Source organism: Streptomyces sp. NEAU-YJ-81 (assembly GCF_017592595.1).
Classification (GTDB): domain Bacteria; phylum Actinomycetota; class Actinomycetes; order Streptomycetales; family Streptomycetaceae; genus Streptomyces; species Streptomyces hygroscopicus_B.
In genome coordinates this window covers 113,938-200,375 of record NZ_JAGFNO010000021.1, presented here as the reverse complement: position 1 = coordinate 200,375, position 86,438 = coordinate 113,938, and the positions used below count along the sequence as shown (strand labels likewise).

Genomic DNA, 86,438 nt, shown 5'->3' with positions numbered 1-86,438 from the left:
CGGTCTTTGCCCGTGGTGGCGTCCTAGCCCGTGGCGTCCTGGCGCTGGACGGACAGCAGCTGCTCGAGCTGCTCCTCGCGCGCCTGTGCCGCGACGAACAGCAGCTCGTCACCGGCCTCCAGCACATCGTCCTTGTTCGGGGTCAGCACGCGGGTGCCGCGGATGATGGTGACCAGCGTGGTGTCCTCCGGCCACTCCACATCGCCGACCCGGGTGCCCACCAGCGCCGCCTCCGGCGGCAGCGTCAGCTCCACCAGATTGGCGTCGCCGTGGCTGAAGCGGAGCAGCCGCACCAGATCGCCGACGCTCACCGCCTCCTCGACCAGCGCCGACATCAGACGCGGGGTGGAGACGGCGACATCGACGCCCCACGCCTCGTTGAACAGCCACTCGTTCTTGGGGTTGTTGACCCGGGCGACCACCCGGGGCACCCCGTACTCGGTCTTGGCGAGCAGCGAGACGACCAGGTTGACCTTGTCGTCACCGGTGGCCGCGATGACCACGTTGCAGCGCTGCAGCGCCGCCTCGTCCAGAGAGGTGATCTCGCACGCGTCGGCCAGCAGCCACTCGGCCTGCGGCACCCGCTCCACCGAGATGGCGGTCGGCGCCTTGTCGATGAGGAGCACCTCGTGCCCGTTCTCCAGCAGCTCGCTCGCGATGGAACGCCCCACGGCGCCCGCACCCGCAATGGCAACCCTCATCGGTTCGCCTCCTCAGGCCCCTTTTCGAAGGCTGCCTCGACCTTCTCCACCTCGTCGGTGCGCATCATCACATGCACCAGGTCGCCCTCCTGCAGCACCGTCCCGGAGGTCGGCAGCATCGCCTCGCCGAGCCGGGTGAGGAACGCGACCCGCACTCCGGTCTCCTCCTGGAGCACGCTGACCTTGTGGCCCACCCATGAGGGGGAGATGTGCACCTCGGCGAGCTGCACCCCGCCGCTGGGGTCCCGCCAATGAGGCTCCGCGCCGGACGGCAGCAGCCGCCGCAGCATCTGGTCGGCGGTCCAGCGCACCGTGGCCACGGTCGGGATGCCGAGGCGCTGGTAGACCTCGGCCCGGCGGGGGTCGTAGATACGGGCCGCCACGTTCTCCACCCCGAACATCTCGCGGGCCACCCGGGCCGCGATGATGTTGGAGTTGTCGCCGCTGCTCACCGCGGCGAAGGCCCCGGCCTCCTCGATGCCCGCCTCGCGCAGGGTGTCCTGGTCGAAGCCGACGCCGGTCACCCGGCGCCCGCCGAAGCCCCCGCCCAGGCGGCGGAAGGCGGTGGGGTCCTGGTCGACGACCGCGACCGTGTGCCCCTGTTGCTCCAGGGTCTGGGCGAGGGCCGCGCCCACCCGGCCACAGCCCATGATCACGATATGCATGCGTCTTACCCCGCACTCCAGATGACCGTGCCGACCTGCGCAAACACCCTGCTCACATCTTCCTTCCAGGACCTACGGGGCGACAGCGGGGCGGGGCCCCGATGCCGGTGCCCGGGGACGACGGGAGTCGGCCGCCGCGGCACCTGTCCCCACCGTATCCGTACCGGCGGCCCGTTCCCCCGTCCGCGCGCGACGGCCGGGAGATGAACGTGGTGACGTACGACATAGCGGGAAAGTTCCCGCGATGATCGGCGATGCGGGGAGGCGGTCGGAGGTGATCGCAGACGTGCCGGGAGGGAGGGGACAGGGAAGGGCAACGATCATTTCCGGTTGCGGACGCGGAGTGAAAAGGCTGTTGGTGATCAGCCTCGACCACTACGGTGGGCCCGGGTTACGGCGCTTCACCGGTGGTCGCGACCCTTCATCTTTGCCTGAAATCCCGGATCTTCACCGAAACCACATGACAAATGCCGAGCGAATGCCGCTGGTTCGAACTTTGTCACGGGCGTCGGATACTAGGTCACGACATGGCTAAGATGATCGCCGTATTCCGTTTCCGGACGGGACATCAGGGCTCTGAATCGTTCCTTCCGCGCCCGCGTTCTTCTGCACGAGGTTCCTGATGACTGATCACATAACGGAGGCGGTGAGCTGGTGTCTGGCCGCCGCGCTTCTCGTCGTCCTGGTGCTTCTGATCCGCCAGCGGCAGATCACCGCCGGAGTCCGCAGGCGCAACGCCACTCTCGAGGACAGTCTGCGGTCCCGTGACGAGGAGGTGCAGCACCTCGTCGACGTACGCCTCCCCTCGATCGCCGATGTGCTGAGCCAGCCCGGCCCGCTGCCGGGCCTGCGGGACGAGAAACTGGCCGGTACGGCCTTCGCTCAGAGCCTGCACGCCGTCATGGAACAGTTCACCCGCGCGGTGGACAAGGCGCAGACGCGCGCCGACGCCTCCGCCAAGGCGGCGCTCAAGGCGTCCATGCGAGCCGTCCAGGGACTCGCCAACGAGCAGCAGGTGTCCATCTCCGAGATGCAGGAGCGGCACGACAACCCCGATGTGCTGCGGGACCTGCTGGAGATCGACCACGCCAACGCCCAGTTCGGCCGGCGCGCCCAGGCCATCGCCGTGCTCTGCGGCTCCTGGCCCGGCCGTCAGCGGCTGGCCTCCTCGCTGACCGATGTCGTCCGCGGCTCCAAGTCGCGTATCCGCGACTACCAGCGGGTGCAGGTGCACGCGCTGATCGACGTCGCCGTGGTGAGCCGGGCCGTGGAGCCCATCGTGCTCGCGGTCGCCGAGCTGCTGGACAACGCCGCCCGCCACTCGCAGCCCAACACCTCCGTGGAGGTCAGCCTCCAGCCGGTGCACAACGGGGCCTGCATCGTGATCGACGACGCCGGTGTGGGCATGGACGGCCTGGAGGTCCAGCGGGCCGCCGCCCTGCTCTCCGGCCAGCGCGCCGTGGACGTCTCCCGGCTCGGCGATCCGCCGCAGTTCGGCTTCGCCGTGGTGGGCCTGCTGGCCGCGCGGTACGGCTTCAGCGTCTCGGTGGACACCCGGTCCCCGTACGGCGGTGTGCGCGCCGTGCTGTTCCTCCCGAGCGAGCTGCTCACCCATATCGACCCCGACGGACGGCCGGCCACCGCGGCGCAGGACCCCGAGGGCGCCGAGCCGCTGCACACCCTGCCCTCCCGCCGCACCCGCGCCCCCAGAAGAGCGCGGCAGGCGCAGACCGCTCCGGCCGAGGCCCAGACCCCGCCCCGGGCTCAGGTCCCGCCCCAGGCCCCGCCTCCGGCGCCCGCTCCCACCCCCACCCCCGCGCCCGCCCCGGCCCCGGCACCCGCCCCGGCGCCCCAGCCGTCCCTGGGCGACGACGAGGCCACGCGCGTGTACGGCACCACGCAGGGCGGTTTGCCCAAGCGCCGCCGCAGGCAGGCCGCCGCCACCCCGCCGGCCGCCGACTGGCCCATGGGGGCCGGGCGGACCGGCGCCGCCGAATCCGACGACACCGGCGCGCACCGCGCGCGTTCGGCGGAGGAAACCGCCTCGCGGTTGGGCGCGTTCGCGCGCGGCACCCGCTCCGGCCGTGCCGACACCCAGGACTCCGCCCCTCACCATGACGAAGGGAATCGCCAGGCATGAACGACCATCTCAACAACGAGCTCGGCTGGATGCTCGACGAGGTCGTCAAGATGCCGGAGGCACGGCACGCGATCCTGCTCTCCGCGGACGGGATGCTGCGGGCGTACTCCGAGGGCATCGCCCGCGACGAGGCCGAGCGCCAGGCCGCCGCACTCTCCGGGCTGCAGTCGATCAGCCGCTCCACCTCCGAGTTCTGTGATCCGAACGAGACGCCCTGGCAGCAGACGCTGGTCGAGTTCGTCGGCGGGTACGTCTTCCTGATCGCCGCCGGGCCCGGCGCGTATCTGGCGGTCTCGGCCACCGAGGCCGTGGACATGGAGGCGGTCAGCTACCGGATGCAGAAGCTGGTCGACCGGCTCGGCAAGGAGCTCACCAGCCCGCCGCGGCAGGGCCTCCCGCGGCAGGGGATCGGCAGCCACGCATGAGTCCGGGGCGGCGCGAACGAGGGTTGGTACGGCCGTATGTGGTCACCGACGGCCGTGCCTACCCGACTCGCAACACCTTCGACCTGGTGACCCTGGTCATGGCCCACCCCGACCGGCCGCTCACCGGGCTCAGCCCCGAGAAGCGGCGGGTCATGGAGCTGTGCCTGGGCGGCGCGCTCTCGGTGGCCGAGGTCTCCGGGTACCTGGAGCTGCCCGTCAGCGTCACCAAGGTGCTGCTCGGTGACCTCGTGGACAGCGGCCACGTCTCCACGCGGTCCCCGATCCCCGCCGCCGACCTCCCCGACACCCAGCTCCTGCAGGAGGTGCTCGATGGACTCCGCGCTCGCCTCTGACGACAAGGCGGTCTATCTGCCCCATACGGTGCGGGTGGCGGCGAAGATCCTGGTCGTCGGACACTTCGCCGTCGGCAAGACGACCTACGTGGGCTCGCTGTCCGAGATCCGGCCGCTGCGCACCGAGGAGACGATGACGCAGGCCGGTGCGCTCATCGACGACCTGCGGGGCACCGAGGACAAGACGACCACCACCGTCGCCATGGACTTCGGTCGGCTCACCCTCAGCGAGTCCCTGGTGCTCTATCTGTTCGGCGCGCCGGGACAGCAGCGCTTCACCCGGCTGTGGCGGGACATGACGAACGGGGCGCTGGGCGCGCTCGTCCTGGCCGACACCCGGCGGCTGGAGCAGTCCTTCCCGGTGATGGCCGTCCTGGAGGAGCACGGACTGCCGTACGCCGTCGCCGTCAACCAGTTCGAGGGCTCTCCCCGCTTCGCGGAGCCGGAGGTCAGGGAGGCCCTCGATCTGCTTCCGGAAACCCCCCTGGTGACCTGCGACGCCCGGGACCGGATCTCCTCCACCCACGCGCTGATCGCCCTCGTCCAATATCTACAGGCCCGCCAGACCCGTAGTTCTCAGGAGATTGTGTGACCGACCGTCCAGCCGCCGGCCCCGTTCCTCCACCGGGCTGCCCCGCGCACGCGGGCCCCGCCGAGGCCGTGGGCGACACCGGGCAAAGCGCGGCCGTACCGATGTACGGTCCTGAGTTCGCCGCCGACCCGCGCGGCACCTACGCGCGGATGCGCGCCACCCATGGGCCGATCGCACCGGTCGAGCTCACGCCGGGGGTGTACGCCTCGCTGGTCACCAGCTACCCGCTCGGCCTGGAGATCCTGCGCGACACCGAACGGTTCGCCAAGGACCCGCGCGGCTGGCGGGCCATGCAGGACGGGAGCGTGGGGCCGGACAACCCGGTCGCCCCGATGATGATGTACCGGCCGAACGCGCTGTTCTGCGACGGGGAGGCACACGCCCGGCTGCGCGGGGCGATCACCGACAGCCTGGACCGGGTGGATCCGCACGCCCTCAGCGAGTACGTCGAGCGCAGCGCCGAGACGCTGATCGACGCCTTCGCCTCCCGGGGCGAGGCCGACCTGATCACCGAGTACGCGTCGGTGCTTCCGCTGCTGGTCTTCAACCAGCTCTTCGGCGCGCGCCCCGCGGACGGGCCGAAGCTGGTCGAGACGATGATGAAGCTCTTCGACAGCGGCGAGGAGGCGGCGGCGGCCAACGACGAGCTGCTCCACTGGATCTCCGGCCTGCTGGCGGACAAGCGCCGGCAGCTCTCCGCCGACGTCACCTCCTGGCTGATCGCGCATCCCTCGCAGCTCACCGACGACGAGCTGATGCAGCAGATGATCCTGCTGATGGCGGCCGGTACCGACCCCCAGCAGAACCTGATCGCCAACGCGCTGCGCCTGCTGCTGTCGGACGACCGCTTCGCCGGTGAGCTGTCCGGCGGCAGCATGCCCGTCCAGGACGCCCTGGACGAGGTCCTGTGGAACGACCCGCCGATGGCCAACTACGGCACCCGGTTCCCCCGGTACGACTGCGACGTGGCGGGCGTACGGCTGCGCAAGGGCGAACCGGTGCTCATCAGCTACGCCGCGGCCAACCGCGAGACGTCCATGGCCTCCGACCGCCGGTCCGGCAACCGGGCCCATCTGGCCTGGAGCGCGGGCGCCCACCGCTGCCCCGCCGAGCGGCCCGCCCGGGTGATCGCCTCCGTGGCCATCGAGCGGCTCCTGGACCGCCTCCCGGACATGGAGCTGGCGGTCCCCGTCGAGCGGCTGACGTGGCGGACCGGGCCGTTCGCCCGCGCCCTGGCCGCCCTGCCGGTGCGCTTCCCCGCCCAAGCGGTGGCCGTGAACGAGCCGTTCGCGGCGCCCGTGTCCGAGCCGGTCCGATTCGACGAGACCTCTGGAGTCAGCCAATGGAACCCCGTCCCATCGTCCTCGACCCCGCCGGCCGCGACATCGCCGGAGAGGCAGCCCGAGTCGCCGCAGGCGGCGAGGCGACGCTTGTTGAGCTTCCTGACGGCGTGGTGGCGTGGGCAATAACCCGCCAGCGGACCCTCAAGGAGCTGCTGACCGACCCCCGGGTCTCCAAGGACCCCCGGCAGCACTGGCCCGCGTGGATCAACGGTGAGATCTCGCCCGAGTGGCCGCTGATCACCTGGGTCGCCGTCGAGAACATGTTCACGGCCTACGGCGGCGACCACCGGCGGCTGCGCACCCTGGTCTCCAAGGCGTTCACCGCCCGGCGCACCGCCGCCCTGCGGCCGCGCGTCGAGGAGATCTGCACCACGCTCCTGGACGACCTGGCCGCCGCGCCGGGCGAGGTGGTCGACCTGCGCGAGGCGTACGCGTACCCGCTGCCGATTCAGGTGATCTCCGAGCTGTTCGGGCTCGACGACGAGAACCTGCGCGAGCGGATGCGCCGGGTCGTGGACAGCATCTTCCACACCTCCGCCTCCCCGGAGGAGGTCACCGCCACCTTCAACGAGATGTACGCCGTCCTCGGCGAGCTGGTGGCCACCAAGCGCGAGCGGCCCGGCGACGACCTCACCAGCGGGCTGATCGCGGTGCGGGACGAGGAGAGCGGCTCCAAGCTCAGCGAGAAGGAGCTGATCGACACCCTCGCCCTGTTCCTCTCGGCCGGCCATGAGACCACGGTCAACCTGCTGGACAACGCCATCCACGCGCTGCTCACCCGGCCCGAGCAGCTTGAGCACGTCCGGGCCGGCCGGGCCACCTGGGAGGACGTGATCGAGGAGACGCTGCGGCACTCCGCCCCGGTCGCCAACCTGCCGCTGCGCTACGCCGTGGAGGACATCGAGCTGGACAGCGGCGTGGTGCTGCGCAAGGGCGACGCGATCCTGGCCGCCTACGCGGCCGCAGGACGCGATGCGGAGGTGCACGGCGAGGACGCGGACCGCTTCGACGTCACCCGGCGGCTCAAGAGCCACCTGGCGTTCGGCCACGGCGTCCATCTGTGCGTCGGCGCCCCGCTGGGCCGGCTGGAGGCCGCGATCGCGCTCCCGGCGCTCTTCGACCGCTTCCCCGGGCTCACGCTCGCGTCCGGGCAGGAGCCGCTGGAGCCGGTGGAGTCCTTCATCTCCAACGGCCACCGCACGCTGCCCGCGCGCCTGTCCTGATCGCCTCCGGCGCCCTGCTCCCGCCCGCCCCTTTTCCCAGGGGTGGGCGGGTGGGCGGGGGCCCGGGCTACCCCTTACGATCCTCTCCGTGTCCAAACTGACCGACCTCCCGAAACGGATCCTGATCGGGCGGGCCCTGCGCAGCGACAAGCTGGGGGAGACTCTCCTCCCCAAGCGCATCGCGCTCCCCGTCTTCGCTTCCGACCCCCTGTCCTCCGTCGCGTATGCGCCGGGGCAGGTGATGATCGTTCTGTCCGTGGCGGGTGCGTCGGCCTACCACTACAGCCCGTGGATCACGATCGCCATCATCGTGCTGATGTTCACGGTGGTCGCCTCGTACCGCCAGAACGTGCACGCGTACCCCAGCGGGGGTGGTGACTACGAGGTCGCCACCACCAACCTCGGCCCCAAGGCGGGTCTGACGGTCGCCAGCGCCCTGCTGGTCGACTACGTCCTCACGGTGGCGGTGTCGATCTCCTCCGGTGTGGAGAACCTCGGTTCGGCCGTTCCCTTCTTCGTCGAGAACAAGACACTGTGCGCGGTCGGGATCATCCTGCTGCTGACGCTCATGAACCTGCGGGGCGTACGGGAGTCGGGCAAGCTCTTCGCGATCCCCACCTACGTCTTCGTCGGCGGCGTCTTCGTGATGATCCTGTGGGGCGCCTACCGCGGGCTGGTCCTGGGTGACGACATGAAGGCCCCCACCGCGGGCTTCGAGGTCCACGCCGAGCAGACCGGACTGGCCGGCTTCGCGCTGATCTTCCTGCTGCTGCGCGCGTTCTCCGACGGCTGCGCCGCCCTGACCGGCGTCGAGGCGATCAGCAACGGCGTGCCCGCCTTCCGCAAGCCCAAGAGCCGTAACGCGGCGACGACGCTGGCGCTGATGGGCGGCCTTGCCGTGACCATGTTCGTCGGCATCATCACGCTGGCCCTGGTGACCAACGTCAAGATGGCCGAGAACCCCGCGCACGACCTGCTGAAGAACGGCACCCCGCTCGGCGCCGACTACACCCAGAACCCGGTGATCTCGCAGGTCGCGGCCGCGGTCTTCGGCGACGGCTCGTTCTTCTTCGTGGTGCTCGCCGCGGCCACCGCGCTGGTGCTGTTCCTGGCCGCCAACACCGCGTACAACGGCTTCCCGCTGCTCGGCTCGATCCTGGCCCAGGACCGCTATCTGCCCCGCCAGCTGCACACCCGCGGCGACCGGCTCGCCTTCTCCAACGGCATCGTGCTGCTCGCCTCGGCCGCCGCGGTCCTGGTCTACCTCTACGGGGCCGACTCCACCCGGCTGATCCAGCTCTACATCGTCGGCGTCTTCGTCTCCTTCACCCTCAGCCAGACGGGCATGGTGCGGCACTGGAACCGCCACCTGGCCACCGAGCGGGACCCGAACGCCCGCCGCCGGATGGTCCGCGCCCGCGCGATCAACACCTTCGGGGCCTTCTTCACCGGCCTGGTGCTGGTCGTGGTGCTGCTGACGAAGTTCACCCACGGCGCCTGGGTCGCCCTGCTCGGCATGGTCATCTTCTACGTCACCATGACGGCCATCAGGCGCCACTACGACGGCGTCTCCGAGGAACTCGCGGCGGCCACCGAACAGCTCGACGAGGAGGAGGTACGCCCCTCCCGGGTGCACTCCCTCGTGCTGGTCTCCAAGGTCCACAAGCCGACACTGCGCGCCCTGGCCTACGCCAAGCTGATGCGCTCGCACCGGCTGGAGGCGCTGAGCATCAACGTGGACCCCGCCGAGACCAAGGCGCTGCAGCGGGTGTGGCAGGAGCGCGGCATCGATGTGCCGCTGAAGATCCTCGACTCGCCCTACCGCGAGATCACCCGGCCGGTCATCGACTACGTCAAGAGCCTGCGCCGGGAGAGCCCGCGCGATGTGGTCTCCGTCTTCATCCCCGAGTACGTGGTCGGCCACTGGTACGAGCATCTGCTGCACAACCAGAGCGCGCTGCGGCTCAAGGGGCGGCTGCTGTTCACCCCGGGCGTCATGGTCACCTCCGTGCCGTGGCAGCTGGACTCCTCCGAGCTGGCCCGGAAGCGGGCGCGCAAGCGGGCCGAGTGGAACGCCCCGGGGGCCGTGCGGCGCGGCCCGGTGATTCCGGCCAAGCGCGAGAAGGGCGAGAAGGGGCCCAAGGACGAGAAGCCGGGCGTCACCTCGCAGGTTCCCTGACGGTGGGCCCGCAGGCCCGGTACATCAGGGCGTGACGGGGTGAGGGCGGGCGCGACGTAGACTGGTGGGCTGTTGTCCCACCGCGCCCCCTCACCCCCTCTGGAGCCTGAACCCGCCATGCAAAGTGAACCCAAGGCATCGCTGGTCGGCGAGGAGTACGAGGTCGAGGTCGGCCCGGTGGCGCACGGCGGCCACTGCATCGCCCGGACCGGCGAGGGCCAGGTGCTCTTCGTCCGGCACGCGCTGCCCGGTGAGCGGGTCGTCGCCCGGGTGACCGAGGGCGAGGAGGGCGCGCGCTTCCTGCGCGCCGACGCGGTGCGGGTGCTGGACGCCTCCAAGGACCGGGTCGAGGCGCCGTGCCCGTTCGCCGGCCCCGGCAAATGCGGCGGCTGCGACTGGCAGCACGCGGCCCCCGGCGCCCAGCGCAGGCTGAAGTCCGAGGTGATCACCGAGCAGCTCGCCCGGCTGGCGGGGCTCACCCCCGAGGAGGCGGGCTGGGACGGCACGGTCGAGCCCGCGCCCGGCGACAAGGTGGCCCGCGGCGAGGTCCCGGCCTGGCGCACCCGGGTGCAGTACGCGGTGGACGAGCAGGGCCGGCCCGGACTGCGCCGCCACCGCTCGCACGAGGTCGAGCCGATCGACCACTGCCTGATCGCCGCCCCCGGCGTCACCGAACTCGGCGTCGAGAAGCGCGAATGGCCCCAGATCGCCAGCGTGGAGGCCATCGCCGCCACCGGCTCCTCCGACCGTCAGGTCGTCCTCACCCCGCGCCCCGGCGGCCGGTTGCCGATCGTCGAACTGGACCGGCCGGTCTCGGTGCTGCGGGTCAGCGAGTCCCGCGGCCGTGAGCGGACCCGTCTGGTGCACCGTGTCCACGGCCGCCCCTTCGTCCGCGAGCGCGCGGCGGGCCGCACCTGGCGGGTCGGCGAGGCCGGTTTCTGGCAGGTCCACCCCAAGGCGGCGGACGTCCTGGTCGAGGCCGTCATGCAGGGCCTGATGCCCCGCCAGGGCGAGACGGCCCTCGATCTGTACTGCGGGGTCGGCCTCTTCGCGGGCGCGATCGCCGAGCGGGTGGGGGAGCGCGGCGCGGTGCTGGGCATCGAGTCCAGCAAGCGCTCGGTGGAGGACGCCCGGCACAACCTCCAGGACCTGGAGCGCGTCCGCATCGAGCACGGCAAGGTCGAGCAGGTGCTGCCCCGCACCGGGATCACCGAGGCCGACCTCATCGTCCTGGACCCGCCCCGCGCGGGCGCGGGCAAGGAGACGGTGACCCGCCTCGCGGCCCTGGGCGCCCGTCGTATCGCCTACGTCGCCTGCGACCCGGCGGCACTCGCCCGCGACCTGAAGTACTTCCGCGGGGAGGGCTACTCCCCGCGCCGCACGCGTGCCTTCGACCTCTTCCCGGTCACGCACCATGTGGAGTGCGTGGCGGTGCTGGAGCCCACGCGCGAGGGGCGCTGAGGCGGGAGGCTTCGGCCTCGGCGCGCCCGCGCGGCATCAGCCGGGCGGGGCGGCGGCCACTTCCGGGCGGGTCCGGGACGGGCCCCGGGTGAGCGTCCACATCATGGCGCCGCCCGCCACGACGGCGCACAGGTGCAGGGCGATCGCGAGGCCCAACTGCTCGGGGAGCGCGACGTCCGGGGGCGCCGCGAGCGCGACGTACAGCGTGAGGGGCAGTTTCCAGCCGCTCCACGCGAAGAGTGAGCCCGAGCCGAGCCAGCCGAGGACCGACGGCAGCCAGCGGGGGAGCCGTCCGGGTCCTTCGCGGCCCGGTCGTGCCACGGCGAACGCGGCGACCAGCGCCCACGTGCCGCAGATCCCGCACAGCAGGCGCCAGGTGGCCCGGCCCTCGTCGGGGTGGGCGAGCCCGGCGGTGCCGCCCGCCGCCCAGTACAGCCACATCAGCCCGACGGCGGCACCGAGGACCGCGGCCGCCCGGCCGAGTGGTGAGGGCCCGCCGCCCCGCCCGGCGAACGCCTCCGGCCAGCGCCTGCGCAGATAGGCGGGGAGCGCGAGGGTGAGGCCCAGGCCCATGCCGATGAAGCCGAACTGGATCAGGGCCGCCTCCCAGCCGGGCATCTCGGGGTCGTTGTCGCCCCCGGAGGTGTCCGGCTCCGACAGCAGCGAGTCGGCCAGCGCGTACGGCAGCATCGACACCAGGAACCCCGCGCCGACCCAGGCGCAGAACACCACCGGAACCCCGGGCAGCCGCATCCCCCAGGGCCGGGCCAGCGCCAGCCCGAGAGTGATCCCGACGGCCGCCATGCCGACCGTCACGGTGTTGAGCACCACCCACTCGGCGAGCCCGAACCCGGCCCCGACCGGCGCCAGTCCGAGCAGTGAGCCGACCACCCACGACACCTTGATCACGGCATACGGGGCCATGGCGGCGGCGCTTCCGTACGCGGCCGGCCGCCCCATCCGGTCCCACCGGTCCATCGAGCTGCCCTTCCCTGCGCTGCGATCAGCTTCTTCGGTGCGTCGCGCTGGGCGTCGGGGACGGCCTCTCGCGCCGGTGGCCCTCCGCGACGATGTCGCGAAGGGCCACCGGGTCGTTCGGGCGTCCGGGGGAGCGTCAGGTCACACCCGTACGGTCTCGCCCGCCGCATCGGGCTCCTCGGCCCGCCCGGGGCCGGAGACGCCGGGCGTCTCGGGGGAGTCGTGGCGGTGGTTGGGCCACCACGCCTTGGAGCCGAGCATCGCGGTCACCGTCGGCACCAGCAGCAGCGCCATGATGAACGCGGTGAGCAGGATGCCGAAGGCGACGGCGAAGCCCATCTGCTGGAGCATGGTGTTGCTGGCCAGCATCAGCACACCGAAGGTGCCCGCCAGGATGATGGCGGCCGAACCGATCGTCGGCGCCGACTGGGACACCGCGAGCCGGACGGCCTCGGCCGGTGTCTTGCCCTTTCTGACCTCCTCCCGCAGCCGGGCCACCATGAGGATGTTGTAGTCCGTGCCGATCGCCACCACGAACAGATAGACGATGATCGGCAGCATGAAGAGCAGGCCGTTCTCGCCCCGGACGTTCTGGAACAGCCAGACCGTGGAACCCAGGGTCGCGGCGAAGCCGAGGCCGACGGCGAGCATCAGATACAGCGGCGCCACCACGCTGCGCAGCAGCAGGCCGAGGATCAGCATGATGGCCAGGCCCGCGACCGGGAACACCAGCCGGTAGTCGTGGTTGACCGCGTCCTCGATGTCGGCCAGCACCGCGGTCGACCCGCCCACCAGGACCTTGGCGCCCTCGGGCGCGGAGCCGTGCGCGGTGTCCCGCAGTTCCCCGGCGACCAGCTCGATGGCCTTCTCGGAGGCGGGCCGGTACTTCAGCACCACGTTGAACTGGGCCACGTCGCCCTTGGGGTTGAGCACGGCGGGGGAGACCTCGCCGACGCCCTCGACCGCCCCCAGCTTCTGCCGGAATCCGGTCAGCGCCGCGGGGTCCAGCTTGTCGCCGTTCGACTGGACGTACACCAGGCTCGGGTCGGACTCACCGGCCGAGAAGCTCTTCTGCAGATCCGCCATGGCCTGGACGGACTCCAGGTCCTTGGGGAGCGAACTCTCGGTGTCGAATTCGGCCTTGAAGCCGAGCGCGCCCACCGCCAGGGCCGCCAGCACACCGGCGGACACCGCGGCGATCAGCCCGGGACGGCGCGACACCAGGGAGCCGACGCCGTTGGCGAGTCGGTTGCGGGGGACCTTCTTCCACGCCTTGGACGGCCAGAACGCCTTCGTTCCCAGCAGCGAGAACACCGCCGGCACCAGGGTGAGGGCCGCCACCAGCGTCACCGCGACGGAGATCGCCAGCGAGGGTCCCATGGCGCGCATGCTGCCCATCGTCGACAGCACCAGGGCGAGGAAGGCCACGATGACCGCACCGGCCGCCGAGGCGATGGTTTCGCCGACCCGGGTGACCGCGTCGACCAGGGCCTCCTTGGGCTCCTGGCCCTTACGGAGGTGTTCGCGGTAACGGAACAGCAGGAACAGCATGTAGTCCGTGCCGACGCCGAACAGCACCACGATCAGGATCGCGGACACGCTGCTGTCGGCCTCGAGTCCGAACAGATCGCTGGCGGTGGCGATCAGACCCTGGGCCATGATGAACATCACCAGGATCATCAGCACGGGCATCAGCGCGATGAGCGGACTGCGGAAGATGGCGCCGAGCAGCACGATGATCAGGACCAGGGTGGCCATCATGATCATGGCGTCGGTGTCACCCGAGGACTCGATGGAATCGAGGGCAGAAGCCGACGGACCGGTCACGTCGACCTTCAGCGAGGTGCCCTTCAGCAGCTTGTCGCGGTCCGCGCGCAGGTCTTTGATCGACTGCTGGGTGTCCTCGTTGTAGATGTCCTTCTTGGTCAAGTACACGTTGGCCAGCGCCATCTTGCCGTCCTTGGAGACGGCCTCGGGCGTGGTCACCACGGACTTGAAGGTCTTGTACTTCTCGTCCTGGAACCCCGTGGTCGCCTTGGTGACGGCGGCCTTGTCGGCCTCGGAGAGTTTTCCGCCGTCCGACCGTTGGTAGACCAGGATGGCGGCCGCGGTCTCGTGCTGCGGGAACGCCTGCTCCTGGAGCTTGGTCACCCGCACCGATTCGTAGTGCGACGGCAGGAAGTCGGCCTGGTCGGTGCTGGACTTCAGCGGTGGGGCCAGGATGGCCAGGCCGACCGCCGCGATGACCCACATCGCGACGACCAGCCATGGACGGTGGACGGAAAACCGTCCTATTCGGCCGAACATGACGCTCCTTAGGGATTTAAGGTTCCAGTAAAGGGCACGCTAGGACAGCTGTTCCGGCCGCACCATGGGTCCCCGTGGAAATCGACCTGGGGGCTGAGAGCGGCTCCGCCAAAGGGTTTAGGGGAGCGGCCCGCGTATCAGCATCCGTGCTGATGGCACCTCTCGAGCCCCGGGCCGACGGCCACCGTACGAGTCTCCGGTGCCGGTGTGCGGTCGGGCCGTGAAGTGGTGCGGACTGACATGTTGCTGACAAAATTGGGGTGTGTGGCGTCCCGTAGCGGGCACCCCGCCTCCCGCGCCGTCCGCTTCCTGACAAGCCACCCGCCGCGCCTCGCCGAGGCCCCCGCTACGGCTCGACAAGGCGCCCCGCTACGGCTCGTGGAGGGCCGTCTTCGCGGCCTCGACGAAGTCCGTAAGGGCCTGCCAGAACGGGCGGAAGGCGTCGTGGAAGCGCTGCGGCCCCTCCGGTTCGCCGGAGCGGATCGCGCCCAGGGCGCGGTGGAACGGGCCGGTGGCCTTCTGCAGCGCGTTCGCGGCGGTGGCCGCGGCGGCCGGGCCCTCCAGCTCGACCACGCGCACACAGCGGCGCAGCTTGCCGTACTCGTCGCGTTCGCGCTCGGCGAGCTCGGCCAACTCGTCCAACTCATCCAGGAGGGCGGGGCGGCGCCCCGCCTCGGCGGCTCGCTGGACGGCGGCGATCTGCCAGTACAACTCGCCGATGCTGTGGGTCTGTTCGATCAGATCGAGATACGCGCCGCGCCTGCTGTCGCGCAGCCGCTCCGCGCGCTGGGCGAGTACGGCGGTGTCCGCTTGGATCCGGGCGGCCCGGGTGTTGCCGCGGCTGGTGACCCAGCTGGCCAGGACGGCGGTGCCGCCGGTGAGGGCTGCGATCCAGAAGGTGCTGTCAGCCATGGCCCCCCATCCCGTCCGCAACTCCCCGATCTCTGGTCATCCGCCGCCCCTTGGTCATCATGGGCCACCACGGCTATCCCCCGATGGTAGGAAGATACGGAAGGCGTAACGGTTCAGCGGTATGTGCCAGAGATATGTTCCGGAGCATGAGCGCATCCGGGCTCCTGCCCGCCAGGACCGAACTGCGGCCCATCGTCTCCGAGTTGAGGCTGTCGGCCTTCAAGACCCACCGCCGCGCCGCCTTCTCGCTGGGCCCGCTGACCCTGATCTCCGGTCCGAGCGGCAGCGGTAAGTCCGGGGTGCTGGAGGCGTACGCGGCGCTCGCGCGGCTCGCGGGCGGAGCCCGGCTCGCGGAGGTGTTCCGCGACCCGGCCGCCTACATCCCGCGCCGGGCGCGGCCGGACCGGCAGGGGCGGCGCGGCTTCCGCATCGGCTGCACCGTGGACGGCCCGGTCGGGCCCGTGCGGCTCGACGTCGCCGTACAGGCCGAGCCCGAACTGCGCATCGTGGGGGAGCGGATGACGGGGGCGGGGGAGACCCTGCTGGAGACGGCGCTGCGCGACCCGGGGCGGCGCTGTGTCCAGGCCGCCTGGCATACGGCGGGAGCGGTCGCGGTGACCCGCGCTCCGCTGCCCGACGACCGGCTGGCGACCTCGCTGCTGCCGCTGCGGGTCGCGGGCACGACGGAGGGCCAGCGGCTCGCGCTGGCCGCCGCCGAGCAGGTGGTCATCGCGCTGCGCTCGGTCTTCCCCTGCGATCCGCGGCCGGAGCGGATGCGGGCGCCGGCGGTGCCGAGGGACGGGCGGCTGCGTGGCTGCTGCGAGAACCTGGCGGCGGTGCTGCGGCGGACCAGCCGGGAGTGCGGCACGCGCCATGCGGCGCTGGTCGCGGCGGTCCGGGCGGGGTGCGTCGGGCCGGTGGAGGGCCTGGTCACCGAGGGGCACGCGGACGGGGTGGTGCGGGCCCTGGTCGAGCAGGGGGAGCTCGGCGCGATGCCCGTGGAGCGGCTGGGCGACGGGGAGTTGCGGTATCTCGCGCTCGCGCTCGTGCTGCTGACCGGGCCCGGTGTGCTGGCCGTGGACCCGGCGGCCGATGTGCTCCCCGCGCGGCAGGTGCTGACCGTGCTGGCCGACGGTTTCGACCGGTGTCTGGACCGGCGGCAGGCGCGGGAGCTCCTGGGGGTGGCGGCCCGGATGTGCGCACGGGGGCACATCCGGCTCGTGGGGACGGTGGGGGACGTGACGGGGGCGGTCGGGGACGCCCCCGTCACGGTGGTAGACCTGGGTCGTGAGCGAGTCCTATGAGAGCGAGCGACGAACCGACGACCGGACCGGCGGCCGAACCGACGGCCGGACCGACGGCCTGGACGTGGCGGCGCTGCAGCGCAGGCTGGCCGCCTTCGCGGCGGCGCGCGACTGGCAGCAGTACCACACCCCCAAGAACCTCGCGGCGGCGCTGAGCGTCGAGGCGTCGGAGCTGGTGGAGATCTTCCAGTGGCTGACGCCGGAGCAGTCGGCGCGGGTGATGGAGGACGAGGGCAAGGCGGCCCGGGTCGAGGATGAGGTCGCCGATGTGCTGGCGTATCTGCTCCAGTTCTGCGAGGTGCTGGGGATCGACGCGCTCGCGGCGCTCTCGGCGAAGATCGACCGGAACGAGGGGCGCTTTCCGGTGAACGGAGGGCGCTGACCGCGAACGGGGGCTGATCGCGGACGTGCGCTGACCGCGAACGGGGGCTGATCGCGGACGTGCGCTGACCGCGAACGGGGGCTTTGGCGGTGAATGGGGGGTCTGGCGGTGAACGGGGGACTATGACGGTGAACGGGCGCTCTGGCGGTGAACCGTGATCTCGGATGGCCCACAAGCCCCCTAACCCTCCACTTCGTCACTCTCCGTAGTGAAAAAGTTATCCACACCGCAACTGTTGTCAACAGATTCCTGAATTCCCCTAGCTTTTCGGCCTGTTAGTCATCACTCTGGGTAGTGGAGGAGTGACGGGCTCGGAAGTCCGTTGAGAGGGGTGCGGGGAATGGACGCGATGCGGCTGATCGGTGTCACCCGGCACGCCCTGGCGAAGGCCGGGGGCGTGCACGACATCGTGGCCGAAGCCTGGCAGGTTCAAGCGCTGGCCGAGGCGGTCGGCGGTTATTTCGTGGTGAGCGGCCCGGCGGCCGCGCGAGCGGAGGCGCGCGGTCTGTGCGAGGCGGGCGGGCGGGCGCGCGGCGCCCTGTTCCACCCGGCGCTGCACCACCCCACGCTGCGCGGCGGCGGTTTACGGGCCGCGCAGCTCTCAGAAGTGCGCGATCCGAGAGAGGTGCTGCTGGCGCTGGGAGATCTGCTCGCGGAGGCGGGGTTCGCGCTGGTCGGGGTCGCCGCCAATACGGAGGAGGAGGCGCTGTACTGGCAGTGTGTGGAGGCGATCGACGCGGCGGACGAGGCCCGGGACCGGGTGCACGGGATGCTCCGGCATCTCACGTTCCGCGAGTGGGGCGGGGAGTGGGGTGGTGCCGCGTGAAGAGGCAGGATGGGGGTCATGGATCTTCGCATCTTCACCGAGCCCCAGCAGGGGGCGACCTACGACACTCTGCTCACCGTCGCCAAGGCCACCGAGGACCTCGGATTCGACGCCTTTTTCCGGTCCGACCACTATCTGCGCATGGGAAGCGTGGACGGCCTCCCGGGCCCCTCCGACGCCTGGATCACCCTGGCCGGGCTGGCCCGCGAGACCCGGCGGATCCGGCTGGGCACGCTGATGACCGCCGCCACCTTCCGGCTGCCCGGTGTGCTGGCGATCCAGGTCGCGCAGGTCGACCAGATGTCGGGTGGACGAGTCGAGCTGGGCCTGGGCGCGGGCTGGTTCGAGGAGGAGCACCGGGCCTATGGGATCCCCTTCCCCAAGGAGAAGTTCGCCCGGCTGGAGGAGCAGCTGGCCATCGTCACCGGGCTGTGGCAGACCCCGGTCGGCGAGACCTTCGGCTATGACGGTGCCCACTACCAGCTGGTGGACTCCCCGGCGCTGCCCAAGCCTGCGCAGAGCAAGGTGCCGGTGCTGATCGGCGGCCAGGGGGCGACCCGCACGCCGCGGCTGGCCGCCCAGTACGCGGACGAGTTCAATATGCCGTTCGCCTCGGTCGAGGACAGTGAGCGCCAGTTCGGCCGGGTGCGGAAGGCGGCCGAGGCCGCCGGCCGCAAGGGCGACGACCTGGTGTACTCCAACGCGCTCGTGGCGTGCGTGGGCAAGGACGACGCCGAGGTCGCCCGGCGGGCCGCGGCGATCGGCCGGGAGGTCGAGGAGCTGAAGGAGAACGGCCTGGCGGGCTCCCCGGCCGAGGTCGTCGACAAGATCGGCCGCTATGCGGAGGCGGGCGCCTCCCGGATGTACCTCCAGATGCTGGACCTCCAGGACCTCGACCACCTGGAGCTGATTTCCTCGCAGGTCCAGGCCCGGCTGGGCTGAGCGAACCACCAGGAGCACCCGTGATGTCCGTATCCCGCACGCCCTTGGCCACCGCGTTGGAGCGCGGACCGCTCGTCCTCGACGGTGGGCTGTCCAACCAACTGGAGGCACAGGGCTGCGATCTCTCCGACGAGCTGTGGTCGGCCCGGCTGCTGGCCGATGACCCGGGGCAGATCGAGGCGGCCCACACCGCCTACGCACGGGCGGGCGCACAGGTGCTCATCACCAGCAGCTATCAGGCCACTTACGAAGGCTTCGCCCACCGGGGCGTGGCACACGAGCAGGCCACCGCGCTGCTGAGGCGCAGTGTCGAGCTGGCGCGCACGGGGGCCGAGCGGGCGGCCACCGAGAGCGCGACGGCCCGTGACCAGGCCGCGGGCGACCGAGCCGCGGGCGGTGACCGGGTCGTGGGTGGCGACCGGGGCGCGAAGCCGGTGTGGGTCGCCGCCTCCGTCGGGCCCTACGGGGCGATGCTGGCGGACGGCAGCGAGTACCGCGGGCGGTACGGACTGAGCGTGGCCGAGCTGGCACGGTTCCACCGGCCGAGGATCGAGGCGCTGGCCGCGGCCGGGCCCGACGCGCTGGCGCTGGAGACGGTGCCGGACGCCGATGAGGCGGCGGCGCTGCTGAGCGCCGTCGAGGGATGCGGGGTGCCGGTATGGCTCTCCTACAGCATCGTGGGGGAGACCACCCGGGCCGGGCAGCCCCTGAGGGACGCGTTCGCCCTGGCCGCGGGGGTCGACCAGGTGATCGCCGTGGGCGTCAACTGCTGTGAGCCGGGCGATGCGGACCGGGCCGTGGAGATCGCGGCCGACATCACCGGCAAGCCGGTGGTGGTCTATCCGAACAGCGGAGAGGAGTGGGATGCCACGGCACGGAGCTGGCGCGGCCGGACGACCTTCGACCCGGGACGGGTGAAGGCATGGCGGGACGCCGGGGCGCGGCTCATCGGCGGCTGCTGCCGGGTGGGTCCCGAGCGGATCGCGGAGCTGGCCGCCGTGGTGAGAAACCATTAGGTGAGGAAGGGACACCGGGCGATACTCGGACGGGTGTTCTTGACGCTAACCACCACCGGCACCGCCGAGCGCCCCGCGACCGACCTCGGGTTTCTGCTGCACAAGCACCCCGACAAGGCGCAGCGGTTCTCGACCTCCTACGGCACCGCGCATGTCCTCTATCCCGAGGCGACCGCCGAACGCTGCACCGCGGCGCTGCTGTTGGAAGTGGATCCCGTGGCGTTGGTGCGGCGGGGCCGCGGCAAGGGCCGGGGCGGCGCCCCCGACTCCGCGCTCGCGCAGTACGTGAACGACCGCCCGTACGCCGCCTCCTCGCTGCTGGCGGTCGCGCTGAGCGCGGTCTTCTCCAGTGCGCTCAGGGGCCAGTGCAAGGCCCGGCCCGAGCTGCCGGAGCGGGCGCTGCCGCTGCGGATCGAGGTGCCCGCGCTGCCCGCCCGCGGCGGCGCCGCCCTGGTCGAGCGGCTCTTCGCACCGCTGGGCTGGGCGGTGGCGGCCGAGCCGGTGGCGCTGGACGAGGAGTTCCCGCGCTGGGGCGACTCGCGGTACGTACGGCTGGTGCTGGAGGGCGAGCTGCGGCTGGCGGACGCCCTGCGCCATCTGTATGTGCTGCTGCCCGTGCTCGACGACGCCAAGCACTACTGGGTAGCCCCGGACGAGGTGGACAAGCTGCTGCGCTCCGGCGAGGGCTGGCTGGAGCGCCACCCCGAGCAGCGGCTGATCACCAACCGCTATCTGGCCCGGCGCTGGTCGCTGACGCGCAGCGCGCTGGAGCGGCTGGAGCTGGCGCGGCTCGCCGAGGCCGACGACACCGAGGCGGAGGAGATCGACAACGCCGTCGACAACGGCGTCGACAGCGCCATCGGCGAACCGGCGGCCGAGCCGCTGGAGGAGGACGACGGCGAAGAGGGTTCCGGGCAGCGGCCGGTGCCACTGGCGGTACGGCGGCGGGAGGCGATACTCGACGCCCTGCGCGGGACCGGTGCGGCCAGGGTGCTCGATCTGGGCTGTGGCCAGGGCCAGTTGCTGGGTGCGCTGCTGAAGGAGACGCGGTTCACCGAGATCGTGGGCGTCGATGTGTCGATGCGCGCGCTCAACGAGGCGGCACGGAGGCTGCGGCTGGACCGTCCGGGGCTGGACCGTCCGGGGCTGGACACCGGCTCGGTCGAGCGGCCGTCGTCGGCCCGGCTGAAGCTGACCCAGGGCGCGCTCACCTACACCGACTCCCGGCTCGCCGGATATGACGCGGCGGTGCTCAGCGAGGTGATCGAGCATGTGGATCCGCCCCGGCTGCCCGCCCTGGAGCACGCGGTGTTCGGCGCCGCACGGCCCAAGGCCGTCGTGGTGACCACGCCCAACGTGGAGTACAACGTGCGCTGGGAGACCCTGCCCGCCGGGCGGATGCGCCACGGCGACCACCGCTTCGAGTGGACGCGCGAGGAGTTCCGGGCCTGGGCGGAACAGGTCGCCCAACGGCACGGCTACGCGGTGGAGTTCCGCCCCGTCGGCCCCGAGGACCCCGAGGTCGGCCCGCCCACCCAGCTCGCGCTCTTCCGCATGGCCGCCGAGGGCGGCGGCGACGGCACGGACAGCCGGAGCGGCGACAGCACCGCGATCACGACGAAGGAGGCAGCAGCATGACCGAGGAGAAGCGCCCGATCGGCGTGCCCGATCTGTCCCTCGTGGTGCTCGTCGGCACCACGGGCTCCGGCAAGTCCACCTTCGCCCGGCAGCACTTCCTGCCCACCCAGATCGTCTCCTCCGACGTCTGCCGGGGGCTGGTCGCCGACGACGAGAACGACCAGAGCGCCACCCCCGACGCCTTCGACGTGCTGCACTACATCGTGGGCAAGCGGCTGGCCGCCGGGCGGCTGACCGTTGTCGACGCCACCAACGTCCGCAGCGAGTCCCGCCGCAGCCTGATCGGGCTCGCCCGCGAGCATGACGTCCTGCCCGTGGCGATCGTCCTCGACGTCCCCGAGGGCGAGTGCGCCCGGCGCAACGCCCAGCGCCCCGACCGCGCCGGGATGCCCGACCATGTCATCCCCCGCCAGCGCCGTGAGCTGCGCCGCTCCCTGAAGTCCCTGGAGCGCGAGGGGTTCCGCAAGGTGCACATCCTGCGCGGCGTCGACGAGGTCGAGGCCGCGGAGGTCGTCACCGAGCGCCGCTACAACGATCTGCGCCATCTCACCGGCCCGTTCGACATCATCGGCGACATCCACGGCTGCCGCTCCGAGCTGGAGACCCTGCTGGGCAAGCTGGGCTACGCCCTGCGCCGCGACGAGTCCGGCCGCCCGGTGGACGCCGCCCACCCCGAGGGCCGTACGGCGGTCTTCGTCGGCGACCTCGTCGACCGCGGCCCCGACAGCCCCGGGGTGCTGCGCCTGGTGATGGGCATGGTCGCCTCCGGCGCGGCCCTGTGCGTGCCCGGCAACCACGAGAACAAGCTCGCCCGCTATCTCAAGGGCCGCAAGGTGCGGGTCACTCATGGCCTCGCCGAGACCGTGGAGCAGCTTGACCGGGAGCACACCGCGGACCCGGACTTCGTCGAGCGGGTGCGGGCGTTCATCGAGTCGCTGGTCAGCCACTACGTCCTGGACGGCGGGGCGCTGGTGGTGTGTCACGCCGGGCTGCCCGAGAAGTACCACGGCCGCACCTCCGGCCGGGTCCGTTCGCACGCCCTGTACGGGGAGACGACCGGGGAGACCGATGAGTTCGGGCTTCCGGTGCGCTATCCGTGGGCCGAGGACTACCGCGGCCGGGCCGCCGTCGTCTACGGCCACACTCCCACCCCCCGCGCCTCCTGGCTCAACAACACCATCTGCCTCGACACCGGCTGTGTCTTCGGCGGCCGGATGACCGCGCTGCGCTGGCCGGAGCGCGAGCTGGTGGACGTCCCGGCCGAGCGGGTCTGGTACGAACCGGTCAAACCGCTGACCACCGAGGCCCCCGGAGGCGCCGACGGCCGCCCGCTCGACCTGGCCGATGTGCGGGGCCGCCGTATCGTCGAGACCCGTCATATGGGCCGGATCGCGGTCAAGGAGGAGAACGCGGCGGCGGCGCTGGAGGTCATGAGCCGTTTCGCGGTGGACCCCCGGCTGCTCGGCTATCTCCCGCCCACCATGGCGCCGACCGCCACCTCCAAGGAGGGGACCGGCGGCGGAGCCGCCGACGGAGGCTTCCTCGAACACCCGGCGGAGGCGTTCGCCGCCTACCGCGCGGACGGGGTCCGCCAGGTGATCTGCGAGGAGAAGCACATGGGCTCCCGCGCGGTGGCGCTGGTCTGCCGTGACGCGGACCTCGCGCGGGAGCGCTTCGGCGCACCGGACGGCGCATCGGGCACGATCCACACCCGTACCGGACGGCCGTTCTTCGACGACGTCCAGCTCACCGAGACCGTACTGCGCGTGCTGAGCCGCTCCCTCGAGGACTCCGGGCTGTGGCAGGAGCTGGACACCGACTGGCTGCTGCTGGACGCCGAGTTGATGCCGTGGTCGCTCAAGGCCGAGGGGCTGCTGCGCAGCCAGTACGCGGCGGTGGGCGCCGCCTCCCGCACCGTCTTCCCCGGCGTTCTCGCGGCGCTGGAGGGGGCGGAGGCGCGCGGTGTCGAGGTGTCCGCCCTCCTCGGCAAGCAGCGTGAACGGGCGTCGGACGCGGCCGCGTTCACCGACGCCTACCGGCGCTACTGCTGGCCGGTCGACGGGCCGGACGGCATCCGGATGGCGCCGTTCCAGATCCTGGCCGTCCAGGGCCGTAACCTCGTCACCGCGCTGCCCCATGATCAGCAGCTCGCCCTGATCGACCGGATGATCGAGGCCGAGAAGCCGGCCGCCGACGGTCACGGCACCCGGCTGCTGGCCCCCACCCGGCGGCTGATCGTCGACACCGAGGACGAGGCGTCGGTCGCCGAAGGCGTGCGGTGGTGGCTGGACCTGACGGCGGCCGGCGGCGAGGGCATGGTGGTCAAGCCCCTCCAGGGCTTTGTCCGCAAGGGCGACGGCCGGCTGGTCCAGCCGGGCGTCAAGTGCCGGGGCCGCGAGTATCTGCGGATCATCTACGGCCCGGAGTACACCCGCCCGGAGAACCTCGACCGGCTGCGGGTGCGCCATCTCGGCCACAAGCGCTCGCTCGCCCTGCGGGAGTACGCACTCGGGCTGGAGGCGCTGGACCGGCTGGCGGAGGGCGAGCCCCTGTGGCGCGTCCACGAGGCCGTATTCGCGGTGCTCGCGCTGGAGTCCGAGCCGGTGGACCCGCGGTTGTAGCGGCTGGGGGTGGGGCAGGGCCGCTGTCCCGGGCCGGGGGCGGCGTGCCCCGCCCCAGGTACGGGCGGCCGGGACCTGGGACGGGGTCCGGGACGGCCCGGCGTCAGACGGCCGGTGCCCGCGCCTCCCGGGCCCGGAACGCACGGCGGTAGTCGTGCGGCGGCACCCCCACCGCCCGGGTGAAGTGGCGGCGCAGGTTGGCCGCCGTCCCCAGCCCGCACAGCTCCGCGATCCGGTCCACCGGCAGATCGCCGCCCTCCAGCAGCTCCCGGGCGCGCGCGATCCGCTGACCCTGCAGCCAGCGCAGCGGCGTCGTGCCCGTCGCGGCGTGGAAGCGGCGGGCCAGGGTGCGCGGGCTGGTGTGGGCGCGGCGGGCGAGGTCGGCGACGGTCAGCGGCTCATGCAGCCGCTCGGCGGCCCAGTGCAGCAGCGGGGCGAGTGAGTCGTCGGTGCGCTCCGGCAGCGGCGCCTCGATGTACTGGGCCTGGCCGCCGGGCCGGTGGGCGGGCGCGACGAGCTGCCGGGCCAGGGTGTTGGCCGCCTCGGTGCCGTAGTCCTCGCGCACCAGATGCAGACAGACGTCGATGCAGGCCGTGGACCCCGCCCCGGTCAGCACATCGCCGTGGTCGACATAGAGCACGGACGGATCGAGCCGTACGGCCGGATAGCGCTCGGCGAACAGCGCCGCGTACATCCAGTGGGTGGCCGCCGTACGGCCGTCGAGAAGTCCGGTCGCGGCGAGGGTGAACGCCCCCGAGCACAGCGACACGATGCGGGCGCCGCGCCGATGGGCCTCGCGCAGCGCGGCGATCAGCTCCTCGGGCGGATCGCCCCGCACATCGGCCGAGGCCGGGACGATCACCGTGTCCGCGGTGATCAGCTCCTCGGTGCCGTACGGGGTGTGGGCGGCGAACCACGAACGGGTGGCGACCGGGGCACCGGCCTCCGTACCGCCCGGTCCGATCGCACAGACCCGCAGCTCATACCAGGGATCGGGGAGTCCGGGGCGATCGGTGCCGAAGACATGGCAGGGCACCGCCAGGTCGAAGATCGGCATGCCCGGGGTGACGGCGAGGGCTATGGACCGCATGGCAGAAATGTAGCGCATGCTGTCACTCCTGCCACTCGTTCCGCCGTGCCCCGGGGCCGATGCTGGACGGGCATGACGACCCCTTCCTCCAAGGCCCAGGGGAGCGGTGTGCCCGCGGCCACCCCCGATCCGGCGCCCGCCCCCACCCCCAGCCGTCGGCGCTGGCTGATCCTCGCCGTCGCGTCGGCGGCCCAGTTCCTCGCCGTGCTCGACATGATCGCGGTCAACATCGCCTTCCCCGCGATCGGCGCGGACTTCCGCTCCGCGTCCACCGCCGAGCTGTCCTGGGTGCTCAACGCCTACACCATCGTGCTCGCGGCGCTGCTGGTCCCGGCCGGTCGGCTGGCCGACGCGATCGGCGGGCGGCGTTCGTTCCTGACCGGCATCGCGCTGTTCGGGCTCGCCTCGGTCGCCTGTGGCGCCGCCCCCGGGCTCGGCACGCTGATCGCGGCGCGTGTGGTGCAGGGCGTGGCGGCGGCCGTCCTGGTGCCCACCTCCCTCTCGCTCGCCCTGCCCGCCTTCCCGCCGCGCGAACGGGCCACGGCCGTCGGCCTGATCACGGGCGCCCTGGCCGTGGCGCACGTACGCCGCCATCCGGACCCGGTGGTGGACCCCGCGCTGTTCCGGACCCGTGCCTTCACCGCCGCCACGCTCGGGCTGCTCAGTTACTTCCTCGCCTACGCCGCCTCGATCCTCGCCGCGACCCTGCTGTTCACCGGGGCATGGGGCTGGTCCTCGGCCCGGGCCGGCCTTGCCGTCACGCCCTGGCCGCTCACCGTCCTGGTGGTGTCGATGCTGTCGGGGCGGATCGTCCGGGCGCTGGGGGAGCGGACCACGGCCGTCGTGGGCGGGCTGTGCTTCGCCGCGGGGCCGGTGTGGTGGCTGCTCCTCGCGGGCGGCGACGGTGCCCACTACGCCGTGGAGTTCATGCCCGGGCTGGTGCTCACCGGGATCGGCGCGGGGCTCTACCAGCCGGTGATGTTCTCGGCCGCCGGACTGCTTCCGGCCCGTCAGCTGTCCCTCGGCTCCGGGGTGCTGATGATGTCCCGGCAGGGCGGCTCGGCCCTGGGCGTCGCGGCGCTGGTCGTGATCACCGGTGGCGCCGCGCGGCCGGGGCTGGACGCGCTGCGCGCCGGGTGGGTCTTCACGGCGGTGACCGCCGCGCTCGCGGCCGTCGCGGGCGCCGCTTTGCGTACGGGAGTTCGGGTCGACCCCGGGGAGAGTGGCGGATCCGGCACGGACCCGCTACGGCACCATTGACGTGCCCGTGCCAGCTGCCTAGCGTGCTGACCGGTCCCTGGGTTCTCCGCAGGCATGACGACGACGAGCTGAGCGGGGAGGGCGGATGAGCCTTTTCGAGGACGGACGGCCCTTCCTGCACGCGCTTCCGGCCGAGGACCGGCGCGCACTGCTCGCCCTCGGCACACCCCGGGCCTACGCCCCCGGCGAGGTCGTGCTGCGCGAGCACGACCGTACGACCTTCGTCGTGGCGATCACCTCCGGCTGGGCCACCGTCTCGGTGGAGACCGAGCGCGGGGTGCGGCTGATCCTGGCGCTGCGCGGGGCGGGCGAGGTCGTGGGCGACCAGGCCGCGGTGGACCACGGCTCACGCAGCGCCACCGTCACCGCGCTCGGCCGGATGGAGGCGGTGGTGGTCTCCGGCGACCGGTTCCGGGCCTATCTGGCCGCACGTCCCGTCGCGACCGTGCTGATCATGCGCCAGTTCAGCTCCCGGCTCCGCAGCTCCGACGGGGAGCGGCGCTCACTCGCCTCGGAGAAGGTGCTGCAGCGGCTGGCGGCCCGGCTCGTCGAACTCGCCGAGCGCACCGGCCACCCCGCCGCCGACGGGGCGATCACCGTCGATCTGCCGCTGCCCCAGCACGACATCGCGGCCGCGGTGGGCTCGACCCGGGAGGCGGTCGCCAAGGCGCTGCGGCTGCTGCGCGGCCAGGGCGTCGTCCGGACCGCCTCGCGCCGCTTCGTGGTGATGGACATCGCGCTGCTGCGGCTGCTGGCCGAGGGACGCGCGACCGGGGAGCACATCCCGGCGCGCCCCGCGACCGACCCCCGCGACTGCCCCCGCGACTGAGCGCGGGCGCGCACTTCCCACGCGTCCTCCGCGACTGTGTAAACGGCTACAGCCGCCCCGCCGTTCCCCGGCGACCCTGGAGTGGCACAAAGGGCGCGGGACCGTGAGCGACGGGGGTGCGCACGGCCCAGTGCCCCGCACCGGAGAAGGGCGGCGGGGCGGGCAGGGGGAGAAACCCCGCCGCCCGCTTCGGGCATTCACCGGCACCCCATCACCGCCACGGCGGGAAGCGGGGGCCACGGCATGAAGGACGGCGGGCGATGAGCGCATCGGAAGACGTCGACGCCCCGGCGGGGTCGCGGGGACGACGGCTGGACATCCCCAAGAGCGGCCCGCTGGACGGGGCGGGCCAGCCGGGCGGCGCCCGCACGGCGCGCGAGGCGCGCGCCCATCTGCATATCGCCGTCGGCCCCGCCCGGCTCTGCGCCGAACCGGCGCCGTACCCCCTCCCCGAAGGCCCGGTGCCCCGCGAGGAGTTGGACCGGCTGCGGAGGCTCTACCGGACCGTTCCCGGCTATGCCGCGATGCGCGACCATCTGCGGCGCACGGGCCTGCTGGCGCTGTGCGGCGAACCCGGCACCGGCCGTGCCTGGACCGGGCTCGCCCTCCTCGCCGAACTGTCCGAGCTGGCCGGCGGCGGGGTCTCCCGGCTGGGGTCCGGCATTCCGCATGGGCTCGGCATCCCACACTTGTCCGGCCTCCCGCTCGGTTCCGGCATCCCGTATGGGCACGGTATTCCGTATGGGCCCGGTATTCCGGACGGGTCCGGCACCCCGCTTGAGACCGGCATCCCACACGGTTCCGGCATCCCCCACGGGGCGTCCGGTGTGGAGAAGACCGAGCGGGGCCACGGCTATCTCCTCGAACTCCCCCCCGATCAGCCGGACTTCGCGATCGAGCCCCTGCTGGACCGGCTGCGCGCCCACTTCGCCGGGCATGAGGCGTTCTGCGTCGTCCTGGTCGCGGGCGGCCCGGCCGCCGACCGGCTGTTGGGCGGTCGCCGCCACGCCGTGCCGTACGAGCCCCCGGCCGCCGCCGACGTTCTCGACCGCCACCTCATCGAGCTGCTCGCCGACCGCCCCACCGGGCTGCTGGAGACGGCCCGCGCCACCGCTTGGCGCCCCGAACTGGCCGAGGCGCTCGGCCTGGACGAGCCGCGGCCCGGCGAGGCCGCCCGGCTCGCGGGCCTGCTGGCCGCGCACGCCGAGGGCAGGCTGTCCGAGGAGCGGCTGCTGGAGCACTGCCGGTCGTTCGCCCCGGACCAGGCCCGTGCGTGGTTCCTGGAGACCGGGCGTCCCGGCGCCCTGCCCGCCGCGCTGCCCGCGCTGCGCGCCGCCGCGCTGCGGATCGCGCTCGCCGTCTTCAACGGCTCGGCGCACAGCCTCATGGCGGAGGCCGCCGAACTGCTGGCCTGGGAACTGGCCGTCACGCTCGATCCGCAGTACGCGCCAGGGCGCCCGCTGTTCGCCGCCCGCCCCGGGGCCTCGCTGGCCACGGCGCGCGCGGTCCACGGCGACGGGGTGGAGGACCTCGGGGACGCGTCGGTGCCCGTGCGCGCGGTGTGGTTCGAGGGGCGGCGGCTGGCGCCCGCCGTGCTCCACGAGTCCTGGGACGCCCACCACAACCTACGCGGCCCGATGGCCCGTTGGCTGCGCGGGCTGTGCGACGACCCGCGGCCGCAGGTGTGGGTGCGCGCGGCGGTCGCCGCGGGCGTGCTGTGTGCCCGCGACTACCTCTACGGCCTGGTCGAGCTGGCGCTGCCGCTGGCCCGTACCGACAGCCCGGTGCAGCGGATGGCGGCGGCCACCGCACTCGCCGAGGCGTCCCGCGCCCCGGGGGTGCGCCCCGCCGTGAACGGGCTGCTGCGGGACTGGGCGCGCGGCGACGACGAGCGGGAGCGCGAGACCGCCGCGCTCGCCCACGGCTACGGACTGGCGGCGGGTTCCATCGTGGCGTCCCTGGAGGAACTCGGCCGGATCGCCTGCGCCGACGACGGCCGCATCACCTCCTACAGCGTGCTGCGGCTGCTGGCCGGGACCGAGCCGGAGACCGTGCTGGCCGCGCTCACCCGCTGGCTGCGCGACACCCGGCGGCCCCGCCGGGATCTGGCGCTGCTCACGGTGTTGCGCGCGGTCACCACCCGCACCTCGCATCTGTGGGGGCTGTGCGAGGTGCCGGAGCTGGAGCCGTACGCCGCCTGGCCGCTGGCCACGGCGGTACTGGCGGCCCATCCGGGGTGCGCGCCGCGGCTGGCCGAGCTGCTGCGGGCCGCGCTGACCTGGGCCAGATCGGCCGGGGCGGCCGAGGACGCGCTGGTCGGCTGGATCCGGCGGGCGGCCGGCGATGAGCGGCAACTGACGGTGTTGTGCGGCTTTCTGCCGCGGCTGGCGCAGGACGGTGACGAGCCGCTCGACGCCGCGGCGGCCACGCGGATACGGGAGGTGCTGGAGGCGCTGTGAGGAGAGAGACATCGATGGTGAAAGAGACAGAGGACCCGACGAACACGGAGATCACAGACGACACCACGGCGGAGCGGGCGAGGACGGCGGGCGCGGGGGTTCGCCGAGTCTCGGTCACCGGGGCGCGGATGCTGCGCGAGGCGCTGCGCCACGGCGGGGACGACCTGCCCGCGGCGCTGCGGGGGGCCGATGACGGCCTGCTGCTGAGCGCGCTGGACGAGGGGCTGCCCGCCGAGCGGGCCACCCGTGTCGTGGTCGAGCTGGTGCGCCGCGCGCCCGAGCGCGGACCGGAGCTGGCGGACGCGGTCTGCGAGAAGGTGCTGCTCGCCCAGCTCTATCTCGACCCGCCGCCCCGTGCCCAGGGCGGTGCGGAGGGACCGGCCGCGGACCCCGGCCGCCGGCTGCGGGTGCGCAACGCGCTGATGCTGTACGAGGGGCTCGTCCGCCCGTACGCGCGGCGCGGCGCGGTGCCGGAGCTGATGGCATGCGTTCTGCCCGGCCTGTGGACGGCCGCCGACGGCGCGGGCCGTGAGGTGGTGCGCCGGATCGCCGGCACCCGGCAGTTCACGGGGTTCGGTGAGAAGGGCTGGAAGGCGCTGTTCGGCGGCGTGGCCGAGGAGTGCCGGGAGCACGAGGAGGCGGCGGCCCGCGCCACCCGGCGCGAGGCACGGCGGCGGTGGCGGCGCGGGGGCGCCGACGGCGGCGGGCTCGATCTGAAGCCCGGCCAGCTATGGGTCTCCGCCCTGCTGGGGTTCATCGCGGTCGCCCTGGTGCTGATCGTGGTGATCGCGGCCGGATAGCCGTCCCGCGCGGAACACGGGCCCGCGGCGGAACCACGGCAGCCGTCGCGATCAGCGTGAGTGATCCGTGTCGCCGGGCGTTCAGAACGGGCCGCGAGCGGCGAAGATGGGGGCATGGGATTCCATGTCGACTCCGAGGCCGGGCGGCTGCGCCGCGTCATACTGCACCGCCCCGACCTGGAGCTCAAGCGGCTCACGCCCACCAACAAGGACGCTCTGCTCTTCGATGACCTCCTGTGGGTGCGCCGCGCCCGCCAGGAGCACGACGGGTTCGCCGACGTCCTGCGCGACCGCGGGGTCGAGGTCCATCTCTTCGGGGATCTGCTCACCGAGAGCCTGGGCCTGCCGGAGGCGCGCACCCTGGTGCTGGACCGGGTCTTCGACGAGAAGGAATACGGGCCCCTGGCCACCGACCATCTGCGCGCCGCCTTCGACGAGCTGAGCGCCCCCGAGCTGACCGAGGCGCTGATCGGCGGCATGACCAAGCGGGAGTATCTGGGGCGGTACCCGGAGCCGGTCTCCGTCCGGTTCCACGCCATGGAGCCCGATGACTTCCTGGTCAACCCGCTGCCGAACCATCTCTTCACCCGGGACGCCTCCGCGTGGGTGTACGACGGGGTGTCGATCAACGCGATGCGCTGGCCCGCCCGCTGGCACGAGACGGTGCACTACGAGGCCGTCTACCGCCATCACCCCCTCTTCGCGAAGGAGGACTTCCACGTCTGGTCGGAGGGGCAGGCCGCGTATCCCTCGACCATCGAGGGCGGTGATGTGCTGGTGCTCGGCAAGGGCGCGGTGCTGATCGGGATGAGCGAGCGGACCACTCCGCAGGCGGTGGAGATGATCGCGCACCGGCTCTTCGAGGCCGGTTCGGCCCGGACGATCGTGGCGCTCGACATGCCCAAGGGGCGGGCGTTCATGCACCTGGACACCGTGATGACCATGGTGGACGGGGACACCTTCACGCAGTACGCGGGGCTGGGGATGCTCCGCTCGTACACCATCGAGCCGGGCGCGGGCAGCAAGGACCTCAAGGTCACCGACCATCCGCCGGAGCATATGCACCGCGCGATAGCCGCGGCCCTCGGCCTGGACTCCATCCGCGTGCTCACGGCGACCCAGGATGTCCACGCGGCGGAGCGCGAGCAGTGGGACGACGGCTGCAATGTGCTCGCGGTCGAGCCGGGCGTGGTGGTCGCCTACGAGCGGAACGCGACGACCAACACCTTTCTGCGCAAGTGCGGGATCGAGGTCATCGACATCCCGGGCAGCGAGCTGGGCCGGGGCCGGGGCGGGCCGCGGTGCATGAGCTGTCCGGTCGAGCGGGACCCGGTCGAGCCGTAGGCGAGCCCGCGGACCCGTAACGCGAGCCTGCGGACCGTAATGCCAGGGTTCACCCCCTGGTCTCCGTATATATGCAGAGCATCGTATATGCTTCCATGGTTCCTGGCCGCGGCGCCATGCCGTAGCCCCTGATCCGCCGTGTTCGCCGTGACCTAGGAGCCACCCTTATGGCGATTGACCTCACCGGCCGCCACTTCCTCAAGGAGCTGGACTTCACCGCCGACGAGTTCCGTCGCCTGATCGAGCTCGCCGCCGAGCTGAAGGCGGCCAAGCTCGCGGGCACCGAGGAGCGGCGGCTGCGGGGCAAGAACATCGCCCTGGTCTTCGAGAAGACCTCCACCCGCACCCGCTGCGCCTTCGAGGTCGCGGCCGCCGACCAGGGCGCCTCCACGACCTACCTCGATCCGGTCGGCTCGCAGATCGGTCACAAGGAGTCGGTCAAGGACACGGCGCGGGTGCTCGGCCGGATGTACGACGCGATCGAGTACCGGGGCCACGGCCAGGGCGTCGTCGAGGAGCTCGCCGCGCACGCCGGGGTGCCCGTCTACAACGGTCTCACCGACGAGTGGCACCCCACGCAGATGCTCGCCGACGTGCTGACCATGACCGAGCACAGCGACAAGCCGCTGGACCAGGTCGCCTACGCCTACCTCGGCGACGCCCGGTACAACATGGGCAACTCCTACCTCGTCACCGGCGCCCTGTTGGGCATGGACGTCCGCATCGTCGCGCCCAGCCTGCTGTGGCCCGACAACACCATCGTGGAGCTGGCGCGCCAGCTCGCCACGTCCACCGGCGCCCGGATCTCGCTCACCGAGAACGTCGAGGAGGGCGTGCGCGGCGCCGACTTCGTCGCCACCGATGTGTGGGTGTCCATGGGCGAGCCCAAGGAGGTGTGGGACGAGCGGATAGCGCTGCTCGGGCCGTACGCGGTGACGATGGACGTGCTGCGCGCGACGGGCAACGACGCCGTGAAGTTCCTGCACTGCCTGCCGGCCTTCCACGACCTGGGCACCGACGTCGGCCGGGAGATCCACGAGCGGCACGGGCTGACCGAGCTGGAGGTCACCGACGAGGTCTTCGAGTCCGAGCACTCCGTCGTCTTCGACGAGGCGGAGAACCGGATGCACACGATCAAGGCGGTGCTGGTCGCGACCCTCAGCGCTCCGTAGGGCCTTCCGCGGCGGGCTCCGCCGGGCCTTCCGTGGGGCCTTCCGCCGGGCCTCCCGTGGGCGGAAGGATGAACCAGACGGCCTTGCCGTAGGGGGTCGGCCGGTAGCCCGCGTCCGCGCTGAGGGTCCGGATCAGCAGCAGCCCGCGTCCGCCCTCGGCGAGGCTGTCGGGTCTCTTGGGTCCTTCGGGGCGCCCCAGCGAGTCCAGCCCGCCGGGCGGGTTCGGGTCCTGGTCGTGCACCTCGACCTGCCAGCCCCCGGTCGGCACCAGCTCCACCACCAGCTCTATCGGCTCGTCGCCGTCCGTGTGCCGCACCGCGTTGGCCACCAACTCGGCCGTCAGTAGCTCCGCCGTGTCGCCGTCCACGGGCGCCCCGATGTCGGCCAGGGTGTTCCGGATCAGCGCGCGCGCCAGCGGTACGGCAGCCGTCGTATGCGGCAGGGCGAAGCGCCAGGTGGCGGCGTGGGAGGGATCGGGCACGGAAGGGGTCCAGTCGGTCGGCGTGAAACGGAATACCGCGGCCCTTGACGGTATGAAGCGGACGATAGTGCCGGAAGGGGCCGTGGACCACTCTTGGCGGGACCTAGGGCCTGGTAGGGGCGTTTGCTCCATATCGGATGTTTCCGAAGAAAACACCTGATCTCACCTCCCTGCTTTCTTCCCGGGGGCGTCGGCATTCCCTGCCCCATGAGCCTTCCGCGCTGATCTCCTCGGGAGGGGTCCCACGGGCCGGGGTGAACCATGGAGCGCCCTGCGCACCCACGCCGTGACGGGAAGAGATCAGGATGGATGAATCGACCCTCGCCGTGCCGGAGCCCGCGCCGCCCGCGCCCCGGCCGCACGACCCGCTGGCTGTCGCCCTCGGCAACGCCTCCCTGCTCGGCGTCGGCTATCTGCTGCTGCGGCGCGGGCTCGCCGTCCTCGCAGTCGCCGTCGTGCTCGTCCCCCTGGCTGCGCACCGGCAAGCTCGTGGCCCACCGCACCCTCCAGATCGGCGGCAGCAGCTGCCCGGCGGTCATCTGATCTCCCCCGAGGAAACCCCGTCCTTCAGGGTGGGGAGGAATCGGGCTCCTGCGGAGCAGGGCAAGGAAAGCCGGTTCGCCGTCAGGGCGACCGGCGTCCACTCCCAACTACCCGCAGTAAGTCACAAGCTGAGGCGCTAGCATGTGAGACGCGGGGACCACGTGCGTGAAACGGGCGTTCAAGTACCGTTTCTATCCGACCGATGCGCAGGCGGCCGAGCTGTCGCGCACGTTCGGGTGCGTGCGGAAGGTCTACAACCTGGCCCTGGCAGCACGCACCCAGGCGTGGGCGCTGCGACAGGAGAGGGTGAACTACAACGCCACCTCGGCCATGCTCACCCAGTGGAAGAAGACCGGGGAACTCGCCTACCTGAACGACGTTTCCTCCGTCCCGCTGCAACAGGCCCTGCGCCACCTCCAGACGGCGTTCACCCACTTCTTCGCCAAACGGGCCCGGTACCCGCGGTTGAAATCGCGCAAGAAGTCCCGCAAGTCGGCGGAGTACACCACCAGCGCGTTCCGGTTCCAGGACGGGAAGCTGACCCTGGCCAAGATGACCGAGCCGCTGGCCATCGTGTGGTCCCGCCCCCTCCCAGACGGGGCCGCACCGTCCACGGTGACCGTCTCCCAGGACGCGGCCGGACGCTGGTTCGTGTCTCTGCTGTGCGAGGACCCCGGTGTGAAGCCACTTCCCACCACGGGCGCGGCGGTCGGTGTGGACGCCGGGCTGGATCACCTGCTGACCCTGTCGACCGGGGAAAAGATCACCAACCCCCGCCACGAGCGGCACGACCGCGCGCGGCTGGCCAAGGCGCAGCGGGAACTGGCCCGTAAGGCCAAGGGCGACGGAGCCAACCGGACCAAGGCCCGCCGGAAGGTCGCCCGCGTTCACGCCCGGATCGCCGACCGGCGGCGCGACACGTTGCACAAGATCACTACTCGGCTCGTTCGTGACAACCAAACGATCGTGATCGAGGATCTCACCGTTCGGAACCTGCTGAAGAACGGCAGGCTGGCCCGCGCCATCTCGGACGCGGCCTGGTCGGAATTCCGCACGATGCTGGAGTACAAGGCCCAGTGGTACGGCCGCGAGGTGATCGCGGTCGACCGCTGGTTCCCCTCCTCCAAGCTGTGCTCGCACTGCGGAACCCTGCAGGACAAGATGCCGCTCAGCGTCCGCACCTGGACCTGCGGCTGCGGTGTCACCCACGACCGCGACGTGAACGCGGCGCGGAACATTCTGGCCGCCGGGCTGGCGGTATCGGCCTGTGGAGCCGGTGTAAGACCTCAACGGAGTTCTCCGGGCGGGCGGTCGGCGATGAAACAGGAACCTCTACGGCGCGAGCCGTAGCAATCCCCCTTCAGGAGGGGGAGGAAGTCAACACGTACTACTCCGGCGGCGGCCGGCCCGGGCCCGGCGTCGAACAGGTACGTCAGCGCCGCCACATCCGATGTGCGGTCCGCGTTCCGGCCTCTGGTCAACCGGTGAGCGGCGGTGGGGACGGCGTATGCCCCGCGCGCTCGGGGGTGTTCTGCTCCGCCCATGCCCGTTCCGTGAGCCCGATCAGCCGCTCGACCGTCCCGGATTCCGGCAGCGGGCCGTGGTCTCCGATCACCTTGAGCGCGGACGCGGCCGTGATGTGGCCGAGTCGCAGTGCCGAGGTCAGGTCCCCGTCGCGCAACAGCCCCGTCAGGAAACCGGCGGCGAAGGCGTCCCCCGCGCCGACCGGCTCCACCACCTCCGTGCGCAGGGCCTCCACCGTGACCTGTGACCCGTCGCCGAAGGCGGTCGCCGACCGTCCGCCGTCCTTGACGACGAGCAGGCGCGGATGCGGCAGCAGCGTGCGGACGCCGCCCGCGTCGAGGTCCGCGCCCCACAGGTGCTGCGCCTCGTCGAGGCCGACGAAGACGATGTCGGCGCGGTCGGCCAGGTCGCGGAGGACCGTGGCGGCCGTGCCGTCCGGCCACAGCGCAGGGCGGTGGTTGACGTCGAAGCTGATGGCGTACGGGCGGTCGGGCGCGGGGGTGGCGAGCGCCCGTTCCACCAGGGCGGCGCAGGACGGGGAGAGCGCGGGGGTCACGCCCGTGAGGTGGAGGAGCGCCGCCGACCCGAGTCGCGGATCGTCCAGGATGCCGGGCCCCAGCGCCGAGGCCGCCGAACCGCGCCGGTAGTAGTGGACGCGGGTGCCCGTGGGCCCCGGGTCCTTCACGAGCAGGCCCGTCGGCCGGTCCGGGTCGGACGGTACGCCCGAGACGTCGACGCCCGCCGCGGCGACGGCGGCACGCACCCGCCGCCCGAACGGGTCGTCGCCGAGGGCCGAGAGCCATACGGCGGCAAGGCCCAGGTCCGCGAGGTACATCGCCACGTTGGACTCCGCGCCCGCCACGGACAGCCGCAGACTCTCGCCGGTTTCCACGGAGTCGGGCGGTTCGGGGGCCAGCGCGGCCATCGTCTCGCCGACGCAGACCACCGGTCCGGCCGCCGGGGGCCATGGGGCCGTCATGCGCGCGCCTGTGCCGGTGTCGGCTCGGGTCCGGCACCGGGGTGCGGGCGATAGACGGCCGCCGGAGGGCCCGGCACCTCGACCCGGACCGCGAACAGGGCACCGTCGTCGGGGCCCGGCCGGGTGAGGCCGACCCGGGCCGTGGTGATGTGCAGGACGTCGCCCTGGAGGCAGACTCCGGCGGGCTGGGCGGCGGGCAGCCGCAGCGTGCGGTCGAGTTCGCCGTCCGGCCGGTACCGGCGCACCGTCCCGGTGCCCCAGACGGCGATCCACACACCACCCTCGTCGTCGACGGCCATGCCGTCGGGGCTGCCGCCGTCCACCGTGACGAAGGTCGTCGGTGTGCCGAGGCCGCCCGTCGCCGGGTCGACGGTGTAGCGCCGGACGACGCCCCGGGCGCTGTCGGCCAGGTACATGGCGCGTCCGTCGGCCGTGAACGCGGGCCCGTTCGGCACGGTGATGCCGTCGAGGACCCGGGTGACCGTGCCGTCGTGGTCCACCCGGTAGAGGGAGCCGGCGTCCTCGTCGGCGTCGTAGGCCATGCTGCCCGCCCAGAACCTGCCGGACGGGTCGGCGGTGCCGTCGTTCATGCGCCGGGCGGGGCGGGCATCCGCCTCGGGCCGCGCCAGCCAGGTGGTGGCGCAGTCGGGGCCGAGCAGGCAGATCCCGGTGCCTGCGGCGGCGATCCAGGTGCCGGGCCGGTCCGCCACGGGGGCCACCGCGCCCAGGGGGACGGGCAGCTCGGCCAGCGTCCGCAGGGGCGACGCGGGATCCTGAGGGACCGTCAGCAGACGGCCCTCGAGGATGTCGACGAGTACGAGGGCTTCGCCGGTCCAGCGGATGCCCTCGCCCAGCTCGAGGCGGTCGGGGCGGGTCGGGCGCGGATCCTCGGTCACGCTGTGGCCTCCTGGACGGCGGTACGGAAGGCGCGGGCGCGTTCGCGCAGGGCGGCCGTACTGCCGCCGTCGGCGGCGTCGCCGACGAGCGGCGAGCCGATGCCGACCGCGGTCGCCCCGGCGGCCAGGTAGGCGCGGGCCGCGGCTTCGTCCACACCGCCGACCGGTACGAACGGCTCGTGCGGGAACGGCCCCCGCAGGGCCTTGAGATAGCCGGGGCCGCCCGCCTGCGCGGCCGGGAAGATCTTCAGCGCCTCGGCGCCGAGCGCCCGTGCGGCGATGATCTCGGTCGGGGTCATGACCCCCGCCAGGACCGGGAGGCCCAGTTCACGTGCGGTGGAGATCCCCGCACCCAGGCCGGGGGTGACGGCGAAGTCGGCGCCCGCCCGGTGGACGGCGTGGGCGTCGTCGGCGGTGAGCACGGTGCCCGCGCCGAGGGGACGGTCGGGGCCGAGGGCCTCGCGGGCCCGCTCGATGACGGTCAGGGCGTCCGTGCCGGACAGCGACACCTCGATCAGCTCGATGCCCTCGTCGGCCAGGGCCAGTACGGTGCGCAGCGCGGCCTCGGGGTCGTCGCCGCGCACGACGGCGACCAGCCGATGGGCGGCCAGGGCGGCTCGCAGGTCCACAGGGGGAACTCCTCGTAGAAACGGGCGGATTCAGGGGCAGCGGCAGGCCGCGCCGAGCGTGAGCCGCCAGCGCACCTCGCCCGAAGCGGGCACGCGCGCGGCGTCGCCGGGACCCGCGTCGGCGAGGTCGAAGACACGGCCGAGCATCGGCTCGACTCCTGTGCTGCGGTAGGGGTGTTCGGCGGGGAAACCGCCGAGGTTGCGCCATACGGCGATGGACAGCGGCTGCCCGTCGGCCTCGAGCGCGAAGGCCAGGCGGCTCGTGCCGTCGTGGACGCAGGCGCGCGGGGCGTCCACGACCGCGCCGACCGCGGTGCCGTCGTCCGGTCCGAACCGGCCCAGGGGCAGGCCGAGGGGTGCGGGCCAGTCACCCTCCACCCACGGCGCCCCATGTGGCCAGGGCCGGTCCAGCAGCGGTGCGGCCTCCGGGAAGAGCCGGGTGCGCGCCCCGTCGCGCAGGCGCAGGGACGCCCGCGGGGACAGATCGAGCAGCGCGTGGGCCGCCCAGACGAAGGGGAAGCCCGGGTCGGCGTGCAGGACGTAGTCGGCCTCCGCGCCGTCGGCCGTACCGCGGATGGTGCGCCGCAGCGCGAACCGGTCGCACTGGACGGTGTCCGTGTCCCCCTCGCGCCTCCAGGGACGTGACCAGGCGTCGCCGTGGTCGGGGGCGCCGCGGACGGTGGGGACGCACTCCTCCAGGCCGCCCGCGTCCACGAAGGCGTCCCCGGGCGACACCTGGTCCCGTCCGGCCGCCGTGCCGCGCCACAGCCATTCGCGATCCCCGGCGCGCAGCGAGGTCCAGCGGCCGCCGTGCGCGGGGTCGGTGACGATCTCCAGCACCGTCGTCACCACTCCGCGAAGGAGCCGTCGGGGTGCCGCCAGACCGGGTTGCGCCAGGTGTGACCGGTGCGGTCGGCCGCGCGTACGGCCGCCTCGTCGATGGTGATGCCGAGGCCGGGCGCGTCGCCGCGGGGCGCATGGCCGTCCACGAAGCGGAACGGCTCGGTGTCGACGAGGTAGGACAGCAGATCGGCGTCCTTGTTGTAGTGGATGCCGCGGCTCTGCTCCTGGATCAGGAAGTTCGGTGTCGCGAACGCGACCTGGAGGCTGGCCGCCAGCGCGATGGGGCCCAGCGGGCAGTGCGGGGCGAGCTGGGCGCCGTAGGTCTCGGCGAGCGAGGCGATGCGGTGCACCTCGGAGATGCCGCCCGCGTGGGACAGATCGGGCTGCGCGACGGCGATACCGGCGGCGAGGACGGGCAGGAACTCCGTGCGCCCGTAGAGCCGTTCACCGGTGGCCAGGGGCACCGGGGTCGAGGCGACCAGGCCGGGGAGCAGATGGCTGTGCTCGGGGACGACGGGTTCCTCCACGAACAGCGGGTGGAGGGCGGCCAGTTCGGCCAGGACGCGGCGGGAGCTGGCGGCGGTGAAGCGTCCGTGGAAGTCGACGGCCACATCGCGGTCCGGGCCGAGGACCTCGCGGGCCGCGGCCACCCGGTCGACGACCGCGGCGGTCTCGGCCGCGGTGGCCACCGGAGAGGTCGCCCCGGCGCCGTTCATCTTCACCGCCGTGAAGCCCGCCTCGACCTGCGCGGTGATCTGCTCGGACAGCTCGGCGGGCTCGTCGCCGCCGACCCAGGCGTACACCCGGACCCGGTCGCGCACGGGACCGCCCAGCAGGGCGTGCACAGGGGCGCCGTAGGTCTTGCCGGCGATGTCCCACAGGGCCTGGTCGAGTCCGGCGACGGCGCTGGAGAGCACGGGTCCGCCGCGGTAGAAGCCGCCCTTGGTGAGCACCTGCCAGTGGTCCTGGATGCGCAGCGGATCCTTGCCGATCAGGTATTCGGCGAGGACGCCGACGGCGGCGCGTACCACCTCGGCGCGCCCCTCGACGACGGGCTCGCCCCAGCCGACCATGCCGTCGTCGGTCTCGACGCGGCAGAACAGCCAGCGCGGCGGCACGGCGAAGGTCTCGATACGGGTGATCTTCACTGGCCAGAGGGCCTTTCCATGTCGTTGTCGGAGCCGCCGACCCGGTCCAGGTCGCGGCCTGCCTGGTCGAGCAGAGCCCGCATGGCGGCCTCGGCGGCGTGCGGGTCCTGGGCGCGCACGGCGGCCAGGACGGCGCGGTGGGCGGGTACGGGGTCCTGGCTGTGGGGGGAGCTGTGCACGATGCGGTCGCGGTGGGCGAGGCCCGACTCGATCACCATCTCCATGCGTTCGAGGAGTTCGTTGTGGGTGGCGGCGAGCAGGGCCCGGTGGAAGGCGAGGTCGGCCTCCACCGCGTGGGCGGCGTCCGAGCCGCCCGCTCCCATCGCGTCCACGGCGGCGTCCAGGGCGGCGAGGTCGGCGTCGGTGCGCCGCTCGGCGGCCAGGCGTACGGCTGCCGGTTCGATGATGGAGCGCACCTCGGCGAGGTTGCGCAGCAGCGCGCGGTCGGCGTCGGTGGTGCGGTCGCTGTGGAACTGCCAGCGCAGCACATCGGCGTCGAGCAGATTCCAGTCCGAGCGGTTCCGTACGAAGGTGCCGCGCTTCTGACGCGCGTCGACCATCCCCTTGGCGGCCAGTACCTTCAGCGACTCGCGCAGGGCGGTGAGGCTGACGTCCAGTTCGCTCTGCAGGGCGACCAGGTCCAGGGTGGCTCCTTCGGGGATCTCGCCGCCCAGGATGCGGCGGGCGAGGGCCTCCACGGTCTGGCCGTGCACGCCGCGACGGGCGTAGGGCGTCATGTCGTAGTGCCTTTCTGCTGCGAGCTGATCGCGGTGGTCATGCGGAGGACTTGACGACGCTCCAGCCGCCGTCCACGACAAGACTCGCACCGGTGATGTAGGCGGCCTCATGGGAGCCCAGGAAGGCGATGGCCGCGGCCACCTCCTCCGGGGTGCCGAAACGGCCGGCCGCGGTTTCGGCGACGCTGCGTGCGCGGTCCTCGGGGGACACCCGGTCCCAGGCCGCCGTCAGGATCGGGCCGGGCAGGACGGCGTTGACCCGCACCTCGGGCCCGTACTCGACGGCGAGCTGTCCGCACAGCGACAGCAGCGCCCCCTTGGAGGCCGCGTAGGCGGGGTGGCCGGGGATGCCCTTGTGGGCGTGGACGGACGAGGTCAGGACGACGGCTCCGCGGCGGGCGCGCAGATCGTCCAGGACGGTCTTGAATCCCAGGAAGGCACCGGTGAGGTTGACGGAGAGCTGCCGCTGCCAGGAGCCCAGGGACATTTCGTGGGCGGGGGTGACGTCGACGGTGTAGGCATTGCTGACGAGCAGGTCGACGGGGCCGAAGTCGCGGGCGGCGGCCACGATCCGCTCCCAGTCCTCCTCCGTGGAGACGTCGGCGGCCACGAAGCGGGCGCGGCCGCCGTCCTCGCCGATCCGCGTGGCGACCGCCCTGCCGCGCTCCTCGGAGATGTCGGCGAGCACGACGGCGGCGCCCTCCTGGGCGAGGCGTTCGGCGGTGGCGGCACCGATGCCGGAGGCGGCTCCGGTGACCACGGCGGTGCGGGCGGTGAAGCGGTCACCGTCCCGGCGGGACTGTTCCATCGGGGGTTCGGGCTCCTTCGCTGTACTGCGGGCGGGGGCGGACATGGGCCGGTCGGCGGTCTACTGCCGTGTCAGCACCACCAGTTCCGCGTCGTGGTCGGCGCTCCACGTGAACGGCAGCCCGTAGTGGAGCAGATGGGCGCCGCTGTACGTGGTCGCCGACGCGGCGTCCCGGTAGCGGGCGGCCGGGTCGAGGCCGCGCAGCCGGAGCCGGGCCGGACGCCCCGGGACGAGCGGGGATCCGTCCAGGCGGCCGGTGCTGAGCGCCGCGACGACGGTACGCGCGTCCGGGCCGTCGTACTGGACGCCGCAGGTGGCGTCCAGCGGGCTGCCCAGGAGCCGGGCCTCGCCGAGGTGGACGACATCGCGCACCTCCTTGTAGCGGGCGATCCAGCCGGCGGCCTCGGCGCGCTGCCCGGCGTCCCACTGCCGCAGGTCGGCGCCGATACCGAGGACTCCGCACATGGCGGCCACGAAGCGGAAGGCGAGGCTGCGCGGACGGGGGTCGAAGACACCGGGGGCGTCGGTGACCCACGAGCTCATCACATGCGGGGCATGGGCGTGCAGGAAGCCGTACTGGACGGCCAGCCGGTCCAGGGGCGCGGTGTTGTCGCTGGGCCAGACCACGTCGGTGCGGGCGAGGGTCGCGTGGTCGATACGCCCGCCGCCGCCCGCGCACCCCTCGACGGTGACCCGGGGGTGGGCGGTGCGCAGATGGTCCAGGACACGCAGATATCCGGCGACGTGCTGGGCGTCCAGGTCGAGACGGTCTGCGGGACCGGCGCCGGGGCGGCCGCGCTCGGTCGGCGGCCGGTTCATGTCCCATTTGAGGTAGCTGATGTCATGGGCGGTCAGCAGCCGGTCGAGGGTGGCGATGACGAAGTCCTGGACGTCGGTCCGGCCCAGGTCGAGCAGGAGCTGGTTGCGCACCAGGCGGGTGGGGCGGCCGTCGATCCGGTACACCCAGTCGGGGTGGTCGGCGTGCAGCCTGCTGCCGGGGCTGACGGCCTCCGGCTCGATCCACAGGCCGAAGTCCAGGCCCAGCGCGCGTACGTCGGCCACGAACTTGTCGAAGCCGGACGGAAAGGCCGCCGGGTCCGGATACCAGTCGCCCAGCCCACCGGTGTCGTCGGCACGGCCGGTGAACCATCCGTCGTCCACGACGAACAGCTCGGCCCCGATGTCCGCGGCCGTCTTCGCCAGTTCGAGCTGCGCCGCCGCGTCGACGTCGAAGGTGGTGGCCTCCCAGGAGTTGTAGAGGACCTTGCGGGGGCGGTGCAGGCGCTCGCCGGTCAGATGGCGCTCGTAGCGGTGCCAGACGCGGGACAGCCCGTCGAGCCCTTCGGCGCTGAAGGCGCAGGCGAGGCGCGGTGTGGTGAGGGTGTCGCCGGGCGCCAGGCGCACCAGGCCCTCGTGCGGTACGCGGCCGGCGCGTACGCGCACCGCGCCGCCCGGCTCGGCCTCCGCGGTGATGTGCCAGTTTCCGGGCCACTCCAGCGCCACGCCATAGGCGGGAGGGTCCCCGGGGTCCGCGGCGTCCTGGACCGCGAGCCAGGGCGCGTAGGCGTGTCCGGGCACGCCCTGGCTGCTGCCCATGGTGAACGCGCCCCTGGTCAGGGTGAGTTGGGTGCGCTGGAATTCCTGCGACCACTGGCCGGCGAGGTACGTCAGCCGGGCACCGGCGGTGACGGGGACGTTCACGGCGGCCGAGTCGAACCGCTCCAGCCGCAGCTCCTCGTCGCCCGTGCAGGTGAGCTCGGTCCAGCGGTGGATGACGTCGGTGCCGGGCACCGTGGCGTAGCACAGCACCGTACGCAGGCCGAGCAGGCCGTCGGTGAAGGTGAGCCGCAGGGTCCCCGGCCCTTCCTCGGCGCCCTCGAACTCCCACCACACTCCCCGCTCCGCACCCGGGCGCCCCGCCACCAGGTCGGCCCCGGTGAACGGCCGCAGCCCGTACGGCAGATACTCGGCGGGCGCGGCATCGGCGGGCGTGATGAAGTGGGTGCGCCTCGACCAGTCCAGCGCGGACGGGCCGGTTTCGACGCCGGGCGGCCCCCACGCGTCGAGCTCGGCCCACGGGCCGTCGGGGGAGAGGCGGACGGTGTAGCCGGTGTGCTCGGTGCGCAGGGTCCAGCGCTGGTACGACGTCATTTCACCGCCCCGAGGTTGAGCCCGGCCACGAAGTGGCGCTGGAAGCGGAGGAAGACGGCCACGGTGGGCGCCGCGGCGATGACGGACCCGGCCGCGATCACGTTCCACATCGACACGAACTGGCCCTGCAGCCCGATCAGGGCGCCGGTGATGGGCATCTTGCTGTCGCTGCGCAGCACGGTGATCGCCCACAGCAGGTCGTTGAAGATCCAGGTGAAGGACAGCGCGCTGAGCGCGGCGAGCGCCGGGCGGGTGAGCGGCAGGATGATCCGCCAGAAGATCTGCCAGGGACCGGCGCCGTCGATGACGGCGGCCTGCTGGATCTCGACCGGGATCGACCGCATGAACCCGTGCAGGACGAAGACGTAGAAGCCGACGCCGAAGCCGATCTGCACCCCGATGAGCGCGGGGAGCGTGTCGTAGACGCCCATCAGCTCGCTCAGCTTGGAGACGGGGATGAGCAGGATCTGCGGCGGGAGCAGGTTGCCGCCGAGCATGAGCAGCAACAGGGAGCGGCGGAAGGGCACCTCGTAGCGGCTGAGGGCGAACGCGGCCATGGCGGCCAGGGTCAGCGTCACCAGCACACACGGAATGGTGACGACCAGGCTGTTGATCAGGGCGCGCTGCTGCCCGCCGTCGACCCAGGCCTGACGGAAGTTGTCGAGGGTGAAGGAGCGGGGCCAACTGCCCAGGCCGTGGACGGCGATGTCGTCGAAGGAGCGCAGGCTGGTCACCAGGACCAGGGCGATGGGCAGCAGCCACAGGACGGCCAGCGCACCGGCGCCCAGGTGGAATCCGGCGGTCGCGGCGCGCTTGCGGCGCACGGCGGTGGAGGTGGCGGACATCAGTCGGCCTCCCGGAAGGCACGCACGAGGTAGGAGGCGATGACGCCGAAGGCCAGGACGAAGATGACGACCGCCAGCGCGGAGCCGTATCCCAGCCGCAGGGACTGGAAAGCGGTGGAGTACATGTAGGTGCTCAGCAGTTCGGACGAGTGGTAGGGACCGCCCCGGGTCAGCGACCACACGACGTCGAAGGAGCGCAGCGAGTCGATGATGATCACGGACAGGACGACGGCGTTGACGCCGCGCAACTGTGGCAGCGTCACATAGCGGAGGCGCTGCCAGGGCCCGGCGCCGTCGACCTTGGCCGCCTCGTACAGGGCCGGGTCGATGCCCTTGAGTCCGGCGAGGTACAGCACCATCACATAGCCGACCTGGCGCCACAGCGCGGGCACGATCACCGCGTACAGGGCGGTGTCCTGGTCGGCGAGCCAGGCGTGGCGCAGGCTGTCGAGGCCGACTGATTCCAGGAGCTGGTTCAGGACGCCGTCGGGCTGGTAGATGGCCTGCCAGACGAGGGCGGTGGCGACCAGGGAGAACACGACCGGCAGGAACAGGGCGGCGCGGTAGAAACCGACGCCGCGGCGCTCCTGCTGGAGGAGGAGGGCCGCGCCGAGGCCGAGGAGTGCGGACAGCCCGCCGAACAGCACCAGCCACAGCACGGTGTCGACGGCGGCGGTGCGGAAGACCTCGTCGTGGGCCATCTCGCGGAAGTTGCCGAGGCCCACGAACTCGGGCGCCGAGACGCCGTCCCAGTTGGTCAGGGCGAGGTAGAAGCCCTGGAGCGCGGGCCAGAAGACCCATACGGCCTCGGCGAGCAGCGGGACGAGGAGGAAGGCGAGCACCAGCGGGGGTGTGCGCCGAGGGCCCCGGGCCCGCCTGCCGCGGGGCGGCGGCGGGGCCGGGGAGGTGCGTTCGGGGGCGGTGAGGACGGCCACGTCAGGCCCGCCAGATCTTCTCGGCGTCGCGCTGCCAGTTGGTGAGGATCGATCCGACGCTCTTCGGCTTGGCGATGAACTTGGTCAGCGCGGTGTCCGTCGCGGGCTGGAGGGCGTCGCTGGAGTCGCGATTGAAGAACTGGGTGATCTCCGCGGCCTCCTCGATGTGCTTGCGGCCCTTCTTCACCAGCGGCGTCCCGGCGTCCTTCGCGTCGGGGTGGCAGGGCAGGGCGGTGCCCGAGGAGCCCTTGATGTAGATCTCCTGCGCCTCGGCCGTGGCGAGATAGCGCAGCAGGTCGAAGACCTCGTCCCGGCGCCCGGTGCGGGCGCTGGCGAAGTATCCGTCGGTGGGCGCCTCCTCGGCGAGCGGGACCTTGGGGTCGATGACCGGGAAGCGGAAGAAGTCGATGTCGTCGAGGGCGTTCTTCGGCACCGCGTCGGCGAAGAAGGTGCCGATGAGCATCATGCCGCTGCGGCCGTTGAGCAGGGCGGTCGTGGCGTCCTGGAAGGCCACGGCGGTGCCGTTGGGGTCGAAGTACGGCAGCACCTCCTGCCAGCGGTCGAAGACCTTGTGCACCTCGGGGTCGTCGAAGCGGTGCTTCCCGGCGAGGAGCTCGCGGTGGTAGGGGGCGCCGTTGATCCGTATGTTCAGGTAGTCGAACCAGGCGGACGCCACCCAGGTGGTGTTGCCGCCCGCGCCCAGGCCGATCGGGGCGACGCCCTTGGCCTTGAGCTTGTCGCACAGGTCGAGGAAGTCGTCCCAGCTCTTCGGCTCGCTCACGCCCCACTTGGCGAAGTTGGACTTCCGGTAGAACATGCCCCACCAGTAGTAGGTGGTGGGGACGAAGACCTTCTTGCCGGAGGCCGCGGTGCACAGCTTGTTCAGCGCCTTGGAGTAGCGCTTGAGATCGGGCGAGGCCCACACGTCGCTGAGGTCGAGCAGCAGGTTTTTCTTCGCGTAGGCCTCCGCCACCGAGCCGGGGTACCAGGTGAGCACATCCGGCGGATTGGCCGAGGTCAGATACGTCGGAAGCTGGGTGCGGAAGGTCTCCGCGGCGACCGTGTTGAGGCTCGCGCGCCCGGAGCCCTGCTTGGCGTATGCGGCGACGAGGTCCTCCATGGCCGCCTTCGCCTGCGGGGCGGACAGGTTGGACTGGAGGGTCGCCGCGCCGCCCCCGGAGGAGCCCTTGCCGGATGAACTGGCGGTGACACAGCCGCTGAGCAGTGCTGTGGTCCCGGCGGCGCCGAGGCCGGCGAGAAGCAGTCGACGGCTGGGGTGTTGGTTCGTCATGGAGTGCTCCTTGTGGATCCACTCGGCGGGCCCGGCTGCTTGCTGCCCGCCGGGCCCCCGCTCGCGGCGGATCCAGATTCGCGTGGCGCTCGCACCACGTCAAGATTAATACCTAATTTATTTGAATTGGGTTCGGTGCACCGAACCGTCGATCCCGCGGTACACGGCGTCGATCACACCGTCCTGGCCCGCGACCGCCCCGAGCGCACCGTCGAACGCGGCGCTGGGGAACTCCTGCCGCTTGTCCCACCCCTGCCAGGCGCCGTTCTCGTACCGCTGCAGCCAGAGCGTGTAGTCGCCGCCCCGGGCGAACAGCACCACCGCGTCGCCGACGGCGACCAGCGTCGGGCTGCCGCTGACGGTCCCGCCGAGCGAACTCCACGCCGACCACTGCCCGGAGGTGTCCCGCGACCGCGTCCACACGTCGTCGGCGGCGGTGCGCACGGCCAGCTGAACGCGGCCCTGCGCGTCCACGACGGCCGACGGCCTGCCGTACGTCGGCCGGTCGCCCGGCGCGCCGAGCGACGACCAGCCGGACGACGGCCCCCGCTGCGTGATCCGCCCGTCGGCGCCGCGCGCGAACAGCGTCCAGTGGGTGGCATCGGTGAAGGCGACGGAGGGCGCGTCGGTCAGCTTCCCGCCGAGGTCCTGCCAGGCGCCCCAGCGCCCGTGCGAGAACACCCGCCGGTACGCCCGGGAGTCGGCACCCCGCACGAAGACGTCGATCCGCCCGCCCGCCGAGGCGTACGCGGCGGGCTGGCCGAGGATCTTCCCGTGCGCCGGGCCGCCGAGGTCCCGCGTCCTGCCATCCGCCTGCTGGACGAGCGATCCGCCCGGCCCCCGGAAGTACGTGGTCAGCGCCTCGCCGTCACGTACGACGGCCGGGCTCGCCGTGGCCTTCGCGCCCAGGTCGGTACCGGGGAGGGCGTCCTCACCGGTGAGCCTGAGGAACGCGGTGCCATGCGCGGGTACCTCGACGGTGTACGAGCCGGTGTGCGTCCCACGGTCGGCACGCGCCCGCAGGTCACGGACCGCGACCGCGCCGCCCAGTGCCACATCGGCGAAGTTCACGGTGCGCTCGACGGGCTGGTCCGAGCGGTTGAGCAGGACGACCGCACGCCGGCCGTGACCCGAGAGGACCTTGCTGTAGACATCGCCGACGGAGTCGGTGGCCACCCGCACGCCCTGGACGGCCAGCGGGTCCTGGTCGACCGCGATGATCTCCGGGTTGCGCAGCGTCCGGAGCATCGAATCGGACAGGGCGCGCGGGTCGGAGCCCAGCACGAGCGGCGAACCCATCTCGGCCCACATCACGAACTGCGTGGTGGACTCCTCCTCCGTCAGCTCGTACGACCCGTCGGTCATGCGGCGCATCGGGATCAGATAGTCCGGGTCGTTGTAGTGGCCGGGCCCCTGGGCCTCGGGGTGCCAGGCGTTGGCGTCCATGTTGCGCAGCACATTGGGCCACTGGCCGGGGCTCGGAGTGCCCCAGGCGATATCGGTACCGGTGCGCCAGGAGTCCCCGGTCGTCGGGCCGTAGGCGTAGGTGTTGTGCGCGTCCTGCTCGGGGGTGTGCGGCAGGCCCCAGTCGTCGGTGAGCGGGTTGCACAGGTTCAGCAGCATCCGGCGTCCGGACTTCGCGACCGCGTCGCTGAACTCCTTGAACGCCGGGCCCGGGTCGAGCTTCTCGCCGATGCCGCACAGGAAGTCGACCTTGATCGCGTCGACCTTCCAGTGGGCGAACTGCCGTGCGTCCTCGGTGTAGTGGCCACGGCTGCCGAGGCCGCAGCTCTTGCCACCGTCGTAGGTGCCCGCGTCGGTGTAGATCCCGGCCCGCAGACCGCGTTGATGCAGGTAGGAGACGAGGGCCGGGATGCCGGAGGGGAACCGGTCCGGGTGGGGCGCCAACCGCCCCTGTGCGTCCCGGGGGTCATCGGCCTGCCAGCCGCCGTCCAGCCACACGATGTCGTATCCGCTGTTGCGCAGCCCGCTGCTGACGAGCCGGTCGGCGACCGCGCGCACCTCCTTCTCGGTGGGCGCCCCCAGTCCGTAGTAGGTGTTCCACCCCATATAGGGCGTCGGGGCAAGCCCGCTGTCGTAGTAGTCGGGCGCCCCCTGGTCCACGGCGGGGGCGGCCATGGCCATGGGGGCCGCGGTCGTGGCCAGGACCAGGGCGATCGCGGTCGCGACGGCGCCGCGGGTGAGCGTTCGGTGGCGGGGTCTGTGCGCGGGCGGGTGTGAAGTCACGTGCCTCTCCGGAGGGTTGGGAAGCAGGAGGAGACATGACGCGGCCGCCCTCGGACGGGCGTCGACGGCGTCACGGCGATGACTGTGGCCCGCGACCGAAACCCTGTCAAGAATTATTCCTAATTTATTCAAACAGCTCTCCGGGGAGCGTCGGCCCTCTAGGAGCGGCTGCCGCGCCCGAAGTGAAGCCATCCACAGCTTTTATCGCAAGCCTTCAAAACATAAATGCTGTTGAGGGAAGACCTTGAGGGCCCTGATCGCTGCAACCCACGAGACCTTCTCGCCCAAGGCGAGCGAGGAGGCTCGCACGAGGCGAAGGAGAGGCTCATGGCACAGGCGTTCATCACGGGCGGTTCGGGGTTCATCGGCCAGGTGCTGGTACGCCGGCTCCTCGACGAGGGGCACACGGTCCGTGTTCTGGTCAGAAGCGAGGCGTCGGCCGCGAAGGTGTCCGCGCTGGGCGCGGAGCCTGTACGCGGTGAGTTGACCGACCCGGCCACGTGGCGGGACCAGGTGACGGACAGCGACGTGGTGTTCCATCTCGCTGCCGAGACGGATGTCACCGCTGACCGTCCGCGTCATGAACATGTATCGGTCCGCGGCACCCGGGCAGCCGTCGATGCGGCCCGCCACGCGCAGGTTCCTCGGTTCGTCCACTGCGGGAGCGAGGCGGCCCTCCTGGCCGGTGACCCGCTCGTTGACGTCGATGAAACCGCGCCGCTGCGACCGGACTCGCAAGCCGCCTACTGCGCGACAAAGGCCGCTGCCGAGAAGATCGTGCTCGACGCGAACGCCCCCGGCTTCGCCACGGTGTCGATCCGCCCCCGGTTCGTCTGGGGCCCCGGCAGCATCCTCATCGAGGGCCTGGTAGCCGCGGCGAGGGCGGGACAGTTCGCCTGGATCGACGGAGGCCGGCACACGACCGACGTCACCTTTGTCGACAACGCCGTCGAGGGACTCATCCTCGGATGGCTGCGCGGCCGGCCGGGCCAGGCGTACTTCGTCACCGACCAGCACCGGGTCATCCTGCGCGAGTTCATGGAGACGTTGTTCGGGATCTATGGCGTCGATACGCCGATCCCCGACCTGGACGCCGAGACCGCCGCCCACGAGGTGCCCGTTCCCGCCCGGTGGTTCCTCGGGCAGCCGTGCACTCTGCGGACGGACAAGGCCGTGGCCGAACTCGATTACCAGCCCATGGTTTCCCATGCCACCGGTCTGGACGCCGTCAGGAACTCGGTGGCCGCCGACGGCGCGTGAAACTGCCACACATGGCGCCCGTCGCGGGCCGACAACACGCTTTCCCGCACTGGCCACAGCGCGCCTGAATTTTCGATACAGCTGATCCGGCGAACGGAAGCCGGTTATTTGGAGTGCGATATGTTCGAAGCTGTCAATTGGCCCGAGGCCATGGTTCCCAGCCGCTCACCGATTCACTTCACCAACGAGCTCGAGGTCGAAGCCTCTCCTGAAAGGATTTGGTCCCTGCTCGTGGATCCCAAGGCTTGGCCCAGCTTCTACCCGGGCGTCGAGCATGTCCGGTTGCTTGACGGCCACGAGTCGCTGCGCCTTGGCACACGGTTCGAAACCAACCTGGCCGGACAGGATGTCTTCGCGTCCGTACAGGAGTTTGAGCCTGTGTCGCGCATCGCCTGGGGTGGCTACCCCAAGGTCTCGGAAGAATCCAAGGCCCATCATGCCTGGATCATCACACCCACTCCCAAGGGGTGCCATCTCTGGACGGAAGAGACGATGCAGGGCCCGCACTGGATCGAAATGGCGAAGCCGGCACCCGACGTCTATTGGCGCACCCACGAGCAGCTTCTTGCGGCGCTTGCCGAGGTCGCGACCGATCCTGGATACGCCGCCGTACGTTCCTGATCAACATCTCAATACCGAGGCCCAACACCGCTACGCCGGCGACGATGTCGCCGGCGTAGCGGTGTTGGGCCTCGCCCCTGTCCATGCAGTTATGCGAGTCGATTCGCAGGCTTCGCCGCTTCCGCCTCCGCCTCCGCGGCGCGGGCGAGGAGTTCGACCCAGTCCTGGTGATAACGGTAGAGCGCACCGGGATTCTTGCGCCCGAGCTCCTCGAGGAAGAAGGGGCCCTGCTGTGTTTCCTCGCTCAGCACGTGACAACCGTCGTCCGTGGGCGTGATGACCCAGCCGTGGTACGCACTTGAACCGGTTTCGTCGCCGTCGACGAACGTCTCCCAAGAGAGCCTGCTGAAGGGCTCGTGCTCCGTCACCCTCAGACTCATGGGAAACCCAACCGTCACCCGGCTGTACTGGGTTCCGAGCGCCAGTTCCGGCTCGCCGCCAAGGATTTTTACCTGGTCCTCGGGAGGAAAGTAGCTCGACCAGTTCTCGGCGTCGACGAGCAGCTTCCATACCACCTCAGGTGGCGCCTTCACGTCGATGTCGTTGAGCGCGTAGATGGCTGACGTCTTCGGGTCGTATCGCTCGGGCCAATTCACCTTGTCATACACCGATGGTTCTCCTTCTCAGGCGTTCTGGAGATTCAAGGAATGTCAACTGGTGGGACTGTGGATTGATTCCTCTATCGCCCGGGCTTTGACCTTCGTATTTGTTATGACTCGCCCTTACGGGGTTGATGGCACCCATTCGACCCGGACGGCCGGCGAACGGCTTCAAGGTGTCGCCGCCGATGCCTGTCGCAGCGAGCAGTACGCCCGCTTTCACCCGAGTGTCGGTCTTGTCGGGGCCGGGCTGCCCGTCCGCGCCGACAACGCGTGCGCCGAGCAGCATGCTGACGGTCCGTCCGCCCCAGGAGTGTCCGGCCAGGGGCCGCGGCGACGATGTGGTCGAGTTCGTCGAGTACGCGCTCGACGTCCTGGACCCGGATGCGCCAGATGTCGGGGTACCGCGGGTCGGCGGGAGTGATGCCGAGGGTCAGCGAATCGAGGAATGTGGGCTGATCGCAGTGGTCGATGCGGGAACGGTGCGCGGGGCGGCCGAGTCGGGTGCGGGCATGTGGAGCTGCCTTTCGGTTGCGATGCGCGCCGTGTCCATGGGGGAATACATGCGTCGCCGGCGCAGGTCCGACGACATGAGCCACCGGATACGCGGTTAAGCGGAGCGACGTTCCGAATATATGGAGCGGCGGCGTTCCGCTTGGCAAGCGCGGTCGTAGGACAGGAGCGCCCCGTGAGTGAAGGCGACAAGCCGTTGTCGACCACCCCGAGCTCCGCCAAGCGCGCGGACGCCCGGCGGAACGAGAGGGCTCTGCTCGATGCCGCGGCGTCGGTGTTCGTCACGGACGGAGTGGACGCGCCGGTGCGCCGGATCGCCGCCGCGGCGGGCGTCGGCATGGGCACGATCTACCGCCACTTCCCCACGCGCGCGGACCTCGTCGTGGCCGTGTATCGGCACCAGGTCGACACCTGTGCCGAAGCCGGGCCCACCCTGCTTGCGACGGCGACGTCACCGTTCGCCGCGCTGCGTCAATGGGTGGAACTCTTCGTGGACTTCCTGGCGACCAAGCACGGGCTCGCCGCCGCCATGCGCAACGATCCCGACGGCTTCACCGCCCTGCACGCGCTGTTCATCGAGCGCCTCGTGCCGGCTCTCGCCGATATCCTCAGCGCCGCCCGGGACGCGGGCGAGGTCACGGCCGACATCTCCCCGTACCAGTTGATCCGCGCGATCGGCGACATCTGCGCGGGCGGAGAGAGGGTTGATCCGAAGTACGACGCGCGCCTCACCATTCGGCTGCTGCTCGACGGATGCCGACGGTAGAGGCCGGGTCACCAGGGTCCGGAGGGGGTCTTCCGCTGCCGACGCGGGCGCCGGCAGCGGGCCCGGCCGGTCTTGCCGGCCGCCGGTCAGGGCTGGATGTTCTCCAGGTCCTCCAGGAGGGACGGGTGCTTCGGCTCCCAGCCGAGCGCCTGTCGGGTGTGGATGCTGGACGAGGGCTGGTCGGTCGCGAAGATCGGGCCGAGGGGGGCGTAGGTCTCCGATGACACCGACTCGACCGGCAGGCCCAGCCGTCGGCCGATGACCGCGGCGATATCACGCACGGTGTCTCCCTCGTCGGCCACGGCGTGCCAGGAGCTGCCGGCCGGTGCCTGCTCCAGGGCGAGCCGGAAGAGGACCGCCGTGTCGAGTGCGTGCACGGCCGGCCAGCGCTGTGCGCCGTCTCCTGGGTAGCCGGATATTCCGGTCCGGCGTGCGATGTCGGTCAGCAGACCGGCGAACCCGCCCGTGCCCTGGTTGTGAACCGTGCGCGGCAGGCGTACGGCCGTGCTCCGGACCCCGCGCGAGGCCAGGCCGAGGGCCGCCGTGACCGCGCGGCCGCGGCCGCCGACCGGCCCATCGGTCATGAGGGGGTCGGCCTCGGTGGAGGCGCGGCCCGGCGCATGGGGCGTACCCGAGACGGTGACGAAGGGGCGGTCGCTGCCGACGAGCTCCTCGCCGAGGGTCGCGATAGCGGCGCTTTCCTCGGCGACCGCCTTCGCGAGGGCGTCGGGGCTGCTGAAGTCGTTGGCGAAGGCGAGGTGGATCACCCCGTCGGCCTGCGCGGCGCCGGTGCGAAGGATGTCCAGATCGGCGAGAGCTCCTCGGAGCGGCTCGGCGCCGGCCGCCTCGGCGGCCAGTGCGGACGCGTCGGAGCGGGCGAGCGCGAGGACGGTGTGGCCGCTGCCGAGCAGCTCGGCGATGACGGCGGACCCGATCAGGCCGGTGCCGCCGGTGACAAAGACGCGCATGGAAATTCTCCCGCGAGTGATGGGACTCTTGTCCCGTCACTATAGCCGAGTGATGGGACAAGAGTCCCATCGCCTATGATGAGCCCATGGGCAGGTGGGAACCAGGGGCGCGCGAACGCCTCGTCGTGGCTGCGGTCGACCTGTTCACCGAGCAGGGGTACGACGCCACGACGGTTGCGCAGATCGCCGAGCGCGCCGGGGTCACCAAAAGCACGTTCTTCCGGCACTTCCCCGATAAGCGCGAGCTGCTGGTGGCCGGGCAGGAGACGCTGAGCCGGCTGCTGGCCGAGGGGATCGCCGAGGCGCCCGAGGGCGCCAGTCCGCTCGAGGCGGTCGCTGCCGGTCTCGAGCGCGCCTCGAGTGCGATGGGCCCCATCAATCGAGAACTGGTCCCTCGTCTGAAGGCGGCCGTCGCCGCCAGCGCCGAGCTTCAAGAGCGTGACGCCCTCAAAAGCGTCAGCCTCGCGGCCGCGATGACAACCGCTCTGGTCGCCCGTGGCGTACCCGATCCGACCGCGGCTCTCGCGGGCGAACTGGGCCTCCTCGCCTTCAAGCGGGGGTACGCCGAATGGTCCGAGGGTGACCGTGACGGCAAGGACGAGCTCGCCGGGTACGCCCTGGCGGCCCTGGACGAACTGCGTGCGGCCAGCGCGTCGCTGGGCTGACCGGACGACCTCACGGTGTTGTCCATGGACTGGATGGCTTCACGCGCCGGATGTGCGGCAGCGGCGGGCGCAGGTGCGCTCAGCCGGGAAGGCTGACGCCGAGAGAGAAGTTGTAGTTCCCCACGCCATGGCGGCCCAGGCCCATCATCAGCAGGCCCGCTCCCTCCAGCCACCGCGCCATCTTCAGGTCGCCGGTGTCCAGCGGGCGCAGTCCGATGCTCTCGATGAACGCGGACATGCTCGCCTTGGCCTGCGCGTCGTCGCCGGCCATGAACACGTCCAGCGGGCGGTCCTCGGCCAGGACATGGCCGAAGATGGTGTTGAACGCCTTGACGACATGGGCGCTCTCGGGGGCGGCCTCGGCGATCTGCTGCGCGAGGGCGGTGCCGTCAGGGGTGACCAGCCCGGTGGCAGTGGGGTTGAAGGGGTTGGTGATGTCGACGATGACCTTGCCGGCCAGCGCGTCCCCGTACTGACTGACGACCGGCGCGGCGCTGGTGGCGGGCACGGCGAGGATGACGATGTCTCCGGCCGGGGCGGCGCCGATTTGTCCCGCCGTGGCGCCGCGGCCGAGCGCGTCGACCACGTCGGCGGTCTTGGCCGCGTCACGGCCGATGATCTCGACGGCGTTGCCGCCATCGAGCGCGCGGGTGGCGAGAACGCGGGCCATTTGTCCCAGGCCGATGATGCTGATGTTGCTCATGTGAGTGCTCTCTTCCTTGTCGCTGCTCTGTACTTGTGCGGCTTCGGCCGGGTTCAGGACCAGCGCGCTCCGCCGTCGACGTGGAGGGTCTCGCCGGTGATGTACGGGTTGATCAGCAACGCGCGGGCGGCGGCCGAGACGTCGGAGGGATCCCCGACCCGGCCCACCGGCGCGGAGGTTGCGATGTGCCGGAACCACTCCTGCTTGTCGGGTACCGCGGTGTCCCAGTTGCTGGTGTCGATCACGCCGGGCGAGATGGCGTTGACACGCGTGGGCGCCAATTCGACCGCGAGGGCGGACGCAAGCGTGCTCACGCTGCCGTTGGTGGCCGCCATCGCCACGAGTCCCGGCGACGGCCGCCATGCGGCCAGGCCGGAGAAGAACAGCAGCGACCCGTTCTCGGCGATCAACTGGGCGAAGTGCTTGGCCAGCAGGATCGGGCCCACGACCTTGGCGTCGAAGGCCGCGAGCAGCGCGCGGCGCTCAAGGGAGGCGACCGGTCCGTTGCTCCGCTCCGTGGCGACGCTGACGAGATGGTCGAGTCCGCCGTCGGCCCTGACCTGATCCGCGGCTGCCTTGATCGACTCCTCGTCCGAAAGGTCGAGGGCGATGGGCCGGACGGTATCCCCGATGGACTTCGCCGCGACGGTCGTCTTCTCGATGTTCCGGCCCGCGAGCGTGACCCGCGCGCCCTCCTGGAGGAGATCAGTGGCCAGGGCGGCAGCGATGTCCGAGCTGCCTCCCACGATCAGAACGCGTTTGTCCTTCAGTGAATACGGCATCGAATGCTCCACGCATGTAGCGCAGGACAGGCGGTGCACCCGTCCTCGTCGGCCAGTCCAACAGCCAGGGAGGTACGAGTCCTTCCCGTCGGAGCATCGATAAAAATACGCGTTGCCATAGATTCTTCTCATGCCAGAAGGGGTAGGGCCTTACATCGACGTCATTCATGCTTCAGTCCGCTGCGATAAGATTGATATATGGCTACCCTTCGGGCACTGGAGTGCCTTGTCGCGGTCGCGGACTCCGGATCGATCACGCAGGCCGCCCTGCTGCTGCATTCGTCGCAGCCCGCTGTCTCTCACCAGATCGCCTCCCTGGAACGCGAGGCCGGAACGATCCTGCTTCGACGTGAACCCCGGGGGGTCAAGCTCACTCCCGCAGGGCGTGCCGCCGTCGCGGATGCCAGGCGGGCGATCGAGGCGGCCGCCTCCGCGGTGCGGTCGGCACGTGCGGCGGGGCAGGCGGCCGGAGGAGTGCTGCGGCTGGTCAGTGCGCAGAGCCTCAGCGTGGCGCTGCTCGCCCCGGTCATTCGCCAGTGGGACCGCCGCCACCCGGACGTGGCGATCACTCTGCGCGAGTCCACGTCGATGGACGAGGCACTCGGCCTCGTCGACTCCGACGAAGCCGATGTCGCCCTGTTGCCCACTCCCTCGTCCGACCGCTTCACGATCACTGCCGTCGCCGAGGAAGAGATCGTGCTGGCGACGCCCAACAGCCACCCGCTGGCCCGGCAACCGGCCGTACGCCTTGAGGATCTGGAAGGGGCGCCGCTCGTTCACTTCGCACCGGACAACGGCCTCAGCGCCTGGCTCGACCAGTCCTTCGCCCGCGCCGGAGTCCGCCTGGAGACGGTGATGAGGACATCGGTGACGACCGCGGCACCACAGCTCGCGGCCGCCGGTCTGGGAGTCGCCGTATGCCCCGTGAGCGCGGTCAGTGACGGCTTTCCGGGCGCCGTGCGGCCGTTCTCGCCGCGGTGGGTCAGGCAGTTGGTGGCGGTGACGTCCGGAGAACCGGATCCGCTCGTCGCACGGTTCATCGGCAACCTGCGCAGTCACGGCGTGCGTGTGCCTCGCGGTGTGCGGACTCAGCTCGCGGAGGGCGGCGCGTCGGCCGCGACGCCAGGGCCGTCCTCCTGACCATCGCCGCGCGACCAACCCCAGCAGGCGAGTTCATCTCCGGCAAGAAGTGCCACGGCTGCCGCCGCACCTCCTCCTGACGTGCTGCCTCGCAGGTCGGACCGGGTGCGGCGGCAGACGCTGGGTCAGATGTCGCGGAAGGTCTCGATCTGGGCGCCGATCGAGTTCAGCCGCTCGGCCAGGTCCTCGTAACCCCGGTTGATGACGTACACGTTGCGCAGGACCGAGGTGCCCGGCGCGGCCATCATCGCCAGCAGGACGACCACCGCGGGGCGCAGGGCGGGCGGGCACATCATCTCGGCGGAGCGCCAGCGGGTCGGGCCCTCGACCAGGACGCGGTGCGGGTCGAGGAGTTTGACGTGGGCGCCGAGCCGGTTGAGCTCGGTGAGGTAGATCGCGCGGTTGTCGTAGACCCAGTCGTGGATCAGCGTCGAGCCCTGGGCGACGGCCGCGATCGCCGCGAAGAAGGGCACGTTGTCGATGTTGACGCCGGGGAACGGCATCGGGTGGATCTTGTCGATGGGGGCCTGCAGCTTGGACGGCCGCACGGTCAGGTCGACCAGCCGGGTGCGGCCGTTGTCCGCCGCGTACTCCCGGCCGCGCTCGTGATCCAGCCCCATCTCCTCCAGGACGGCCAGCTCGATCTCCAGGAACTCCACCGGCACCCGGCGGATCGTCAGCTCCGACTCGGTGATCACGGCGGCGGCCAGCAGGCTCATCGCCTCGACCGGGTCCTCGGAGGGCGAGTAGTCCACATCGCGGTCGATGTGGGCGACGCCGTGGACGGTCAGCGTCGTGGTGCCCACGCCCTCGACCTTGACGCCCAACTCCTCCAGGAAGAAGCAGAGATCCTGGACCATGTAGTTGGACGAGGCGTTGCGGATCACCGTGACGCCGTCGTGCCGGGCGGCCGCCAGCAGCGCGTTCTCGGTGACGGTGTCGCCCCGTTCGGTCAGCACGATGGCGCGGGTGGGGGCGACCGAGCGGTCGACCGCGGAGTGGTACATCCCGTCGGTGGCGGTCACTTCGAGGCCGAAGTGGCGCAAGGCGGTCATATGCGGCTGAACGGTACGGGTGCCGAGGTCGCAACCGCCCGCGTAGGGAATCCGGAAGTGGTTCATCCGGTGCAGCAGCGGACCGAGGAACATGATGACGCTGCGCGTCCGGCGGGCGGCCTCGGTGTCCATGGCCTCGAGGTCCAACTTGGCGGGCGGCACGATCTCCAGATCGGCGCCGTCGTTGATCCAGCGGGTGCGTACGCCGATGCTGCCCAGGACCTCGAGGATCCGGTAGACCTCCTCGATCCTGGCGACTCTCCGCAGTGTCGTACGGCCCGCGTTGAGCAACGTGGCGCACAGCAGCGCCACACACGCGTTCTTGCTCGTCTTGACGTCGATGGCACCGGACAGACTCCGGCCGCCGACCACCCGAAGGTGCATCGGGCCCGCGTAGCCAAGGGAGACGATCTCGCTGTCCAGGGCCTCGCCGATCCTGGCGATCATCTCAAGGCTGATGTTCTGGTTTCCCCGCTCAATGCGGTTGACCGCACTCTGGCTTGTGCCGAGCGCCTCCGCGAGCTGGGACTGGGTCCAGCCTCGGTGTTGGCGGGCGTCACGGATGAGCTTGCCGATACGTGCGAGGTAGTCGTCAGTCATGCAGAAGAGGCTATCTCACATATGAGATGCGCACGCGACCGGAGGGGGCGGAGGAGTGACGGCCGTCCGGGTGTGTTTCCTCTCGTTGGCGCGCGCTCAGCCGCCCGCCTCGCAGGCGGCTGCCGCCCATCAGAACTCGGAGGTGTCCAGCTCCAGATCGAACGGCTCCGGGAGCGCGAGGGGGGTGCCGAAGGGGTGGGGGCCGTCCACCTTGGTGTAGCCAAGGCTCCCTGGTACGGAATAGAGCGTGCAGGCGCGCTGCTGCCGGTCGACCAGCAGATACAGCGGGGCGCCGTACTCGGCGTAGCGCCGCCGCTTGACGATCCGGTCGGTGTCCCCGTTCGAGTCGGAGGTCACCTCGACGACCAGGAAGGTCTGGTCGGGAAGCAGGGCTCCTCCGCCTTTGGCGAGCTCGCGTGGCACAACGGCCAGATCCGGTACGTACCAATTGCTGCTGCCCGGCAAGTCCAGATTTCCCGACCCAGCTCTGCAGTCGAGCTTGCGCATGACCGGCCCGATCTGTTCGCGGATCACGTCGGCGGCGTTCTCGTGGTCCCATGTCGGTGACAACTGCTCGATGACCCCCTCCACGATCTGCACCCGGCCATCCCCCCGGATGTGCTGGATCGCGTACTTCAATGCGGTTTCGGGGTCGTCGGCCACATACGAAGCCGTTTCCGAATGGGGTTGCGCGCTCATCGGTCCTCCACCAGGCGTCGTCACTGCAGCATGACGACTGCGCAAGGTCTATCGCAATCCTCCATGAGCTTGGGTAAATGTGCCCAGCGATCACCCGTACCGGTGACGATCCCCCGTCACCACCGCCGCCAGCGTCCGCGCCGGGCCGTCGACCGCGGGGCCGTGGAGGAGTTCGGTGCGGTGGACCAGGCGAGGGGCGATCAAGGGGGCCGTGACGATGCCGGGGGCGCCCTTGGTGGCGGGGTGGGGGAGGAGGGTCAGGCCGTGGCCCGCGGCGGTGAGGGCGACGAGGCCGCGTACATCGGTGCCCTCGTACGTCAGCGAGGCACGGAAGCCGCCGCTCCGGCTCATCGCGCGCAGTTGTGCGAGCGGCATGGCGGCGTCCGGGGCGTCCAGCCACTGGGCGTCGGCGAGGTCGGCCAGCCGCAGGCCGAGCCGGCGGGCCAGCGGGTGACCGGTGGGCAGGGCCACCACCAGTGGGGCCTCCGCGACCGTGACCGCGGTGAGCGGACCCACCTCGGGCAGCGGCAGGGCGTCGGCGGGGGTGGCCGGGCCGTCGACCAGCCCCAGGTCCAGCACCCCGGACGCCACCGCCGCCGGGATCTCCCGGCGGCCGAGGATCCGCAACGAGGCCCGGATGGCCGGATGCGCCTGGCGCACCCGGTCCAGGGCCGCGGCGATTCTCGGGGTCATCGCCAGCGGCGAGGCCCCCACCACCAGCCGGGCGGCGCCGGACCCCGACAGCCGCTCGACGTCGGCCCGCGCCGCGTCCAGCCGCAGCAGCAGCGGACCGGCGTGTTCCAGCAGCCGTGCGCCCGCGCTGGTGAGCATGACCGGCCGCCGGGTCAGCAGTGACGTGCGCAGATCCGCTTCGAGGGACGCGATGTGCTCGGAGACCGCCGCCGGGGTGAAGCCCAGCTCATGGGCGGCGTCGGAGAAGGATCCGCAGCGGGCCACGGAGACGAACGTGCGGAGCAGGTGCGGGTCCATGGCAGCAGTATCGCGGGGGCCGGGGCGGCTCAGTTCCGAACTCGGGGGTGACCGGGGCCGGTTCGGGCCCGGCCGTCGTCCGTTCCGGGGCCGTCGGTCGCGTCCGCGCACATGCTCATGGCCTCAGGTCTAACGCGGAACGCCGTCATCCGGGGCCCTTACGGCAAGCGGTCACCCTTACCGGTGAACGCCGGTGAGCACCCATGAACCGACCCGGGGGCGCGCTCGCACCCGGGCAGGGCATGACCGCGCGGGGGCGATGTATTAGAGTTATCTCGACATCGAGATATCTGCTGGAAGGCACATCGCCGCCCCGCGCCGGTAAGGCTTGCCTAACTTAGCCATACCTTAGCGGATCGGCGCGGGCATGTGACGGCAGCATTGCGGTGGTACGCGCGAAATCATGCATGAAGGAGACTGTCGTGTCGGCGAACAGCTTCGACGCCCGCAGCACCCTGCAGGTGGGCGACGAATCGTACGAGATCTTCAGGCTGGACAAGGTCGAGGGGTCGGCCCGGCTTCCATACAGCCTGAAGGTTCTGCTGGAGAACCTGCTCCGCACCGAGGACGGCGCGAACATCACCGCCGACCACATCCGCGCCCTGAGCAACTGGGACTCGCAGGCCCAGCCCAGCCAGGAGATCCAGTTCACGCCGGCCCGCGTGATCATGCAGGACTTCACCGGTGTGCCGTGTGTGGTGGACCTCGCCACCATGCGTGAGGCCGTCAAGGAGCTCGGCGGCGACCCGGCGAAGATCAACCCGCTGGCCCCGGCCGAGCTGGTCATCGACCACTCCGTGATCGCCGACAAGTTCGGCACCAACGACGCCTTCGCCCAGAACGTGGAGCTGGAGTACGGCCGCAACAAGGAGCGCTACCAGTTCCTGCGCTGGGGCCAGACCGCGTTCGACGAGTTCAAGGTCGTCCCGCCCGGCACCGGCATCGTCCACCAGGTGAACATCGAGCACCTGGCCCGCACCGTCATGGTCCGGGGCGGCCAGGCCTACCCGGACACCCTCGTCGGCACCGACTCCCACACCACCATGGTCAATGGCCTCGGCGTGCTCGGCTGGGGCGTCGGCGGCATCGAGGCCGAGGCCGCGATGCTGGGTCAGCCCGTCTCGATGCTCATCCCGCGCGTCGTCGGCTTCAAGCTGACCGGTGAGCTGAAGCCCGGCACCACCGCCACCGACCTCGTGCTGACCATCACCGAGATGCTGCGCAAGCACGGTGTCGTCGGCAAGTTCGTCGAGTTCTACGGCGAGGGCGTCTCCGCCACCTCGCTCGCCAACCGCGCCACCATCGGCAACATGTCGCCGGAGTTCGGCTCCACCGCCGCGATCTTCCCGATCGACGACGAGACCCTGAACTACCTCAAGCTCACCGGCCGCTCCGAGCAGCAGGTCGCGCTCGTCGAGGCGTACGCCAAGCAGCAGGGCCTGTGGCTCGACCCGGCCGCCGAGCCCGACTTCTCCGAGAAGCTGGAGCTGGACCTGTCGACGGTCGTCCCGTCGATCGCCGGTCCCAAGCGGCCGCAGGACCGCATCGTGCTCGCCGAGGCGGCCGAGAAGTTCGCCCAGGACGTCCGCGCCTACCTCCCCGTGGCCGACCTGGACGAGGCCGGTGAAGAGTCCTTCCCGGCCTCCGACGCCCCGGCCGTCTCCAACGGCGTGCCCACCAAGCCGACCCTGGTCACCGCCCCCGACGGTTCGACGTACGAGATCGACCACGGCGCCGTCACCGTCGCCGCGATCACCTCCTGCACCAACACCTCGAACCCGTACGTCATGGTCGCCGCCGCCCTGGTGGCCAAGAAGGCGGTCGAGAAGGGCCTGACCCGCAAGCCGTGGGTCAAGACCACCCTGGCCCCGGGCTCGAAGGTCGTCACCGACTACTTCGACAAGGCGGGCCTGACCCCCTACCTCGACAAGGTCGGCTTCAACCTCGTCGGCTACGGCTGCACCACCTGCATCGGCAACTCCGGCCCGCTGCCGGACGAGGTCTCCAAGGCCGTCAACGAGGCCGACCTCGCCGTCACCTCGGTGCTCTCCGGCAACCGGAACTTCGAGGGCCGGATCAACCCCGACGTCAAGATGAACTACCTGGCATCCCCGCCGCTGGTCGTCGCGTACGCCCTCGCCGGTTCGATGAAGGTGAACATCACCACGGACGCGCTGGGCACCGACCAGGACGGCAAGCCGGTCTTCCTCGAGGACATCTGGCCGACCGAGGCCGAGGTCAACGACGTCGTGGCCAACGCCATCGGCGAGGACATGTTCAACAAGTCCTACCAGGACGTCTTCGCCGGTGACGCGCAGTGGCAGGCCCTGCCGATCCCCACCGGCAACACCTTCGAGTGGGACGCCGAGTCCACCTACGTGCGCAAGCCCCCGTACTTCGAGGGCATGACCATGGAGACGAGCCCGGTCCAGGACATCGCGGGCGCCCGCGTGCTGGCCAAGCTGGGCGACTCGGTCACCACCGACCACATCTCCCCGGCCGGTGCGATCAAGGCCGACACCCCGGCCGGCAAGTACCTCACCGAGCACGGTGTCGAGCGTCGTGACTTCAACTCCTACGGCTCGCGCCGGGGCAACCACGAGGTCATGATCCGCGGCACCTTCGCCAACATCCGGCTGCGCAACCAGATCGCGCCCGGCACCGAGGGCGGCTTCACCCGCGACTTCACGCAGGCGGACGGCCCGGTCTCGTTCATCTACGACGCGTCGCAGAACTACCAGGCCGCCGGGACCCCGCTGGTCATCCTGGCGGGCAAGGAGTACGGCTCCGGCTCGTCCCGCGACTGGGCCGCGAAGGGCACCGCGCTGCTCGGCGTCAAGGCCGTCATCGCCGAGTCGTACGAGCGCATCCACCGCTCGAACCTCATCGGCATGGGCGTCCTGCCGCTCCAGTTCCCCGAGGGGGCCTCGGCGGAGTCGCTGGGCCTGACCGGCGAGGAGACCTTCGACGTCACCGGCGTCACCGCGCTCAACGAGGGCGGCATCCCGGAGACCGTCAAGGTCAAGGCCGGCGCGGTGGAGTTTGACGCCAAGGTGCGCATCGACACCCCCGGTGAGGCGGACTACTACCGCAACGGCGGCATCATGCAGTACGTGCTGCGCTCGCTGATCCGCAAGTAAGCACGGCTTAGGGCGGCGGCTTACGGCAGCGGCGACGGGCCGCACCCCCGGCGGGGGTGCGGCCCGTCCGCGTACCAGATGCCTTGCGATCAGAGAAACGTCCCGGACGGGATGTAGGGCATCGGCGGCGGCATGCCCCGCAGACACACATAGCCGCTCGTGGACAGCTCGAGCCCGGCCTCCAGCCCCACGTCCACCGCCCACTGCTGCTCGGCCGTCAGCGCCGCGACCCGGGCGTCGGTGCCCTCCGGAAGGCACAGCAGCGCCGCCGTCAGCAGCCGTTTCGCCAGCCGCCGCGAGGTCGCGGCCAGCAGCTCGACCTTGCCGTCCTCGGCGACATAGCAGTAGCCGCTGCCCGCCAGGTCGTCCACGACCAGCAGTCGCCGCTGGCGCACGAGCAGTTCGTGGTCGGCGCCGTGCGCGCCGCCCCGGGTGCGGCGGTCCACCGAGTCCAGCAGATCCCGGTGGCGGGCCAGGCCCTCGTGGACGGCGCCGTCGGGCGGGGACAGCCGCTCCTTGGTCTCCGGTCCGACGGTGCCGCGCAGCCGCATCGCCGGATGCAGCGCGAATCCCGCACGCCGGTAGGTGCTCGCCGCGCGCGGATCCTCCGATCCGCAGATGATGCCGCGCAGGCAGCCCCGTCCGTACAGCAGCGCGGCGGCCAGCAACTCACGGCCCACGCCCTGCCGTTGGGCCCGGGGCAGCACCGCGAGCAGCGCGAGCCCCCAGGTGCCCTCGCGCCGCGCGGACAGCGCTACGCCGAGCGGCATACCGGCGCCGTCCAGGGCGATCCAGCAGCCGCCCGGGTCGGTACGGGCGAGATGCCGGTGCCGGTCGTGGATCTCGGTGATGTACCCCGGCGGCCATCCGTCCTTGCCCGCGAGGGCGGCGGCGTCCCCGAAGGCGGCGGCCACCACCTCCCAGGCGGCCTCGGCGTCCTCGTCGGTGTCGCGTAGCTGGCGGAGGATCATGAGCCCATGATGGCGCGTCCGGTGAGGGGATTGTCGGTACGCGGAAGCGGCTTGCTCGACCGGCGAACGCGACAACGTTGTCAGCATGACTTTAACGATCAGTACGCCGCCAACCGGGTGTCCCTGTCAAGACCGTTCGCGCACTCTTACGGCCGACGGCCCCCGTGCGGTACGGTCCCCACGGCTTGTTCGACCCGGTGATCGCGGCCCTTCCGACAAGGTGGGACCGCAATGCCCTCAAGACCCCTGGCCGCCCTGGCGGCCGCGGCCCTGACCGCGGGGCTCCTCGCCACCGCGGCCGGCGCGCCCGCTTCGGCCGCTCCGCCGCCGACGCTGGTCAAGGATCCGGCGGCGTACGTCGATCCGCTGATCGGCAGCTCGGCCGGCGGCAACACCTTCCCCGGCGCCGTCGCCCCCTTCGGCATGCTGTCGTGGAGCCCGGAGAACACCCGCGGCGACGCCACCCGTACCGCCGCGCCCGGCGGCTACCACTACGACGCCACCCGCGTCCGCGGCTTCAGCCTCACCCATATGTCCGGCACCGGCTGTGCGGGCGGCGCGGGGGACATCCCCTTCTTCCCCCACGTGGGCGAGGTCACCTCCTCACCCGCCGCCGACACCAAGGACCAGGTCTACGCCTCCGACTTCAGCCACTCCGACGAGACCGCCGAACCCGGCCGTTACAAGGTCTCCCTCGCCTCCGGCGCCGGGGCGGAGCTGACCGCCACCGCCCGTACCGGCTCGGCCCGCTTCAGCTACCCCGCGGACAAGACCGCCTCCCTGCTGATCCGCACCTCCTCCTCGGAGGTCGGCAGCAGCGACGCCGACCTCACCATCGACCCGGCGCACCGCACTGTCTCCGGCTCGGTGACCAGCGGCAACTTCTGCGGCTATCTCGACCCCGAGGGGCGCCGCAGCTACTACACGCTGCACTTCACCGCCACGTTCGACACCGCGTTCACCGCACAGGGCACCTGGCAGGACGGCACGCTGCGGCCCGGCACGACCAGCGCCGAGGGCGGCTCCGGCGGCTTTGGCACCGACGGCCGCCCGGTGGCGGGGAAGGGCTCCGGCGGCTATCTCCAATTCGCCCCGGGCACCCGCCGGGTGGGCGTCAAGGTCGGCATCAGCTACGTCGACGACAAGGGCGCCCGGGCCAACCTCGCCGCCGAGAACCCGCCGCGGCGCGGCTTCGACCAGGTGCGCACTGCGGCGTACGACGCCTGGCGGCGGCAGCTTTCCGCCATCCGGGTCGGTGGCGGCGCTGACGCGGACCGTACCGCCTTCTACACCGCGCTCTACCACTCCCTGCTGCACCCCAACGTCATCAGCGACACCGACGGCCGCTACCGGGGCAGCGACGGTGAGGTGCACCGGGTGAGCCGGGGCCACCGGGCCCAGTACGGCACCTTCTCCGGCTGGGACATCTACCGCTCCCAGCTCCAGCTCCTCACCCTGCTGGAGCCGGAGGCGGGCTCCGACATCGCCCAGTCCCTGCTGAACCTCGCCCAGCAGAACGGCGGCGTCTGGGACCGCTGGCTCCAGGGCGCCTCGGGGACGCATGTGATGAACGGCGATCCGTCGGCCGCCGCCCTCGCCGGGATCCGTGCCTTCGGCGGCGGCGACTTCGACCTCGACGCCGCCCTCGACTCGCTTCTCAAGGCGGCCACCGTGCCGACGGAGAAGGACCTCAGCCCGGCGGGCAAGCCCATCATGTCGGCCGGCCAGCGGCCCTCCCTCGACAAGTACCTCAAGCTGCACTACATGCCGTCCGTCTCCAACGCGTGGGGCGGCGCGGCCGAGACCCTGGAGATGTCCGGCGCGGACTTCGCCCTCTCCCAGCTGGCGCGGGCCGCGGGCCGTAAGGACACCGCCGACACCTTCGCGCACCGCGCCCAGTGGTGGCAGAACAACTTCAACGCCGCCGCCGACCCGGAAACCGGCGGCTATATCGCCAACCGTAAGGCCGACGGCAGTTGGGTCACCGGCTTCACCCCGGCCACCGGCAACGGCTTCGTCGAGGGCACCAGCGCCCAGTACACCTGGATGGTCCCGCACAACCCCGCCGGTCTCTTCGCCGCGATGGGCGGTAAGGACGCCGCGATCAAGCGCCTGGACGCCTTCTTCCACGGCGCCGACGGGGGCTGGGCGCTCACCGGTAAGGGCGGTGAGAAGTCCGAGCTGGACAACGAGCCGTCGATCAACGTCCCCTATCTCTACGCGTACGCCGGGCAGCCGTACAAGACCCAGGAGACCGTGCGCGCCGCGATGCGTCAGCTGTGGACCACCAAGCCCGACGGCATCCCCGGCAACGACGACCTCGGCGAGATGTCCTCCTGGTACGTCTTCTCCGCCCTCGGCATGTACCCGCAGGTGCCCTCCCGCGCCGAACTCGTCCTGGCCTCGCCCCTCTTCCCGCGGATCGAGATCGACCGCGGCGCCCGGGACATCTCCATCCGCGCCCCGCAGGCCGCGCCCGACGCGCCGTACGTCCAGTCGCTGAAGGTGAACGGGCGGGCGAGCGACCGCCCCTGGCTGCCGGAGTCCTTCGTACGGCACGGCGGCACGCTGGACTACACCCTGTCCGACGCCCCCGACCACGCCTGGGGCGCGTCCCCGTCCGACGCCCCGCCCTCCTTCCGCGAGGGCGAGCAGCCGTACCAGATCGGGGTCGGGCCGACCACGGGCACGCTCGCCCCGGGCGAGAGCCTGACCGTGAAGGTGGCCGCCGTCCCGGTCGGCGAGGGCGACCGCCCCGAGGTGCGCTTCACCACCGACGCCCCCGACGGGCTCACCGCCTCACCCGCCTCCGGGACGGTGGGCCCGGACGGCACGGCGGAGATCTCCCTGCGCGCGGGGAAGGATACGGCCGAGGGCTTCTACGACGCGAAGGTGACGGTGACCAGCGAGGACACCAAGGTCGTCCAGCCGATCACGCTGACCGTCGCCGCCCCCGGCACTCTGCTCGCCGCGTACAACAACACCGGCGCGACCGCCGACGACGGCGAGCACGACGAGGGCGACTACGACGGCGGCGGCTGGAGCTACTCCCGCCAGGCCCTCGCCGCCGCCGGCCTGGAGCCGGGCGCCAAGGGCACCACCCAGGGCCTGGACTTCACCTGGCCCGCCTCCCCGCCCGGCCGCCCCGACAACGCCTCCGCCACCGGTCAGACCATCACCCTGCCCGAGTCCACCGGCCTCTCCTTCATCGGCAGCGCGGTCAACGGCAACCAGAAGGCCACCGTCAAGATCACCTACACCGACGGCAGCTCGGACGAGGCGGAGCTGGCCTTCACCGACTGGACGGTGGGTGGCGGCGGCGGAACGGTCCAGTACGGGAACGTGACCCTCGCCAAGACCGGCTACCGCAACATCAGCGGCGGCGACAAGGACGTGGTGGACGCGTACATCTTCGCCACGAAGGCGTTCCACGCGCCCGAGGGCAAGACGGTCAAGAGCGTCACCCTGCCCGACAACGCGGATCTCCACGTCTTCGCGATCGCCCGCGGCTGACGGACGCCCACGCACGGAACCGTCCTGATCCGCGCACCGACCAGCCGCTGGACCAGCCGGTGAACCAGCCGTGAACTAGCCGATGACGGGGGCGAGATAGCCCCGCAGGGCCTTCTTCAGTTCCCCCGTCATCGCCTGGCGCTCGTCGCCCTCGGCGGCGACCACCAGCACCACCATGGCCTGGAAGATCTGCGCGCAGACCCGGGCCGTGCGCTGCCGTTCGCCCTCCGGCAGGCCGGGGGCCCGGGCGCCGATCATCGTCTCGATCCGGCCGAGCAGGGCCGCCTGGATGGGGCGGGCGGCGTCGCTGAGGCCATCGGGCATATCGGGGCGGGCGAAGAGCGCCTTGAAGCCCGGGTTGGTGATGTTGAAGCCGACGATGGGATCGACGATCCGGTCCAGAAGGTCGTCAAGGGTGAGGGCGGCGAAGTCGATCGCGTCGAACGCCTCCCGGTGCGCGGCCCCCATCTGTGTGACGAAGCGGTCGGCCAGCGCCTGCGCCACCGCGTGCTTGTTCGGGAAGAACTGGTAGAGCGAACCGGGGGAGATGCCCGCCTCCGCGGCGATCGCGATGGTGGTGGCCTTCTCGTAGCCGACCCGCGCGAAGACAGCCGCCGACGCGTCGAGGATCTGTGCCATCCGTCGCTCGCCCCGCGCCTGCCGCCGTCGCGGCCGTACCTCGTCGGCCATGTTTCCGCTCCCTCCTCGCGCGACCGCACTCCGGCATGCCGACGCGTCTTGAAAATGCGAATCATCATTCGTATTGTGGCGCTCACCGGAACGCGAATGACTATTCGTAAATGCTACCGCCGGGGGGCTTCGTGCTGGGCACTGTCATCGCAAGACGGGCACGCTGGATCGTGGTGATCGGCGTGGGCATCGCCCTGATCGCCGCTCTCGTGGGGGCGGGCACTCTGAACGCCCTGTCCCTGAACCGCTTCGAGGCACCCGGATCGGAGTCGATGCGGGTACGCGACGCCCTCGCCGAGGAGTACGGCACCGGCAGCCCCAACATCGCTCTGCTGGTCACCGCGCGGGACGGCACCGTCGACGGCGCCAAGGCGGCGGCGGCCGGCGCGAGCCTCACCCGTGAGCTGGCCGATTACCCCGGAGTGGGGGACGCCTGGTCCTACTGGACCCGTGGCGCCCCCGCCACCCTGCGCGGCGCGGACGGCCGCCAGGCCCTGGTCCTGGCCCACGCGCCGGGCGACGCCAACCAGGTACGCCGTGAGCTGCTGCCCGACCTGGTAGCGGAGTTCACCCGCACCGGTGAGGTGGTCCGCGTCGAGGTCGGCGGTGGCGACGAGGTCTTCCGGCAGACCATGGAACGGGCCAGGCAGGACTTCCTCCGGGCCGAGCTGGTGATCCTTCCGCTGGTGCTCCTGCTGCTGTGGTGGGTCTACCGGCGGCCGTCCGCCGCGCTGGTCACCGTCGGCATCGGGCTCTTCGCCGTGCTCGGCTCGCTGGCCCTGCTGCGCGGCGTCGTGGCGTTCACCGACATCTCCACCTTCGCCTCGAACATCGCGCTGGTCATGGGCATCGGGCTCGGCGTCGACTACGGGCTCTTCGTCATCTTCCGGTTCCGTGAGGAGCTGCGGCGGGGCGCCGACGTGCCCGAGGCCGTCGCCCGGACCGTACGGGGCGCGGGCCGCACCGTGGTCTTCAGCGGCGTCACCGTCGCGGCCTCGCTGTCCGTCCTGCTCGCCTTCCCCTTCCCGTTCCTCAGCTCCTTCGCGTACGCGGGCGTCGCCGTCGTCCTCGCGGCCGTATCCGGCGCGACCGTGCTCCTGCCCGCGGCGCTCGCGCTGCTGGGCCGCCGGGTCGAGCGGCGCGGGCCCGTCAGGCCCGAGACGGCGGGCTTCTGGTTCACCACCGCCACCCGCGTGATGCGCCGCCCGCTGCTGCTCGGCGGGGCCGCGCTCGCCGTACTGCTGCTGCTCGGGTCACCGTTCCTGGGGGTGCGTTTCGGGCTGCCCGACGACCGGGTGCTGCCCGCCTCGGCACCGGCCCGCCAGATGTACGACCAGGTCCGCGACGGGTTCACGGTCGAGGAGTCCGACGCCGTCCAGGTCGTGGCCCCAGCGGGAAACGGAGGCTCGGTGGGCGCCTACGCCGCCGAACTCTCCGGAATCGAGGGGGTCGTACGCGTCGACTCGGCCGCCGGCTCGTACGCCGACGGACTCCGCGTCACCTCGCCCTCCGGGGTCTCCTACGACGCCGAGGACGGTACCGGCACCCGGCTGGCGGTCATGCCCTCCTCCGCCCGGCTGGACGCCGACGCCACCGGCCTGGTCCGTGACGTACGGGCGGTGCCCGCGCCCTTCGCGGTGGAGGTCGGCGGCTATCCGGCGGAACTCACGGACTACCGCGACGGGGTGACGGACCGGCTCCCGCTCGTCGCCGGTCTGATCGTCGCGGTGACCTTCGTCGTGCTGTTCCTGATGACGGGCAGCGTCGTGGCCCCGCTCAAGGCGTCCGTACTCAACGTCCTCAGCCTGTCCGTCATGTTCGGCGCGCTCGTCTTCGTCTTCCAGGACGGCCATCTGTCCGGCCTCCTCGGCTTCACCCCCACCGGCGTGATCGAGCCGAGCATCCCGATCCTGATGTTCTGCGTCGCCTACGGGCTGTCCATGGACTACGAGGTCTTCCTGCTCTCCCGGATCAAGGAGGAGTACGACCGCACCGGCGACGCCATCGGCTCCGTCCCGCGCGGCATCGCGCGCAGCGCGCCCCTGGTCACGGCCGCCGCCGTCATCCTGGCCGTGTCCTTCGCCGGGTACGCCACGGGAGATGTCGTCTTCCTCAAACAACTGGGGGTCGGCATGGCCCTCGCGGTGATCGTGGACGCCACCTTGATCCGCGGCGTGCTGGTACCCGCCTTCATGCGACTGGCCGGGCGGGCCAACTGGTGGGCTCCCGGGCCGCTGCGCCGCCTGCACCACCGCATCGGCCTGACCGAGCGGCCCGCGCCCGCCACCGCGGATCCCGTCACCGCTAGCGCGCCGCCCGCCACCGCTGCCCCGGATCCCGCTCCGGCACCCGTGGAGTAGCGCCCCAAGCCGGTGCCGTCCCGTCGCGGGGGTGCGGGGCGGCACCGAAGTCCTGCGCGGCACGGAGGCGCGGCGCGGAGGCGCTTCGCGGGTCCCCGAACGGCCCCGCGGGGCCCGCCATCTCGCCGCCCTGGAGCACGGCGAGTGGGACATCGTCGTCGACACCTGGGCGGCCCGGCGCCACAGCGTGCGGACCGACCGCGAGTCGGGCCGGCCCCGGAGCGGGAGGCGGAGGTGTTGAGGGGACCCGGCGGTGCGTCGAGTCAACGCGAACAGCCGCCACATACGAGGCCCTCCACCGGATTTTCCAGGAGGACACGGGGGCCATTGTCCGAGCGCTCAGAAAACTCCTCGGCGTCCCCTTCCCTGAGCCGGACAGGGCGTTTGTCGTCAGCCCAGACCTCACCGAGATCGCGCCGATCGAAAGACGCGTGGACACACTCCTCCAGGTCGAGACCAAGGGCGACGGCACATATTTATTCGCCATCGAGTCGCAGAGTAGAAGAGACCCGAAAAAGCCGGCAGCCTGGGCCTACTACCTCTCGTATATGCACGCCAAATTCGGTCACCAGCCGGTGTTGATCGCGCTCTGTCCGGACGAGGCCACCGCCCGTTGGGCCGCCCGCCCGATCACGCTCGGCATCCCCCACTCCCCGTCCCTGACAGTTCGCCCACTTGTTCTGGGTCCCGGCAACGTCCCCGTTGTCACCGACGCGCAAGAGGTGACCCGTGATATCCCGATCGCTGCCTTCTCTGCGATTACGCACAGTAGAAGCGAAAGCATCGATGCCATACTTAAGGTGCTTGCGACCACGCTCGGCAGTCTTGACCCCGTTCAGGGGATCATCTACGCCGAACTCGTTGAAGCCGGTCTCGGAAACACCCCGGCACGAGAGATCTGGAGAGACCTGATGCCCGCACTGATGAACTACTTCCGTTCCCAGCAGGCCCAGCACGCCTTCGCTGAGGTGCGTGCTGGCGATCTTCTGCGGTTCCTCAAGGGCCGGGGGCTTGCAGTCACTACCGAGACCCGTGAGCGCATCCAGTTGTGCACGGATCTGGATCTCCTCGACACCTGGCTGGACCGTGCCGTGACCGCCTCCTGCGCGGAAGAGCTGTTCGTCGGAGATTAGCGCTGAGAGGGCCGGGAGAGGGAGGCGTCGATGAACCACTCCCGGCCCAGCAGCAGACCGAAGAGCGGGGCCGGCAGCCGGAGCATCGCCCGCATGACGGCGCTCATGCGGCCCGTGCCGTTCATCTGGGAGCGGTGGGCGGCCAGGGCCGCCTGCTTCTGGCGGGCGTAGCGGCGCACGTCGTAGCGGTGGGTGACGGCCGAGCGGGGGCTGAAGCGGGTGCTCAGCTCGTCGGGAGCGAAGCGCAGGGGGATGCGCAGGAGTTGTATGAGTCGGACCAGGCGCTCGGCGGTGTCGCGGGGGAGCGTCGCCTCCAACACCCTGGGGGTCTTGGCCAGTTCGGCGGCGCGGCGGCCGACCTCGTGGACCTTGATGTGGTCGCGGTGGCCGTAGCCGCCGTTGGGGTCGTAGGTGAGCAGCATCGCCGCGTTCTCCTCGCGCAGGATCGCGGCCAGTTGTTCCGCCGCCTTCTCTGTGTCGGCCCGGGCGAAGCGCGTACGGTCCGGCGGGTCGGCGTAGAAGAGCGGGCCGTGGCCGCTGTCCGCGTAGCCGAGGTGGACGACGCGGTCGATGCCGAGCACGCACGCGCTCTTCCGCAGTTCGTGCATACGAGGCGGCTCGCGGCCCGGTGGGGCGGCGTCCATGTGGCCGTCCGTGGCGACCACGAGCACCACCCGGTGGCCCTCGTCGGCGAGTCGGGCGAGCGTGCCCCCGGTCAGCAGCGCCTCGTCGTCGGGGTGGGCGTGGAATGCCAGGACGGTAGCCATGCGGGCCATCCTGGCATTCCGGGATCAGCGGAAGGCCGCGATGTTGCGCATTGCCCAATCGGTGAAGGCGCGCGGCGGACGGCCCAGGACGCGCTCGACATCGGGGCTCACCCGCTGTTCGGCGGCCGTCGGCTCGCCCAGGATGTCGAGGGTGCCGTCCGCGACGGGCTCCGGCATGAACCGCAGCATCTCCGCCCGTGCCTGCTCCCGGCTCAGCTCGGTGAACCGTACGGGTTCGCCCAGCGCGTCCCCGATCGTCTGCGCCTGCTGGCGCGGGGAGACCGGCGCCGGGCCGGTGAGTTCGTATGTACGCCCCGCGTGGCCCCGCCCCCGCAGCGTCGCCGCCGCGACCTCGGCGATGTCCGCCGGGTCCACGACCGGCAGCCCCACATCGCCGAACGGCGCCGCGACCGTCCGCCGGGTACGGACCGACCCGGCCCAGGCGAACGCGTTGGAACCGAAGCCTCCCGGTCGCAGGACCGTCCAGTCCAGCCCCGACGCCCGCACGGCCTCCTCAAGCGCCCGCAAGGGGGCGTGGGACATCGCCTGCGGCCGCGATCCGGCCGCCTGGGACGAGAGCACGACCACGCGCCGCACCCCCGCGGATCCGGCGGTCTCCAGGAGTTCGCGGACGAGCTGTTCGCCGATCGGCAGTTCGCCCGCGAAGAGCAGGAACAGCGCGTCGGCCCCGTCCAGCGCGGGTCGCAGGCTCCCTGGGTCGGCCAGATCGGCCTGATGGTGACGTACCCCCTCCGGCAATTCCGCGCCGCCGGGCCGTCGCGACACGGCCGTCACCTGCTCGCCGATTGCGGCCAGCGCCTCCACCAGTGGTCGACCGACATTCCCGGTCGCTCCGGTTACCACGATCATGTGCGACTCCCCGTTCCGTAGTGACAGACGTTGTCCTCGCCGCGGCACGGTGAAGCTAGCATCGTGGGGATAGTAGGTACCTAGAGGAAAGTGACTATGTCCAAGGAACCGGAACAGGCGTGCCCGATCGCCCCCGTGGTCGACATCGTCTTCAGTCGCTGGACCACGCCCATCCTCTGGACGCTCCATGAGCACGGCCGTCAGCGGTTCGTGGAGCTGCAGCGCCGCATCGGCGCGGTCACGCCGAAGGTGCTGACCCAGCGGCTGCGGCAACTGGAGCGCGATGGGCTGGTGTGCCGTACGTACCATCCGGAGGTCCCGCCCCGGGTGGAGTACGAGATCAGCGACCTCGGCCGCAGCCTGGGCCCGCTCTTCGCCACACTCGCGACGTGGTCGGCCGAGAACCTGCCCGAGGTCGAGCGTGCCCGCCTGCACTACGACGGCGCGGAGGCCGCCCCTACCGGTTCCCGATGAGGCCGTCGAACGCGCCGCCCTTCGCCGCGCGTATGAAGGTGCCGAGGGCGGCGGGGGTGCTGGTGAGGATGACGTCGGGCTCGTCGCTCTCCCGTATGGGTGGCGGCAGCCGCCGGAGCCGCCTACTGGCAGCTACAGCCGGGCAGGCCGGGTCCGAACGCCGGACCCGGCCCACCCGACGGCTCAGCTCAGCAGCTCTACCTCCGCCAGCGTCGCCTTGCCGTCCGGCACCAGCCGGTAGTGCTCATACGTACCGGGCGTCCGCACCGAGAAGACGCGGGTCTGTTTGTCCCAGGTGAAGGACTCTCCCGACCTTCGGTCCAGGTCCCGCCACTTCTCGCCGTCCCGCGAACCCTGGAGCACCCACCCCGCCGGGGCCTTGCTCCGGTCGGACGAGGTCAGGGTGTACTGGACCGCGCGGCCCGCCGCCGTGACCGGCAGGTCCACCGTCTCGAAGGTCGCCTCCGTCCCCGACGTGTTGTCCAGCAGCGCCGTGCCACCGCTCGGCACCGTCAGGTCGTGGCGCGGGGTGGGCACCTTGTCGTCCTGGGTGATGGAGGACGGCGCGGCGTTCTTCCCCGTGCCCCAGGCCGACGGCTTGGCGCCCATCGCGAACTCCAGGGTGCCGCCCTTGGCGAGCACCGAGTGGGGGAGGGCCGTGGAGTTCCACGCCTTGCCGTTCACCTTCAAGCCCTGGACGTAGACGTTCGTCCGGCTGTTGCGCGGGGCCTTGATGACCAGATCGCGGCCGTTCTCCAGATGCACCGTGGCCTTGGTGAACTGCGGCGATCCGACCGCGTACTCGGAGCCGCCCATCACCAGCGGATAGAAGCCCAGCGAGCTGAAGATGTACCAGGCCGACTGCTCGCCGTTGTCCTCGTCGCCGTGGTAGCCCTGGCCGATCTCGCTGCCGGTGTAGAGGCGGGAGAGCACCTCGCGCACCTTCTCCTGGGTCTTCCACGGCTGGCCCGCCGCGTCGTACATGTACGTCACATGGTGGGCGACCTGGTTGCTGTGGCCGTAATTGCCCATGCGGACGTCCCGCGCCTCGGTCATCTCATGGATGACGCCGCCGTAGGAACCGGCGAACTCGGGGGAGGCGGTCTCCGGGGTGGAGAAATAGGTGTCCAGCTTCTTGGCCAGGCCCGCCCGGCCGCCGTAGAGGTTGGCCAGGCCCCGGCTGTCCTGGGGCGCGGTGAAGGCGTAGCCCCAGCCGTTGGTCTCGGTGTAGTCGTAGCCCCAGATCCGGGGGTCGTACTTGTCGGAGGGCACGCGCCACTTCCCCGCCGCGTCCTTGCCCTGGAAGAAGCCGGCCTTGTCGTCGAAGAGCGAGACATAGCCCTGCGCGCGGTGCAGGAAGTACTCGGACTCCTCCTTGTAACGGGCCTTCTTCGTCTTCGCGTAGAGCGCCTTGCCCATATTCGCGAGGCCGAAGTCGTTGAGATAGCCCTCCAGCGCCCAGGACAGCCCCTCATGGGTCTCGGTGCTCGTGTAGCCGAGGAAGGGCGAGCTGGACATGCCCTTACGGCCGACGCCGGACGAGGGCGGCACGGCGGTGGCGTTCTTCAGCGCCGCCTCGTACGCCGCCTCGGCGTCGAACCGTACGCCCTTCAGATACGCGTCGGCGAAGGCCACGTCCGAGCTGGTGCCGGTCATCAGATCGGCGTAGCCCGGCGAGGACCAGCGGGAGATCCAGCCGCCGTCCTTGTACTGCTGTACGAAGCCGTCGACCATCGTGCCCGCCCGTTTGGGGGTGAGCAGTGAGTAGGCGGGCCAGGTGGTGCGGTAGGTGTCCCAGAATCCGTTGTTGACGTACACCTTGCCGTCGACGATCTTCGCGCCGGTGTGGGTCGGGGTGTTCTCCCCGGTGCCCGGCGAGAAGGCGCTCGCGTACTGGTGACGGGGCTTCGCCGCCGTCCCCGTGTTCTCGAAAGCGGAATTGGGATAGAGGTACAACCGGTAGAGGCTGGAGTAGAGCGTGGTGAGCTGGCCGCGGTCCGCGCCCTCGACCTCGATCCGGCCCAGGATGTTGTCCCATTCCGCCTGTGCGGCCCGCTTGACCTGCTCGAACGACGTCGAGGCGGGCAGCTCCCGGTCGAGGTTGGCCTTCGCCTGGTCGACGCCTATGAGCGAGGTGGCGAGCCGGAGCGTGACGGCGCGGTCCTTCCCCGGCTTGAAGCGGAAGTAGCCGGTGACGTCCTTGCCGCCGCCTCCGTCCAGCTTGCCGCTCGCGCTGACCGGGGTGTCGAAGACGCCGTAGACGAACATCCGGGTGGCGCCGGTGGACAGTCCGCTCTTGACGTCGGAGTAGCCGGTGACGACGCCGTGCTCGGCGTCGAGGGTCAGCCCGCCGTCGCCCGTGACGTTGTCGAAGAGGACGCTCGCGTCCTCGCCCGGATAGGTGAAGCGCATCGCCGCGGCGTGATCGGTGGGCGCCATCTCCGCCTTCAGGCCGTTCTCGAAGGTCACCCCGTAGTAATACGGCCGGGCGGTCTCCTTCTCGTGGCGGAAGGGGAGCGCGCGGGAGGTGCGCCCGGCGTCGGGGGTGCCGGCCGCGCCGGACGGCATCACCTGGAAGGTCTGCCGGTCGCCCATCCAGGGGCTGGGCTCATGGCTCGCGCTGAACGCCTGGATGGTGGGGAGGTTGTCGGCGTTGTTGGCGCGGGCGTACTGGTAGAGCCAGTCGGTGGAGCCCGCGTTGGTCACCGGCGTCCAGAAGTTGAAGCCGTTGGGGACGGCGGTGGCCGGGAAGTTGTTGCCGCGCGAGAAGCTGCCGCTGGAGTTGGTGCCGCGGGTGGTCAGCGCGTAGTCCGACAGGTGCTTCAGCGGCTTCTCGGGCGCCTTGGGGGCGATCGAGACGTCGTCCACCCAGCCGCGGAACTGCGCGGGGCCCTTGGGGGAGTCGTAGGCCACGAGTATCCGGTCGACCGTCTTGCCCGCGGCGACCGCGCCGATCCGCGACTCCTTGTTGTTCCACTGGTTGACGTAGAGCGTCTTGGAGTCGGCCTGGCCCTGCGGGCTCATCCGGGCGCCGTGCTGGTCGACCGCCCCGGGCAGATCGCTCAGATAGGTGCCGTCGGTGAAGGCGAGATCGACCGAGACATGGGTGGCCGGGTAGTTGAGATCGGTCTCGGGCATCGACGGGAAGATCCGGTAGGACAGCCGGGTGTCCCGGGTGACGGCCGTGTCGACGTCGAAGACCTTGTTGTACGAGTACGCCCGGCCGTCCGGCTTGTGGGTGCCCGCGTACCGCAGGGCATGGGCGCCGGTGAAGCCCGCGTTGGCCTTGGCGGTGGGTGAGCCGGTCGGGCCGCGGTCGATCTGGGTGCGCATGTCGGAGGGCGCGGGCGGCGTGGTGTCGCCGGTCGCGAACTGCACCTCCGCGAGCTGGATGAGGTCGTCCCCGGCGTTGCGGGTGATCTCCAGCCGGAAGTGCTGGTACGCCGTGGTGCCGTCGAAGGAGAACTCCCGCGTCTGCTGGCGCGAGGAGAACGTCTCGTCCTTACGGGTGTCCAGCGTCGTCCAGCCGGAGCCGCCCGCCGAGCCCTTGAGGGTCCAGTCCTTCGGGTCCCGGCCGGGGGCGTCATTGGCGGAGGTGAGGGCGTAGCGAACGGCCTTCACCGGCTCGCTCAGATCGAACTCGAGCCAGGCGGTGGTGGTGTCGAAGGCCAGCCACTTGCTGGTGAGCTCGCCGTCGACGAGGTTCTCCTTGACCTCCCCGCCTTCGGCGTTCTCCCCGCTCGCCCGAACCTCGGTGACCTTGTCGGTGACATTGCCGGGGATCCCGGAGGAGTAGCCTCCGTCCACCCCGGACGCCTTCTTCTTTCCATCGGGTCCGGTCTCGACCGTGTTGCGCCAGTCGGGCTGGGGGTCGCCCGACTCGAAGGACGAGGCGAAGGCGCGGTCGGCGTGGTGCGCGGAGGCCGGGCCGGCGGGGGCGGCGACCGCACCGCCCTGGGCCGTCACCGCCAGCAGGACGGCCGCCACCAGGGGGGCCGTCCGTCCGATCCCACGCCATCGTCTCTGTGGTCGTCTCTGTCGCATACGCAGCCTCTCAACGAGTCTGACAACGTTGTCCTCTGAGTCGGGCAGAGATAAGTAGGGAGGCAGGGGGAGGGTGGTGTCAAGGATGCGGACAACCGCCAATTCGGCTCTGCCCGGCGGACGGTACGACACGGGCCGTACCACCATCGGTGGTACGGCCCATGTCCATGGGGGCGTTTCGGCGCGCCCGATGAGACTGTGTCTGGTACGTCGTCAGCCGTCGCTGTCGGACTCGGCCGCCGCAGTCGGACTCAGTCGGCGCTGTCGGACTTGGTGGCGAGCGAGAGCCGGCACTTCTTCGCGGTGTGGGAGCTGTCCGCCTTGAGCCCGGTGACCTTGATGGTCTTGTCGGCGCCGCCCGCCACGGCCGCGTCGGACTCCACCCCGGTGGTCACGGCCTTGTCGGAGCTGTCGACGAAGCCGACCAGCAGCGAGTAGTAGGCGGTACTGGAGCCGGAGTTGCTGATCTTCACATTGGCGTAGGGCTTGCCGTCCGAACCCCATCCGCACGTTCCCATCTTGGCGTCCGGGGTGATGAGGCCGGAGCCGCCGGTGGGGGAGTCCGACGGGTCGTCATACGGGTCGTCGGTGGGGTCGTCGGTGGGCTCCTCGGTCGGCGCCTGGGTGGGCTTCACCGGCAGCTGGGCCATGCCCTTGCCTATCGCCGCGCCGCCCTTGCTGTCCCCGGCCGACGAGCCCCCTTTGCCGGAGCCGCACCCCGCGGTGATCGCGAGTGTCGCGGTCACGACAATGCTGGTGGCGAGGGTGAGCTGCTTCCGGGACACGGGAACCGCCTTTCGTGGAGCGCGCACGGCGGCGTGCCGCACGGACTGTCTCCACCTACGGTATGTCGGGCAGGTCTCAACTCGGGAAAGACTGATACCCGATGACCTCTCGATCTTGCCCATATGAGGCCCAGTGGACTATACCTGTCGCCCCAGGGGGAAGGCCGCACCACGGCCCATATCGGAGGGCCTCGGCGGGTCATCCGCACTCCCCGGCGTACACCCAGCAATACTCCGCTTGACGCTTCAACTGACCCGCGGTGTCGGGCCCCTCGCCGGAGGCGAGTATGTACGGGAAACCGTTACACCGCCTGAGTCCTGACGAAGGCGAGGACTTGAGCATGGGATCCACCTCAGATGTCGGCCGTCGCGATCTGATCAAGCGCTCGGCGGCGCTCGGATTGATCTCCGTGCCCGCGATGAGCGCGCTGTCCGCCTGTGCCAGTGGCGGTGACGACGACGCCAAGAAGGTCGACAAGGGCAAGAAGAGCGCCAAGAACCCGCTCGCCGTCAATGAGAGCGCCGCGCTCGACGTCGTCATCTTCGACGGCGGCTTCGGGCAGCAGTACGCCAAGGACGCCGAGGCGGAGTACGCCGCGGCCTTCCCGAAGACCAAGGGCAAGGTCAAGCACGCGTCCACCCAGAAGATCCAGACCGTGCTCCAGCCGCGCTTCAACGGCGGCACCCCGCCGGACCTCGTCGACAACTCCGGCGCCGAGCAGATGGACATGGGCACCCTGGTCGGGAAGAACCAGCTGACCGACCTCACCCCGCTGCTGGACGCGCCCTCCCTCGACGACCCCAGCAAGACGGTGCGCGAGACCCTGCGCCCCGGTGTCGTGGAGATGGGCCAGTTCGACGGCAAGCCGGTGTGGATCCTCTACTACGCCTACACCGTCTACGGCGTCTGGTACTCCAAGAGCAATCTCGCCAAGCTCGACGTGGAGTACCCCGAGACCTGGGACGACATGCTCAAGGTCTGCGAGGCGGCGAAGAAGAAGGGGATCGCGGGCTGGACCTACCCCGGCAAGTACCCCTACTACCTGCCGTTCAGCCTCTACCCCTTCATCGCCAAGATCGGCGGCCGGGACGTCCTGGACTCGATCGACAACCTGGAGCCGAACGCCTGGAAGCACCCGGCCGTCAAGGCCGCCTTCGAGGCGTACTACGAGCTCTACAAGAAGGGCTACATCCTCAAGGGCACCCCCGGCCTGACCCACATCGAGTCCCAGACCGCGTGGAACCAGGGCAAGGCGCTGTTCATCCCCAACGGCTCCTGGGTGGAGAACGAGGCGAAGAAGACCACGCCCAAGGACTTCCAGATGGCGGTGGCCGCGCCGTCCAGCCTGGACAAGAGCGACAAGCTGCCGTTCGGCACCCTCTGGGCCTCCGGCGGTGAGCCCTTCATCGTCCCGAAGGCGGCCAAGAACCCCCAGGGCGGCATGGAGCTGCTGCGGATCATGCTCGGTGAGAAGTCCACCAAGAACTTCATCAAGCAGGTCTCCTCGCTCTCCTCCCTCAACGGCGGCACCGAGGGGCTCAGCCTGCCGTCGGGCCTGGCGTCGGCGCAGGAGGCGCTGACCAAGGCGGGCAAGAACGTGGTCAACCCGCGGCTCCAGGACTGGTACGTGACGCTGCAGAAGCAGCAGATCGGCGTCGGCGCGCTCGGCGAGATGATGGCGGGCCGGATGACCCCCGCCGAGACGATCAAGAAGTGCCAGAAGTTCGCCGATGAAACGGCCAAGGACGACGCCGTCAAGAAGTACAAGCACGTCTGATGCGGCTCCACGCGTCGCCGGCGGCATTATCCGTAGGGGAAGACCGAGGTCGGTAGAAATGCAGCATGGGAAGTACCGGTTCATCGCGGGGTTCCTGGCCCTGCCGGTGATCCTTTACGCGGTCTTCGTGATCTCGCCGTTCGTCCAGGCCATCTACTACTCCTTCACGGACTGGACCGGGCTGAGCTCCGACTTCAAGATGGTCGGGTTCAAGAACTACAACTGGCTGCTGCATGACGACCTCTTCTGGAAAGCGGTCGGGCACAATGTCGTGCTGCTGCTGGTGGTGCCGCTGGTGACGCTCGGCCTCGGGCTCTTCTTCGCCTTCATGCTCAATGTGGGCGGCCGGGGGAGGAAGAACTCGGCGATCTCCGGGGTGCGCGGGTCGAGCCTGTACAAGGTGATCTACTTCTTTCCGCAGGTGCTGTCGATCGCGATCGTCGCCCTGCTGTTCCAGTTCACCTACAACCCGCGCAACGGCGCGATCAACGCCTTCCTCGGCGGAATCGGCCTGGAATCGTTCCAGCAGCAGTGGCTGGCCGATCCGAAGCTGGCGCTGTGGTGCCTGATGGCGGTGATGGTCTGGAGCAACGTCGGCTTCTACGTCGTCCTCTTCTCCGCCGGGATGAGCTCCATCCCGAGGGACTTCTACGAGGCGGCGCTGCTCGACGGGGCCAACCGGATCAAGACCTTCTTCCGGATCACCCTGCCGCTGCTGTGGGACACGGTCCAGACCGGCTGGATCTATATGGGCATCATCGCGCTCGACGCGTTCGCCGTGGTGCAGATCATGACCGTGGGGCCGGGCGGCCCCGCCGACTCCACGCAGGTCATGGGCTACTACGTCTACACCAAGACCTTCCACGACGGGCAGGCCGGACGGGCCACCACGATCGGCGTCGCGATGCTCATCGTCACCCTGATCTTCGCGGTCATCGTGACCAGGCTGGGCCGGCGCGAGCGGCTGGAGTACTGATGCCGATCACACCGGCCGCACCCGGCCACCGCCGCCCGACCACCGATCTGGGGGTACCGCAGTGACCTCGCACGCAGAGCCCTCGGAACTCCCGGGCGTCACCAAGGAGGACGAGGCGCCGCCCGCCGGGCCCGTCCGCAAGCAGCCGCCGCCGGGCTTCACCCCCGAGGGCCGGGTCGGCAGCGAGGGCAAGGTCCTCAACGTCTTCTCGCACGGCATCCTGGTGGTCTGGGGGCTGCTCGTCACCCTGCCGCTGCTGTGGGCGGTGATGAGCTCCCTCAAGACCGACAAGCAGATCTTCACCTCGCCCTGGGGGCTGCCCTCCGCCCTGCACTTCGACAACTGGACCCGGGCCTGGAGCAAGTCGAACATCGGCGACTTCTTCCTCAATACGATCCTGGTGGTGGGCTGCTCCCTGATCGGGACGATGCTGCTGGGCTCGATGGCGGCATACATCCTGGCTCGCTTTGAATTCCCGGGAAAGCGATTCATCTATTTCATGTTCGTCGGCGGGATGAGTTTTCCCATCATCCTGGCGCTGGTGCCGCTGTTCTTCGTGATGAAGAACATGAGCCTGCTCAACACCTTCCATGGGCTCATTCTGGTCTATATCGCCTATTCGCTGCCGTTCACGGTCTTCTTCCTCACCTCGTTCTTCAAGACGCTGCCGTCCTCGGTCGCGGAGGCGGCCCTGATCGACGGGGCGTCCCATACCCGTACGTTCTTCCAGGTCATGCTGCCGATGGCGAAGCCCGGCCTGATCAGCGTCGGGATCTTCAACTTCCTCGGCCAGTGGAACCAGTACATGCTGCCCACGGTGCTCAACACCGATGAGGACAAGCGGGTGCTCACCCAGGGGCTGGTGCAGCTCGCGGCCAGCCAGCAGTACAAGGGCGACTGGTCCGCGCTTTTCGCCGGTCTGGTGCTGGCGATGCTTCCGGTGCTCGGCGTCTACATCCTCTTCCAGCGGCAGGTCCAGGCGGGCCTGACCGCGGGCGCGCTCAAATAGGAGCGGCCGGAGAACGCTCTTCACGGCCCCGTCCTTTCCGCCGCGCGGAAAGGACGGGGCCGTGTGCTGTGGGCCGCCCCAGGGATTCCGTTCCGCCGCGCCGGCCGTACGCTGGCGGGGATATCGCCGCGATGGCGTGGACCCGCCGGGAGACGGGCGGGAGGTATCCAGAGGTGCCCGGGAGCCATCCGGAGGTGCGCGAGCGGCATCCGGAGGCGGGCGGGAGATATCAGGAGGCGGACCGGAGATATCAGAAGGTGCCGCCGGGCGTCCCGCGACGGTCAGGGACTTGACGTGGGACAACCGTGGCGGCTCAGCTTAGAGTTCACATGTTGGAGACACCGCTGGGCCTCACTGCTGCGGCCCGGCCGGCGGAGCGGCCGTCGTGCCGCCCGCGAAGGCGGGAGTGGATGGGCGTGGAGACTCCGGGATCGCAGTCGTCGCTGCACCGGGCCAATCTCGAGCGGGTGGTCCGTGCGGTGCGGATGGCGGGCTCGCTGACCCAGGCGGAGATCGCCCGGTCCACCGGGCTGTCCGCCGCCACCGTCTCCAACATCGTGCGTGAGCTCAAGGACGGCGGAACGGTCGAGGTCACCCCCACCTCGGCGGGCGGCCGCCGGGCGCGCAGCGTCTCGCTCAGCGGCGACGCGGGCATCGTCGTAGGGGTGGATTTCGGCCATACGCATCTGCGCGTCGCCATCGGCAACCTCGCCCATCAGGTGCTGGCCGAGGAGGCCGAGCCGCTGGATGTGGACGCCTCCTCCTCACAGGGGCTGGACCGGGCGGAGCAGCTCGTCAGCAGGCTGATCACGGCCAGCGGGCTCAGCCAGGACAAGGTGGTCGGCGTCGGTCTCGGGGTGCCCGCCCCGATCGATGTGGAGACCGGCACGCTGGGCTCGACCGCGATCCTGCCGGGCTGGGCGGGCACCAATCCGCGCGATGACCTGGCGCAGCGGCTCGGGGTGCCGGTGCATGTGGACAACGACGCCAACCTCGGCGCGCTCGGCGAGCTGGTCTGGGGCTCCGGCCGCGGGGTCGCCGACCTCGCGTACATCAAGGTGGCCGACGGTGTCGGCGCGGGGCTGGTGATCAGCGGGAAGATCTACCGCGGCCCCGGCGGTACGGCGGGCGAGATCGGCCATATCACCCTCGACGAGTCGGGCCCGGTGTGCCGCTGCGGCAACCGCGGCTGTCTGGAGACCTTCACCGCGGCCCGCTATGTGCTGCCGCTGCTGCGATCCAGCCATGGCGCGGATCTCACCGTGGAGCGCATGGTGCAGCTGGCCCGCGAGGGCGACCCCGGCTGCCGGCGGGTGATCGGGGATGTCGGCCGGCACATCGGCAGCGGGGTGGCGAACCTCTGCAATCTGATCAATCCGAGCCGGATGGTGCTGGGCGGTCAGCTCGCCGAGGCGGGGGAGCTGGTGCTGGGCCCGATCCGGGAGTCGGTCGCGCGGTACGCGATCCCCAGCGCGGCCCATCAGCTGTCGGTGATGCCCGGGGCGCTCGGCGGCCGGGCCGAGGTGCTGGGCGCGCTGGCGCTGGTGCTCAGCGAGATGGGAGATTCGACGCTGCTGGACGGTGCGCTCTCGGCGGGGGCTCCGGCCCTCACCTGACCGCCGAACCGCGGCCGCCCGCCCCGGTCTTGCCTGAGCGGCTTTGTCCGGTCACGCTCCGTCTATCCGGCCTGTCCGGCTGCGTTCACTCAGATAACGAATGGCACCGTTGCCATCTCGTTAAGGATTTACTTCTTGACGCCATGCGGGCGGCCGAGTTGACTTCCAGCCACCTCGGCCGCAATGACGCGGCCTCGTCAGGGAGGTCACCCCCAAATGAACGCAACGATGCGTCGCGTCACTCTCGCTGCTTCTGTCCTGTCGATGACCGTCGCCCTCGCCGCCTGTGGTTCGGCGAAGGAGGCCGACAGCGACAAGAAGGACGAGAAGAAGAAGACCGGGCCGCTCACGATCGGGCTGCTGCTGCCCGAGGATCAGACGGCCAGATACGAGAACTTCGACCGGCCTTTCGTCACTCAGAAGATCAAGGCACTCTGCGCCGACTGCAAGGTTCTGTACGTCAACGCCAAGTCGGACCCGTCGGTTCAGCAGCAGCAGGTCGACTCGATGATCACCAAGAAGGTCGACGCGATCATCCTCGACTCGGTGGACTCCAAGTCCATCGCCAGCTCGGTCAAGAAGGCCGACGAGGACGGTATCCCCGTCATCGCCTACGACCGGCTCGCCGAGGGCCCGGTCTCCGCGTACACCTCGTTCGACAACGAGACGGTCGGCAAGGTCCAGGGGCAGGCCCTGCTCAAGGCGCTGGGCAACAAGGCCAAGAGCGGCAAGATCGTCATGCTCAACGGCTGGGAGGCCGACCCCAACGCCGCCATGTTCAAGAAGGGCGCGATGTCCGTCCTCAAGGGCAAGGTCAACATCGGCAAGTCGTACGACATCGACCGCTGGCTGGCGGACAAGGCCAACGAGGCCATGACGGGCGCCATCTCCTCCCTCGGCAAGGACAACATCGTCGGCGTCTACTCGGCCAACGACAGCATGGCCGGCGGCGCGATCACCGCGCTCAAGAGCGGCGGCCTCAACCCGCTGCCCCCGGTCACCGGGCAGGACGCCGAACTCGAGGGTGTGCGCCGGGTCGTCTCCGGCGAGCAGTACATGAGCGTCTACAAGTCCTACCTGGACGAGGCCACCGCCGCCGCGGACATGGCCGTCGCGCTCGGCCGCGGGGAGAAGGTCAACGAGTCCAACACGGTCGACAGCCCGACCACCAAGGACATCCCGGCGACGCTGATCACTCCGGTCTCGCTGACCAAGGAGAACATCAAGGACACCGTCATCAAGGACGGGATCTACAAGATCGACCAGATCTGCACCGCCAAGTACAAGGCGGCGTGCGCCTCGGCCGGTCTGAAGAAGTAGCGGCGCGGGGCCGTCCGGACCTTCGCGGACGGCCCGCCCGCCCCCTGACACACCCCCCAACCGAGGGGAGAGCGCGCTCTTCCCTCCGTCACACAGCAGGGACTCCCTGCCCGGAACGGAGATGGCCATCGTGCCGAACGGACCCGTGTTGGCGTTGCGCGGGATCTCCAAGCGGTTCGGCGCCGTCCAGGCGCTCACCGACATCCATCTGGAGGTCCACGCCGGTGAAGTCGTCGCCCTGGTGGGCGACAACGGCGCCGGCAAGTCGACCCTCGTCAAGTCCATCGCCGGAGTCGGTCCAGCCGACGAAGGCGTCATCGAGTGGCAGGGCAAGTCCGTCCAGGTCACCCGGCCGCACGACGCCCAGGAGCTGGGCATCGCGACCGTGTACCAGGACCTCGCCCTCTGCGACAATATCGACGTCGTCGGCAACCTCTTCCTCGGCCGCGAGATCCTGCGCGCCGGGGTACTCGACGAGGTCGAAATGGAGCGGCGCTCCCGCGAGTTGCTGCAGACCCTGTCGATCCGCATCCCCAGTGTGCGGATCCCGATCGCCTCGCTCTCGGGCGGCCAGCGGCAGACCGTCGCCATCGCCCGTTCGATGCTCGGCGA

The 86,438-nt window shown here is 71.0% G+C and carries 73 protein-coding genes (1 of these 73 running past the window's edge); 40 read left to right on the top strand and 33 right to left on the bottom strand.

Annotation, left to right across the window (positions count from 1 at the left end):
- Positions 1-23 precede the first annotated feature (23 nt).
- Positions 24-701 (bottom strand): TrkA family potassium uptake protein, encoded by a 678-nt coding sequence (locus tag J5X86_RS34080; protein WP_059141661.1) that lies wholly within the window; start codon positions 699-701, stop codon positions 24-26.
- A complete protein-coding gene (locus J5X86_RS34075; RefSeq protein ID WP_078644257.1) occupies positions 698-1,366 on the bottom strand; it encodes a TrkA family potassium uptake protein in 669 nt (222 codons plus the stop codon). Before J5X86_RS34075 ends, J5X86_RS34080 begins: the two co-directional genes overlap by 4 nt.
- Positions 1,367-1,988: 622 nt before the next feature.
- Here J5X86_RS34075 and J5X86_RS34070 point away from each other — a divergent pair.
- From J5X86_RS34070 to J5X86_RS34040, 8 genes are all read left to right on the top strand, one after another.
- Positions 1,989-3,506 (top strand): ATP-binding protein, encoded by a 1,518-nt coding sequence (locus J5X86_RS34070; protein ID WP_208520547.1) that lies wholly within the window; start codon positions 1,989-1,991, stop codon positions 3,504-3,506.
- Positions 3,503-3,931, top strand: a complete 429-nt coding sequence (locus J5X86_RS34065) for a roadblock/LC7 domain-containing protein (RefSeq protein WP_208520546.1) — start codon at positions 3,503-3,505, stop codon at positions 3,929-3,931. Before J5X86_RS34070 ends, J5X86_RS34065 begins: the two co-directional genes overlap by 4 nt.
- The gene (locus tag J5X86_RS34060; RefSeq protein WP_059141665.1) at positions 3,928-4,284 is read left to right on the top strand and encodes a DUF742 domain-containing protein; all 357 of its coding nucleotides are present in this window, start codon (positions 3,928-3,930) and stop codon (positions 4,282-4,284) included. Before J5X86_RS34065 ends, J5X86_RS34060 begins: the two co-directional genes overlap by 4 nt.
- Positions 4,262-4,876, top strand: a complete 615-nt coding sequence (locus J5X86_RS34055) for an ATP/GTP-binding protein (protein ID WP_208520545.1) — start codon at positions 4,262-4,264, stop codon at positions 4,874-4,876. Before J5X86_RS34060 ends, J5X86_RS34055 begins: the two co-directional genes overlap by 23 nt.
- Positions 4,873-6,345 carry a cytochrome P450 gene (locus J5X86_RS51140; RefSeq protein WP_308124803.1) on the top strand — a complete coding sequence of 491 codons (1,473 nt, stop codon included), beginning with the start codon at positions 4,873-4,875 and terminating at the stop codon, positions 6,343-6,345. The genes J5X86_RS34055 and J5X86_RS51140 overlap by 4 nt, the downstream gene beginning before the upstream one ends.
- A complete protein-coding gene (locus J5X86_RS34050) occupies positions 6,327-7,442 on the top strand; it encodes a cytochrome P450 (RefSeq protein ID WP_308124802.1) in 1,116 nt (371 codons plus the stop codon). Before J5X86_RS51140 ends, J5X86_RS34050 begins: the two co-directional genes overlap by 19 nt.
- 88 nt (positions 7,443-7,530) lie before the next feature.
- On the top strand, positions 7,531-9,621 hold the full coding sequence (locus J5X86_RS34045; RefSeq protein WP_208520543.1) for an APC family permease: 2,091 nt from the start codon (positions 7,531-7,533) through the stop codon (positions 9,619-9,621).
- A gap of 117 nt (positions 9,622-9,738) precedes the next feature.
- Positions 9,739-11,082, top strand: a complete 1,344-nt coding sequence (locus J5X86_RS34040; RefSeq protein WP_208520542.1) for a class I SAM-dependent RNA methyltransferase — start codon at positions 9,739-9,741, stop codon at positions 11,080-11,082.
- 36 nt (positions 11,083-11,118) lie between these two features.
- Here the strand turns inward: J5X86_RS34040 and J5X86_RS34035 are convergent, their stop codons facing one another.
- The 3 genes from J5X86_RS34035 to J5X86_RS34025 all read right to left on the bottom strand — a co-directional run bounded on the left by J5X86_RS34035 (position 11,119) and on the right by J5X86_RS34025 (position 15,279).
- Positions 11,119-12,060, bottom strand: coding sequence for a hypothetical protein (locus J5X86_RS34035; RefSeq protein ID WP_208520541.1), 942 nt, complete (start codon positions 12,058-12,060; stop codon positions 11,119-11,121).
- Positions 12,061-12,201: 141 nt separating this feature from the next.
- Positions 12,202-14,367 (bottom strand): MMPL family transporter, encoded by a 2,166-nt coding sequence (locus tag J5X86_RS34030; RefSeq protein WP_208520540.1) that lies wholly within the window; start codon positions 14,365-14,367, stop codon positions 12,202-12,204.
- Positions 14,368-14,736: 369 nt separating this feature from the next.
- The gene (locus J5X86_RS34025) at positions 14,737-15,279 is read right to left on the bottom strand and encodes a hypothetical protein (RefSeq protein WP_208520539.1); all 543 of its coding nucleotides are present in this window, start codon (positions 15,277-15,279) and stop codon (positions 14,737-14,739) included.
- 146 nt (positions 15,280-15,425) lie between these two features.
- Here J5X86_RS34025 and J5X86_RS34020 point away from each other — a divergent pair, with 146 nt between their 5' ends.
- The 7 genes from J5X86_RS34020 (at position 15,426) to J5X86_RS33990 (ending at position 24,008) form a co-directional block, all read left to right on the top strand.
- Entirely contained in the window at positions 15,426-16,583 is a 1,158-nt protein-coding gene (locus J5X86_RS34020) for an ATP-binding protein (RefSeq protein WP_208520538.1), read from the top strand.
- Between the two features lie 58 nt (positions 16,584-16,641).
- Positions 16,642-16,965: a nucleotide pyrophosphohydrolase gene (locus J5X86_RS34015; protein WP_228054172.1), complete on the top strand. Its 324-nt coding sequence runs from the start codon at positions 16,642-16,644 to the stop codon at positions 16,963-16,965.
- A 340-nt stretch (positions 16,966-17,305) separates the two neighbouring features.
- Positions 17,306-17,791, top strand: coding sequence for a DUF6099 family protein (locus J5X86_RS34010; RefSeq protein WP_078644322.1), 486 nt, complete (start codon positions 17,306-17,308; stop codon positions 17,789-17,791).
- Positions 17,792-17,809: 18 nt separating this feature from the next.
- On the top strand, positions 17,810-18,733 hold the full coding sequence (locus J5X86_RS34005) for an LLM class F420-dependent oxidoreductase (protein ID WP_208520537.1): 924 nt from the start codon (positions 17,810-17,812) through the stop codon (positions 18,731-18,733).
- 23 nt (positions 18,734-18,756) lie between these two features.
- Complete coding sequence (gene mmuM, locus J5X86_RS34000) at positions 18,757-19,749, top strand: homocysteine S-methyltransferase (RefSeq protein WP_208520536.1); 993 nt, start codon at positions 18,757-18,759, stop codon at positions 19,747-19,749.
- 33 nt (positions 19,750-19,782) lie between these two features.
- Positions 19,783-21,387 (top strand): 3' terminal RNA ribose 2'-O-methyltransferase Hen1, encoded by a 1,605-nt coding sequence (locus J5X86_RS33995; protein ID WP_208520535.1) that lies wholly within the window; start codon positions 19,783-19,785, stop codon positions 21,385-21,387.
- Positions 21,384-24,008, top strand: a complete 2,625-nt coding sequence (locus J5X86_RS33990) for a polynucleotide kinase-phosphatase (protein ID WP_208520534.1) — start codon at positions 21,384-21,386, stop codon at positions 24,006-24,008. The genes J5X86_RS33995 and J5X86_RS33990 overlap by 4 nt, the downstream gene beginning before the upstream one ends.
- 103 nt (positions 24,009-24,111) lie before the next feature.
- Here J5X86_RS33990 and J5X86_RS33985 read toward each other — a convergent pair whose 3' ends face one another.
- The gene (locus J5X86_RS33985; protein WP_243982111.1) at positions 24,112-25,116 is read right to left on the bottom strand and encodes a GlxA family transcriptional regulator; all 1,005 of its coding nucleotides are present in this window, start codon (positions 25,114-25,116) and stop codon (positions 24,112-24,114) included.
- 54 nt (positions 25,117-25,170) lie between these two features.
- Here J5X86_RS33985 and J5X86_RS33980 point away from each other — a divergent pair, with 54 nt between their 5' ends.
- From J5X86_RS33980 to argF, 6 genes are all read left to right on the top strand, one after another.
- Positions 25,171-26,358, top strand: coding sequence for an MFS transporter (locus J5X86_RS33980; RefSeq protein WP_208520533.1), 1,188 nt, complete (start codon positions 25,171-25,173; stop codon positions 26,356-26,358).
- An 85-nt stretch (positions 26,359-26,443) separates the two neighbouring features.
- A complete protein-coding gene (locus tag J5X86_RS33975; RefSeq protein ID WP_208520532.1) occupies positions 26,444-27,187 on the top strand; it encodes a Crp/Fnr family transcriptional regulator in 744 nt (247 codons plus the stop codon).
- 260 nt (positions 27,188-27,447) lie between these two features.
- Entirely contained in the window at positions 27,448-29,646 is a 2,199-nt protein-coding gene (locus J5X86_RS33970; protein WP_208520531.1) for a hypothetical protein, read from the top strand.
- A 14-nt stretch (positions 29,647-29,660) separates the two neighbouring features.
- Positions 29,661-30,446 (top strand): hypothetical protein, encoded by a 786-nt coding sequence (locus J5X86_RS33965; protein ID WP_208520530.1) that lies wholly within the window; start codon positions 29,661-29,663, stop codon positions 30,444-30,446.
- Positions 30,447-30,560: 114 nt separating this feature from the next.
- Positions 30,561-31,790: an arginine deiminase gene (locus J5X86_RS33960; protein ID WP_208520529.1), complete on the top strand. Its 1,230-nt coding sequence runs from the start codon at positions 30,561-30,563 to the stop codon at positions 31,788-31,790.
- A gap of 167 nt (positions 31,791-31,957) precedes the next feature.
- On the top strand, positions 31,958-32,962 hold the full coding sequence (gene argF, locus J5X86_RS33955; protein ID WP_208520528.1) for an ornithine carbamoyltransferase: 1,005 nt from the start codon (positions 31,958-31,960) through the stop codon (positions 32,960-32,962).
- Here argF and J5X86_RS33950 read toward each other — a convergent pair.
- Positions 32,949-33,443 carry an ATP-binding protein gene (locus J5X86_RS33950; RefSeq protein WP_208520527.1) on the bottom strand — a complete coding sequence of 165 codons (495 nt, stop codon included), beginning with the start codon at positions 33,441-33,443 and terminating at the stop codon, positions 32,949-32,951. The two genes, argF and J5X86_RS33950, sit on opposite strands and share 14 nt — an antisense overlap.
- A gap of 305 nt (positions 33,444-33,748) precedes the next feature.
- On the opposite strand from J5X86_RS33950, the gene J5X86_RS33945 reads away from it, so the two are divergent.
- Both J5X86_RS33945 and J5X86_RS33940 read left to right on the top strand, forming a co-directional pair.
- Positions 33,749-34,126: a hypothetical protein gene (locus J5X86_RS33945; RefSeq protein ID WP_208520526.1), complete on the top strand. Its 378-nt coding sequence runs from the start codon at positions 33,749-33,751 to the stop codon at positions 34,124-34,126.
- 25 nt (positions 34,127-34,151) lie between these two features.
- Positions 34,152-35,336 carry an RNA-guided endonuclease TnpB family protein gene (locus J5X86_RS33940; protein ID WP_208520525.1) on the top strand — a complete coding sequence of 395 codons (1,185 nt, stop codon included), beginning with the start codon at positions 34,152-34,154 and terminating at the stop codon, positions 35,334-35,336.
- Between the two features lie 127 nt (positions 35,337-35,463).
- On the opposite strand, the gene J5X86_RS33935 is transcribed toward J5X86_RS33940, so the two are convergent.
- The 12 genes from J5X86_RS33935 to J5X86_RS33880 all read right to left on the bottom strand — a co-directional run bounded on the left by J5X86_RS33935 (position 35,464) and on the right by J5X86_RS33880 (position 49,019).
- Complete coding sequence (locus tag J5X86_RS33935) at positions 35,464-36,489, bottom strand: sugar kinase (protein WP_208520524.1); 1,026 nt, start codon at positions 36,487-36,489, stop codon at positions 35,464-35,466.
- The gene (locus J5X86_RS33930; protein WP_208520523.1) at positions 36,486-37,385 is read right to left on the bottom strand and encodes an SMP-30/gluconolactonase/LRE family protein; all 900 of its coding nucleotides are present in this window, start codon (positions 37,383-37,385) and stop codon (positions 36,486-36,488) included. Before J5X86_RS33930 ends, J5X86_RS33935 begins: the two co-directional genes overlap by 4 nt.
- Positions 37,382-38,014 carry a bifunctional 4-hydroxy-2-oxoglutarate aldolase/2-dehydro-3-deoxy-phosphogluconate aldolase gene (locus J5X86_RS33925; protein WP_208520522.1) on the bottom strand — a complete coding sequence of 211 codons (633 nt, stop codon included), beginning with the start codon at positions 38,012-38,014 and terminating at the stop codon, positions 37,382-37,384. Before J5X86_RS33925 ends, J5X86_RS33930 begins: the two co-directional genes overlap by 4 nt.
- Before the next feature lie 30 nt (positions 38,015-38,044).
- Entirely contained in the window at positions 38,045-38,863 is an 819-nt protein-coding gene (locus tag J5X86_RS33920) for a hypothetical protein (protein ID WP_208520521.1), read from the bottom strand.
- Positions 38,860-40,005 (bottom strand): galactonate dehydratase, encoded by a 1,146-nt coding sequence (dgoD, locus tag J5X86_RS33915; RefSeq protein WP_208520520.1) that lies wholly within the window; start codon positions 40,003-40,005, stop codon positions 38,860-38,862. Before dgoD ends, J5X86_RS33920 begins: the two co-directional genes overlap by 4 nt.
- Positions 40,002-40,742, bottom strand: a complete 741-nt coding sequence (locus J5X86_RS33910; protein WP_208520519.1) for a FadR/GntR family transcriptional regulator — start codon at positions 40,740-40,742, stop codon at positions 40,002-40,004. The genes dgoD and J5X86_RS33910 overlap by 4 nt, the downstream gene beginning before the upstream one ends.
- A gap of 37 nt (positions 40,743-40,779) precedes the next feature.
- Complete coding sequence (locus J5X86_RS33905) at positions 40,780-41,550, bottom strand: SDR family NAD(P)-dependent oxidoreductase (RefSeq protein ID WP_208520518.1); 771 nt, start codon at positions 41,548-41,550, stop codon at positions 40,780-40,782.
- A 60-nt stretch (positions 41,551-41,610) separates the two neighbouring features.
- Positions 41,611-43,701, bottom strand: a complete 2,091-nt coding sequence (locus tag J5X86_RS33900; RefSeq protein ID WP_208520517.1) for an alpha-galactosidase — start codon at positions 43,699-43,701, stop codon at positions 41,611-41,613.
- Positions 43,698-44,546, bottom strand: a complete 849-nt coding sequence (locus J5X86_RS33895; protein ID WP_078644353.1) for a carbohydrate ABC transporter permease — start codon at positions 44,544-44,546, stop codon at positions 43,698-43,700. The genes J5X86_RS33900 and J5X86_RS33895 overlap by 4 nt, the downstream gene beginning before the upstream one ends.
- Positions 44,546-45,481 (bottom strand): carbohydrate ABC transporter permease, encoded by a 936-nt coding sequence (locus J5X86_RS33890; protein ID WP_208520516.1) that lies wholly within the window; start codon positions 45,479-45,481, stop codon positions 44,546-44,548. Before J5X86_RS33890 ends, J5X86_RS33895 begins: the two co-directional genes overlap by 1 nt.
- Before the next feature lies 1 nt (position 45,482).
- The gene (locus tag J5X86_RS33885; RefSeq protein WP_208520515.1) at positions 45,483-46,772 is read right to left on the bottom strand and encodes an ABC transporter substrate-binding protein; all 1,290 of its coding nucleotides are present in this window, start codon (positions 46,770-46,772) and stop codon (positions 45,483-45,485) included.
- Positions 46,773-46,889: 117 nt separating this feature from the next.
- Positions 46,890-49,019 (bottom strand): glycoside hydrolase family 27 protein, encoded by a 2,130-nt coding sequence (locus J5X86_RS33880; protein ID WP_208520514.1) that lies wholly within the window; start codon positions 49,017-49,019, stop codon positions 46,890-46,892.
- Positions 49,020-49,346: 327 nt separating this feature from the next.
- On the opposite strand from J5X86_RS33880, the gene J5X86_RS33875 reads away from it, so the two are divergent.
- Positions 49,347-50,279 carry an NAD(P)-dependent oxidoreductase gene (locus J5X86_RS33875; protein WP_208520513.1) on the top strand — a complete coding sequence of 311 codons (933 nt, stop codon included), beginning with the start codon at positions 49,347-49,349 and terminating at the stop codon, positions 50,277-50,279.
- A gap of 120 nt (positions 50,280-50,399) precedes the next feature.
- The gene (locus tag J5X86_RS33870) at positions 50,400-50,900 is read left to right on the top strand and encodes an SRPBCC domain-containing protein (RefSeq protein WP_208520512.1); all 501 of its coding nucleotides are present in this window, start codon (positions 50,400-50,402) and stop codon (positions 50,898-50,900) included.
- A gap of 89 nt (positions 50,901-50,989) precedes the next feature.
- Here the strand turns inward: J5X86_RS33870 and J5X86_RS33865 are convergent, their stop codons facing one another.
- Both J5X86_RS33865 and J5X86_RS52590 read right to left on the bottom strand, forming a co-directional pair.
- Positions 50,990-51,508, bottom strand: coding sequence for an SRPBCC domain-containing protein (locus tag J5X86_RS33865; RefSeq protein ID WP_208520511.1), 519 nt, complete (start codon positions 51,506-51,508; stop codon positions 50,990-50,992).
- The gene (locus tag J5X86_RS52590) at positions 51,501-51,788 is read right to left on the bottom strand and encodes a hypothetical protein (protein ID WP_208520510.1); all 288 of its coding nucleotides are present in this window, start codon (positions 51,786-51,788) and stop codon (positions 51,501-51,503) included. The genes J5X86_RS33865 and J5X86_RS52590 overlap by 8 nt, the downstream gene beginning before the upstream one ends.
- A gap of 52 nt (positions 51,789-51,840) precedes the next feature.
- Between J5X86_RS52590 and J5X86_RS33855 the strand changes: the two genes are divergently transcribed.
- Both J5X86_RS33855 and J5X86_RS33850 read left to right on the top strand, forming a co-directional pair.
- Positions 51,841-52,113, top strand: coding sequence for a hypothetical protein (locus J5X86_RS33855; RefSeq protein WP_208520509.1), 273 nt, complete (start codon positions 51,841-51,843; stop codon positions 52,111-52,113).
- Positions 52,114-52,187: 74 nt separating this feature from the next.
- Positions 52,188-52,778: a TetR/AcrR family transcriptional regulator gene (locus J5X86_RS33850; protein WP_208520508.1), complete on the top strand. Its 591-nt coding sequence runs from the start codon at positions 52,188-52,190 to the stop codon at positions 52,776-52,778.
- Positions 52,779-52,864: 86 nt separating this feature from the next.
- Here J5X86_RS33850 and J5X86_RS33845 read toward each other — a convergent pair whose 3' ends face one another.
- On the bottom strand, positions 52,865-53,746 hold the full coding sequence (locus tag J5X86_RS33845) for an SDR family oxidoreductase (protein ID WP_208520507.1): 882 nt from the start codon (positions 53,744-53,746) through the stop codon (positions 52,865-52,867).
- 86 nt (positions 53,747-53,832) lie between these two features.
- On the opposite strand from J5X86_RS33845, the gene J5X86_RS33840 reads away from it, so the two are divergent.
- A complete protein-coding gene (locus J5X86_RS33840; RefSeq protein WP_208520506.1) occupies positions 53,833-54,411 on the top strand; it encodes a TetR/AcrR family transcriptional regulator in 579 nt (192 codons plus the stop codon).
- A gap of 79 nt (positions 54,412-54,490) precedes the next feature.
- Here J5X86_RS33840 and J5X86_RS33835 read toward each other — a convergent pair whose 3' ends face one another.
- Both J5X86_RS33835 and J5X86_RS33830 read right to left on the bottom strand, forming a co-directional pair.
- On the bottom strand, positions 54,491-55,114 hold the full coding sequence (locus J5X86_RS33835) for an NADPH-dependent F420 reductase (RefSeq protein ID WP_208520505.1): 624 nt from the start codon (positions 55,112-55,114) through the stop codon (positions 54,491-54,493).
- A 53-nt stretch (positions 55,115-55,167) separates the two neighbouring features.
- Positions 55,168-55,896 carry an SDR family oxidoreductase gene (locus J5X86_RS33830; protein ID WP_208520504.1) on the bottom strand — a complete coding sequence of 243 codons (729 nt, stop codon included), beginning with the start codon at positions 55,894-55,896 and terminating at the stop codon, positions 55,168-55,170.
- Positions 55,897-56,094: 198 nt separating this feature from the next.
- On the opposite strand from J5X86_RS33830, the gene J5X86_RS33825 reads away from it, so the two are divergent.
- On the top strand, positions 56,095-57,036 hold the full coding sequence (locus J5X86_RS33825; protein WP_208520503.1) for a LysR family transcriptional regulator: 942 nt from the start codon (positions 56,095-56,097) through the stop codon (positions 57,034-57,036).
- A 125-nt stretch (positions 57,037-57,161) separates the two neighbouring features.
- Here J5X86_RS33825 and J5X86_RS33820 read toward each other — a convergent pair whose 3' ends face one another.
- The 3 genes from J5X86_RS33820 to J5X86_RS33810 form a co-directional block, all read right to left on the bottom strand.
- On the bottom strand, positions 57,162-58,691 hold the full coding sequence (locus tag J5X86_RS33820; protein ID WP_208520502.1) for a UDP-N-acetylglucosamine 1-carboxyvinyltransferase: 1,530 nt from the start codon (positions 58,689-58,691) through the stop codon (positions 57,162-57,164).
- Positions 58,692-58,820: 129 nt separating this feature from the next.
- Entirely contained in the window at positions 58,821-59,390 is a 570-nt protein-coding gene (locus J5X86_RS33815; RefSeq protein WP_208520501.1) for a Uma2 family endonuclease, read from the bottom strand.
- 90 nt (positions 59,391-59,480) lie between these two features.
- Positions 59,481-60,380: a LysR family transcriptional regulator gene (locus J5X86_RS33810; RefSeq protein ID WP_208520500.1), complete on the bottom strand. Its 900-nt coding sequence runs from the start codon at positions 60,378-60,380 to the stop codon at positions 59,481-59,483.
- A 422-nt stretch (positions 60,381-60,802) separates the two neighbouring features.
- On the opposite strand from J5X86_RS33810, the gene acnA reads away from it, so the two are divergent.
- Entirely contained in the window at positions 60,803-63,520 is a 2,718-nt protein-coding gene (gene acnA / locus J5X86_RS33805; protein WP_308124800.1) for an aconitate hydratase AcnA, read from the top strand.
- An 89-nt stretch (positions 63,521-63,609) separates the two neighbouring features.
- On the opposite strand, the gene J5X86_RS33800 is transcribed toward acnA, so the two are convergent.
- Complete coding sequence (locus tag J5X86_RS33800) at positions 63,610-64,491, bottom strand: GNAT family N-acetyltransferase (RefSeq protein ID WP_208520498.1); 882 nt, start codon at positions 64,489-64,491, stop codon at positions 63,610-63,612.
- A gap of 231 nt (positions 64,492-64,722) precedes the next feature.
- Between J5X86_RS33800 and J5X86_RS33795 the strand changes: the two genes are divergently transcribed.
- Complete coding sequence (locus tag J5X86_RS33795; protein ID WP_208520497.1) at positions 64,723-68,004, top strand: GH92 family glycosyl hydrolase; 3,282 nt, start codon at positions 64,723-64,725, stop codon at positions 68,002-68,004.
- Between the two features lie 75 nt (positions 68,005-68,079).
- Here the strand turns inward: J5X86_RS33795 and J5X86_RS33790 are convergent, their stop codons facing one another.
- Positions 68,080-68,694 (bottom strand): TetR family transcriptional regulator, encoded by a 615-nt coding sequence (locus J5X86_RS33790; protein ID WP_208520496.1) that lies wholly within the window; start codon positions 68,692-68,694, stop codon positions 68,080-68,082.
- 110 nt (positions 68,695-68,804) lie between these two features.
- On the opposite strand from J5X86_RS33790, the gene J5X86_RS33785 reads away from it, so the two are divergent.
- Positions 68,805-71,054, top strand: coding sequence for an MMPL family transporter (locus tag J5X86_RS33785; protein WP_208520495.1), 2,250 nt, complete (start codon positions 68,805-68,807; stop codon positions 71,052-71,054).
- Between the two features lie 431 nt (positions 71,055-71,485).
- Entirely contained in the window at positions 71,486-72,187 is a 702-nt protein-coding gene (locus tag J5X86_RS33780) for a hypothetical protein (protein WP_243982109.1), read from the top strand.
- Here the strand turns inward: J5X86_RS33780 and J5X86_RS33775 are convergent.
- Both J5X86_RS33775 and J5X86_RS33770 read right to left on the bottom strand, forming a co-directional pair.
- Entirely contained in the window at positions 72,184-72,954 is a 771-nt protein-coding gene (locus J5X86_RS33775; protein ID WP_208520494.1) for a PIG-L deacetylase family protein, read from the bottom strand. The genes J5X86_RS33780 and J5X86_RS33775 overlap by 4 nt on opposite strands.
- Positions 72,955-72,978: 24 nt before the next feature.
- Positions 72,979-73,824: an NAD(P)H-binding protein gene (locus J5X86_RS33770; RefSeq protein ID WP_208520493.1), complete on the bottom strand. Its 846-nt coding sequence runs from the start codon at positions 73,822-73,824 to the stop codon at positions 72,979-72,981.
- Between the two features lie 96 nt (positions 73,825-73,920).
- Here J5X86_RS33770 and J5X86_RS33765 point away from each other — a divergent pair, with 96 nt between their 5' ends.
- A complete protein-coding gene (locus J5X86_RS33765; protein ID WP_208520492.1) occupies positions 73,921-74,298 on the top strand; it encodes a helix-turn-helix domain-containing protein in 378 nt (125 codons plus the stop codon).
- Positions 74,299-74,481: 183 nt separating this feature from the next.
- Here J5X86_RS33765 and J5X86_RS33760 read toward each other — a convergent pair whose 3' ends face one another.
- The gene (locus tag J5X86_RS33760) at positions 74,482-78,342 is read right to left on the bottom strand and encodes a GH92 family glycosyl hydrolase (protein ID WP_208520491.1); all 3,861 of its coding nucleotides are present in this window, start codon (positions 78,340-78,342) and stop codon (positions 74,482-74,484) included.
- Positions 78,343-78,593: 251 nt separating this feature from the next.
- A complete protein-coding gene (locus J5X86_RS33755; protein WP_243982107.1) occupies positions 78,594-79,127 on the bottom strand; it encodes a hypothetical protein in 534 nt (177 codons plus the stop codon).
- A gap of 341 nt (positions 79,128-79,468) precedes the next feature.
- On the opposite strand from J5X86_RS33755, the gene ngcE reads away from it, so the two are divergent.
- From ngcE to J5X86_RS33725, 6 genes are all read left to right on the top strand, one after another.
- Positions 79,469-80,905: an N-acetylglucosamine/diacetylchitobiose ABC transporter substrate-binding protein gene (ngcE, locus tag J5X86_RS33750; RefSeq protein ID WP_208520489.1), complete on the top strand. Its 1,437-nt coding sequence runs from the start codon at positions 79,469-79,471 to the stop codon at positions 80,903-80,905.
- Between the two features lie 58 nt (positions 80,906-80,963).
- Positions 80,964-81,881: a carbohydrate ABC transporter permease gene (locus tag J5X86_RS33745; RefSeq protein WP_208520488.1), complete on the top strand. Its 918-nt coding sequence runs from the start codon at positions 80,964-80,966 to the stop codon at positions 81,879-81,881.
- A gap of 61 nt (positions 81,882-81,942) precedes the next feature.
- Entirely contained in the window at positions 81,943-82,890 is a 948-nt protein-coding gene (locus tag J5X86_RS33740) for a carbohydrate ABC transporter permease (RefSeq protein ID WP_014055516.1), read from the top strand.
- 416 nt (positions 82,891-83,306) lie between these two features.
- Positions 83,307-84,506: an ROK family transcriptional regulator gene (locus tag J5X86_RS33735; RefSeq protein ID WP_078647720.1), complete on the top strand. Its 1,200-nt coding sequence runs from the start codon at positions 83,307-83,309 to the stop codon at positions 84,504-84,506.
- Positions 84,507-84,722: 216 nt separating this feature from the next.
- Complete coding sequence (locus J5X86_RS33730) at positions 84,723-85,826, top strand: substrate-binding domain-containing protein (RefSeq protein WP_208520487.1); 1,104 nt, start codon at positions 84,723-84,725, stop codon at positions 85,824-85,826.
- Between the two features lie 121 nt (positions 85,827-85,947).
- Positions 85,948-86,438, top strand: the 5' portion of a protein-coding gene (locus tag J5X86_RS33725) for an ATP-binding cassette domain-containing protein (protein ID WP_078644379.1). Its footprint extends 298 nt past the window's final position; 491 of the gene's 789 nt are visible here — the first part of the coding sequence; the start codon lies at positions 85,948-85,950; its stop codon lies off the right edge, out of view.

What these genes read in the sequence shown, in the direction of transcription:
- mmuM (WP_208520536.1), top strand. Translation starts at nt 18,757, where the DNA reads ATGTCCGTATCCCGCACGCCCTTGGCCACCGCGTTGGAGCGCGGACCG.
- J5X86_RS34075 (WP_078644257.1), bottom strand. Translation starts at nt 1,366, where the DNA reads ATGCATATCGTGATCATGGGCTGTGGCCGGGTGGGCGCGGCCCTCGCC.
- J5X86_RS33840 (WP_208520506.1), top strand. Translation starts at nt 53,833, where the DNA reads ATGGGCAGGTGGGAACCAGGGGCGCGCGAACGCCTCGTCGTGGCTGCG.
- J5X86_RS33745 (WP_208520488.1), top strand. Translation starts at nt 80,964, where the DNA reads ATGCAGCATGGGAAGTACCGGTTCATCGCGGGGTTCCTGGCCCTGCCG.
- J5X86_RS33895 (WP_078644353.1), bottom strand. Translation starts at nt 44,546, where the DNA reads ATGTCCGCCACCTCCACCGCCGTGCGCCGCAAGCGCGCCGCGACCGCC.
- argF (WP_208520528.1), top strand. Translation starts at nt 31,958, where the DNA reads ATGGCGATTGACCTCACCGGCCGCCACTTCCTCAAGGAGCTGGACTTC.
- J5X86_RS34030 (WP_208520540.1), bottom strand. Translation starts at nt 14,367, where the DNA reads ATGTTCGGCCGAATAGGACGGTTTTCCGTCCACCGTCCATGGCTGGTC.
- J5X86_RS33770 (WP_208520493.1), bottom strand. Translation starts at nt 73,824, where the DNA reads ATGATCGTGGTAACCGGAGCGACCGGGAATGTCGGTCGACCACTGGTG.
- J5X86_RS33905 (WP_208520518.1), bottom strand. Translation starts at nt 41,550, where the DNA reads ATGGAACAGTCCCGCCGGGACGGTGACCGCTTCACCGCCCGCACCGCC.
- J5X86_RS33760 (WP_208520491.1), bottom strand. Translation starts at nt 78,342, where the DNA reads ATGCGACAGAGACGACCACAGAGACGATGGCGTGGGATCGGACGGACG.
- J5X86_RS33875 (WP_208520513.1), top strand. Translation starts at nt 49,347, where the DNA reads ATGGCACAGGCGTTCATCACGGGCGGTTCGGGGTTCATCGGCCAGGTG.
- J5X86_RS33795 (WP_208520497.1), top strand. Translation starts at nt 64,723, where the DNA reads ATGCCCTCAAGACCCCTGGCCGCCCTGGCGGCCGCGGCCCTGACCGCG.
- J5X86_RS34040 (WP_208520542.1), top strand. Translation starts at nt 9,739, where the DNA reads ATGCAAAGTGAACCCAAGGCATCGCTGGTCGGCGAGGAGTACGAGGTC.
- J5X86_RS33960 (WP_208520529.1), top strand. Translation starts at nt 30,561, where the DNA reads ATGGGATTCCATGTCGACTCCGAGGCCGGGCGGCTGCGCCGCGTCATA.
- J5X86_RS52590 (WP_208520510.1), bottom strand. Translation starts at nt 51,788, where the DNA reads ATGCTGCTCGGCGCACGCGTTGTCGGCGCGGACGGGCAGCCCGGCCCC.
- J5X86_RS34060 (WP_059141665.1), top strand. Translation starts at nt 3,928, where the DNA reads ATGAGTCCGGGGCGGCGCGAACGAGGGTTGGTACGGCCGTATGTGGTC.
- J5X86_RS33835 (WP_208520505.1), bottom strand. Translation starts at nt 55,114, where the DNA reads ATGAGCAACATCAGCATCATCGGCCTGGGACAAATGGCCCGCGTTCTC.
- J5X86_RS33980 (WP_208520533.1), top strand. Translation starts at nt 25,171, where the DNA reads ATGACGACCCCTTCCTCCAAGGCCCAGGGGAGCGGTGTGCCCGCGGCC.
- J5X86_RS33885 (WP_208520515.1), bottom strand. Translation starts at nt 46,772, where the DNA reads ATGACGAACCAACACCCCAGCCGTCGACTGCTTCTCGCCGGCCTCGGC.
- J5X86_RS34080 (WP_059141661.1), bottom strand. Translation starts at nt 701, where the DNA reads ATGAGGGTTGCCATTGCGGGTGCGGGCGCCGTGGGGCGTTCCATCGCG.
- J5X86_RS33730 (WP_208520487.1), top strand. Translation starts at nt 84,723, where the DNA reads ATGAACGCAACGATGCGTCGCGTCACTCTCGCTGCTTCTGTCCTGTCG.
- J5X86_RS33810 (WP_208520500.1), bottom strand. Translation starts at nt 60,380, where the DNA reads ATGGACCCGCACCTGCTCCGCACGTTCGTCTCCGTGGCCCGCTGCGGA.
- J5X86_RS33800 (WP_208520498.1), bottom strand. Translation starts at nt 64,491, where the DNA reads ATGATCCTCCGCCAGCTACGCGACACCGACGAGGACGCCGAGGCCGCC.
- J5X86_RS33820 (WP_208520502.1), bottom strand. Translation starts at nt 58,691, where the DNA reads ATGACTGACGACTACCTCGCACGTATCGGCAAGCTCATCCGTGACGCC.
- J5X86_RS33830 (WP_208520504.1), bottom strand. Translation starts at nt 55,896, where the DNA reads ATGCCGTATTCACTGAAGGACAAACGCGTTCTGATCGTGGGAGGCAGC.
- J5X86_RS33900 (WP_208520517.1), bottom strand. Translation starts at nt 43,701, where the DNA reads ATGACGTCGTACCAGCGCTGGACCCTGCGCACCGAGCACACCGGCTAC.
- J5X86_RS33825 (WP_208520503.1), top strand. Translation starts at nt 56,095, where the DNA reads ATGGCTACCCTTCGGGCACTGGAGTGCCTTGTCGCGGTCGCGGACTCC.
- J5X86_RS34065 (WP_208520546.1), top strand. Translation starts at nt 3,503, where the DNA reads ATGAACGACCATCTCAACAACGAGCTCGGCTGGATGCTCGACGAGGTC.
- J5X86_RS34055 (WP_208520545.1), top strand. Translation starts at nt 4,262, where the DNA reads ATGGACTCCGCGCTCGCCTCTGACGACAAGGCGGTCTATCTGCCCCAT.
- J5X86_RS33815 (WP_208520501.1), bottom strand. Translation starts at nt 59,390, where the DNA reads ATGAGCGCGCAACCCCATTCGGAAACGGCTTCGTATGTGGCCGACGAC.
- J5X86_RS33845 (WP_208520507.1), bottom strand. Translation starts at nt 53,746, where the DNA reads ATGCGCGTCTTTGTCACCGGCGGCACCGGCCTGATCGGGTCCGCCGTC.
- J5X86_RS33985 (WP_243982111.1), bottom strand. Translation starts at nt 25,116, where the DNA reads ATGCGCTACATTTCTGCCATGCGGTCCATAGCCCTCGCCGTCACCCCG.
- J5X86_RS33775 (WP_208520494.1), bottom strand. Translation starts at nt 72,954, where the DNA reads ATGGCTACCGTCCTGGCATTCCACGCCCACCCCGACGACGAGGCGCTG.
- J5X86_RS34025 (WP_208520539.1), bottom strand. Translation starts at nt 15,279, where the DNA reads ATGGCTGACAGCACCTTCTGGATCGCAGCCCTCACCGGCGGCACCGCC.
- J5X86_RS34005 (WP_208520537.1), top strand. Translation starts at nt 17,810, where the DNA reads ATGGATCTTCGCATCTTCACCGAGCCCCAGCAGGGGGCGACCTACGAC.
- ngcE (WP_208520489.1), top strand. Translation starts at nt 79,469, where the DNA reads ATGGGATCCACCTCAGATGTCGGCCGTCGCGATCTGATCAAGCGCTCG.
- J5X86_RS33910 (WP_208520519.1), bottom strand. Translation starts at nt 40,742, where the DNA reads ATGACGCCCTACGCCCGTCGCGGCGTGCACGGCCAGACCGTGGAGGCC.
- J5X86_RS33785 (WP_208520495.1), top strand. Translation starts at nt 68,805, where the DNA reads ATGCTACCGCCGGGGGGCTTCGTGCTGGGCACTGTCATCGCAAGACGG.
- J5X86_RS34020 (WP_208520538.1), top strand. Translation starts at nt 15,426, where the DNA reads ATGAGCGCATCCGGGCTCCTGCCCGCCAGGACCGAACTGCGGCCCATC.
- J5X86_RS33765 (WP_208520492.1), top strand. Translation starts at nt 73,921, where the DNA reads ATGTCCAAGGAACCGGAACAGGCGTGCCCGATCGCCCCCGTGGTCGAC.
- J5X86_RS34035 (WP_208520541.1), bottom strand. Translation starts at nt 12,060, where the DNA reads ATGGACCGGTGGGACCGGATGGGGCGGCCGGCCGCGTACGGAAGCGCC.
- J5X86_RS33945 (WP_208520526.1), top strand. Translation starts at nt 33,749, where the DNA reads ATGGATGAATCGACCCTCGCCGTGCCGGAGCCCGCGCCGCCCGCGCCC.
- J5X86_RS33970 (WP_208520531.1), top strand. Translation starts at nt 27,448, where the DNA reads ATGAGCGCATCGGAAGACGTCGACGCCCCGGCGGGGTCGCGGGGACGA.
- J5X86_RS34010 (WP_078644322.1), top strand. Translation starts at nt 17,306, where the DNA reads ATGGACGCGATGCGGCTGATCGGTGTCACCCGGCACGCCCTGGCGAAG.
- J5X86_RS34070 (WP_208520547.1), top strand. Translation starts at nt 1,989, where the DNA reads ATGACTGATCACATAACGGAGGCGGTGAGCTGGTGTCTGGCCGCCGCG.
- J5X86_RS33935 (WP_208520524.1), bottom strand. Translation starts at nt 36,489, where the DNA reads ATGACGGCCCCATGGCCCCCGGCGGCCGGACCGGTGGTCTGCGTCGGC.
- J5X86_RS33790 (WP_208520496.1), bottom strand. Translation starts at nt 68,694, where the DNA reads ATGGCCGACGAGGTACGGCCGCGACGGCGGCAGGCGCGGGGCGAGCGA.
- J5X86_RS33870 (WP_208520512.1), top strand. Translation starts at nt 50,400, where the DNA reads ATGTTCGAAGCTGTCAATTGGCCCGAGGCCATGGTTCCCAGCCGCTCA.
- J5X86_RS33965 (WP_208520530.1), top strand. Translation starts at nt 29,661, where the DNA reads ATGGTGAAAGAGACAGAGGACCCGACGAACACGGAGATCACAGACGAC.
- J5X86_RS33975 (WP_208520532.1), top strand. Translation starts at nt 26,444, where the DNA reads ATGAGCCTTTTCGAGGACGGACGGCCCTTCCTGCACGCGCTTCCGGCC.
- J5X86_RS33990 (WP_208520534.1), top strand. Translation starts at nt 21,384, where the DNA reads ATGACCGAGGAGAAGCGCCCGATCGGCGTGCCCGATCTGTCCCTCGTG.